The organism is Pseudomonas arabinosi (assembly GCF_047758675.1).
Lineage (GTDB): Bacteria > Pseudomonadota > Gammaproteobacteria > Pseudomonadales > Pseudomonadaceae > Aquipseudomonas > Aquipseudomonas arabinosi.
Genome location: NZ_CP180480.1, coordinates 5,340,032 through 5,455,374 on the forward strand (window position 1 = coordinate 5,340,032; position 115,343 = coordinate 5,455,374).

At 59.0% G+C, this 115,343-nt stretch carries 96 protein-coding genes, 2 tRNA genes, 3 rRNA genes and 1 pseudogene (2 of these 102 running past the window's edge); 61 read left to right on the top strand and 41 right to left on the bottom strand.

Features of this window, described 5'->3' with window-relative positions:
* Positions 1-823 carry the 5' portion of an MFS transporter gene (locus ACMXYJ_RS24815; protein ID WP_415757320.1) on the bottom strand. The gene continues 479 nt to the left of window position 1, outside the view, so the window shows 823 of its 1,302 coding nt (coding positions 1-823); its start codon is at positions 821-823; its stop codon lies beyond the left edge, outside the window.
* A gap of 157 nt (positions 824-980) precedes the next feature.
* On the opposite strand from ACMXYJ_RS24815, the gene ACMXYJ_RS24820 reads away from it, so the two are divergent.
* A complete protein-coding gene (locus ACMXYJ_RS24820) occupies positions 981-1,940 on the top strand; it encodes a LysR family transcriptional regulator (RefSeq protein ID WP_095131011.1) in 960 nt (319 codons plus the stop codon).
* A 12-nt stretch (positions 1,941-1,952) separates the two neighbouring features.
* Here ACMXYJ_RS24820 and mrdA read toward each other — a convergent pair whose 3' ends face one another.
* A complete protein-coding gene (gene mrdA / locus ACMXYJ_RS24825; protein ID WP_415757321.1) occupies positions 1,953-3,845 on the bottom strand; it encodes a penicillin-binding protein 2 in 1,893 nt (630 codons plus the stop codon).
* 274 nt (positions 3,846-4,119) lie between these two features.
* Here mrdA and ACMXYJ_RS24830 point away from each other — a divergent pair, with 274 nt between their 5' ends.
* Complete coding sequence (locus ACMXYJ_RS24830) at positions 4,120-5,043, top strand: TIGR03571 family LLM class oxidoreductase (protein ID WP_415757322.1); 924 nt, start codon at positions 4,120-4,122, stop codon at positions 5,041-5,043.
* Positions 5,044-5,158: 115 nt separating this feature from the next.
* Here ACMXYJ_RS24830 and rrf read toward each other — a convergent pair.
* The 5 genes from rrf to ACMXYJ_RS24855 all read right to left on the bottom strand — a co-directional run bounded on the left by rrf (position 5,159) and on the right by ACMXYJ_RS24855 (position 10,370).
* Positions 5,159-5,274 (bottom strand): 5S ribosomal RNA (gene rrf / locus ACMXYJ_RS24835).
* A gap of 152 nt (positions 5,275-5,426) precedes the next feature.
* Positions 5,427-8,318: ribosomal RNA gene (locus ACMXYJ_RS24840) — 23S ribosomal RNA — on the bottom strand.
* Between the two features lie 250 nt (positions 8,319-8,568).
* A tRNA-Ala gene (locus ACMXYJ_RS24845) sits at positions 8,569-8,644 on the bottom strand.
* Between the two features lie 27 nt (positions 8,645-8,671).
* Positions 8,672-8,748, bottom strand: a tRNA-Ile gene (locus ACMXYJ_RS24850).
* 83 nt (positions 8,749-8,831) lie between these two features.
* Positions 8,832-10,370: ribosomal RNA gene (locus ACMXYJ_RS24855) — 16S ribosomal RNA — on the bottom strand.
* The 16S, 23S and 5S rRNA genes sit together here with 2 tRNA genes alongside, the layout of an rRNA operon.
* A gap of 603 nt (positions 10,371-10,973) precedes the next feature.
* On the opposite strand from ACMXYJ_RS24855, the gene rhtA reads away from it, so the two are divergent.
* A complete protein-coding gene (gene rhtA, locus ACMXYJ_RS24860) occupies positions 10,974-11,861 on the top strand; it encodes a threonine/homoserine exporter RhtA (RefSeq protein ID WP_415760802.1) in 888 nt (295 codons plus the stop codon).
* A gap of 168 nt (positions 11,862-12,029) precedes the next feature.
* The gene (locus tag ACMXYJ_RS24865; RefSeq protein WP_415757323.1) at positions 12,030-12,311 is read left to right on the top strand and encodes a hypothetical protein; all 282 of its coding nucleotides are present in this window, start codon (positions 12,030-12,032) and stop codon (positions 12,309-12,311) included.
* Between the two features lie 15 nt (positions 12,312-12,326).
* On the opposite strand, the gene ACMXYJ_RS24870 is transcribed toward ACMXYJ_RS24865, so the two are convergent.
* The gene (locus ACMXYJ_RS24870) at positions 12,327-12,887 is read right to left on the bottom strand and encodes a TetR/AcrR family transcriptional regulator (RefSeq protein WP_415757324.1); all 561 of its coding nucleotides are present in this window, start codon (positions 12,885-12,887) and stop codon (positions 12,327-12,329) included.
* Between the two features lie 92 nt (positions 12,888-12,979).
* On the opposite strand from ACMXYJ_RS24870, the gene ACMXYJ_RS24875 reads away from it, so the two are divergent.
* Together ACMXYJ_RS24875 and ACMXYJ_RS24880 are read left to right on the top strand one after the other, a co-directional pair.
* On the top strand, positions 12,980-13,708 hold the full coding sequence (locus tag ACMXYJ_RS24875) for an SDR family oxidoreductase (protein WP_415757325.1): 729 nt from the start codon (positions 12,980-12,982) through the stop codon (positions 13,706-13,708).
* A gap of 34 nt (positions 13,709-13,742) precedes the next feature.
* Positions 13,743-14,333 carry a 2-hydroxychromene-2-carboxylate isomerase gene (locus tag ACMXYJ_RS24880; protein ID WP_415757326.1) on the top strand — a complete coding sequence of 197 codons (591 nt, stop codon included), beginning with the start codon at positions 13,743-13,745 and terminating at the stop codon, positions 14,331-14,333.
* Here the strand turns inward: ACMXYJ_RS24880 and ACMXYJ_RS24885 are convergent.
* Complete coding sequence (locus ACMXYJ_RS24885; RefSeq protein ID WP_415757327.1) at positions 14,330-15,328, bottom strand: zinc-dependent alcohol dehydrogenase family protein; 999 nt, start codon at positions 15,326-15,328, stop codon at positions 14,330-14,332. The genes ACMXYJ_RS24880 and ACMXYJ_RS24885 overlap by 4 nt on opposite strands.
* Positions 15,329-15,432: 104 nt before the next feature.
* Between ACMXYJ_RS24885 and ACMXYJ_RS24890 the strand changes: the two genes are divergently transcribed.
* Positions 15,433-16,353: a LysR family transcriptional regulator gene (locus tag ACMXYJ_RS24890; RefSeq protein WP_415757328.1), complete on the top strand. Its 921-nt coding sequence runs from the start codon at positions 15,433-15,435 to the stop codon at positions 16,351-16,353.
* Here ACMXYJ_RS24890 and ACMXYJ_RS24895 read toward each other — a convergent pair.
* From ACMXYJ_RS24895 to ACMXYJ_RS24910, 4 genes are all read right to left on the bottom strand, one after another.
* Positions 16,346-18,154, bottom strand: coding sequence for an aminopeptidase P family protein (locus ACMXYJ_RS24895; RefSeq protein ID WP_415757329.1), 1,809 nt, complete (start codon positions 18,152-18,154; stop codon positions 16,346-16,348). The two genes, ACMXYJ_RS24890 and ACMXYJ_RS24895, sit on opposite strands and share 8 nt — an antisense overlap.
* A gap of 65 nt (positions 18,155-18,219) precedes the next feature.
* A complete protein-coding gene (locus tag ACMXYJ_RS24900) occupies positions 18,220-19,377 on the bottom strand; it encodes a cysteine desulfurase family protein (protein ID WP_415757330.1) in 1,158 nt (385 codons plus the stop codon).
* A 203-nt stretch (positions 19,378-19,580) separates the two neighbouring features.
* The gene (locus ACMXYJ_RS24905; protein WP_046054456.1) at positions 19,581-20,195 is read right to left on the bottom strand and encodes a LysE family translocator; all 615 of its coding nucleotides are present in this window, start codon (positions 20,193-20,195) and stop codon (positions 19,581-19,583) included.
* A gap of 101 nt (positions 20,196-20,296) precedes the next feature.
* Entirely contained in the window at positions 20,297-20,566 is a 270-nt protein-coding gene (locus tag ACMXYJ_RS24910; protein WP_401354760.1) for a hypothetical protein, read from the bottom strand.
* 402 nt (positions 20,567-20,968) lie between these two features.
* Between ACMXYJ_RS24910 and msuE the strand changes: the two genes are divergently transcribed.
* The 4 genes from msuE (at position 20,969) to ACMXYJ_RS24930 (ending at position 25,138) form a co-directional block, all read left to right on the top strand.
* Positions 20,969-21,532 (top strand): FMN reductase, encoded by a 564-nt coding sequence (msuE, locus tag ACMXYJ_RS24915; RefSeq protein ID WP_415757331.1) that lies wholly within the window; start codon positions 20,969-20,971, stop codon positions 21,530-21,532.
* Between the two features lie 10 nt (positions 21,533-21,542).
* Positions 21,543-22,688 carry an FMNH2-dependent alkanesulfonate monooxygenase gene (ssuD, locus tag ACMXYJ_RS24920; RefSeq protein ID WP_415757332.1) on the top strand — a complete coding sequence of 382 codons (1,146 nt, stop codon included), beginning with the start codon at positions 21,543-21,545 and terminating at the stop codon, positions 22,686-22,688.
* A 135-nt stretch (positions 22,689-22,823) separates the two neighbouring features.
* A complete protein-coding gene (locus tag ACMXYJ_RS24925) occupies positions 22,824-24,011 on the top strand; it encodes an acyl-CoA dehydrogenase family protein (RefSeq protein ID WP_415757333.1) in 1,188 nt (395 codons plus the stop codon).
* Positions 24,012-24,034: 23 nt separating this feature from the next.
* The gene (locus tag ACMXYJ_RS24930; protein WP_415757334.1) at positions 24,035-25,138 is read left to right on the top strand and encodes a sigma-54 interaction domain-containing protein; all 1,104 of its coding nucleotides are present in this window, start codon (positions 24,035-24,037) and stop codon (positions 25,136-25,138) included.
* Here the strand turns inward: ACMXYJ_RS24930 and ACMXYJ_RS24935 are convergent.
* Positions 25,135-25,500, bottom strand: coding sequence for an antibiotic biosynthesis monooxygenase (locus ACMXYJ_RS24935; RefSeq protein ID WP_415757335.1), 366 nt, complete (start codon positions 25,498-25,500; stop codon positions 25,135-25,137). The genes ACMXYJ_RS24930 and ACMXYJ_RS24935 overlap by 4 nt on opposite strands.
* Before the next feature lie 95 nt (positions 25,501-25,595).
* Between ACMXYJ_RS24935 and soxR the strand changes: the two genes are divergently transcribed.
* From soxR to ACMXYJ_RS24985, 10 genes are all read left to right on the top strand, one after another.
* Entirely contained in the window at positions 25,596-26,042 is a 447-nt protein-coding gene (gene soxR / locus ACMXYJ_RS24940) for a redox-sensitive transcriptional activator SoxR (protein ID WP_415757336.1), read from the top strand.
* A 175-nt stretch (positions 26,043-26,217) separates the two neighbouring features.
* Positions 26,218-26,676: a VOC family protein gene (locus ACMXYJ_RS24945; RefSeq protein WP_415757337.1), complete on the top strand. Its 459-nt coding sequence runs from the start codon at positions 26,218-26,220 to the stop codon at positions 26,674-26,676.
* Between the two features lie 398 nt (positions 26,677-27,074).
* Entirely contained in the window at positions 27,075-28,274 is a 1,200-nt protein-coding gene (locus ACMXYJ_RS24950) for a PepSY-associated TM helix domain-containing protein (RefSeq protein WP_415757338.1), read from the top strand.
* The gene (locus ACMXYJ_RS24955) at positions 28,271-28,813 is read left to right on the top strand and encodes a thiamine pyrophosphate-binding protein (protein ID WP_415757339.1); all 543 of its coding nucleotides are present in this window, start codon (positions 28,271-28,273) and stop codon (positions 28,811-28,813) included. The genes ACMXYJ_RS24950 and ACMXYJ_RS24955 overlap by 4 nt, the downstream gene beginning before the upstream one ends.
* Positions 28,810-29,139, top strand: a complete 330-nt coding sequence (locus ACMXYJ_RS24960; RefSeq protein WP_415757340.1) for a hypothetical protein — start codon at positions 28,810-28,812, stop codon at positions 29,137-29,139. The genes ACMXYJ_RS24955 and ACMXYJ_RS24960 overlap by 4 nt, the downstream gene beginning before the upstream one ends.
* A complete protein-coding gene (locus tag ACMXYJ_RS24965) occupies positions 29,136-29,708 on the top strand; it encodes a DUF6162 family protein (RefSeq protein WP_415757341.1) in 573 nt (190 codons plus the stop codon). The genes ACMXYJ_RS24960 and ACMXYJ_RS24965 overlap by 4 nt, the downstream gene beginning before the upstream one ends.
* A gap of 35 nt (positions 29,709-29,743) precedes the next feature.
* A complete protein-coding gene (locus ACMXYJ_RS24970) occupies positions 29,744-30,670 on the top strand; it encodes a metal ABC transporter substrate-binding protein (RefSeq protein WP_415757342.1) in 927 nt (308 codons plus the stop codon).
* A complete protein-coding gene (locus ACMXYJ_RS24975; protein WP_415757343.1) occupies positions 30,667-31,530 on the top strand; it encodes a metal ABC transporter ATP-binding protein in 864 nt (287 codons plus the stop codon). The genes ACMXYJ_RS24970 and ACMXYJ_RS24975 overlap by 4 nt, the downstream gene beginning before the upstream one ends.
* Positions 31,530-32,429, top strand: coding sequence for a metal ABC transporter permease (locus ACMXYJ_RS24980; RefSeq protein WP_415757344.1), 900 nt, complete (start codon positions 31,530-31,532; stop codon positions 32,427-32,429). Before ACMXYJ_RS24975 ends, ACMXYJ_RS24980 begins: the two co-directional genes overlap by 1 nt.
* Entirely contained in the window at positions 32,430-33,332 is a 903-nt protein-coding gene (locus tag ACMXYJ_RS24985; RefSeq protein WP_415757345.1) for a metal ABC transporter substrate-binding protein, read from the top strand.
* A 187-nt stretch (positions 33,333-33,519) separates the two neighbouring features.
* Here the strand turns inward: ACMXYJ_RS24985 and ACMXYJ_RS24990 are convergent, their stop codons facing one another.
* The 5 genes from ACMXYJ_RS24990 to ACMXYJ_RS25010 all read right to left on the bottom strand — a co-directional run bounded on the left by ACMXYJ_RS24990 (position 33,520) and on the right by ACMXYJ_RS25010 (position 38,077).
* Positions 33,520-33,747 carry an MbtH family protein gene (locus tag ACMXYJ_RS24990; protein ID WP_415757346.1) on the bottom strand — a complete coding sequence of 76 codons (228 nt, stop codon included), beginning with the start codon at positions 33,745-33,747 and terminating at the stop codon, positions 33,520-33,522.
* Positions 33,748-33,828: 81 nt separating this feature from the next.
* The gene (locus tag ACMXYJ_RS24995) at positions 33,829-35,241 is read right to left on the bottom strand and encodes an aspartate aminotransferase family protein (protein WP_415757347.1); all 1,413 of its coding nucleotides are present in this window, start codon (positions 35,239-35,241) and stop codon (positions 33,829-33,831) included.
* Positions 35,242-35,318: 77 nt separating this feature from the next.
* A complete protein-coding gene (locus tag ACMXYJ_RS25000; protein ID WP_415757348.1) occupies positions 35,319-35,804 on the bottom strand; it encodes a GNAT family N-acetyltransferase in 486 nt (161 codons plus the stop codon).
* Between the two features lie 267 nt (positions 35,805-36,071).
* Positions 36,072-37,397 (bottom strand): ATP-binding protein, encoded by a 1,326-nt coding sequence (locus tag ACMXYJ_RS25005; RefSeq protein ID WP_415757349.1) that lies wholly within the window; start codon positions 37,395-37,397, stop codon positions 36,072-36,074.
* Positions 37,394-38,077 carry a response regulator gene (locus tag ACMXYJ_RS25010; protein WP_415757350.1) on the bottom strand — a complete coding sequence of 228 codons (684 nt, stop codon included), beginning with the start codon at positions 38,075-38,077 and terminating at the stop codon, positions 37,394-37,396. The genes ACMXYJ_RS25005 and ACMXYJ_RS25010 overlap by 4 nt, the downstream gene beginning before the upstream one ends.
* A 153-nt stretch (positions 38,078-38,230) precedes the next feature.
* Here ACMXYJ_RS25010 and dsbD point away from each other — a divergent pair, with 153 nt between their 5' ends.
* Genes dsbD through dsbG form a run of 3 tightly spaced genes read left to right on the top strand, consistent with a single transcriptional unit; the run spans position 38,231 to position 41,579 of the window.
* On the top strand, positions 38,231-39,967 hold the full coding sequence (gene dsbD / locus ACMXYJ_RS25015; protein WP_415757351.1) for a protein-disulfide reductase DsbD: 1,737 nt from the start codon (positions 38,231-38,233) through the stop codon (positions 39,965-39,967).
* Positions 39,967-40,833 (top strand): prolipoprotein diacylglyceryl transferase family protein, encoded by an 867-nt coding sequence (locus ACMXYJ_RS25020; protein WP_415757352.1) that lies wholly within the window; start codon positions 39,967-39,969, stop codon positions 40,831-40,833. Before dsbD ends, ACMXYJ_RS25020 begins: the two co-directional genes overlap by 1 nt.
* Entirely contained in the window at positions 40,809-41,579 is a 771-nt protein-coding gene (dsbG, locus tag ACMXYJ_RS25025) for a thiol:disulfide interchange protein DsbG (RefSeq protein WP_415757353.1), read from the top strand. The genes ACMXYJ_RS25020 and dsbG overlap by 25 nt, the downstream gene beginning before the upstream one ends.
* Before the next feature lie 108 nt (positions 41,580-41,687).
* Here dsbG and ACMXYJ_RS25030 read toward each other — a convergent pair whose 3' ends face one another.
* Positions 41,688-42,500, bottom strand: a complete 813-nt coding sequence (locus tag ACMXYJ_RS25030; RefSeq protein ID WP_415757354.1) for an alpha/beta fold hydrolase — start codon at positions 42,498-42,500, stop codon at positions 41,688-41,690.
* Between the two features lie 183 nt (positions 42,501-42,683).
* A complete protein-coding gene (locus tag ACMXYJ_RS25035) occupies positions 42,684-55,667 on the bottom strand; it encodes a non-ribosomal peptide synthetase (RefSeq protein ID WP_415757355.1) in 12,984 nt (4,327 codons plus the stop codon).
* Between the two features lie 373 nt (positions 55,668-56,040).
* Between ACMXYJ_RS25035 and ACMXYJ_RS25040 the strand changes: the two genes are divergently transcribed.
* Positions 56,041-56,589 (top strand): RNA polymerase factor sigma-70, encoded by a 549-nt coding sequence (locus ACMXYJ_RS25040; RefSeq protein WP_008145913.1) that lies wholly within the window; start codon positions 56,041-56,043, stop codon positions 56,587-56,589.
* Positions 56,590-56,723: 134 nt separating this feature from the next.
* On the opposite strand, the gene ACMXYJ_RS25045 is transcribed toward ACMXYJ_RS25040, so the two are convergent.
* From ACMXYJ_RS25045 to ACMXYJ_RS25055, 3 genes are all read right to left on the bottom strand, one after another.
* A complete protein-coding gene (locus tag ACMXYJ_RS25045) occupies positions 56,724-57,737 on the bottom strand; it encodes a GNAT family N-acetyltransferase (RefSeq protein WP_415757356.1) in 1,014 nt (337 codons plus the stop codon).
* Positions 57,738-57,837: 100 nt separating this feature from the next.
* Entirely contained in the window at positions 57,838-58,644 is an 807-nt protein-coding gene (locus ACMXYJ_RS25050; RefSeq protein ID WP_415757357.1) for a substrate-binding periplasmic protein, read from the bottom strand.
* Between the two features lie 94 nt (positions 58,645-58,738).
* Positions 58,739-59,365, bottom strand: a complete 627-nt coding sequence (locus tag ACMXYJ_RS25055; protein ID WP_415757358.1) for a TetR/AcrR family transcriptional regulator — start codon at positions 59,363-59,365, stop codon at positions 58,739-58,741.
* 178 nt (positions 59,366-59,543) lie between these two features.
* Between ACMXYJ_RS25055 and ACMXYJ_RS25060 the strand changes: the two genes are divergently transcribed.
* From ACMXYJ_RS25060 to ACMXYJ_RS25095, 8 genes are all read left to right on the top strand, one after another.
* On the top strand, positions 59,544-61,346 hold the full coding sequence (locus ACMXYJ_RS25060) for an acyclic terpene utilization AtuA family protein (protein ID WP_415757359.1): 1,803 nt from the start codon (positions 59,544-59,546) through the stop codon (positions 61,344-61,346).
* 12 nt (positions 61,347-61,358) lie between these two features.
* Positions 61,359-62,228 (top strand): SDR family oxidoreductase, encoded by an 870-nt coding sequence (locus tag ACMXYJ_RS25065; RefSeq protein WP_415757360.1) that lies wholly within the window; start codon positions 61,359-61,361, stop codon positions 62,226-62,228.
* 3 nt (positions 62,229-62,231) lie between these two features.
* Positions 62,232-63,848: a geranyl-CoA carboxylase subunit beta gene (atuC, locus tag ACMXYJ_RS25070; protein WP_415757361.1), complete on the top strand. Its 1,617-nt coding sequence runs from the start codon at positions 62,232-62,234 to the stop codon at positions 63,846-63,848.
* 23 nt (positions 63,849-63,871) lie between these two features.
* Positions 63,872-65,029: a citronellyl-CoA dehydrogenase gene (gene atuD, locus ACMXYJ_RS25075; RefSeq protein WP_415757362.1), complete on the top strand. Its 1,158-nt coding sequence runs from the start codon at positions 63,872-63,874 to the stop codon at positions 65,027-65,029.
* Positions 65,026-65,823, top strand: coding sequence for an enoyl-CoA hydratase/isomerase family protein (locus tag ACMXYJ_RS25080; RefSeq protein ID WP_415757363.1), 798 nt, complete (start codon positions 65,026-65,028; stop codon positions 65,821-65,823). Before atuD ends, ACMXYJ_RS25080 begins: the two co-directional genes overlap by 4 nt.
* Before the next feature lie 123 nt (positions 65,824-65,946).
* A complete protein-coding gene (locus ACMXYJ_RS25085; protein WP_415757364.1) occupies positions 65,947-67,908 on the top strand; it encodes an acetyl/propionyl/methylcrotonyl-CoA carboxylase subunit alpha in 1,962 nt (653 codons plus the stop codon).
* A gap of 71 nt (positions 67,909-67,979) precedes the next feature.
* The gene (locus ACMXYJ_RS25090) at positions 67,980-68,522 is read left to right on the top strand and encodes an exonuclease domain-containing protein (RefSeq protein ID WP_415757365.1); all 543 of its coding nucleotides are present in this window, start codon (positions 67,980-67,982) and stop codon (positions 68,520-68,522) included.
* Positions 68,523-68,591: 69 nt separating this feature from the next.
* Positions 68,592-68,876 carry a pyrimidine/purine nucleoside phosphorylase gene (locus ACMXYJ_RS25095; RefSeq protein ID WP_046049191.1) on the top strand — a complete coding sequence of 95 codons (285 nt, stop codon included), beginning with the start codon at positions 68,592-68,594 and terminating at the stop codon, positions 68,874-68,876.
* A 70-nt stretch (positions 68,877-68,946) separates the two neighbouring features.
* Here ACMXYJ_RS25095 and ACMXYJ_RS25100 read toward each other — a convergent pair whose 3' ends face one another.
* Both ACMXYJ_RS25100 and ACMXYJ_RS25105 read right to left on the bottom strand, forming a co-directional pair.
* A complete protein-coding gene (locus tag ACMXYJ_RS25100; RefSeq protein WP_415757366.1) occupies positions 68,947-69,753 on the bottom strand; it encodes an MOSC domain-containing protein in 807 nt (268 codons plus the stop codon).
* A gap of 91 nt (positions 69,754-69,844) precedes the next feature.
* Positions 69,845-70,780 carry a chemotaxis protein CheV gene (locus ACMXYJ_RS25105; RefSeq protein WP_415757367.1) on the bottom strand — a complete coding sequence of 312 codons (936 nt, stop codon included), beginning with the start codon at positions 70,778-70,780 and terminating at the stop codon, positions 69,845-69,847.
* Between the two features lie 462 nt (positions 70,781-71,242).
* Here ACMXYJ_RS25105 and ACMXYJ_RS25110 point away from each other — a divergent pair, with 462 nt between their 5' ends.
* The 3 genes from ACMXYJ_RS25110 to ACMXYJ_RS25120 all read left to right on the top strand — a co-directional run bounded on the left by ACMXYJ_RS25110 (position 71,243) and on the right by ACMXYJ_RS25120 (position 73,605).
* On the top strand, positions 71,243-71,713 hold the full coding sequence (locus ACMXYJ_RS25110) for a hypothetical protein (protein ID WP_415757368.1): 471 nt from the start codon (positions 71,243-71,245) through the stop codon (positions 71,711-71,713).
* 342 nt (positions 71,714-72,055) lie between these two features.
* The gene (locus ACMXYJ_RS25115; RefSeq protein ID WP_415760803.1) at positions 72,056-72,949 is read left to right on the top strand and encodes a sensor histidine kinase; all 894 of its coding nucleotides are present in this window, start codon (positions 72,056-72,058) and stop codon (positions 72,947-72,949) included.
* Entirely contained in the window at positions 72,946-73,605 is a 660-nt protein-coding gene (locus ACMXYJ_RS25120) for a response regulator (protein WP_033059158.1), read from the top strand. Before ACMXYJ_RS25115 ends, ACMXYJ_RS25120 begins: the two co-directional genes overlap by 4 nt.
* Here ACMXYJ_RS25120 and yegS read toward each other — a convergent pair.
* Positions 73,589-74,506, bottom strand: a complete 918-nt coding sequence (yegS, locus tag ACMXYJ_RS25125) for a lipid kinase YegS (protein ID WP_415757369.1) — start codon at positions 74,504-74,506, stop codon at positions 73,589-73,591. The two genes, ACMXYJ_RS25120 and yegS, sit on opposite strands and share 17 nt — an antisense overlap.
* A 229-nt stretch (positions 74,507-74,735) precedes the next feature.
* Here yegS and ACMXYJ_RS25130 point away from each other — a divergent pair, with 229 nt between their 5' ends.
* A complete protein-coding gene (locus ACMXYJ_RS25130) occupies positions 74,736-75,044 on the top strand; it encodes a hypothetical protein (protein WP_415757370.1) in 309 nt (102 codons plus the stop codon).
* 66 nt (positions 75,045-75,110) lie between these two features.
* Here the strand turns inward: ACMXYJ_RS25130 and ACMXYJ_RS25135 are convergent, their stop codons facing one another.
* Positions 75,111-76,337 carry a molybdopterin molybdotransferase MoeA gene (locus tag ACMXYJ_RS25135; protein ID WP_415757371.1) on the bottom strand — a complete coding sequence of 409 codons (1,227 nt, stop codon included), beginning with the start codon at positions 76,335-76,337 and terminating at the stop codon, positions 75,111-75,113.
* Positions 76,321-76,860 carry a molybdenum cofactor biosynthesis protein B gene (gene moaB, locus ACMXYJ_RS25140; protein WP_415757372.1) on the bottom strand — a complete coding sequence of 180 codons (540 nt, stop codon included), beginning with the start codon at positions 76,858-76,860 and terminating at the stop codon, positions 76,321-76,323. The genes ACMXYJ_RS25135 and moaB overlap by 17 nt, the downstream gene beginning before the upstream one ends.
* 81 nt (positions 76,861-76,941) lie before the next feature.
* Between moaB and mobA the strand changes: the two genes are divergently transcribed.
* Both mobA and ACMXYJ_RS25150 read left to right on the top strand, forming a co-directional pair.
* Positions 76,942-77,544: a molybdenum cofactor guanylyltransferase MobA gene (gene mobA, locus ACMXYJ_RS25145; protein ID WP_415757373.1), complete on the top strand. Its 603-nt coding sequence runs from the start codon at positions 76,942-76,944 to the stop codon at positions 77,542-77,544.
* A gap of 76 nt (positions 77,545-77,620) precedes the next feature.
* Positions 77,621-77,842 (top strand): YgdI/YgdR family lipoprotein, encoded by a 222-nt coding sequence (locus ACMXYJ_RS25150; RefSeq protein ID WP_282380102.1) that lies wholly within the window; start codon positions 77,621-77,623, stop codon positions 77,840-77,842.
* A gap of 88 nt (positions 77,843-77,930) precedes the next feature.
* On the opposite strand, the gene ACMXYJ_RS25155 is transcribed toward ACMXYJ_RS25150, so the two are convergent.
* The 3 genes from ACMXYJ_RS25155 to ACMXYJ_RS25165 all read right to left on the bottom strand — a co-directional run bounded on the left by ACMXYJ_RS25155 (position 77,931) and on the right by ACMXYJ_RS25165 (position 79,614).
* A complete protein-coding gene (locus tag ACMXYJ_RS25155) occupies positions 77,931-78,821 on the bottom strand; it encodes a pseudouridine synthase (protein WP_415757374.1) in 891 nt (296 codons plus the stop codon).
* Between the two features lie 71 nt (positions 78,822-78,892).
* The gene (locus ACMXYJ_RS25160; RefSeq protein ID WP_008145883.1) at positions 78,893-79,210 is read right to left on the bottom strand and encodes a hypothetical protein; all 318 of its coding nucleotides are present in this window, start codon (positions 79,208-79,210) and stop codon (positions 78,893-78,895) included.
* Between the two features lie 167 nt (positions 79,211-79,377).
* Positions 79,378-79,614, bottom strand: a complete 237-nt coding sequence (locus tag ACMXYJ_RS25165; RefSeq protein WP_111452360.1) for a glutaredoxin family protein — start codon at positions 79,612-79,614, stop codon at positions 79,378-79,380.
* Between the two features lie 208 nt (positions 79,615-79,822).
* Here ACMXYJ_RS25165 and ACMXYJ_RS25170 point away from each other — a divergent pair, with 208 nt between their 5' ends.
* Positions 79,823-81,535 (top strand): cation:proton antiporter, encoded by a 1,713-nt coding sequence (locus tag ACMXYJ_RS25170; protein ID WP_415757375.1) that lies wholly within the window; start codon positions 79,823-79,825, stop codon positions 81,533-81,535.
* Here ACMXYJ_RS25170 and ACMXYJ_RS25175 read toward each other — a convergent pair.
* Positions 81,532-82,740: an ammonium transporter gene (locus tag ACMXYJ_RS25175; protein ID WP_415757376.1), complete on the bottom strand. Its 1,209-nt coding sequence runs from the start codon at positions 82,738-82,740 to the stop codon at positions 81,532-81,534. The genes ACMXYJ_RS25170 and ACMXYJ_RS25175 overlap by 4 nt on opposite strands.
* Before the next feature lie 306 nt (positions 82,741-83,046).
* Between ACMXYJ_RS25175 and ACMXYJ_RS25180 the strand changes: the two genes are divergently transcribed.
* From ACMXYJ_RS25180 to ACMXYJ_RS25220, 9 genes and pseudogenes are all read left to right on the top strand, one after another.
* A complete protein-coding gene (locus ACMXYJ_RS25180; protein ID WP_017340000.1) occupies positions 83,047-83,361 on the top strand; it encodes a DUF883 family protein in 315 nt (104 codons plus the stop codon).
* 1 nt (position 83,362) lies between these two features.
* On the top strand, positions 83,363-83,752 hold the full coding sequence (locus ACMXYJ_RS25185) for a phage holin family protein (RefSeq protein ID WP_008145878.1): 390 nt from the start codon (positions 83,363-83,365) through the stop codon (positions 83,750-83,752).
* Positions 83,749-84,090 (top strand): hypothetical protein, encoded by a 342-nt coding sequence (locus tag ACMXYJ_RS25190; RefSeq protein ID WP_415757377.1) that lies wholly within the window; start codon positions 83,749-83,751, stop codon positions 84,088-84,090. Before ACMXYJ_RS25185 ends, ACMXYJ_RS25190 begins: the two co-directional genes overlap by 4 nt.
* Positions 84,091-84,212: 122 nt before the next feature.
* The gene (locus tag ACMXYJ_RS25195; RefSeq protein ID WP_415757378.1) at positions 84,213-85,376 is read left to right on the top strand and encodes an EAL domain-containing protein; all 1,164 of its coding nucleotides are present in this window, start codon (positions 84,213-84,215) and stop codon (positions 85,374-85,376) included.
* Between the two features lie 69 nt (positions 85,377-85,445).
* Positions 85,446-86,774, top strand: a complete 1,329-nt coding sequence (locus ACMXYJ_RS25200; RefSeq protein ID WP_056742437.1) for a deoxyguanosinetriphosphate triphosphohydrolase — start codon at positions 85,446-85,448, stop codon at positions 86,772-86,774.
* A 183-nt stretch (positions 86,775-86,957) separates the two neighbouring features.
* Positions 86,958-87,353 carry a response regulator gene (locus ACMXYJ_RS25205; RefSeq protein WP_415757379.1) on the top strand — a complete coding sequence of 132 codons (396 nt, stop codon included), beginning with the start codon at positions 86,958-86,960 and terminating at the stop codon, positions 87,351-87,353.
* A gap of 252 nt (positions 87,354-87,605) precedes the next feature.
* The gene (locus ACMXYJ_RS25210) at positions 87,606-88,232 is read left to right on the top strand and encodes a response regulator transcription factor (RefSeq protein WP_111452367.1); all 627 of its coding nucleotides are present in this window, start codon (positions 87,606-87,608) and stop codon (positions 88,230-88,232) included.
* Between the two features lie 8 nt (positions 88,233-88,240).
* A pseudogene (locus tag ACMXYJ_RS25215) lies at positions 88,241-91,885 on the top strand (transporter substrate-binding domain-containing protein).
* Positions 91,886-91,934: 49 nt separating this feature from the next.
* Positions 91,935-94,883, top strand: coding sequence for an HD domain-containing phosphohydrolase (locus tag ACMXYJ_RS25220; RefSeq protein WP_415757380.1), 2,949 nt, complete (start codon positions 91,935-91,937; stop codon positions 94,881-94,883).
* Here the strand turns inward: ACMXYJ_RS25220 and ACMXYJ_RS25225 are convergent, their stop codons facing one another.
* Positions 94,884-95,366 (bottom strand): GAF domain-containing protein, encoded by a 483-nt coding sequence (locus ACMXYJ_RS25225; protein ID WP_076028162.1) that lies wholly within the window; start codon positions 95,364-95,366, stop codon positions 94,884-94,886.
* The gene (locus tag ACMXYJ_RS25230; RefSeq protein WP_415757381.1) at positions 95,363-96,253 is read right to left on the bottom strand and encodes an ATP-binding protein; all 891 of its coding nucleotides are present in this window, start codon (positions 96,251-96,253) and stop codon (positions 95,363-95,365) included. The genes ACMXYJ_RS25225 and ACMXYJ_RS25230 overlap by 4 nt, the downstream gene beginning before the upstream one ends.
* Positions 96,254-96,419: 166 nt before the next feature.
* On the opposite strand from ACMXYJ_RS25230, the gene ACMXYJ_RS25235 reads away from it, so the two are divergent.
* Entirely contained in the window at positions 96,420-98,741 is a 2,322-nt protein-coding gene (locus ACMXYJ_RS25235) for a hybrid sensor histidine kinase/response regulator (RefSeq protein ID WP_415757382.1), read from the top strand.
* Here the strand turns inward: ACMXYJ_RS25235 and ACMXYJ_RS25240 are convergent.
* The 3 genes from ACMXYJ_RS25240 to msrB form a co-directional block, all read right to left on the bottom strand.
* A complete protein-coding gene (locus ACMXYJ_RS25240) occupies positions 98,725-99,186 on the bottom strand; it encodes a MarR family winged helix-turn-helix transcriptional regulator (RefSeq protein ID WP_008145868.1) in 462 nt (153 codons plus the stop codon). The genes ACMXYJ_RS25235 and ACMXYJ_RS25240 overlap by 17 nt on opposite strands.
* The gene (locus tag ACMXYJ_RS25245) at positions 99,183-99,668 is read right to left on the bottom strand and encodes a glutathione peroxidase (protein WP_007983498.1); all 486 of its coding nucleotides are present in this window, start codon (positions 99,666-99,668) and stop codon (positions 99,183-99,185) included. The genes ACMXYJ_RS25240 and ACMXYJ_RS25245 overlap by 4 nt, the downstream gene beginning before the upstream one ends.
* A gap of 160 nt (positions 99,669-99,828) precedes the next feature.
* On the bottom strand, positions 99,829-100,224 hold the full coding sequence (gene msrB / locus ACMXYJ_RS25250; protein WP_415757383.1) for a peptide-methionine (R)-S-oxide reductase MsrB: 396 nt from the start codon (positions 100,222-100,224) through the stop codon (positions 99,829-99,831).
* A 226-nt stretch (positions 100,225-100,450) separates the two neighbouring features.
* Here msrB and ACMXYJ_RS25255 point away from each other — a divergent pair, with 226 nt between their 5' ends.
* A complete protein-coding gene (locus ACMXYJ_RS25255; protein WP_415760804.1) occupies positions 100,451-101,662 on the top strand; it encodes a pyridoxal phosphate-dependent aminotransferase in 1,212 nt (403 codons plus the stop codon).
* A 316-nt stretch (positions 101,663-101,978) separates the two neighbouring features.
* Complete coding sequence (htpX, locus tag ACMXYJ_RS25260) at positions 101,979-102,866, top strand: protease HtpX (protein WP_415757384.1); 888 nt, start codon at positions 101,979-101,981, stop codon at positions 102,864-102,866.
* A 126-nt stretch (positions 102,867-102,992) separates the two neighbouring features.
* Here the strand turns inward: htpX and ACMXYJ_RS25265 are convergent, their stop codons facing one another.
* The gene (locus tag ACMXYJ_RS25265; RefSeq protein ID WP_415757385.1) at positions 102,993-103,649 is read right to left on the bottom strand and encodes a thiopurine S-methyltransferase; all 657 of its coding nucleotides are present in this window, start codon (positions 103,647-103,649) and stop codon (positions 102,993-102,995) included.
* A gap of 103 nt (positions 103,650-103,752) precedes the next feature.
* Between ACMXYJ_RS25265 and ACMXYJ_RS25270 the strand changes: the two genes are divergently transcribed.
* Positions 103,753-104,520: a DODA-type extradiol aromatic ring-opening family dioxygenase gene (locus ACMXYJ_RS25270; protein ID WP_415757386.1), complete on the top strand. Its 768-nt coding sequence runs from the start codon at positions 103,753-103,755 to the stop codon at positions 104,518-104,520.
* A 32-nt stretch (positions 104,521-104,552) separates the two neighbouring features.
* Here the strand turns inward: ACMXYJ_RS25270 and ACMXYJ_RS25275 are convergent, their stop codons facing one another.
* Positions 104,553-105,266 (bottom strand): UTRA domain-containing protein, encoded by a 714-nt coding sequence (locus ACMXYJ_RS25275; protein ID WP_415757387.1) that lies wholly within the window; start codon positions 105,264-105,266, stop codon positions 104,553-104,555.
* A gap of 349 nt (positions 105,267-105,615) precedes the next feature.
* Between ACMXYJ_RS25275 and ACMXYJ_RS25280 the strand changes: the two genes are divergently transcribed.
* The 6 genes from ACMXYJ_RS25280 to ACMXYJ_RS25305 all read left to right on the top strand — a co-directional run bounded on the left by ACMXYJ_RS25280 (position 105,616) and on the right by ACMXYJ_RS25305 (position 110,931).
* Positions 105,616-106,683 (top strand): ABC transporter substrate-binding protein, encoded by a 1,068-nt coding sequence (locus ACMXYJ_RS25280; RefSeq protein WP_415757388.1) that lies wholly within the window; start codon positions 105,616-105,618, stop codon positions 106,681-106,683.
* A gap of 138 nt (positions 106,684-106,821) precedes the next feature.
* Positions 106,822-107,628, top strand: coding sequence for an alkaline phosphatase family protein (locus tag ACMXYJ_RS25285; protein WP_415757389.1), 807 nt, complete (start codon positions 106,822-106,824; stop codon positions 107,626-107,628).
* 5 nt (positions 107,629-107,633) lie between these two features.
* Positions 107,634-108,470: an ABC transporter permease gene (locus tag ACMXYJ_RS25290; protein WP_415757390.1), complete on the top strand. Its 837-nt coding sequence runs from the start codon at positions 107,634-107,636 to the stop codon at positions 108,468-108,470.
* Entirely contained in the window at positions 108,457-109,257 is an 801-nt protein-coding gene (locus tag ACMXYJ_RS25295) for an ABC transporter permease (protein ID WP_415757391.1), read from the top strand. Before ACMXYJ_RS25290 ends, ACMXYJ_RS25295 begins: the two co-directional genes overlap by 14 nt.
* Positions 109,254-110,243 carry an ABC transporter ATP-binding protein gene (locus ACMXYJ_RS25300; RefSeq protein ID WP_415757392.1) on the top strand — a complete coding sequence of 330 codons (990 nt, stop codon included), beginning with the start codon at positions 109,254-109,256 and terminating at the stop codon, positions 110,241-110,243. Before ACMXYJ_RS25295 ends, ACMXYJ_RS25300 begins: the two co-directional genes overlap by 4 nt.
* Before the next feature lie 34 nt (positions 110,244-110,277).
* On the top strand, positions 110,278-110,931 hold the full coding sequence (locus ACMXYJ_RS25305; RefSeq protein ID WP_415757393.1) for an HAD family hydrolase: 654 nt from the start codon (positions 110,278-110,280) through the stop codon (positions 110,929-110,931).
* A gap of 109 nt (positions 110,932-111,040) precedes the next feature.
* On the opposite strand, the gene ACMXYJ_RS25310 is transcribed toward ACMXYJ_RS25305, so the two are convergent.
* Positions 111,041-112,003 (bottom strand): zinc-binding dehydrogenase, encoded by a 963-nt coding sequence (locus ACMXYJ_RS25310; protein WP_415757394.1) that lies wholly within the window; start codon positions 112,001-112,003, stop codon positions 111,041-111,043.
* 182 nt (positions 112,004-112,185) lie between these two features.
* Between ACMXYJ_RS25310 and ACMXYJ_RS25315 the strand changes: the two genes are divergently transcribed.
* Both ACMXYJ_RS25315 and ACMXYJ_RS25320 read left to right on the top strand, forming a co-directional pair.
* A complete protein-coding gene (locus ACMXYJ_RS25315) occupies positions 112,186-114,267 on the top strand; it encodes a carboxy terminal-processing peptidase (RefSeq protein WP_415757395.1) in 2,082 nt (693 codons plus the stop codon).
* Positions 114,268-114,429: 162 nt separating this feature from the next.
* Positions 114,430-115,343 carry the 5' portion of a bifunctional diguanylate cyclase/phosphodiesterase gene (locus ACMXYJ_RS25320; protein ID WP_415757396.1) on the top strand. Its footprint extends 877 nt past the window's final position, so only the first 914 of its 1,791 coding nucleotides appear in the window; its start codon is at positions 114,430-114,432; its stop codon lies off the right edge, out of view.

Genomic DNA, 115,343 nt, shown 5'->3' on the forward strand with positions numbered 1-115,343 from the left:
AATCGAGAATCGTCGAGCGCGCGATGCCCTGATACTGGGTGACGTAGGTGATCATGAACGTATTGGTAAAGAAGAACCCGGCCGAACCGATGGTCACGGCGGCGGCAGCAAACAGAATCTGCCGCCAGCAGGTGCGGATCACGTCCTTCACCGGGTACCTGGAAGTCTCATTGTTGTCCCGGGCCTTGGCGAACTCTGGCGACTCGTGAACGCCGGAACGGATCATCAGGCCGACCATCACCAGCACACCGCTGGCGAGAAACGGCAGACGCCAGCCCCAGGCGAGGAAGTCTTCGGGCTCAAGGGATGTCACCAAGCGAAAGGCGATCAAAGCCAGCAGCAAACCGGCTGGGCTGCCGAGTTGGGCGAACGATGCATAGAAAGTCTTGCGCTTGGCCGGGGCGTGTTCGCTGGCCATCAGCACCGCACCGCCCCACTCGCCACCAACTGAAATGCCCTGAATCAACCGCAGCACGATCAGGCCGATCGGCGCCCAGATACCGGCGCTGGCGTAGCTCGGCAACATCCCGATGCCAGCGGTGGCCAGCCCCATCAACGCCATGGTCACCAGCAGCATTTTCTTGCGACCCAGGCGATCACCGAGATGACCGAACACCATGCCGGCCATTGGGCGAGCGATGAAGCCGACGGCGAAACTGCCGAACGCTGCCAGGGTGCTCATCACCGGGTCGTGGCTGGGAAAGAACACTTGCCCGAGCACCAGCGCTGCCGCCGTGGCGTAGATGTAGAAGTCGTAGAACTCGATGGTCGTGCCAATGAAGGCTGCCGCCGCCGCTCGACGCGGTTGAGGGGTAGTGTGCATGCAAGGACCCTGTGTATTTATAGTTTTGGGCAGGTACTGAAGGCTGTTTACGGGTTGCACTCTGTGGCGCTTGTTAGCTTTATCGCTTCCGTGCCAGGATTAGTCAATTTTCAAATTCTTATCTTTACTATTAGCCCTGCTACTACATGGAGTTTTTATGCCCTCCACTTCTAACCCTTGGGTCGGTCGCCGTTTTCTGAATGACCGCCTCGACTGGAACCTGTTACGCACCTATTTGGTGATCGGCCAGGAAGGCAGCATGAGCCGGGCCGCCGCGCGATTGCACATCACGCAATCAGCCGTCAGCCAGGCACTGAAACGGCTGGAGGAACAGTTGGAATGTGTGTTGATTGCCCGTAGCGGGCGGCGGTTTGATCTGACCGAAACCGGGGAGGAAGTCCTGCGCATTGCGGCGGACATTTACGGCGATATTTCACGACTGGGCACGGTGGTAGAAAGTCGTAACGACGACGTGGTCGGCAAGATTCGCATCCTTACCGTCAGCGGCGTGCAAGCACGACATTACGACGAGTTCCTCGCCGATTTCCACGAAACGCATCCGAAAATCGAGTTTGAAGTCGAGGTGATGGGCAGCTCGAACATCATCAGTTCACTGCTGCAAAAGACAGCGACCATTGGCGTCGGCCTGTGCCGTTTACCGCAGCCACGGCTGGAGCAGCGAGTACTGTTTCGTGAGACTTATGCGTACTTTTGTGGGCAGCGTCATCGACTGTTCGGGCAAGAGAATCTGACCTTGGAACAGCTCGCGGCGGAGAACTTTGTCAGCTTCACCAGTGACCAACTCGGGGGCAATCTTTCGCCCCTGACATTGTTTCGCGACCAACAAGGCTTTACCGGCAAGATCGTCGCTTCATCGACGAGTTTCGAAGAGATTTATCGCCTGATCTGTTCAGGGTTCGGTATTGGCTGCCTGCCGACGCACCTGGTACGAAGGGATGTCGAGCAAGGTTTGCTCTGGCGTTTGCCGCCGGAAGATGGGGTGGTGGACTTCGATATCCAGCTGTTGTGGAATCGTGAGCAGAAGATGAGTCAGGCCGAAACCGTGTTCCTCGAAAGCTTCCAGCACATGCTCAGTATTCGTGAGCCTGTGCTGTGAAGCCTTGATCGCTTAGACGTGAGGATCGCCCGGCACTTTGCTCGGTGTAGCGTATTGCGGCTTCAAGTGACCGTCCTGATCGAGTAGCCAGGCGTCCATGATCTGCCGCACCACGGGACCTGCGACGCGACCGCCGGCCTCGCCGTTTTCGATCATCACCGAGATGACAATCTTCGGATGTTCGGCCGGGGCAAAACCGACGAACAAGGCGTTGTCGCGGTTGCGCTCAAGGGTTTTCGCACGGTTGTATCGTTCACCTTGCTTGATCGCCACCACTTGCGCGGTACCACTCTTGCCGGCGATACGGTACTGAGCGCCCTGCGCTGCCGCTCGGGCAATCCCTCGAGCGTCGTGCATCACCATTTGCATGCCATGGTTGACCTGCTCCCAGTCACGCGGGTCTTTCAACAGGATGTTTGGTATTGGATGCTCATCCACTGGCGCAACACCGTCCACGGTCTTGGCCAGGTGCGGCCGGTTCCAGACACCTTTGTTGGCGATCAATGCCGTGGCCTGTGCGAGCTGCAGCGGCGTGACCTGCATGTAGCCCTGGCCGATGCCGAGGATCACGGTCTCACCCGGGAACCATGCCTGACGGCGCGTGGCACGCTTCCAGGCTTGCGATGGCATCAGGCCGGCAGACTCTTCGAACATGTCCAGCGAGACTTTCTCGCCGAGGCCAAACATGGCCATGTAGTCATGCAGTCGGTCGATGCCCAGCTTGTGGGCCAGGTCGTAGAAGTAGGTGTCGTTGGAGCGCATGATCGCCGCGTCCATGTCCACCCAGCCATCGCCGCTGTGGTTCCAGTTGCGGTACTTGTGATCGAAGTCCGGGAGTTGGTAATAACCGGGGTCGAAGACGCGGGTCTGCGGGGTAACGACGCCGGCGTCGAGGCCGGCAATGGCCACTTCCGGCTTGATGGTCGAACCCGGTGCATAGAGGCCGCGCAGTACGCGGTTAAACAGCGGCCGGTCGATGGAATCGTGGAGCGCTGCGTATTCCTTGAAGCTGATACCGGTGACGAACAGGTTTGGGTCGAAACTCGGCTTGCTGACCATCGCGAGTACTTCACCGGTCGACGGATCGAGAGCGACCACCGAACCGCGACGATCGCCCAAGGCTTCCTCGGCGGCTTCCTGAAGCTTGACGTCGAGGCTCAGTACGATGTTTTTGCCCGGGATCGGATCGGTGTGCTTGAGCACTCGCAGGACCCGGCCCTGAGCGTTGGTTTCGACTTCTTCGTAACCCACCTGGCCGTGCAACTGCGACTCGTAGAATTTTTCGATGCCGGTCTTGCCGATGGATTGAGTGCCACGGTATTCCACCGTGTCCAGGGCTTTGGACTCTTTCTCGTTGATGCGGCCAACGTAGCCGATTGAATGCGCAAAGTGCGCACCCATCGGGTAGTGGCGAACGAATTGTGGCTCTACGTCGATCCCTGGCAGACGGAACTCGTTGACCGCCAACACGGCGATTTGTTCTTCGCTGAGCTCGTAGAACAAGGTGACCGGCACGAATGGATGCCGAGCCTGCTTCATTGCCTTGTCGAACAGCGCTCGATCTTCTGTCGGCAAGTGCAGGAGGGTGACGACTTCATCCAGTTCCTCTTTGACATCAGAGGCGCGTTCGCGGGTGATGGTCAGGTTGAAGCTGGGACGGTTGTCCGCCAGAACTACGCCGTTGCGGTCATAGATCAATCCGCGCGTGGGGGTGATCGGCAGGACATGGACGCGGTTGTTTTCTGAGATCGTCGAGTGATAGTCAAATTCGACCACCTGCAGGACATACATGCGCACGACCAGCGCACAGGTAATGGCGACTACGAACAGGGCGCACGCCATCAGTCTTTTATTGACCAGGCGCGTCTCTTTTTCGTGGTCCTTGATCGGTATCGGTTGGGGCATTTCTGCAGCAGCTCTTTGACTGTAAAGGGGGCGCCAATCCGTAGGCTTGAAATCAGTCCATTAAAAAAACGAGCTGCACCATACCAAAAACCGGACGCTCACTTTAGTGCGATTTCCTCTAACGGTTGTCCTTGAAGACTAAAACGACGGTCGGTTTTTTTACGACTCGTGCGTTTTGCTCAAGATTGATATTCCCATTCATGCATTTTTCTTGAAGAAGGGCCTGTAGATACTGGGTGCATGTCATTCCGTTTGGTTTTTTTGGAGTCTTTTCATGCATCCACGATTTCAACGTTTACTGGGCTCCAATGGATTTTCCATTGGGCTTGAACTGCCGCTGGATAATGATTGGTCCAGCGATGGGCAGCGGCTGCGGATTGCCGAAGACCGGCCTTTTGGTGTTCCGGACCTGAAGCAGCACGCCGCTATGGCGCGCCTCGCCGACAAGGCGGGTTTCCGCGCTCTGTGGGTCCGCGATGTGCCGGTTTATGATCCCGATTTTGGTGATGCGGCACAGGTGTTCGAAACCTTTTCCTACCTTGGCTACCTGGCCGGGATCACTGACAACATCATGCTGGGTACAGCGGCGGTTGTATTACCGTTACGTCAACCTTGGTTAACGCTCAAGGCCGCCAACAGTGTTGATGAACTGAGTGATGGACGTCTGCTACTGGGTGTGGCCAGTGGTGACCGACCTATGGAGTATCCGTTGTTTGGTGTGGACTACGATCAGCGGGGAGAGATCTTTCGCGATACGGTTGAGTTGTTGCGCAGCCAAGGTGAAGGACGCTTGCCGGAAGGTGCACGCCTGTTACCGGAGCGAGATCAGCCGGTGCCATTGCTGGTTGCAGGCCTTGGTCAGCAATCTCCAGCGTGGATTGGTCAACACATGGACGGCTGGCTCGCCTACCCCGGCACTCCGGATGAGCATCGGCGCCGAGTGGGACTGTGGCGGGAGGTCGGTGGCGATAAACCCTACATCAGCTTCGTTCACCTGGATCTGGCGGCCAATCCTCATGCGCCGATGCAGCGTGTACGTTTTGGCGGCAGCTGCGGGAGGCTGGCATTGATTGATGAGCTTCAGGCTTTGCGTGAAGCCGGTGTGCAGCATGTTGGCTTGCATCTGCGTCGTAGCGAACGACCGGTTGCCGAGGTTATTGAAGAGATCGCTGAATACGTTCTGTCGAAGTTTCACTAACGATGCTGCTGGAACCAGGGATAGCCGATGGGTTGTCCCTTTTTCGCCACGGCACTTTTCTGCGGGCAAAACAAAACCCCTACCTGCATACGCAGATAGGGGTTTCGGAATTTAATCTTGACGATGACCTACTCTCACATGGGGAAACCCCACACTACCATCGGCGATGCATCGTTTCACTGCTGAGTTCGGGATGGGATCAGGTGGTTCCAATGCTCTATGGTCGTCAAGAAATTCGGTAGCCAGGTCGTTTACCTTTCGGTTCACGCTCCAGCGAATGGGTATGCGATAGTTGGGTGTTTTGTGAGTATCTCGAACTTTCGGTTCGTTTCGTCTTCACACACCGCAATCTGGCCTTTCGACGCAAATTGCTTGGGTGTTATATGGTCAAGCCTCACGGGCAATTAGTATTGGTTAGCTCAACGCCTCACAGCGCTTACACACCCAACCTATCAACGTCGTAGTCTTCGACGGCCCTTCAGGGGACTCAAGGTCCCAGTGAGATCTCATCTTGAGGCTAGTTTCCCGCTTAGATGCTTTCAGCGGTTATCTATTCCGAACATAGCTACCCGGCAATGCCACTGGCGTGACAACCGGAACACCAGAGGTTCGTCCACTCCGGTCCTCTCGTACTAGGAGCAGCCCCTCTCAAATCTCAAACGTCCACGGCAGATAGGGACCGAACTGTCTCACGACGTTCTAAACCCAGCTCGCGTACCACTTTAAATGGCGAACAGCCATACCCTTGGGACCGGCTTCAGCCCCAGGATGTGATGAGCCGACATCGAGGTGCCAAACACCGCCGTCGATATGAACTCTTGGGCGGTATCAGCCTGTTATCCCCGGAGTACCTTTTATCCGTTGAGCGATGGCCCTTCCATACAGAACCACCGGATCACTAAGACCTACTTTCGTACCTGCTCGACGTGTCTGTCTCGCAGTCAAGCGCGCTTTTGCCTTTATACTCTACGACCGATTTCCGACCGGTCTGAGCGCACCTTCGTACTCCTCCGTTACTCTTTAGGAGGAGACCGCCCCAGTCAAACTACCCACCATACACTGTCCTCGATCCGGATAACGGACCTGAGTTAGAACCTCAAAGTTGCCAGGGTGGTATTTCAAGGTTGGCTCCACGCGAACTGGCGTCCACGCTTCAAAGCCTCCCACCTATCCTACACAAGCAAATTCAAAGTCCAGTGCAAAGCTATAGTAAAGGTTCACGGGGTCTTTCCGTCTAGCCGCGGATACACTGCATCTTCACAGCGATTTCAATTTCACTGAGTCTCGGGTGGAGACAGCGCCGCCATCGTTACGCCATTCGTGCAGGTCGGAACTTACCCGACAAGGAATTTCGCTACCTTAGGACCGTTATAGTTACGGCCGCCGTTTACCGGGGCTTCGATCAAGAGCTTCGCGTTAGCTAACCCCATCAATTAACCTTCCGGCACCGGGCAGGCGTCACACCCTATACGTCCACTTTCGTGTTTGCAGAGTGCTGTGTTTTTAATAAACAGTCGCAGCGGCCTGGTATCTTCGACCGGCATGGGCTTACGCAGTAAATGCTTCACCCTCACCGGCGCACCTTCTCCCGAAGTTACGGTGCCATTTTGCCTAGTTCCTTCACCCGAGTTCTCTCAAGCGCCTTGGTATTCTCTACCCAACCACCTGTGTCGGTTTGGGGTACGGTTCCTGGTTACCTGAAGCTTAGAAGCTTTTCTTGGAAGCATGGCATCAACCACTTCGTCACCCAAAGGGTAACTCGTCATCAGCTCTCGGCCTTAGAATCCCGGATTTACCTAAGATTCCAGCCTACCACCTTAAACTTGGACAACCAACGCCAAGCTGGCCTAGCCTTCTCCGTCCCTCCATCGCAATAACCAGAAGTACAGGAATATTAACCTGTTTTCCATCGACTACGCTTTTCAGCCTCGCCTTAGGGACCGACTAACCCTGCGTCGATTAACGTTGCGCAGGAAACCTTGGTCTTTCGGCGTGGGTGTTTTTCACACCCATTGTCGTTACTCATGTCAGCATTCGCACTTCTGATACCTCCAGCAAGCTTCTCAACTCACCTTCACAGGCTTACAGAACGCTCCTCTACCGCATCACCTAAGTGATACCCGTAGCTTCGGTGTATGGTTTGAGCCCCGTTACATCTTCCGCGCAGGCCGACTCGACTAGTGAGCTATTACGCTTTCTTTAAAGGGTGGCTGCTTCTAAGCCAACCTCCTAGCTGTCTAAGCCTTCCCACATCGTTTCCCACTTAACCATAACTTTGGGACCTTAGCTGACGGTCTGGGTTGTTTCCCTTTTCACGACGGACGTTAGCACCCGCCGTGTGTCTCCCATGCTCGGCACTTGTAGGTATTCGGAGTTTGCATCGGTTTGGTAAGTCGGGATGACCCCCTAGCCGAAACAGTGCTCTACCCCCTACAGTGATACATGAGGCGCTACCTAAATAGCTTTCGAGGAGAACCAGCTATCTCCGAGCTTGATTAGCCTTTCACTCCGATCCACAGGTCATCCGCTAACTTTTCAACGGTAGTCGGTTCGGTCCTCCAGTTAGTGTTACCCAACCTTCAACCTGCCCATGGATAGATCGCCCGGTTTCGGGTCTATTCCCAGCGACTAGACGCCCTATTAAGACTCGCTTTCGCTACGCCTCCCCTATTCGGTTAAGCTCGCCACTGAAAATAAGTCGCTGACCCATTATACAAAAGGTACGCAGTCACCCAACAAAGTGGGCTCCCACTGCTTGTACGCATACGGTTTCAGGATCTATTTCACTCCCCTCTCCGGGGTTCTTTTCGCCTTTCCCTCACGGTACTAGTTCACTATCGGTCAGTCAGTAGTATTTAGCCTTGGAGGATGGTCCCCCCATATTCAGACAAAGTTTCTCGTGCTCCGTCCTACTCGATTTCATGACTAAGAGATTTTCGCGTACAGGGCTATCACCCACTATGGCCGCACTTTCCAGAGCGTTCCGCTAATCTCAAAGCCACTTAAGGGCTAGTCCCCGTTCGCTCGCCACTACTAAGGGAATCTCGGTTGATTTCTTTTCCTCAGGGTACTTAGATGTTTCAGTTCCCCTGGTTCGCCTCTTAAGCCTATGTATTCAGCTTAAGATAACCATCTTATGATGGCTGGGTTCCCCCATTCAGACATCTCCGGATCAAAGTCTGTTTGCCGACTCCCCGAAGCTTTTCGCAGGCTACCACGTCTTTCATCGCCTCTGACTGCCAAGGCATCCACCGTATGCGCTTCTTCACTTGACCATATAACCCCAAGCAATCTGGTTATACTGTGAAGACGACATTCGCCGAAAATTCGATAATACTCAATTAAGAGCAACTCACAAATTTTACCTTAGCCTGATCCAACACCAGTGAAAGTGTTGTCCAGTCTATCTTTCTATCACATACCCAAATTTTTAAAGAACGATCTAATCCAAAGACTAGAAATCAACATTCACCATCATCACGATGGAATGCTCATTTCTAAGCTTTCAACAAACAGAAGCAGTAGTGGTGGAGCCAAACGGGATCGAACCGTTGACCTCCTGCGTGCAAGGCAGGCGCTCTCCCAGCTGAGCTATGGCCCCGTATTTCTACAGGTTCCCACACAAAATTGGTGGGTCTGGGCAGATTCGAACTGCCGACCTCACCCTTATCAGGGGTGCGCTCTAACCAACTGAGCTACAGACCCAATTTCGGGCTGCTTCTTTATCGTCTTCTTCAATGAATCAAGCAATTCGTGTGGGAGCTTATGGAGCAGCTGATGTCGTCGATTAAGGAGGTGATCCAGCCGCAGGTTCCCCTACGGCTACCTTGTTACGACTTCACCCCAGTCATGAATCACACCGTGGTAACCGTCCTCCCGAAGGTTAGACTAGCTACTTCTGGTGCAACCCACTCCCATGGTGTGACGGGCGGTGTGTACAAGGCCCGGGAACGTATTCACCGCGACATTCTGATTCGCGATTACTAGCGATTCCGACTTCACGCAGTCGAGTTGCAGACTGCGATCCGGACTACGATCGGTTTTCTGGGATTAGCTCCACCTCGCGGCTTGGCAACCCTCTGTACCGACCATTGTAGCACGTGTGTAGCCCAGGCCGTAAGGGCCATGATGACTTGACGTCATCCCCACCTTCCTCCGGTTTGTCACCGGCAGTCTCCTTAGAGTGCCCACCATCACGTGCTGGTAACTAAGGACAAGGGTTGCGCTCGTTACGGGACTTAACCCAACATCTCACGACACGAGCTGACGACAGCCATGCAGCACCTGTCTCAATGTTCCCGAAGGCACCAATCCATCTCTGGAAAGTTCATTGGATGTCAAGGCCTGGTAAGGTTCTTCGCGTTGCTTCGAATTAAACCACATGCTCCACCGCTTGTGCGGGCCCCCGTCAATTCATTTGAGTTTTAACCTTGCGGCCGTACTCCCCAGGCGGTCAACTTAATGCGTTAGCTGCGCCACTAAGAGCTCAAGGCTCCCAACGGCTAGTTGACATCGTTTACGGCGTGGACTACCAGGGTATCTAATCCTGTTTGCTCCCCACGCTTTCGCACCTCAGTGTCAGTATCAGTCCAGGTGGTCGCCTTCGCCACTGGTGTTCCTTCCTATATCTACGCATTTCACCGCTACACAGGAAATTCCACCACCCTCTACCATACTCTAGCTTGTCAGTTTTGAATGCAGTTCCCAGGTTGAGCCCGGGGATTTCACATCCAACTTAACAAACCACCTACGCGCGCTTTACGCCCAGTAATTCCGATTAACGCTTGCACCCTCTGTATTACCGCGGCTGCTGGCACAGAGTTAGCCGGTGCTTATTCTGTCGGTAACGTCAAGACACCAACGTATTAGGTTAATGCCCTTCCTCCCAACTTAAAGTGCTTTACAATCCGAAGACCTTCTTCACACACGCGGCATGGCTGGATCAGGCTTTCGCCCATTGTCCAATATTCCCCACTGCTGCCTCCCGTAGGAGTCTGGACCGTGTCTCAGTTCCAGTGTGACTGATCATCCTCTCAGACCAGTTACGGATCGTCGCCTTGGTGAGCCATTACCTCACCAACTAGCTAATCCGACCTAGGCTCATCTGATAGCGCAAGGCCCGAAGGTCCCCTGCTTTCTCCCGTAGGACGTATGCGGTATTAGCGTCCGTTTCCGAGCGTTATCCCCCACTACCAGGCAGATTCCTAGGCATTACTCACCCGTCCGCCGCTCGCCACCAGGTACAAGTACCCGTGCTGCCGCTCGACTTGCATGTGTTAGGCCTGCCGCCAGCGTTCAATCTGAGCCATGATCAAACTCTTCAGTTCAAACATCTTTGGGTTTTTAAGAAACCCTAAACTTGGCTCAGCAATCGTTGGTTACATCTTTGATTTCTCGCGGAGTAACTTGTGATGCTGATAATCTTGTTGACTATCAGTCTGACTCCACAAGCACCCACACGAATTGCTTGATTCAGTTGTTAAAGAGCGGTTGGTTAAGATCTTTCGTCTCAACCGAGGCGCGCATTCTACAGCAGCCTCTGTTACTGTCAAGCGGTTATTTTTCGAAGTTTTCAAAGTTTCCTTTGCAACTTCAACCACTTGCGCTTTCGATCTCTCGTTAGCGGGAGGCGAATTCTACAGCGTTACTCGCTGCTGTCAACACCTCTTTCTCAACCCCTTTCGCGCTTCGATGACCTGAAGCAACTCGCTGCCGAAAACTGCGTAACTCATTGTTTACCAAGGAGTTTTCCGTTTCGACTGCGCCGGAAGTGGGGCGAATTATAGACTTCCAGAATCTGCCGTCAACCCTTAATTAAGCCTTTCTATAAGGATGTTCAAAATCGCTGCTTATATATAGACGCGCCCGCCATGAATGCGCAGTATATTGCCCAACAACACTCTCGCTTCCTACTTGGACGATGCCACGCCATGAATGACCAACCTCGCAGCCTTGCCTCGACCCTGTTTTCGGTTGGCCTGCTATTGATAGCCATGGCATCAATCCAGTCAGGCGCTTCCCTTGCTAAAAGCATGTTCCCCATTATTGGTGCGCAAGGGACCACCACCCTGCGGCTGATCTTCGCCAGCGTGATCATGATGGCGATACTGCGCCCCTGGCGAGCGAAGCTCACCGCAAAATCCCTGCGCACTGTCATCGTCTACGGAATGGCGTTGGGCGGCATGAACTTCCTCTTCTATATGTCCTTGCAAACCGTCCCCCTCGGTATCGCGGTTGCGCTGGAATTCACCGGCCCACTGGCGGTAGCCATCTACGCCTCACGTCGCGCGATCGACTTTTTGTGGATCGCCCTGGCAGCCGTCGGCTTGCTGCTGTTAATACCGTTGGGAGCAACGACCGCGGGAATCGATCTGGTAGGCGCCGGTTATGCATTGGGCGCGGGTGTCTGCTGGGCGCTATACATTCTGTTCGGCCAAAAGGCCGGTGCCGACAATGGCGTGCAGACCGCAGCACTGGGAGTGATGATTGCGGCACTTTTTGTAGCCCCTATCGGCATCGTCCATGCTGGCGCCGCGCTGCTCACTCCCTCACTGATCCCCGTGGCCATCGCTGTCGCCATTCTGTCCACCGCCGTGCCTTACACGCTGGAGATGGTCGCCCTCACCCGAATCCCGACCCGGACCTTCGGCACGTTGATGAGTATTGAACCTGCGATCGGCGCCCTGTCAGGCCTGTTGTTTCTCCATGAGTACCTCTCGCTGTCACAATGGATGGCCATCCTGTGCATCATTCTGGCTTCCATAGGCGCGACCTTGACGATGGGGAGTACAGCCAAGCCTGCTGTCGCTGCAGATTGAGACAGGATTTGACGAGGGTCTGGTATTTGCCGCGCAATTAGGCCATGTTTAGACCCGTAACCCAGTGTCAGACATGGATTTTTCAGATAGGGACATCAGAACGCTTCAAGCGAAAGCGAATGCAGCCAGACCCGGGCACAAAGATCCGGGGGCGCTATAAGGACAGTAATGAAACGAATTTTGATACTAATCGCCGTACTCGCGGTTGCGGGCTGCGCGGCGACATCGAAAACCCAGGTAAAACACGGCAAGAGAGGGCTGCATATCAACTGTTCCGGACTCTCGTCATCCTGGGACAAGTGCTACACCAGCGCTGCCAACTCGTGCGCTCCCAAAGGTTACAAGGTCATCGCCAAGTCAGGGGACACGGTGGAAGAACCAGGCGATTATCCGTTCGGCCTCAACCCTGCCGGCTATACCAGCCGCAGCATGATCGTCATCTGCAAATAGATCGTTGCCGTCTTGTCAGGTTCGTAGACCTGCGATCTGACGGCCAATCTCATCGTAACTGGACTTCAGTACCGCGCGCTGGATGTCTGGCGTGGCCAGCATTCGCGCAATGACCAACGCACCGATACATTGCGACAGAATCGCCCAGGCCAGGCTGTCGCTTTCCAGAACCTGCGCCCAACTCTTCTGAAGCCGACAAATCCAGTTTTCCGCCTGCTGGCGAATCATCACGTCTGAACGTGCAATCTCAGCCCCCAATGCCGGCAATGCACAACCGGATTCCGGGTGCTCGACATGAGCCATGCTCAGATAGTGTTTCAGGCAGCGCTGGAGCTTCTCAGGATTCTGGTCCGCCCCTAAACGCTCCAGGCTTTGAGACAGCTCACGCTCGACGATTGAAGCGAACAGCTCATCCTTCGATGAAAAGTGGCTGTAAAACGCCCCGCCACTCAAACCGATCGCCTTCATCAAACCGTCGACACCCACCGTTGAAAAACCGGACTTCTTGGCCGACACCGCACTGCTTTCAAGTAGCTTCTCTTTGGTTTCCAGTTTGTGATTGGCCGAGTAACGCATTGCCTTGCCCTCAGGATTGATCGCCTTGACGCTTACTGAATCGTAGCATAACGTTCGTTTAGTTAACGATCGTTTAGCAAAGAGATCTACCCATGAATAACAAGAAGGTCGTACTGGTTGTAGGTGCCGGGGATGCCACCGGCGGCGCCATTGCAAAACGCTTTGCGCAGGAAGGCTTTGTGGCGTGTGTCACCCGTCGCAGCGCGGACAAACTCCAGCCGTTGGTGGACGCCATCAAGGCAGACGGCGGTGAAGCCCACGGGTTTGCCTGCGATGCGCGCAAGGAAGAGGACGTGATTGCGTTAGTTGAGCAGATCGAAAGCCAGATTGGCCCAATCGAAGCGTTCGTCTTCAACATCGGCGCCAATGTGCCTTGCAGCATTCTTGAAGAAACCGCGCGTAAATATTTCAAGATCTGGGAAATGGCCTGCTTCTCAGGATTTCTCAACGCTCGTGAAGTGGCCAAGCGCATGGCCAAGCGTCAACGCGGGACTATTTTGTTCACCGGCGCTACCGCTGGCCTGCGTGGAGCCTCAGGATTTGCGGCGTTCGCCGGCGCCAAGCACGGGATTCGTGCCTTGGCGCAAAGCATGGCGCGTGAACTGGGGCCGATGAACATTCACGTCGCCCATGTTGTAGTCGACGGTGCCATCGATACCGATTTTATCCGCGAGAGTTTCCCCGAAAAGTACGCGACCAAGGACCAGGACGGCATTCTCAATCCAGAGCACATTGCCGAGAACTATTGGTACCTGCACAGCCAGCCCCGTGACGCATGGACCTTCGAGCTGGACCTGCGCCCCTGGAACGAACGCTGGTAACCCCCCTAAAAATAATAAGCAGAGCACATTGACCATGAGCAAAACCGTGGAGTTCTACTTCGACCTCGGCAGCCCCGCTACCTACCTGGCCTATACCCAACTACCGAAGATCTGCGAGCAGACCGACAGTCAGTTGATCTACATACCCATCTTGCTGGGCGGAGTCTTCAAAGCCACCGGTAACGCCTCCCCCGCGACCATCCCCGCCAAGGGCCGCTACATGTTTCAAGACCTGGACCGCTACGCCAAGCGCTATGGCGTGCCGCTGAAGTTCAATCCCCACTTTCCTATCAACACCCTGATGTTGATGCGCGCTGTTACCGGCATGCAGTTGCGCCATCCCGGACGCTTTCAGGCATTCATCGACTGCCTGTTTCACGCCCTCTGGGTTGAAGGCCGCAGCCTCGATGACCTGGCGACCGTCGCGTCAGTACTGACACAGAACGGTTTCGATCCAAATGAGGTGCTGGCCCTGACCGCCGACGAGGAAGTCAAAGCCACTCTCAAAGACAACACAGAGACAGCGGTGCTACGGGGCGTATTCGGTGCCCCAAGCATGTTTGTCGATAATCAGCTGTTCTTCGGCCAGGATCGCCTGGACTTCGTCCTTGAAGCCCTGAGTTAAATCTCGACGACCAGCCGTCCCTGCGCAGCTCCCGAAACGAGCAGCTCATGGGCGGCCTCGGCCGTTTGCAGGGTGAACTGCCGAGGGTCGAGCAACGGTTTCAACTGACCCGCCTCGATCAACTGCGCCGCCTCCCGAAGTATCTCCCCGTGATGCTCGCGCCCCTTGCCAGTCAGCAACGGCAACAAGGTAAACACTCCGGAATACGTCGCCCCACGAAACGAGAGTGGCGCAAGACTGTGCTGCCCCCATCCAAGACAACTCACGACATGCCCCTCGTAGACCCGGGCAGCCTTGAATGAAGCGTCCAGAGTTTCGCCACCCACCGTGTCGTAGACAATATCGAAACCCTCCCCCGCCGTGTGTTCAGCCACATACTCCTCAACCGAAGATTTACGGTAATCAATAAACGTCGCACCAACCCCTTCAATGATCGCCTGCTTCCCGGCCGACCCGGTGGCAAACACGTCGGCACCGAAAGCCCGGGCAATTTGCACCGCCACATGCCCGACACCGCCCGCACCACCGTGAATCAACACTTTCTGCCCCGCCCGCACCCGCGCACGATCCACCAATCCTTCCCACGCCGTGATCAGTACCAACGGCAATCCTGCCGCCTCGCGCATGCTCAGATTGCCTGGCTTGCGTGCCAGCAGCCGCGCATCGACGGCGGCGTATTCAGCCAGTGAACCCTGCGCACCGCCAATGCCGGTGGCCATCGCATAGACCTCATCACCCGGCAGCCATCCACTGACGCCTTCCCCCAATGCCTCCACTGTTCCCGCAAGATCAATACCCAACACCGCCGGCAGCGGCTGGCGCGCATGAGCAGCCTGACCCGACCGAATCTTTCCATCCAAAGGATTCACCCCACTGGCCTTGATCCTGACCAACACCTGGCCGGTTCCAGGCACGGGCCGTTGAATGGAAGCCAAGCGTAAAGGCCCATTGGCCGAATCAACAATCAGAGCGCGCATTTCAAGTGAGTCAGTCATTTCGCAATTTCCCGTCAGAGGTGGCTGTGGGATAAATCTTCCTCCTGCTCACTCATGCCGATAAGACGCTATATAGCTATAGTGACCATGCCCATTTGGCATCAATGAGAAACCCCGTGGACAAACTCAATGCAATGTCTATCTTCGTTCGCGTTGTCGAACGTGGCAGCTTTTCTGCCGTCGCCCGGGAATTGCAGACCAGCCAGCCGACCATCAGCAAAGTGCTGCGAGCATTGGAAACCGAGCTGGGTGGAAAGTTGATTTCCCGCAGCACCCGACAACTGTCCCTGACCGACGAAGGGCAGCGGTACTACAGCGAATGTCGACAAATTCTGGCGGCCGTAGACGCCGCAGAACACAGTTTTCACTCCGGCCGCGAAGCTGTTGCCGGAAACCTGAAAATAGGATCTTCCGTGAGTTTCGGGCGCTTGCAGATTGCGCCGCGACTGCCGGCATTCCTCAAAAAATATCCCCAGTTGCAAATTGATTTGCAACTGAGCGATCAAAATCAGGACCTGGTCAGTGAAGGACTGGACGTCACGTTCAGGATCGGCGAGTTGAACGACAGCGGATTGATTGCCCGCCACATCGGCACCACCCACCGAGTGACGGTCGCAGCGCCCGACTACCTTGCGCAACACGGCCACCCGCAAACGCCCGAAGAATTACGCGGACACAACTGCCTGCAGTTCAACCTGCTGAACAGTCAGAACCTATGGGTTTATGAGAGAGAGGCCCAACGTCACGAAGTGCGAATCAAGGGCAACGCACAAAGCAACAACTCCGAAGCAATCCGCGAGATGGTACTGGGGGGATTGGGGATTGCGCTGTCGCCGGTTTGGCTGTTCAGCGAGGACTTGAAGGCGGGACGTGTGACCGCGATTCTGCTGGAATACAGCGCGCAGTCGCTGCCGATTCATGCCGTGTCCCCGGCGAATCGTCGCCAATCCGCCAGGGTCAAAGCCTTTGTCGACTACATGAGCCAGGCGCTCGAAGAAGCGCCTGAACTCCAACCGATCAAATAGCCGCAGTGCGGGTGTTCAGCCACTCAAGGGCTGCTCCGTCGAGCAACGGGCTCAAACGCTGGCGCACCTCGGCGTGGTAGGCGTTGAACCAATGCTTTTCGTCGTCGGTCAACAGCGACGGCTCCAGGCAGCGAGTGTCGATCGGGCACAGGGTCAGGGTTTCGAATTTCAGGAACTCGCCGAATTCGCTTTTGCCCGCCTCACGGTTCAACACCAGGTTTTCGATCCGCACACCCCAGCGGCCCGGACGGTAAGTGCCCGGTTCGATGGAAGTGATCATGCCCGGTTGCATCGCGGTTTGCGGTGCCGCGGCGGCCTGATAGGCGATGACCTGCGGGCCTTCGTGCACGTTGAGGAAGTAGCCTACGCCGTGACCGGTGCCGTGGCCGTAATCAACGCTTTCAGCCCAGATCGGCGCGCGGGCAATCGAATCGAGCAACGGCGAGAGAATGCCACGAGGGAATTGCGCACGGGACAACGCAATCACGCCTTTGAGCACCCGCGTGCAATCGCGCTTCTGCTCAGCGGTCGGCGTACCGACCGGTACCATCCGCGTGATGTCAGTGGTGCCGCCCAGGTACTGGCCGCCGGAGTCGATCAACAACAGACCGTCGCCTTCGATCACCGCGTGTTCTTCTTCGGTGGCGTGGTAGTGCGGCATTGCGCCATTGGCGTTGAACGCGGCAATGGTGTTGAAGCTCAGCGATACATATCCCGGACGTCGGGTACGCGCCGCTGTCAGGTGTTCGTCGATGGTCAGTTCGGTGATGCGCTCACGACCCAACGCAGTGTCCAGCCAGGTGAAGAATTCGCACAGCGCCGCGCCGTCCTGCTCCATGGCCTGACGAATGTGCTCGGCATCGGCCAGGCTTTTCTGCGACTTGGCCAACGTCGTCGGGTTCAGGCCTTCGAGCAGCTTCACACCGCTATCCAGGTTATCCAGCAAGCCGGCGGTGACGCGCGCCGGATCAACTTGCAGGCTCGCCCCGCTCGGTACGGCGCGCAAGGCGGCGGCCACTTCGCTGTAATCGCGCAGGGTCACGCCGTCCTGTTCGAGGACTGCGCGCAGTTCGGCATCGACCTTGCTCAGGGCCACGAACAGAGTCGCCTGCTCTTGGCTGATCAACGCGAAAGAAACAAACACCGGGTTAAACGACACGTCGCCGCCACGCAGGTTGAACAGCCAGGCGATGTCATCGAGGGTGGCGATGAAGTGCCAGTCGGCACCGCGATCTTTCAAAACCTCACGCAGCTTGGCCAGTTTCTCGCCGCGGCTGACTGTCGCCTGAGGCGGCAGGTGTTGATAGATCGGCTCATTCGGCAACGTCGGACGGTCGCTCCAGACTTCGCTCAACACATCGATGTCAGTGCGCAGACGTGCGCCGCGCTCTTCAAGCTTGCCACCCAGCGTACGCGCCGATGCCACGGCCATTACCGCGCCATCTACCGCGACGACACCGCCTTCAGGGGTTTGCTCGGCCAGCCAGTCCAGCGGGCCGGGCTGACCCGGTTGCAGCTTGACCAGTTCGATGCCGCTGCCCTTGAGTTCCTTGGTCGCTTGCTCCCAATAACGGCTGTCGGCCCAGACGCCGGCAAAGTCCGGCGTGACGATCAGCGTGCCGACCGAGCCATGAAAGCCCGACAACCATTGCCGCCCTTGCCAGTAACCCGGCAGGTATTCCGAAAGATGCGGATCGGCCGACGGCACCAGCAGAGCATGAATGCCCTCCCGGCTCATCAGTTCGCGGGTTTGCGCCAGGCGTTGAGGCACCGATCCATTGATCGAAGGCTGCGTACTCATCATGTCTCCTGCTAATCACTTCATCATTATTGTTGAGTGCCGATCAATGCCGACACTTTCAGACCTTATTGCCAAAATGCCGGAGCACTGGCGCAGGCCTCTTTAATCAGGTGTACCGCTTGGTCGATGTCCTGCTCGGTGGTGAACCGGCCAAGACTCAAGCGAATGGTGCGACTCGCCGAGCGGGCGTCATGCCCCAGGGCCAGGAGCACATGGGAGGGAGCATTGCTGGCGGAATTGCAGGCCGAGGTCGCGGAAAACGCGATCGTGGTGCTCAACGCCGCGGAATTGAACTCGCCTTCATTGAAGGTCAGGCTCAGGGTATGAGGGATGCGCTGGGTCGGACTGCCATTGAGGCGAACGCCGGGAATACTCAGCAGCTGTTCGAGCAAGCGTTCGCGCAGCCGGACGATCGTGGCTTTCTCTTCGTCGAACGAAGAGGCCGCCAACGCGAACGCCACACCCATGGCAGCGATCTGGTGAGTTGCCAGGGTGCCGGAACGCAAACCGCCCTCGTGACCACCGCCGTGAATCTGCGCCTGCACATGCTGCTGCGCGCGCGGCCCGACGTACAGCGCGCCGATGCCTTTGGGGCCGTAAATCTTGTGGGCGGAAAATGACATCAGATCCACTGGCAACCGGGCCAGGTCGATCACCACTTTGCCTGCACCTTGAGCCGCGTCGACATGGAACAACGCATCGCGTGCACGTACGACTTCGCCGATGGCCGAGATGTCGTTGACCGTGCCCAGCTCGTTGTTGACCAGCATCAGCGACACCAGAAAGGTGTCTTCGCGCATCGCTTCGCTGACCGCTTGCGGGGTAATCAAACCCTCGGCGTCAGGCACCAGATAGGTCACCGCAACACCGGCGTCCTGCAACTGCTTCGCCGTGTCGAGAATCGCTTTGTGTTCGATCTGGCTGGTGATGATGTGGCCGCCAGAAACGCCGCGAGCCTGGGCCACGCCCTTGAGGGCAAGGTTGTTCGATTCGGTGGCGCCGGAGGTCCAGACGATCTGGTCCGCCTGGGCGCCGACCAGTTCGGCGACCTGACGCCGCGCCTGCTCGACCGTTTGCCGGGCCTGTTGGCCGAACGCGTGGGAGCTGGACGCCGGATTGCCGAAGTTGCCGGTAAAACCCAGACACTCGACCATGATCTTGATGACTCGCTCATCCACCGGCGTGGTGGCGGCGTAGTCGAAATACAGAGGACGTTTATTCATAGAAGACTCGCAGAGCATGTTCCGGGATCAGGAGGCTCGTCACTGAAACGCCAAGCGCAGCCTCGTGAGCTGCGCCGATCGTTCAGAGCGTTAGAAATACCTGATCGGAGGCCGTTAAAGAAGAACAACTTCATTTAAAAGTGCGTAGGAACGCTCCTGAAGTCGAGCTTAACAGGCATCGGGCGACCGGTTGAAGCAATGCGTCAGCTAAAGCTTTCGAGCAACAACGGATACAGCGAAGCCACCAGCAACAAGGCCATGCCCCAATTGAACAGCCGCAACCAGCGGCGATCCTTCAGCACGTTGCGCAACAACGTGCCGCAGCCTGCCCAGACACTGACGCTCGGCAGGTTGATCAAGGCGAACACGGCCGCAATCACAATCACGTTGGTGAAGTAACCCTGCATCGGCGTGTAGGTGCTGATGGCACCGATGGCCATGATCCAGGCCTTGGGATTGACCCACTGAAACGCTGCGGCGCCCAAATAGCTGATCGGCTTGCTCTCGCCCTTTTCACTCTCGGAAACCGGTCCCGAACGGGCGATTTTCCACGCCAGGTACAACAAATACGCCGCGCCGACGTAACGCAGCACGCTGTAGAGCAAAGGATAAGTTTGAAACACGGCGCCCAAGCCAAAACCTACCGCCACCACGAGCACGAAGAAGCCACAGGTGATGCCAAGCATATGGGGGATGGTGCGGTTAAAGCCGAAGTTCACACCCGATGCCAGCAACATTGTGTTGTTGGGGCCGGGAGTGATCGAGGTGACAAGCGCAAACAGGGCAAAGCCCAGCAGCAAATCGAGCGAGAGTGTCATGGGTGGCAGTCCATTGGGGTCAGTCAGGTGTTGACCCTATCGCAGGCTTTAAGGGAAACCCATGGACAGTTGCGTGAAACTTCAAGCGGTACAGTTTTCGATCAGCTAGGACGGCCGTGAAGCTGTACAGCACGTTCGGCGTTCATCTCGCCTTGGTTGTCGAAACTGAACGACTTTTGCGGTTGGCCGAGCAATTCGGCTTTTTTCGCGTGGTATTCGTCGAAGGACAGACCGCGACGATTCAACGCCTCAAGTGCCAATTCCTTGGTTTCTTCCGCAGTGTACGGCCGTAATTCCGGGGAAACATGGCTGGCACATCCGGCTAGAACGGAGACCGCGAGCAGCAAGAAAGTAGCGATTAGAGGTTTCATGGTGAGCGTCCTGGTGTATCTGGGTTCGGGCAATGAACACAGGCTACGCCGGGCATCCGATCAGCAGAAATCAACGCTCTCGATAGTGGCTATCGACTTTGCCTAATGCCGCTCAAGTAGACCGCCTTATATCTCCAAACGATCTATAAATATTAATTTAAGGTCTTTTACGGAATAACACCGAGCCTTTATAACCACTGTCATCGCTTCACGCACTGTTGCCCAAGCAACTGTTTGCCGGGCAACAGTCATTCAACAAACAGCTCTGCCATTCGTACAGTGTCTACCGGCCAAAGCGCTGAAAGCCCAGTAAACCGGGGCTCCGAGGGATTGGTACAGCTCTTGCTCTCTGTCAGTGACTACTCACTGCTCCCTGAGCAACTGTTTAAAAAGGAACTGATCATGTCACGTCCATTGAAAGTCGTTGCCCTCTCCGGCGGTACCTGGCGTCCGTCCCGCACGTTGGTGCTGACCCAGACACTGTTGGCGCAACTGGCTGAGCAATTACCGATTGAAAGCAAGCTGATTGAACTGGGTGACATCGCCCGACCATTGGGCGCCGCGCTGTCCCGTCAGGAATTGAGCGCCGAGATCGACGCCGAGCTGCAAGCGATCGAGAACGCTGACCTTCTGATCGTCGCCGCGCCGGTTTATCGCGGTTCCTACCCTGGATTGCTCAAGCATCTGTTCGATTTGATCGACCTCAACGCATTGATCGACACGCCGGTATTGCTGGCCGCCACCGGTGGCAGCGAACGCCATGCGCTGGTGCTGGATCACCAGTTGCGGCCGTTGTTCAGTTTCTTCCAGGCATTGACCTTGCCGATTGGCGTCTACGCCACCGAAGCCGATTTCTCCAATTATCAAATAACCAGTGAGCCCTTGAAGGCCCGCATTCGTCTTGCTGCAGAACGCGCCGCGCCGTTGTTTGGCGTGCACCCCAAAAATCTGCTGAAAATCGCTTAAGGATTTCTTCATGGATGTTTTCTGGTTCCTGCCGACTCACGGCGACGGCCATTACCTGGGCACCACTCAGGGCGCTCGCCCGGTGACACTCAACTACCTGAAACAAGTGGCCCAGGCGGCCGACAGCCTCGGCTACCACGGCGTACTGATTCCCACCGGGCGCTCCTGCGAGGATTCGTGGGTGATTGCTTCGGCGCTGGTGCCGCTGACCGAACGCCTGCGCTATCTGGTGGCGATTCGGCCGGGGATCATCTCGCCGACGGTCTCGGCGCGCATGGCCGCAACACTGGATCGACTGTCCAATGGCCGCTTGCTGATCAACGTGGTCACGGGTGGTGACCCGGATGAAAACCGTGGCGACGGCATCTTCCTCGATCACAGCGAACGCTACGAAGTGACCGACGAATTCCTGAAAATCTGGCGCTGGGTGCTGCAAGGCGAATCGGTGGATTTCGAAGGCAAACACCTGCAAGTGCAGAATGCCAAGGCGCTGTATCCGCCGGTGCAAAAACCTTATCCGCCGCTGTACTTCGGCGGTTCTTCCGAAGCCGCGCATGAATTGGCCGCCGAGCAAGTTGATGTCTACCTGACCTGGGGCGAACCGCCGGCCGCCGTGGCGGAAAAACTGGCCGATGTGCGTGAACGTGCCGCGCGAAACGGTCGCACGGTGAAGTTCGGGATTCGCTTGCACGTGATCGTTCGCGAGACCACCGAAGAGGCCTGGAAAGCCGCGGATAAACTGATCGAGCACATCAGCGACGAAACCATCGCGGCCGCGCAGAAGTCGTTCTCGCGTTTCGATTCCGAAGGTCAGCGGCGCATGGCGGCGTTGCATGACGGGCGTCGTGACAACCTGGAAATATCCCCCAACCTGTGGGCCGGTGTCGGTCTGGTGCGTGGCGGTGCCGGGACGGCGTTGGTGGGCGATCCGCAGCAAGTGGCGGCGCGAATCAAGGAGTACGCGGACCTGGGAATCGAAAGCTTCATCTTCTCCGGCTATCCGCACCTCGAAGAGGCTTATCGTTTTGCCGAACTGGTGTTCCCGCTGTTGCCTGAGCCATACGCCAGCCTGGCCGGGCGTGGGGTTACCAATCTCACCGGGCCGTTTGGCGAAATGATCGCCAATGATGTGCTGCCTACAAAAGCCACGGCCTGACCCAGAAATCCTGTGGGAGCGAGCCTGCTCGCGATGGCGTCCGTCCAATCGACATTTATTTCGACTGTTATGGCGCCATCGCGAGCAGGCTCACTCCCACAGGGGGATTGCGTCGATTTTCATGAGGAACCCCGCGTGACGGCCAAACCACAAAGCGCCCTGATATCCCCCTTGCAGACCGCCCGCCGATTGGCCGCCGAGTTTGCCCTGACCGCTGTCGAGCGCGATGAACGTGGCGGTACGCCCAAAGCCGAACGTGATGCCTTGCGCCAAAGCGGTCTGCTCGCGTTAAGCATTCCCACCCAGTACGGCGGACACGGCGCCAGCTGGAGTGACACCCTGAGCATCGTTCGCGAGTTCGCCAAGGTCGACAGTTCAATTGCCCATGTCTTCGGTTTCCATCACCTGATGCTCGCCACCGTGCGCCTGTTCGCCCGGCCCGAACAGTGGCAGCCATGGTTCGAACAGACCGCGCGCAAAAACTGGTTCTGGGGCAACGCCCTGAACCCGCTGGACACCCGCACCGTGGTGAAAAACCTTGGCGGCTGGCGTGAGTTTTCCGGCAAGAAAAGCTTCTGCTCCGGTGCCAGCGATTCGGAAATGCTGATCGCCTCGGCCGTCGACGAAAGCGCTGGCGGCAAGCTGTTGATCGCCGCGATTCCCAGCGGTCGCAGCGGCATCACCTTGCATAACGACTGGAACAACATGGGCCAGCGCCAGACCGACAGCGGCAGCGCGACGTTCGAACGGGTACGGGTCGAAGAGTCGGAATTGCTGCTCGATCCGGGTCCGTTGAGTACGCCATTCGCCTGCCTGCGGCCGTTGATTGCCCAGCTGACCTTCACCCACATGTTTCTCGGCATCGCCGAAGGTGCCTTCGAGGAGGCGCGGCAATACACCCTCACCGAGACCCGTCCGTGGCACAAATCCAGTGCTCAGGATGTGCGTCAGGATCCTTATGTACTCGGCCACTACGGCGAGTTCTGGGTCGCCCTCGAAAGTGTTCGACTGCTGGTGGAGCGCGCTGCCGGGTTGCTCGACAAGGCCTGGGCCAAAGGCCCGAACCTCAGCGCCGAAGAACGTGGACATCTCGCTAACGCCATCGCCACGGCCAAGGTCGCTGCCACCCGCAACGGTCTGGAACTCTGTAGCCGGTTGTTCGAAGTGACCGGCGCCCGTTCAACTCATGCCTCACTGCGACTGGACCGCCACTGGCGCAACCTGCGCACGCAAACCCTGCACGACCCGGTGGACTACAAACTCCATGAACTCGGTGACTGGGCGCTCAACCAGTCCCTGCCGATTCCGACTTTCTATTCATAGCCTTCTATTCATGGAGCCTGCCCATGCAACTGCTGACCTTGCCGCCCTCGCCCGCTCTGGCCACCTCGATCCGCGCCACGGCGCAGGTGTTCGAAGACCCTAAATCCCAGGCCTTGCTCGCCCACATTCAACAAGTCGCACCGAGTGAAGCCAGCGTGCTGATCATCGGCGAAACCGGCACTGGCAAGGAGCTGGTGGCGCGGCATATCCACAACCTCAGTGCTCGGCGCAACCGGCCATTCGTGGCGGTGAACTGCGGCGCGTTCTCCGAATCTTTGGTGGAAGCCGAGTTGTTCGGCCATGAAAAAGGCGCCTTCACCGGGGCGCTGAGCGCCAAGGCCGGCTGGTTCGAAGAGGCCGACGGCGGCACGTTGTTCCTCGACGAAATCGGCGATTTGCCGATGGCGATTCAGGTCAAGTTATTGCGGGTGTTGCAGGAGCGCGAAGTGGTGCGACTGGGTTCGCGCAAGAGCATTCCGATCAATGTGCGAGTGCTGGCCGCGACCAACGTACAACTGGAGAAAGCCATCAACGCCGGTCATTTCCGCGAGGATTTGTACTACCGCCTCGACGTGGTCAGCCTGGAACTGAGCCCGCTGCGCGACCGCCCCGGCGACATCCTGCCGCTGACCCGACACTTCGTCGAAGCCTACAGCCAGCGCCTCGGCTACGGCGCCATCACCATCAGCAAAGACGCTGAACTGAAACTGCGCAGCTACAGCTGGCCGGGCAACATCCGTGAACTGGAAAACGTCATTCACCACACCCTGCTGATCTGCCGAAACGGCGTGATCGAACGCGACGATTTGCGCCTGTCGAACATGCGCATCGAGCGTCAGGACGATTACCACAGCACCGTCGACGACTCACCAGAAGCCCTGCTCGATCGAGCCTTTCAAAAACTTTTCGAAGAGCAGGCCGGAGCGCTGCACGAGAAAGTCGAAGACGCGTTGCTGCGGGCGGCCTATCGATTCAGCCATTACAACCAGGTGCATACCGCTGCGCTGCTGGGCTTGAGCCGCAACGTAACCCGCACACGACTGATCAAGATTGGCGAACTGGCGGTGAACAAACGCCGGCCCACGGAAAACCTTCAGGGCGAGCGTGTCATGCAGCTGTCGATCTAACTCACCAGATTGCAGTGCAGCGCGTTGTCGTGGCTGCGTTCCAGGCTGTGCAGCACCTGGAACGAGCCGAAGGTCACGGTTTTCGCCTGATGGGCGCGGATCAGTTGCCAGAAATCCTGCTCGCCGCTTTCAAAGCTTTGAAACGCGGCTTCTCCCGCCTCGCGTGTTTGCCATTGCAGGTAGTTGAGCACCCGCCGGCCATCGTCGCTGGCCTGGATGCTGGCACTCAAAAAACCTGTGAAGTCCTGGGCCAGACGTTCGGTCTGCTTCGACAGTGCCGACACCAGTGCGGGCTGTTGATGGGGTTCGATCTCGAATTCGATCAATTGGGTGAAGCTGCGATTTTTCTCTGACGCTTGCATGAAGAGTCCCCACTGACTTGTAAGCCGGATCTTGCGATCTGAAGGCCTGCAGGGTAAAACCTCGAGTTAACTTGAGGTCAAGGGGCATTTTTTAAATGATCACCTCGGAAAATCTGCACAAGGAACTCACCGTCGGCCAAGTGGCTGCGCGCAGCGGCGTCGCGGTCACGGCGCTGCACTTTTACGAAGCCAAGGGTTTGATCAAAAGTAATCGCAACCAGGGCAACCAGCGGCGTTATCCACGGGAAGTGTTGCGGCGGGTGGCGTTGATCAAAGTCGCTCAGCGATTGGGCATTCCGTTGGCGGAGATTGGCGAGGCATTGAAATCGCTGCCGGACAATCGGGCGCCGACGGCGGCGGACTGGAAGGTGTTGTCGGCGCAGTGGAGTCGGGATCTGGATGAGCGGATCAATCAACTGACCTTGCTGCGGGACAAGCTCAATGGCTGCATTGGCTGTGGGTGTCTGTCGATGGAGGCATGCCCGTTGCGCAATTTTGGCGATGTGCTCGGGGAGCGAGGGCCGGGGGCGCAGCTCCTTTAATGATCGTTCCCACGCGTGATGCAGCCGCGGGCGGTGATCTTTTTTTGTGAACTTGGCGAATGCCGAGGATCAAAATCAAGACATCGCCATTTTTGGCAGCACCTACACTTGAGGGTCCTGCTGAAAAGCGGCGAAGTGAAATCTTCCATCTACAAAAAAATCAGGGAGAACCATCATGAGCGTCAAACCTATTCCAGAGGGTTATCACAGCATCACCCCGTATCTGGGCATTCAAAAAGCGGCGGAAGCCATCGAGTTTTACAAGAAAGCCTTTGGCGCCACCGAAGTCATGCGCCTGTCCATGCCCGATGGCGGCATCGGTCACGCCGAACTGCGCATCGGCGATTGCCCGATCATGCTTGGCACGCCGTGCGATCAGGGCCCGCTGAGCAATCCGGACAAGTCGCCGTCCGTGGGGCTGCATCTGTATGTGAACGATGTGGACACGTCTTTTAAACAGGCGATTGCCGCTGGCGGCACGGTGGTGTCCGAGGTCAAGGATCAGTTTTATGGCGACCGCTCGGGGACCTTGAAGGATCCCTACGGGCATCTGTGGTTTCTGGCCACGCGCAAGGAAGATCTGACTCAGGAGCAGATCGAGCAGCGGGCGCAGGAGATGTTCAAGCAGGGTTGAAATCTTCGGTGCCTGATCTGGCCTCATCGTCGGAACGCCGCCCGGAGCAAGCTCGCTCCCACATGGGATCTTCTGCGAACACATTATGTGTGAACACCCAAGATCTCCTGTGGGAGCGAGCCTGCTCGCGATAGCGTTGGGTCAGTCAACATCAATGTTGAATGACAGGAAGCAATCGTCGGAACGCCGCCCGGAGCAAGCTTTGCTCCTACAGAAACCAGCCAAACGATATCGCGAAACATTTTCTTTCATATCCCCCTTCGGGATTTTCGATGCTCATCCGTCTTATTTAGATGCAGTCGGCCCGCGTAGGCAAAAGCCACGGCTCGGCCCTCCATGGACCTCATCGCTGCGAAGCCCGCAGCAGAGGCCCACTCATCGAAACAAGACCTTTAATCATGTCGAAGAAATCCCGTTCAAAACTCTGGTTTCTGGTCCATAGCTGGCTGGCATTGCCGATCTGGTTTTTCGTACTGATCGTCTGCGTGACCGGCACCCTGGCGGTGGTCAGCCAGGAAATCGTCTGGCTGGCCAACCCGCAAATGCGCGCCAGCCAACCCTCGGACGATGCGCCGCTGCTCAGTTATGACCAGATCATCGCCGCCATCAAGAAGGCTGAGCCCAACACCCTGGTTGAGGCCATCAGCCGACCCGATGAATCGCACTTCGCCCTCGATGTGGACGTCAGCTACCCCGACGGTCGCTCGGTGACGGTTTACGTCAATCCCTACAGCGGCGTGATTCAGGGCACGGCCCCACAATTCAATTTCAAGGCGTTTACCCGCGCACTGCATGGCTGGTGGCTGGTGCCCTTCACCAACGGTTACAGCTGGGGCTGGTACCTGGTGTCATTCCTGAGCCTGCCGCTGCTGGCGTCGTTGGTCACCGGGCTGGTGGTCTACAAGCGCTTCTGGAAAGGTTTCTTGCGACCGACGTTGCGCATTCGCCACGGTGCACGGATTTTCTGGGGCGACTTTCACCGCCTCAGCGGCATCTGGTCGATCTGGTTTATCGCGGTGATTTCCATCACCAGCACTTGGTTTCTGATTCAGGCGTTCATGTTCGATAACCAGATTTCGATCAGCACCGCGCCGGTCGCTGCCGTGGTCCCGCGTGAAAGCGTCCCGCTGACTGCCGACGGTTCGCCAGCGCCGATGATCAGTCTGGAGACGGCCATTCGCGAAGCCAAGGAACGTATTCCCGGACTGGACGACAGCTTTGTCAGCCTGCCCGCCAATGCCTATAGCTACCTCTCGGTAGGCGGACGCAGTTGGTATCCGCTGATGTTCCAGACCGCCGATATCAACCCGTATACCGGCGACATCGCCGCCACCCGCCTGTTGTCGGACCGTTCCGGCCTGGAACTGGTGACCGAATCCATGCGTCCTCTGCACACCGGGGATTTCGGCGGCATCTGGATCAAACTGATCTGGTTCTTCTTCGGCCTGATCCTGAGCATGATGGTCCTCAGCGGCCTGTTGATCTGGACCAAGCGCACGGCCCTCGCCACGGCTAATGCCCTCAAACGCAGCAACAAACGCCCGCGCAGTCAGACCGCTCCGGCCGCGAGCCATGAAACCACGGAGGTCAGCCAATGAGTCTGTTCATCGCTGATAAACCGGCATCGAAACTGAGTCGTTTCTGGCACAAATGGCGCTTCCACATCAACGTTCTGCTGTTGCTGGTACCGCTGGGTTTTATGCCCAAGTACTTTGCCGACGCTGCGCTGTTTCGCGGTGACACCGGCCTGGGTGAGCGGGAAATCGGCGAGGTTCAGGTCGGCCCCTGGAGCCTGCGCCTGGCCGAATTGCGCAACGAAGCGCCGACCCTCGATGGTCCGGCCGGTTACATGAAGAACTTCAACGCGGCGCTGTGCGACAGCTGCCGCGATCAGGTCAAGGCGACGTACCTGCGCATTGGCAAACCGCGCAGCCTGCGCGCTGCCGGGGTGATTTTCTTCGGCACGCTGTACCGCATGGGCGCGATGTTGCCGATCCCCGAGAAGACCAAAGCCGACGCCGAGCTGTGGATCACCATGGAAGGCTGGGACGGCGCCATGCATCAGGCCTCCATCCCCCTGAGCCAGGCATCCCCGGCCACCCTCGCCTGGCTGAACCAACAAGGAGGCAAACCATGATCAACGCTCTACGTCCTCTGAGCGCCGTAGTGCTGGTGCTCTGCGCCGGCTTCAGCGCCAGCGCCCTGGCCCACAACCCGATGTGTGAATGCAAAGCCATCGACGCCGAGCAGATCAAATGCACCGGTGGTTTCTCCGACGGCAGCGGCGCGCCAGGGGTGACCCTGGACGTGATCGGCTACGACGAAACCATCCTGGTGCCGGGCAAGCTCGGCGCCGATTCGACCCTGACTTTCAAGAAACCGGGCGCCGAGTTCTACGTGCTGTTCGATGCCGGTCCCGGTCACGTCGTCGAGATTGACCAAGCGGACATCGAAGCCCCATGAGTACGCCGACCACGCAAATCGTCCGCCCGGCCGGTGCCGGCCATGAAACCCTTTACGTGTTGCTGTTGTGCCTGATGATCCTCGCGGTTGCCGGCTCGGTGGTCGCCTGGCGCGGTGAGCCTCAGGAAGTCAGCAGCGTTGGCAGCCATCAACTGGACGCCCGCCGTGACTTGAGTGCGTCCGAGCAAGGCATCTATGCCGACCTGCGGGTGACGCTCGACGAAATTCACCTGCTGCGTCAGGAGCAACAAGCGCTACCCGCCCCCGCAGCCCTCGCCGATGAAGGTTTTGCACCGTTCGCCCAGGACGCCAGTTCCGTCAGCCGTGGCGGTCATGCCTGGCAATTGCTCGACGCCAAGGCTTACTTCGGCCAGAGCCAGACGCCCACCGTGGCGGGTTCGTTTCTGATGCGCTTGACCGCTGACGACGATGCTCCGGACGTCTGGCTCAACCGCGGCAACGCCCTCGCTGCCCCGACCGACCTCACCGACGCCGCGCTGGAAAGCGCCGGCTGGCAGCAGATAGTCGCGCAATTCGATGCCGGCGTGACCCGCCAGCACCGGCACTGAACCCTCGCCTTCACCCGAGAGAAGACCGCTTTCCCATGCCTATTTCATCTCAACGTTCTTTCTTGCGCCTGATGTTGGTCGGTTTACTGGCTTGTCTGCTGGCCCCGCTGGCCAGTGCTGACGAGGCCAAGCGCCTGCGCATCGGCATCACCCTGCACCCTTATTACAGCTACGTGGCGAACATCGTCGGTGACAAGGCCGAGGTGGTGCCGCTGATTCCCGCCGGTTTCAACCCGCATGCCTACGAGCCGCGCGCCGAAGACATCAAGCGCATCAGCGGTCTGGACGTGATCGTGCTCAACGGCGTCGGCCATGACGACTTCGCCGACCGCATGATCGCCGCCAGCGAAACCCCGAACGTCCCGGTGATCGAAGCCAACGAAAACGTGCCGTTGCTGGCCGCCACCGGCGTCGCCGCTCGTGGCGCCGGCAAGGTCGTAAACCCGCATACGTTCCTGTCGATCAGCGCCTCGATTGCCCAGGTCAACAACATCGCCCGGGAACTGGGCAAGCTCGACCCGGCCAACGCCAAGACCTACACCCAAAACGCCCGCGCCTACGGCAAACGCCTGCGGCAGATGCGCGCCGACGCCCTGGCGAAACTGACCCAGGCACCGAACGCCGAACTGCGGGTGGCCACGGTTCACGCGGCATACGACTATTTGCTGCGTGAATTCGGCCTGGAAGTGACGGCCGTCGTCGAACCGGCCCACGGCATCGAACCGAGCCCGAGCCAGCTGAAAAAGACCATCGATCAACTGCGGGAACTGGACGTGAAGGTGATCTTCTCGGAGATGGATTTCCCGTCCACCTACGTCGAGACCATCCAGCGTGAATCCGGGGTGAAGCTGTACCCGCTGTCGCACATTTCCTATGGCGAATACACCGCCGACAAGTATGAAAAGGAAATGACCGGCAACCTCAACACCGTGGTCCGGGCGATTCAGGAGTCGGGTAAATGACGGCGAAAGAAACCATCAGCACACAAAACCCCATCCTGAAGGAATCTGAATCCCCTGTGGGAGCGAGCTTGCTCGCGAAGAGGGAGTGTCAATCGACATCAATATTGACTGACCCACCGCAATCGCGAGCAGGCTCACTCCCACAGGTTTGCGGGCCGACACTGGATTTTGCGGAGGTCAGTTTGACCCTCGGGCGCACAACGATCCTCGACAACGTCACGTTCCAGGTCCAGCCCGGCAGCGTGCATGCGCTGGTCGGCCCCAACGGCGGCGGCAAGAGTTCGCTGATCAAGACCCTGCTCGGGCAGATGCCGCATCAGGGCCGTCTGAGCCTGCAATGGCCCGGCACACCTGGGACCATTGGTTACGTGCCTCAAGCGCTCGAATTCGATCGGGGTTTGCCAATGACCGTCGACGATTTCATGGCCGCGATGTGTCAGCGGCGACCGGCGTTTCTCGGGTTGAGCAAGCACTACGCGGCCGCGATTGGCGAAGCGCTGGAGCGGGTCGACATGCAGGACAAACGCAAGCGGCGCATGGGTGCGTTGTCCGGCGGTGAGCGTCAGCGGGTGTTGCTGGCTCAAGGGTTGATTCCGGCGCCGCAATTGTTGGTGTTGGATGAACCGATGTCGGCTTTGGATGAGGCGGGAATTCAGGTGTTCGAACGGCTGCTCGGCGACTGGCGCCGGAGCGGCATCACCGTGCTGTGGATCGAACATGATCTGGAAGCGGTTGGACGGCTGGCGGATCGGGTCACAGGGCTTAATCGCCGGGTGCTGTTCGATGCCACGCCGAAACAGGCACTGACTCCGGAACGATTGCTGACCCTGTTCTCGACCCATCCACGGAGCGCTGTCTGATGAGTTATGAAGCCTTTCGTTTGATGGTCCAGGGGTGGGCCTCGTCGGGTTACTTGCCCGAGGCGCTGGCCTATGGATTTGTGGTCAACGCATTGATCGCCGGCTTGCTGATCGGCCCGGTGTTGGGCGGTTTGGGGACGTTGGTGGTGGTCAAGCGCTTCGCGTTTTTCTCCGAAGCGGTGGGCCACGCGGCGCTGACCGGCGTGGCCATCGGCATTCTGCTGGGCGAACCGTACACCGGGCCTTATGGCAGCCTGTTCGGCTACTGCTTGTTGTTCGGCATCTTGCTGAACTACCTGCGTAATCGCACGGGTCTGGCGCCGGATACCTTGATCGGCGTGTTTCTGTCGGTGTCGTTGGCGCTGGGTGCCAGTCTGCTGCTGATTCTGGCGGGCAAGATCAACGTGCACATCCTCGAAAACGTGTTGTTCGGTTCGGTGCTGACCGTCAACGGCAATGACCTGCTGGTATTGGCCATCGTCGGTTCGCTGGTCATGGCGCTGGCCTTGCCGCTGTACAACCGCATCATGCTGGCCAGTTTCAATCCGCAACTGGCGGCGGTCCGTGGCGTGGCGGTGAAGACCCTGGATTATCTGTTTGTGATTCTGGTGACCCTGATCACCGTGGCGGCGGTGAAAGTCATCGGCGCGATTCTGGTCGGCGCCCTGTTGGTGATTCCGGCGGCAGCGGCGCGATTGCTGAGTCAGTCGTTGAAGGGCTTCTTCTGGTGTTCAGTGCTGATCGCCACGGTCAGCACGCTGTGCGGGATCCTTGCGCCGATTGTCTTCGACCTGCCTATCCCGTCCGGCGCCGCGATCATTCTGGTGGCCGGTATCGCCTTCGCCCTCGCCGCCATTGCGCGTGGCGTTGTCCCAAGCCTGAAAGGGAATCTCGGATAAATGTCTTTCTCTCTGCGTCAACTGACCCTGGCCGTAGCCCTGTGCGGGCTGGTCAACACAACCTTTGCCGCTGACAGCGCCAAACCGCTGCGCGTGCTGGCGTCCTTGCCGATCACTTATGGTCTGGGCGAAGTCTTGCTCAAAGGCACCGACGTCCACCTTGAACGGGCCGCGCCGGCGAACCTGCCCGGCAGCCGTCAGACCGCGTACTTCACAGGTCGTGGCGCTCCGGCGCTGGCCAAACTGGCGACCGACGCCGATGCAGTGATTGGTCTGCGTTCGCTGTGGGCGGATGATCCGCTGTACCCGATCTCCCGGCGCAGCAACATCCGCATCGTCGAGGTCGACGCCGCCCGCCCGGTGGACGGCGCCCTGCCCGGCATCGCCGTGCAGCCTGGCAACAAGGTTGATGGGTTGAACAGTCAGCCGTGGTTTTCCAGCAACAACATGGGGCGGATGGCGGACGTGATGGCGGCGGACCTGGTGCGCCTGGCGCCCGAGGCCAAGCCGAAGATCGAGGCTAACCTGGCAGCGCTCAAACAGCGCTTGCTCAAGTTCAGCGCCGACAGCGAAGCGCGATTGGCCAGTGCCGACAACCTCAGTGTGATGAGCCTGAGTGATCACTTTGGCTATCTGATTGGCGGTCTAAACCTGGAGCTGATTGGCCTCGATGCGCGGCCGGATGCCGAGTGGACACCTGAAGCGCTCAAGCAATTGGGTGCGACGCTCAAGGACAATGAGGTGGCGGTGGTGTTGCACCACCGGCAACCGTCGGAAGCGGTGAAAGCGGTGATTGCCGAGGCCGGGAGTCGGTTGGTGGTGTTGAGTGTGGATGCGGCGGATCCGGTGGCCGAGCTGGAAGGGAATGTGGATTTGCTGATCAAGGGGTTGAGCGGGGCGTAACGTCAGTTAGTCCGCGTTATCGTTCTTCGCGAGCAAGCCCGCTCCCACATTGGATTTGCGGCGCGACACAGATCCAATGTGGGAGCGGGCTTGCTCGCGAAGGCGGCCTCACAAACAACACAGATTCCAGACATGAAAAAGCCCGCTGACCGTTATCGGTTCAGCGGGCTTCTTTTTGCGCGGTGACTTAATTCGCCACAGCCGCCTGTTCTTCCATCTTCTGCCGCAAGCTCAACGGGCGCATATCCGTCCAGGTTTCTTCGATGTAAGCCAGGCATTCCTTCTTCAAGCCGCTCTTGCCCACGGTGCGCCAGCCTTCAGGCACGGCTTTGTAGTCGGGCCAGATCGAGTATTGCTCTTCGTGGTTGACCACGACCTGAAAGAGGATGTCCTCGCGGTCGAATACTGAAGTCATGGTGTTTCTCCATCGCTGTAGGGTGGGCTGCACTGCGTGCGCAGCCGTTATGTAGAAGGAACGTGTCAGAGGCTGAAAAATTTAGAGGCAGGCAGTGGCAGCGGCCATGGCCCGGCCGAAAATCTCAGCCACCTGATCGATTTCCGCAGCAGTGATCACCAGTGGCGGCAGGAAACGCACCACGCCGCCATGACGCCCGCCCAGCTCAAGGATCAAGCCGCGCTTGAGGCATTCACGCTGCACCAGCGGCGCCAGACGACCGAAGATCGGCGGATGACCCAAGGCATCCGGCGCGCCCGTCGGATCGACCAACTCGATGCCCAGCATCAAGCCGCGACCGCGAATATCACCCAGTTGCGGGAAGTCCCGTTGCAGGATGCGCAGGTGTTCGCTCAAGCGTTCGCCCATGGCGGCGGCGTGTTCGCAGACCTTGTGTTCGGTCAGGTAACGCATCACCGCAGAACCTGCAGCCATGGCCATCTGATTACCGCGGAAGGTCCCGGCATGGGCGCCCGGCAGCCAGGTGTCGAGCCAGTCACGATAGACCACCACGGCCAGCGGCAAACTGCCGCCGATGGCTTTGGACATGACCACCACGTCGGGAATGATCCCGGCGTGTTCGAAGGCGAACATCTTGCCGGTGCGGGCAAATCCGCTCTGGATTTCATCGACGATCAGCGCCACGCCGGCCTTTTCGGTAATCCGTCGCAGGCCGCGCAGCCAGTCGAGATCGGCCGGAATCACCCCGCCCTCGCCCTGCACCACTTCAACGATCACCGCGGCCGGCAATTGCACGCCAGCCTCGGGATCATTGAGCAGGTTTTCCAGGTAGTTGAGGTTGACCTGCACGCCTTGCGCGCCGCCGAGACCGAACGGGCAGCGATAATCATAGGGATACGGCATGAACTGCACGCCGTTGCTGAGCAAGGCGCCCAAGGGTTTTTTCGGCCCCAGACTGCCCATCAGGCTCAGCGCGCCCTGGCTCATGCCGTGATAACCGCCCTGGAACGACAGCACGGTGCTGCGCCCGGTGGCGGTGCGCACCAGTTTCAGCGCGGCTTCCACCGCGTCGGTGCCGGTCGGGCCGCAGAACTGGATTTTGGCTTCAGCGGCCAATGCCTGTGGTAGCAGACCAAACAGGTCCTGAACGAACTGATCCTTGACCGGGGTGGTCAGGTCGAGGGTGTGCAGGGGCAGTTCATCGGTCAGCACTTGCTGGATCGCTTCGATCACCACCGGATGGTTGTGCCCAAGGGCCAACGTCCCTGCGCCAGCCAGGCAGTCGATGAAACGGCGGCCTTCGACGTCTTCGACATAAATGCCCTTGGCACGCTTGAGGGCCAGGGGAATGCGTCGCGGATAGCTGCGGGCATTCGATTCCTGCTGGTTCTGACGGGCCAGCAGCGGCGATTCGTTGAACTGATAAAGCGTCTCGGTCGGCGCCGGAGTGATCCGGGCCGACTGATCTTCCATAAGGCTGGTAGCGACTGACATCTCTCGACCCCTCAATAAGGTTTTCCTGTTCTGGAAACGCATCAGGGCGCCGAGGATTTAGACCCTCGATCAGCTTTCTATGAAGGGGGTGTCAGCGCTTTGTGCATGGGAATCGCGTGGAGCCCGGCCACGGCGAAGGTTTCAGCACAAGGCTGGTAACCCAGATGACGGTAAAACGCTTCGCTGGTGCGGGTGCTGTTGAGTCGTGCCTGGCGCAAACCCTGATCGGTCAGCCAGTCTTCGAGGTCGCGCACCAGCGCTTGCCCGGCCCCGCGACGAAACCATTCCGGTTGCACATAACAGAACGCGACCTTGCCGCTGATCGCAGCCATCGCGACGCCGACCGGTTTGTCCTGCAACAGGGCGATGTTCAGGTACAACCGCTCGTCGGTCAGCCAGGGCTGCACGTGTTCGATGGTTTTGTTGTGGGTCCAGGTGGCGACGGTGAGCGGATCGTTGCGATGGTCGAGCGCGCAACCCACGCGAATGGAGCGCTCGACGATCCGGCTGATGATGCCGGCGTCGGCAGGGGTTGCCTTGCAGATTTGTAAGGGGGAATCCATGGCGCTGTTACCTCAATCCATTGAGAAAAAGCTGCCGGGGACGATAGCGCTGTGGCGAGTGGGTGGCTAATGGAGAGACGTTACATTTGGTGTGCCTGCAGAATCCCCCCCTCACCCTAACCCTCTCCCCAGGGGGCGAGGGGACTGACCGAGGTGGTCTTAGAGCTACATCGACCTGAAAATCCGAGTCGAACTCAGTTTTTGAAAAGCATGAAAATCGGCTCCCTTTCCCCCTCTCCCCATGGGGAGAGGGGTGGCTCTCAAGATTCACACCGATTGCAACGGCATGGTCAACTCAACCCGCAACCCATCCGGCCGACTGTCGAAATGCAACGTACAACCGCAGCGCTGGACAATCGCCTGAACAATCGCCAGACCCAGGCCGCAGCCAGTGCTCTGGCCGTTGCGCCAGAAGCGTTGGGTCAGGTGTTGCAGATCGTCTTCGGCAATCCCCGGGCCGTGGTCGCGGACCAAAAACTGCACGCGGTTGCCGGTGGTTTCCAGGCTCAGCTCCACCGCGCCGTCGCCCGGGGTATGGCGCAGCGCGTTGTCCAGCAGATTGCGCAGCGCGGCAATCGACAGCACCGCGGGCATTTGCACCGGGGCGTGGGAGATTTTCGACGGCATTTGAAATTTGATCCGCTGACGATCACCGCTGGCAGCATCTTGAATCGCCAGTTTCGCCACCTGCTCGGCGCTGCATTGCACGCCGTCATCGAACGACAGACTGCCCTCGACCCGCGCCAACAACAGCAACTGTTCAAGGGTCCGGTGCAGGCGATCGGCCCCCTCTTCGGCCCGGGCCAGGGATTGATCCCGGGCCGCGCCGTCGGTCATGCGCGCCACTTGCAAGTGGGTCTTGATCGCCGTCAGCGGGCTGCGCAATTCGTGGGCGGCGTCACCGGTCAGACGGCGTTCCCGTTCGATGGTCTTGCCGATGCGCTGGAACAGCTGATTCTGGGTGTCCAGCAACGGTTGCAGCTCGCTGGGCAGCGGCTGGATCTGCAGCGGTTCCAGGGAGTCGGCGCTGCGGCGCATCAAGGCATCGCGCATGCGGTTGAGTGGCGCCAGCCCTTGGCCGATCCCCAGCCAGAGCAGGCACAGGCAACCAAGCAAGGCCACGCCCACCGGCACCGAAGCCGCCAGCAGGATCGACATATTCAGCGCCTCACGTTCGATCTGCCGGTCGGCAGTGGTGATGCGCACGTCGCCGCGGGCCAGGGTGAAACTGCGCCACGGTGCTCCATCGATCATCTGGTCGTGAAAGCCCATTTTCTCGGCTTCCAGGGTTTGTTGCGGATCGGTGTGGCTGCGGGCGAGGATTTCGCCGCGCAATGAACTGACCTGGCAGGCCATGCCGCCGGGGAGGTTTAGTTGTTCAGCGCTGAAATGGGTGCCTTCGCCCTTGCTCGGCAATGGCGGCAATTGCTCCATCAGGCCGGCGACCATGCGTGCCGAGGCCACGAGCCGCTGGTCGAGGGAAAACATCATCTGATTGCGCAAATCGCTGAGCATCCAGGCCGCAGCCAAGGCCCAGATCAGGGCAAAAGCGGCGCCGAGTGTCAGGCTCAGGCGCAAACGCAGGCTCATCACTTTTTCAGTTCCTCTCCACCATCGGCCGGCCCCAGGCGATAGCCCAGGCCGCGCACCGTCTCGACAATGCCATTGCCGAGTTTGCGCCGCAGGTGATGGATATGCACGTTGAGGGCGTTGCTTTCCAGCTCATCGTTAAAACCGTAGACGCTGTCTTTCAGTTGCTCGGTGGACAGCACCCGTCCCCGATTATGCAGCAAGGCCTGCAACAGCGACTGCTCACGACGGGAAAGGTCCACCGACTGGCCGCCGAGCATGGTTTCACGGCTGCTTGGGTCGTAGGTCAGGCGACCGTGTTCGATCAGGTTGACGCTGCGTCCGGCCACTCGTCGTAGCAACGTGTGCAGGCGCGCGGCAAGTTCGCGCAGATCAAAAGGCTTGAGCAAGTAATCGTCAGCGCCGGCCTGCAAGCCATCGACGCGGTCGGTGACTGAATCCCGGGCGGTGAGGATCAACACCGGGATTTCCAGGCCGTTGTGTCTTAACTGCTGCAGCAGCTTCAAACCGTCTTCATCGGGCAGACCGAGGTCGAGCACCATCACATCGAACTCGGCGACCTTGAGCATCGCCCGGGCAGACGATGCCGTGGCGACATGTTCTACCGTCAGGCCCTGAGCGGTGAGGCCGGCGACAATGCCGCTGGCGATCAACTCGTCGTCTTCGCAAACCAGTACGTGCATGGTGAGACCTGTTGAAAAAAGGTGATTAGGCCGGTGGCCGATTAAGCGGACATTATGCCGCAAGCACCATTGCCACAAGACCACTGTGGTTAATCATCGGTTAATCGCCGCCTCCCATTCTGCACCTCACTTGCACAGGGATAAGGCTTACCCATGCGTCGACTGTTTTTATTTTTTGTTCTCTTGATCTCGGGTCTGGCCCAGGCAGGGACTGATCCGTTCGCGACCAAACCCGATTTTCTTCCCGTCGGCAAGGCGTTCATCTTCACCTCCGAACGCCTTGATTCCGGTGAAACCCAGCTCTATTGGCAGATCGCCGGCGGTTATTACCTTTACCAGCAACGCCTGAAATTCGATGGCTTGCCCGCGGAACACAAGCCTGTATTGCCTGACGGCGAAGCGCATAGCGACGAGTTTTTTGGCGAACAGCAGGTCTATCGTCAGGGCCTGGAACTGAAGATTCCGGCAGGTGCGACCGGTCAGATAAAGGTCGGATTCCAGGGCTGTGCCGACGCCGGTTTGTGTTATCCGCCGCAAACGCAGGTCGTGGATCTGGGCGGCAAATCCGCTTTCGCTGCGACAGACGAAGCGCCGGATCAAGCCCTGGCCAGCGGCCTGCAACAGCGGGCGTTGGGCTGGAGTTTGCTGGTGTTCTTCGGTCTGGGGCTGTTGCTGGCCTTCACCCCTTGCTCGCTGCCGATGCTGCCGATTCTGGCCGGTTTGATCGTCGGCAGTGGCGCCACGCCCAAGCGCGGTTTCGCCTTGGCCACCAGCTACGTCGTGAGCATGGCGCTGGTGTATGCGGCGATGGGCGTGCTGGCCGCGCTGCTCGGGGCGAATCTGCAGGCGTTGTTGCAGAACCCTTGGTTGCTGGGCAGTTTCGCGGCGGTGTTTGTGTTGCTGGCGTTGCCGATGTTCGGCTTCTTCGAGTTGCAACTGCCGGTGGCCGTGCGTGATCGATTGGAAAACGTCTCGCGCAATCAGCGCGGCGGCAGCCAGTTCGGCGCCGGTCTGTTGGGCGCCTTGTCCGGTTTGCTGGTGGGTCCGTGCATGACCGCCCCGCTGGCGGGCGCCTTGCTCTACATCGCTCAAAGCGGCAATGCTCTGCATGGCGGGCTGATTCTGTTCGCCATGGGCATCGGCATCGGTGTGCCGCTGTTGTTGTTGGTCACCGTCGGCAATCGATTCCTGCCTAAACCCGGCGCGTGGATGAACCTGCTTAAGGGCATATTCGGCTTCCTGTTCCTCGCCACCGCGTTGCTGATGCTGCGTCCGGTGCTGGATGAATCACTGTGGATTGGTTTGTGCGGTGCGTTGCTGCTGATTGCCGCGTACAGCGCCTGGAAGCAGTCGGAAGGTTTCAGTCGCGTCGCCCATGTGTTCGGCGCCAGCTCACTCTTGCTGGGTGTGTGGGGCAGCCTGCTGCTGATCGGTGCTGCCGGTGGCAGTGATGACTTGGTGAAGCCATTGCAGGTCTATAGCGCTGCAAACTCGAGCAGCGCCGTAAACCCGGTCGGGCACGACGCATTCACCACCATCAAGGACCCGGCAGCTCTGCAACGGGAGCTCGACGCGGCACAGGCTCAAGGCCAATGGGTGCTACTGGATTACTACGCCGACTGGTGCGTGTCGTGCAAGGTCATGGAAAAACAGGTGTTCGGCAAAGCTCGCGTCCTGGAAGCCTTGAGCGATGTGCGCTTGCTACGGCTGGACGTCACCGCTGACAATGCCGCCAGCCGCGAACTGCTCGGCCGTTATAAAGTGCCGGGGCCACCGAGCCTGCTGTGGATCGGCGCCGATGGCATCGAGCGTCGCAGCCAGCGCATCACCGGTGAAGTCGATGCCGACACTTTCCTGCAACGCTGGACCACCACCCGAGACGCCCGCTAATGCTGACCTTTACCCTCGGCACTTTTGCCATCGCGCTTAATCACCTGCTGCTGATCAGCGCCCTGGCGCTGGCGACTTTCATCGGCTGGCGGGTGGCCAAGCGCGGCGGCGAGAATCCGGAGTCGGTGCTGTTCAGCCTGTTCCTGCTGGGCATGCTGGCCGCCCGGGTCAGTTTTGTAGCCGTTTACTGGGCCCATTATCGCGATGACCCCTGGCAGATCATCGACCTGCGCGACGGCGGTTTCCTCGCCTGGCCGGGCGTAATCGCACTGCTGCTTGCCGCGTTGTATCGAGGCTGGCGTCGCCCGGGCTTGCGCCGCCCGTTGGGCTTTGGCGTGGCCAGCGGCCTGGCGTTCTGGCTGCTGGCGACCTTCTCCCTGACCATTTACGAACAAGGCACACGCCTGCCGGAAATCACCCTGCGCAATGCCGCCGGTGAAACCGTGCAACTGGCCGATTACAAGGGCGGCCCGTTGGTGATCAATCTCTGGGCCACCTGGTGTCCGCCGTGCCGTCGGGAAATGCCGGTGCTGGAAAACGCCCAGCAACACCGCCCGGACCTGACGTTCCTGTTCGTCAATCAGGCTGAAAGCATGCAAAGCGTCAGTACTTTTCTGGAAACCCAGGGCCTGAGCCTGTCCAACGTGCTGTTCGACGGCAGTGGCCGATTGGGCCAGGCCGTCGGCTCCATGGCATTGCCGACTACGCTGTTCTATAGCCCCGACGGTCGCCTGCTGGGCAGCCATCTGGGTGAGCTGTCAGAAGCCAGCCTGGCCCGCGCCCTGGAAAACTTCGACACCCCGAATCCTGCCGTACCGGCCACCTCTTCAAGGAAATTGCCATGCCCCGCCTCCGCCACCTGCTGACGTTGACCCTGGGCGCCGCCCTGCTGCATCTACCGTCAGTGCAGGCCGCCGAAGAATTGCCCGAAGCGATCAAGAAAATCGAAGCCAAGGGCGCAAAAATCGTCGGCCAATTCGACGCTCCCGACGGCTTGCGCGGTTATGCGGCGCAGTACCAGAACCGTGGCATAGCGTTGTACCTGACCCCGGATGGCAAGCACGTGCTGCTCGGCAATCTGTACGACGCCGACGGCAATGACCTGACCAGCGCGCCGTTGCAGAAGCTGGTTTACGCACCGATGGCCAAGGAAGTCTGGGGCAAGATGGAAGCCAGCAACTGGATCGCCGACGGGAAGAAGGATGCACCGCGGATCGTTTACCTGTTCAGCGATCCGAACTGCCCTTATTGCAACGTGTTCTGGGAACAGGCGCGGCCATGGGTCAAGGCTGGCAAGGTGCAGTTGCGGCACATCATGGTCGGCATCATCCGCGAAGACAGTCCGGGGAAATCGGCTGCACTGCTGGCCGCCAAGGATCCGCAGAAAGCGCTGGAAGACCATGAGAAGTCAGGCAAGAACAGCTCGCTGAAAGCCCTCAAAAACGTGCCACCGGCGATTGAGGCGAAACTGGCGGCGAACATGCAGTTGATGGAAGACCTGGAGCTGCAGGCCACCCCGGCGATTTTCTACATGGACAACAAGGGCGAGCTGCAACAACAGCAAGGCGCGCCGTCGCCGGACAAGTTGGCGCAAATTCTCGGGCCTAAGTGAATTTAATGGCCCCATCGTCGGAACGCCGCCCGGAGCAAGCTCGCTCCCACATTGGAATGCATTCCCCTGTGGGAGCGAGCCTGATCGCGATGGCGTCGGTACGATCGACTAATTTCTCTGGGATAGAAATTTCAGCAACGCTTCTGTAACGAACTCGGGGTTTTCCAGATTGGAGATATGCCCCGCCTCCGGCACCAGCAGATAAGGGCAACCGATCAACTCGGCCATCTCCCTCGTCTCCGACGGCGGCCGCGGCTTGTCCTGGTCACCGCACATCAGCAGCGTGGTGTCAGGATTCAACTCGCCCAGTCGCGGCAACAGATCATCACGCCCAAACGTAATCCGCCCCATCGGCACGATGCTCTCGCGCAGACGCTCCGGCGGCAGTGCGGCCAGTTTGGCGCGGAAGTCCTGATACAACGCCGACTGCGGATCGATGCCTGGACGGAAGAAGATCGGCACAACGATATCGAGCAGCTGCGGCGCAATCACGCCGGTGTCTTCGATCTGTTTGAACAACGAGAAATAGTATTGGCGAGTCGGTTCCGGCTCGACGCCGACGTAGGTGTCCATCAGCACCAGACCATTGATCCGCTGCGGTGCCGACAGCGCCAGACGCACGCCCCACATGCCGCCGACCGAGAGACCGACCAGCGTGACACGGTCGATGTCCAGATGATCAAGCAACGCCAGTGCCTGGCGCGCAATGTCATCCAGCGACTGTGTGCACTCGGGCATCCGCCCGGATTCACCGTGGCCCCAGAGGTCCAGGGCGATCACCCGGTATTGCTGCGACAGGGCGGCAATCTGCGGCGTCCACATGGCCTGATCCCACAGATAACTGCCGGCCAGCAGTACCGCAGGGCCGGTGCCTTGATCAATGTAGTGAAGGGGTTGTCCGTCAACCGTAACGAAGGGCATTGACTGTCTCCTCTCGCAAAAAATGGAGCAGGCAGACTGTGCCGGAGTCGTTCCACAGTCAACCTTGTAGTTGTCTGCACTGGCCCCATCGCGAGCAGGCTCGCTCCCACATTAGTCCCGCGTACACAGGTTCATTGTGGGAGCGAGCCTGCTCGCGATGAGGCCCTTACAGACGCTAAAGAACTACAACCCCTCCAACTCCGCCATCAGATCATTCAACCGATCCACCTTCTCCTCGGTGATATCACTCACCGCCAATCCATCAATGTACTCAGCCAACTCCGCCACCGTGCTGCATTCGAACATCGCCCGCAGCGGCACATCACGTTGCAGGGCTTTCTGCACCCGCGAAGCGATCTGCGTCGCCAGCAGCGAATGCCCGCCCAGCTCGAAGAAGTTGTCGCGAGTCCCCACCTTCTCGACCTTCAGCACCTCGGCCCAGATATCCGCCAGCGTCTGCTCCAGTTCATTGCGCGGCGCCTGATAGTCCTGACTCTGCAACTGGCCGATCTCCAGCGCCGGCAAAGCCTTGCGATCCAATTTGCCGTTGGCATTCAGCGGCATCCGATCGAGCCACAACCAGTGCAGCGGCACCATGTATTCCGGCAGTTCAGCGCGCAGGCGTTGCTTGATGCGTTCCAGTCGCTCGGTTGGATTGATCAAAGAATCAGCCGCTACCAAATAGCCGACCAGGTGCTTGCCGTTGACGCCTTCCTGTACACCGACCGCCGCTTCACGCACTTCCGGTTGCTCATGCAGACGCGCCTCGATTTCACCCAGTTCGATGCGGTAACCGCGAATCTTCACTTGATGGTCGATCCGCCCGACGTATTCCAGCACGCCGTCACTGCGACGACGGGCCAGGTCGCCGGTGCGATACAGACGATCACCCGGTTCACCAAACGGATTCGGCACAAACACCTGCGCGGTGCGCAACGGATCACTTACGTAGCCACGGCCGACACCGGTACCCGCGACGCACAACTCACCCACCGCACCCAGCGGCACCAGCTCCAACGCACCATCAAGCAAGTACAAACGGTTGTTGTCGGTCGGCGTACCAATCGGCAGGTAGCTGCCGCGCGTCGACGCCATGTCGACGCGGAAGAACGCCACGTCATCCGAGCATTCCGCCGGACCGTAAGCATTCACCAACCCGATCTCCGGGTAGCGCAGCAGCCACTGGTGCGCCAGCTCCGGCGGCATTGCTTCACCGGTCGGCAGCATCCAGCGCAAGCCGTCGAGGCTCATGCGTTCCTGAGTGAGCATGCCCTGAATCAGCGACGGCACGCTTTCCAGCACGGTGATGCCCTGGGCCACCACATGCGCCAACAATCCTTGCGGATCATGGGCGATGGTGTTCGACACGATGTCCACCCGAGCGCCGAACAACGGTGCGGCGAGGAACTGCCAGACCGAAATGTCGAAACTTTGCGAAGCGGTCTGGGCGATCACATCAGCCTCGCTCAAGTTCAGGTAAGGCACCTTGCTCAATTGGTTATTGAGCATGCCGCGCTGTTCGACCATCACGCCTTTCGGCAGGCCGGTCGAGCCTGAGGTGTAGATCACGTAGGCGAGGTTGTCCGGGCCGCTGTAGATGCCCGGGTTGGCAACCGAAACATCGCTGGCCTGCACCTCTTCCCAGACCAACAACTTCGGCCGGTTGGCGCAACCGAACTCATCCAGCAGCGCCAGCGCTTGCTCGCGACAGGCCTGAGAACACACCAGCAACGGCGTGCGGCTCAGGTCGATGATCCGGCTCAGACGCTGACTCGGCAGGCCCGGATCCAGCGGCAAATAACCCGCGCCGGCCTTGAAGCTGCCGATGATCATGCCCAACAGATCGAGGTTACGTTCAGCCAGCAACGCCACCGGTTGATCCAGCCTCACGCCAGCGGCAATCAACGCGTGACCGAGACGGTTACTGCGTTCATTCAGCTCAAGGTAACTGTGCTGCTGATCCAGGCAACTGGCGGCAATGCGCTGTGGATGCTCGGCAACCTGCGCTTCAAACAATGAGACATAACTCTGCTCCAGCGGGTAATCGTGTTCGTTCTGGTTGCAGCCGTGGATCAGGAAGTCCTGCTCCTCGGCACCCAGCAACGGCAGATCGGCCATGTCGCCGTGGAAGCCTTCGACCAGCGCCAGCAGCAACCGTTTGAACTCGCCGAGCATGCGCTCAACGGTCGACTCATCGAAAAAACGCTGGTCGTAAGACAGGTGCAAACCCAGGTCATCGCCCGGATAGCAGACCGCCGTCAACGGGAAGTTGGTGTGGGTGCGGCCCGAATCCGAGGTCGCGTTGAGGCTTTGCGCACGGTCCAGCACCGAGACTTCCACCGGGGCGTTTTCGAACACAAACAGGCTGTCGAACAACGGCTGGCCCTTGGGCAGCTCGCTGTTTTCCTGAATGCTCACCAGCGGCAGGTATTCGTACTCGCGCAGTTGCATGTTGCTGTCGAGCAAACCGCTGAGCCATTGACGAACGCTGCAACGCTGGTCGTCTTCCGGCATTTTCACCCGCAGCGCGATGCTGTTGATGAACAGCCCGACGGTGCGTTGCATCTGCGGCATGTCCACCGGACGCCCGGCCACCGTGACACCAAACAGCACGTCGCGATCACCGCTCAAACGGCGCAGCACCAGCGCCCACGCCGCTTGGGCAAAGGTGTTGATGGTCAGCTGATGGGCCTGAGCCAGTTCGCGCAGTTGCGCACCGTCACGGGCATCGAGCCGTGTGTAGCGGTCGCCGACGATCATGCCGCCGCTTTCGCCGGCATGTTCGCGCAGGAACGGCCGGTCGCTCGGAATCGGCGTGGTCCGCTCGAAGCCTTGCAGGTTGGCTTTCCACCACTGCCGCGCCTCGGCCAGGCTCTGGCGTTGCAGCCAGCCAATGTAGTCGCGATAACGCGGCGGCACGGCCAGCTGCGCTTCCCGACCTTCGCCGAGGGCGGTGTAGATCTCGAAGAAATCGTTCATCAGCAGCGAACGGCACCAGGCATCGATGAGGATGTGGTGGTTGCTCATCATGAACCAGTAGCGCGCTGCACCGACCTTGATCAGGCGCAGGTGGAACGGTGCCTGATTGAGCAGATCGAACCCGGCCTCGCGCTCGCTTTTAAGCAGCGCCTGCAACTTCGGCTCTTGCTCGGTTTCGGCGATTGCCGTCCAGTCCAGGTACTCGATCGGCGTGCTGCCCGGCTTGTGGATAACTTGCAGCATGTCTTCGCCGACGTTCCAGCAGAACGACGCGCGCAGGGCTTCGTGACGGGCGATCACCGCTTGCCAGGCCTGGGCGAAACGTTGCGGGTCGAGCTCGCTGTTGATGCGGTAGCGATCCTGCATGTAGTAGAGGCCGGTGCCCGGTTCCAGCAAGGTGTGCAGCAGCATGCCTTCCTGCATCGGCGTCAGCGGGTAGACGTCTTCGATGACGGCGGCCGGGATGGGCAACGCGTCGAGTTGTGGCTGGGTCAATTTCGCCAACGGGAAGTCCGACGGCGTCAGGCCGCCCGCATCGTCGCGCAGGCAATGCTCGATCAGGCTCTGCAATTCGCCGAGGTAAGCATCTGCCAGCTCAGTGATGGTCTGCGGGTCGTGGCGTTCGGCGCTGAAGGTCCAACGCAGCACCAGCTCACCGCCATAGACCTGACTGTCGACGCTCAGCTCATTGGGCAGCGGCGCGCGAGGATCATGGGCCGCACCGACCGCTTCATCGAGAGGACGGAACAAAGCGTCCGCGCCGAAGCTCTGGTCGAACTGACCGAGGTAGTTGAAGGTGATCGGCGCCACCGGCAAGGCCGCCATGGCCTGCCGGCTCGAGTCATCGGCGAGATAACGCAGCACGCCATAACCCAGACCTTTGTGAGGCACCGCGCGCAGTTGCTCCTTGATCGCCTTGATCGAAGCGCCCTGCCCGTCCGCTGGCATCAGCCGCAGCGGATACGCACTGGTGAACCAGCCCACGGTGCGGGTCAGGTCGATCTCGTCGAACAGCGTTTCACGGCCGTGGCCTTCGAGTTGAATCAGCGCCGAATCGTGACCACTCCAACGGCACAGCACGCGGGCCAAAGCGGTCAGCAGCAAGTCGTTGACCTGAGTGCGATAGACACTCGGTGCCTGTTGCAGCAGTTGGCGAGTACGCTCGACATCGAGGCGCACGCTGACAGTTTGCGCATGACGATTATGGCGGCCACCCTCGGGGCGATCACACGGTAATTCAGCGCTTTCACCGACCAGTTGCGACTGCCACCAACTCAACTCCTCACGCAAGGATTCGCTGCCGGCATACGCCTGCAAGCGTGCGGCCCAGTCCTTGAAGGCGCTGGTTTTCACCGGCAGTTTTGCCGACTGCCCCGCGTCCAGTTGGCGATACACCGTTTGCAAATCGTCCAGCAACACCCGCCACGAAACCCCATCCACGACCAAGTGGTGAATGGCGACGAACAGCCGCTGTTGCCCCTCGGGACCATCGACCAGCAGCGCGCGCATCAGCGGCCCTTCCTCAAGGTCGAGGCTACGCTGGGCATCGGCGAACAGTGCCGCGCATTTGTCCATGGACGTAACGCGCACTTGCCACAACATCGGCGTGTCGGAAACCGCCTGGTGCTCGGCCTGCCATTGACCTGCGACTTCGGTAAAGCGCAAACGCAAGGCGTCGTGCTGTTCGATCACTGCCAGCAGCGCCTGCTCCAGACGATGGGGCTCCAGCGCGACGGTCGGTTCCAGCAGCAACGCCTGGTTCCAGTGTTGGCGCTGGGGGATGTCGGTGTCGAAGAACCAGTGCTGGATCGGCGTCAGACGCGATTCGCCGATCAGCAAACCTTGTTCGGCGCTGACCTGCTCGGTACGAGTCGCCACCGCTGCCAGGGTCTGCACGGTCTGGTGCTGGAACAGGTCGCGCGGGCTGAAGTGAATGCCCTGCTGCCGCGCACGGCTGACCACCTGGATCGACAGAATCGAATCGCCGCCCAGTTCGAAGAAGTTGTCGTTGAGGCCGACCTGTAGAACGTTCAGCACTTCGCACCAGATAGCGGCCAGCGTCAGTTCAAGCTCGTTACTCGGTGCCACGTACTGCTGACGGTTCAACTCCGGATCCGGCGCCGGCAATGCGCGGCGGTCGAGTTTGCCGTTGGCGGTCAGCGGCATGCTGGCGAGCAGGATCAGGTGTGTCGGCACCATGTAATCCGGCAGCTGGGATTTGAGGTGCGCCTTCAACGCCTCACGCAGTGAGTGTTGTTGCGCTTCGTCCTGCTCTGCGACTTCAGTCACCAGATAGCCGACCAGCTGTTTCCCGCTCGGGGCATCGAGGGCGAGCACCACGGCTTCACGGATCGATTCATGTTCCAGCAGACGGGTTTCGATTTCGCCCAGTTCAATGCGGAAACCACGAATCTTCACTTGATGGTCGATACGTCCGAGGTATTCCACCAGACCATCGGCGCGTTGGCGCACCAGATCGCCAGTGCGGTACAGACGCCCACCGTTGGCCGCAAAAGGATCAGCCACAAAACGCTCGGCCGTCATACCCGGACGCTGGTGATAACCCTGCGCCAGACCGGCACCGCCGACGTACAACTCACCGGTCGCGCCTTGCGGCACCAGCGCCAGATCAGCGTCGAGGATGTACGCCACGCGCGCGCCGATCACACTGCCGATCGGCACGCTGCCAAGGCCTTCTTCCAATTGCTCGGGCGCCAGACTGGCCAGCGGCATGACCACGGTTTCGGTCGGGCCGTAGGCGTTGAAAAACAGGCTCGGCTTGAACGCCGCACGAATCCGCGTCAGGTGCTCGCCAGTCAGTGCTTCACCGCCGGTGATGCACATGCGCACCGGCAGGATTTCGCCCTGAGTCGCCAGCCACTGCGCCAATTGACTGCCATAGCTCGGGGTGAAGCCGAGAATGTTGATGTTGTGACGGCGAATCAGACCGCAGATTTCTTCCGCGTCCCACTGGCCTTGAGCGCGCAGAACGACCTGAGCACCACTTAACAGCGGCACCAGCAAACGTTCGGTCGCGGCATCGAAGTTGATGGAATAGAAGTGCAGCTCGCAGTCGTCCGAACGCATGCCGAAACGCTCGATCACCGCACAGCAGTGCATGGCGATTTCGCCGTGGGACACCACCACACCTTTCGGTTTACCGGTAGAGCCCGAGGTGTAAATCAGGTACGCCTGATGCTGCGGCAAGCTGATAAATGGCAGCTCGGTGGCCGGGTAATTGGCCAGTTCTGCTGCGTCCTCCTCCAGGCACCAACGAGCGACAGTTGCCGGCAGTTCGCCGAGCGCGTCGAACATCGCCGCATCGCTGAGCAGCAAACCGATGCCGCTGTCTTCGATCATGTAGTGCAAACGATCCAGCGGATATTCCGGGTCCAGCGGCACGTAGGCGCCGCCGGCCTTGAGGATCGCCAACAAGCCGATAACCATTTCCAGCGAACGCTCAAGCGCCAGACCCACCCGAACCTGCGGCCCCACGCCACGCTCGCGGAGCATCCAGGCCAGGCGATTGGCACGACTGTCGAGCTCGGCGTAGCTCAGGGTTTGCCCGTCGAAGGTCAGTGCCGGTGCGTCTTTACGGGCCAGCGCCTGTTCGCTGAACAGGTGATGAATGCACTGGTCGAGTCGGTGTTCGCCCGGCTCGACGCCGAGGCTGTCGAGCAGGTTTTGCTGTTCAGTGGCTTCCAGCAGCGGCAGCTCACTGAGGCGCTGTTGCGGATCGGCCAGCAGCGCTTCCAGCAGGTTGCGCCAATGTCCGGCCATGCGCGCAATGCGCGGTTCATCGAACAGATCGGTGCTGTAGGTCAGGCAGCAGCCCAGGCGATGGTCGAGGTCGGTGACTTCCAGGTTGAGGTCGAACTTGGTTGCGCGGGCATCGTTGGCCAGGTACTCGACGGTCATGCCAGCGAGTGTGCGGCTCTGTTGGAATTCCCAGCGTTGCACGTTGCACATCACCTGGAACAACGGGTTGTAAGCCGCGCTGCGCGGTGGCTGCAACGCCTCCACCAGATGATCGAACGGCAGGTCCTGATGGGACTGGCCTTCGATCACGGTATGGCGAACCTGCTCGAACAATTCGCCGACGGACATCTGCCCGTCGAGCTGGCAACGCAGCACCTGGGTGTTGAGGAACGCACCGATCAGCCCTTCGCTTTCCGGACGAATCCGGTTGGCTACCGGCGCGCCGATACGCAGGTCGGTCTGGCCGCTGTAGCGGTAAAGCAGCACCGCCAGCGCAGCGGTCATGGTCATGAACAGGGTCAGGCCGTTTTGTGCATTGAAGGCCCGAACGCGCGCGGCAAGATCATCGCTCAGGTCGAAACGGAACAATTCGCCCTGATGGCTTTGCACGGGAGGACGCGGACGGTCGCTCGGCAATTCCAGCAATGGATGTTCGCGACCCAGTTGCGCGGTCCAGTAGTCGAGTTGGCGCTGACGTTCGCCGGACTCCAGCCACTGGCGCTGCCAGACGCTGTAATCCAGGTATTGCACCGGCAGCGGTTCCAGCGGCGATTCGCGGTCATCGACGAAGGCCTCGTAGAGCGCACTCAGTTCCCGGGCGAAGATGTCCATCGCCCAGCCTTCGGTGACGATGTGGTGCAGGGTCAGCACCAGATAATGTTCGTGCTCGGCGGTCTTGACCATGCAGGCGCGCAGCAGGGGTCCGGTTTCCAGATCGAAGGGTTTATGTGCCTCGTCGTCGGCCAGTTGCTGGACGCGTTGTTCGCGGTGATCAACGTCGAGCGCGGAGAAGTCCTTCCAGTCCATGCGCATCCCGGTTTGCGGGTGAACCTGTTGCCGGGCCACGCCATCGATGCTCGGGAACGTGGTGCGCAGGGTTTCATGACGCATGATCAGGGCTTGCAGCGCGGCTTCGAAACGCCCGACATCGAGCACCCCACGCAGTCGCGCCATACCGCCGACGTTGTAGGCAGGGCTGTCCGGCTCCATCTGCCAGAGAAACCACATGCGCTGTTGGGAATAGGACAGCGGCACCGGTTGGCTGCGGTCGACTTTCTCGATCGGCGGCTGCTGGTTGGTTTTACCGCTGGCCTGGATCAGTTGAACCTGTTCGGCAAACGCGCCCAGTTCACTGTTTTCGAACAGCGCGCGCAGCGGCAACTCGACGTCGCAGGCCTGACGGGTGCGGGAAATGATTTGCGTGGCCAGCAAGGAATGGCCGCCGAGTGCGAAGAAATCGTCACGCAGGCCGATCTGTGTTTGGCCCAGCACTTCGCGCCAGATGCCGGCGATTTGTTGCTCGAGGGCAGTGTCCGGTTCGACGTGCTCGCGCACTTGCCATTGCGGCTCCGGCAAGGCGCGACGGTCGAGTTTGCCGCTGGGGCTCAGGGGCATTTCGTCCAGGCGCATGAGTTGCGCTGGAACCATGTATTCCGGCAACTCGGCGGCCAGCGCAGCTTTCAGGCGTGCGGTTTGAGCATCAACATCTTCTGTGGAATCGGTTGCGGTGTAGTAACCGATCAACTGCCCACCGGCCGCCGTTTCGCGCACCAGCACCACGGCTTGAGCGACGCCGTCCTGAGCCAGCAGACGCGCTTCGATTTCTTCCGGTTCAACGCGGAAGCCACGCAGTTTGACCTGCTGATCGAGACGGCCGAGGTATTCGATCACACCGTCGGCGGTCCAGCGCGCGCGGTCACCAGTGCGGTACAAACGCGCGCCCTTTTCTCCCAGCGGATCGACGACGAAGCGTTCAGCGGTCAGACCCGGACGGCCCAAATAGCCACGGGCCAGGCCGATACCGCTGATGCACAGTTCGCCCGGCACACCGGCCGGAACGGGATTGAGTGCCTCATCGAGCACGCGGCACAGCACATTGCCCAGCGGACGACCAATTGGCGAGCGTTCGCCATCGGCGGTTGTGCAGTGCCAATGAGTGACGTTGATCGCGGTTTCGGTAGGACCGTAGCGGTTGTGCAATTGCACGGCGGGCAGTTGTTCCAGCACGCGGTTGCGCAGTTCGGCAGGCAAAGCTTCGCCGCCGGAGAAAACGCGGCGCAGGCTAGTGCACTCGGCGGTCAGCGGTTCGTCGATGAACAACGAAAGCAGCGGCGGTACGAAGTGCAGCGTGGTCACACCGAATTGCTGAACCAGTTGCGCGATGCGGTGCGGATCGCGGTGTTCGCCGGGGCCGGCAATCAGCAAACGTGCACCGGTGATCAGCGGCCAGAAGCATTCCCACACCGACACGTCAAAACTGATTGGCGCCTTTTGCATCAGCACGTCGGTGTCGTTCAAACGATAGGTGCTCTGCATCCATTGCAGGCGTTCGGCGAGGGCTGCGTGGGTGTTGCCGACGCCCTTCGGCTGGCCGGTGGAACCGGAGGTGTAAATCACGTACGCCAGGTTGTCGCCGTGCAAGTGCAGACCCGGTGCGTGGCTCGGCCAGCTCTCCAGATGCAAGGCGTCCATGGCGATCACGCTGACGCCATTGGTGGCCGGCAAGCGCTCGAGTAATTGGGTCTGGGTCAGCAGCAATTCGACGCCGCTGTCGCTGAGCATGTAGGCCAGGCGCTCGGCCGGGTAATCCGGGTCCAGCGGCACGTAGGCGCCACCGGCCTTGATGATCGCCAGCAGGCCGATCAGCACCTGCGGCGAACGCTCGGCGGCAATGGCCACGCAGACGTCCGGGCCGACGCCTTTGTCGCGCAGGTAATGGGCCAGGCGGTTTGATTGGGTGTGCAGTTCGGCGAAGTCCATGGCGCCGCCATCCCACATCAGCGCGGTGCGCTCAGGGGTCAGGCGAGCCTGCTCGTTGAGCAGTTCCGGCAGCCAAACGCTGGCCGGCGTACACGGTGCAGCGCTCCACAATGCTTGCTGATCGAGCTCGGACGAGGTCAGCAATTGCAGATCGCCGATGGTGGTTTTCGGTTGTTCGCAAACGGCTCGCAGCAGGTTGCTGATATGCTCGGCCAGGCGCTCGATAGTCGCGGCGTCGAACAGTTCGCTGGCGTAGTCGAAGGAGAGGCTCAGGCGACCATTACGGTCTTCCTCGCTGTGCAGTTGCAGGTCGAACTTGGCTTCGCGGCTATGCCAAGGCAGCTCTTCGGCCAGCAGCCCAGGCAAGCGACGCAGTGCGCTCAAATCCCGTTGCTGGTGGTTGAACATGACCTGGAACAAACCTTGTTCGCGGGCTTGCGGGAAGGCTTCGAGCAATTGTTCGAACGGCAGATCCTGATGAGCTTGCGCACCCAATGCGGCCCGACGGGTTTGCGCCAGCAGCTCAACGAATGGCAGTTGCGAATCCAGTTCGGCGCGCAGCACCTGGGTGTTGATGAAGAAGCCGATCAGCCCTTGGGTTTCCAGGCGCGGACGGTTGGCGTTGGGCACGCCGATGCGAATGTCGCGTTGTCCGCTGTAGCGGTGCAGCAGGCTCTGGAACGCGGCGAGCAACAGCATGAAGGAGGTGGATTCATGGGCCTGGGCGGTCTGGCGAATGGCATCGCTCAGGGTCGCGCCCAACCGTACGGTGTGGCGCGCGGCGCGGTGAAGGTGTTGCGCCGAGCGTGGATGATCGGTGGCCAGGCTAAGGGTTGGATGATCATCGCCCAATTGCGTTTTCCAGTACGCCAGCTGACGCTCGCCCTCCCCTTGCGCCAGCCATTGGCGCTGCCAGCTGCCGTAATCGGCGTACTGGGTCGGCAATGCCGGAAGCGTTGCCTTTTGTCCTTGGGACGCTGCGGCATACAGACGCGAGAACTCGTCGATCAGCACGTTCAGCGACCAACCGTCGGCGATGATGTGATGCAGCGTCACCAACAGTTGATGGTCCTCTTCATCGAGTCGCACCAGGGTCACCCACAGCAGCGGGCCTTTCTCCAGATCGAATTGAGTGCGGGCTTCGTCCTCACGGATTTGCTGCGCACGGGCTTCACGCTCAGCCACCGGCAGGTCGCTGATATCGATCAGTTGCAGGTTGAATTCGCTCGCTGCATCGACCTGTTGCAGCGCCACACCATCACGTTCGAAGAACCGCGTACGCAGGGATTCGTGACGCTCGATCAGCTGTTGGAAACTGCCGCGCAAGGCGTCTTCATCCAGCTCGCCGCGCAGGCGCAAGGCACCGGGAATGTTGTAGGTGCTGCTCTGTGGGTCGAGTTGCCAGGTGATCCACAGGCGGTTTTGCGCAAGCGATTGCGGCATGGCTTCGGTGCGCGACAACGAAGTGATCGCGCCTTGGGCGAGTCCACCGTCCTGTTGTTGCTGAGCGACTGCGGCGGCAAACGTGCCGAGGGTCGGCGCTTCGAACAACAGGCGCAGGTTCAGCTCCAGACCGAGTGTTTCTCGCAGACGTGCGACCACCTGAGTGGCGGCAATGGAGTTGCCACCGAGCAGGAAGAAGTGATCGTCGGCGCTGATCTGTTTGACGCTCAGATGCTCGCACCAGATCTGGCCGATCAGGGTTTGCAGTTCGGAACCTGATTCAGTCGCGGATTTGCTTTCGAGGTCTGCCGACGGGAACAGCGCATAGCTGTCGAGGCTGCCGTCCACCAGACGATTGCGGCAAGCCGAGCGTTGCAGTTTGCCGCTGGAGGTCTTGGGCAACGCACCCGGATTGAGCAGCACCACCACGCTTGGCGCTTCCTGATACGCCTCGGCCACGGCTTGGCGGATGGCTTTGATCAGGGCGTCGGGCGGGAGGATCTTTTGCACGCTGCGGCTGATTTCCGCCGCAATGCCGATGCCTTCCTGACCCTCGATGTTCACGGCGAACGCGGCGACACGACCTTTGCGCACCACCTCCACTTCGCGTTCGATGGTTTGCTCGATGTCCTGCGGATAAAGGTTGTGACCGCGAACGATCAACATGTCTTTCAGGCGCCCGGTGATGAACAGTTCACCGCCGCGCATAAAACCCAGGTCGCCGGTGCGCAGCCAGGTACGGCCGGCGTGCTGAACGAAGGTTTTGGCGCTGGCCTCCGGGTTGCACCAGTAGCCGTGGGCGATGCTTGGCCCGGCGGCCCAGACTTCGCCGACCGCATTGTCAGCCAACGCGTTGAGCGCAATCGGATCGACAATCAGCACCGCGTGATCCGGCTGACTGATGCCGCAACTCATGATCGCGCCGCCCTCGCCTGGCTCCGCACGGTTTTCTGCCAGGGCCTGATCGTCCACGCGCAGGTTGCCAATGCCCTGACCGCGAGGGCTTCCGGCCACGAACAGCGTCGCTTCGGCCAGCCCGTAGGACGCCATGAAACTGTCTTGGGTGAAACCGCAGGACGCGAACTTCTCGGCGAAGCGTTCCAGCGTGTCGAGGCGAATCGGTTCGGAACCAGAATACGCCACGCGCCAGCCACTCAGGTCGAGGCGTTCCAGGGCCGATTCACTGACCCGCTCACTGCACAATCGATAGGCAAAGTCCGGCCCGCCGCTGATGGTGCCGCCGTACTCGCTGATCGCTTCCAGCCAGCGCAACGGCCGGCCAAGGAAATACGCCGGCGACATCAACACGCACGGCACGCCGCTGAAAATCGGCTGCAACAGACCGCCAATCAGGCCCATGTCGTGGTACAGCGGCAGCCAGCTGACGATCACGTCGTCAGGATTCAGATCGATGCCGAAGCCGCGGCGAATCAGCAGTTCGTTGGCCACCAGGTTGCCGTGGCTGACTTGCACTCCTTTAGGCAATGCGGTGGAGCCGGAGGTGTATTGCAGGAACGCGATGTGGTCGTCTGCAAGTTCGGGCGCCACCCAATGTTCGGCCGATGCACTGTCGAGCGTATCGACACACAGCAACGGCGGCGCGCCCTCTATTTGCTGCAACGCCTCGCGCAGACCGGCGCTGGTCAGCAGCAGACGCGGTTCGGCATCGCTAATGATCGACAGCAAACGCTCCTGATGATGACGACGCGCCGACTCCGGCGGATAAGCCGGCACCGCAATCACACCGGCGTACAGGCAGCCGAAGAACGCCGCGACGTAATCCGGGCCGCTGGGAAACAGCAGCACCGCGCGATCGCCAAACGCCGCCTCGGCCTGCAACGCGCCAGCAATGGTCCGTGCCCGCTGATCCAGCTCGCGATAACTGAGCACCACAGCCTGATCCTGGGTTTCGGCGAGAAAACGCAAGGCCACCCGGTCCGGCGTCAGGGCCGCTCGGCGCTGAAGGGCTTGGACCAGTGTGCTGGGGAGTTCGAACGCGTCGGTCATGAGGTTTCCTGCCTGAATTCGGCTTGCAAAGTGAAATCGGTTTTCTGACGTCACGCCCCTTCGAGGGCGTGCAGGGCGCGGTCTTCGCCGACCGCGCAAGGCTTGGGAATGCTGTTTTGGCCGCAGCGGCTACCCGGAACCATTCACCAATGAGAACGGTTGACGTCTTTAAATAATTAGTCGGAAGGCCTGATCGCCAATGGGACTGCGGTGCGGCAGCGTGTCGCAGTTCTCACTCTGCACCTTTGCGGAGCATTAGTTCTCTTTCTCATTTGACAATCATTATCATTAAGAATAATTTGTCGCTCGATGTGTTGGACGGCTCAGCCCTCGCGAGCCGTCCCACTAACCTATTGGCAGCAAGGTGATTTCCATGACGGAACAAGTGTCCACAAGCAGGTGCGATTCACCGCTACTTCAGGCATTCGTCGACAATCGACTGATTCTGGTCAAGATTGCAGCCCGCATTACCGGCTGCCGGTCGCGGGCTGAAGACGTGGTGCAGGATGCGTTCTTCCGGCTGCAATCCGCGCCGCAAATCACGTCCTCGTTCAAGGCTCAGCTCAGCTACCTGTTCCAGATCGTGCGCAACCTGGCGATCGATCATTACCGCAAACAGGCGCTGGAGCAGAAGTATTCGGGCCCTGAAGAGGAGGGTCTGAACGTGGTGATTCAAGGCGCTTCGCCGGAAACCTCGCACATCAACTTCTCGACGCTGGAACACATCGCCGACGCGCTGACCGAGCTGCCCAGCCGCACCCGCTACGCCTTCGAGATGTATCGCCTGCACGGCGTGCCGCAAAAGGACATCGCCAAGGAGTTAGGCGTCTCGCCGACCCTGGTGAACTTCATGATTCGCGATGCGCTGGTGCACTGCCGCAAGGTGTCGGGCAGTCGTGTGGATACCTTTGCCCGTCGCTAAGATCTGAGATTTGCGTCGCCCCCTTCGCGAGCAAGCCCGCTCCCACATTGGTTCTGCGAACACAGGTCAAATGTGGGAGCGAGCTTGCTCGTGATGGCGGACTCAATACCGCAACGGATCTTGAGCCTTAGGCATCAAGCCAACGCACACCGATCAAAAAACCGCTCACGCCCCAACACCATCAACGCCGCGCGCTTGTGCGGGAAGTCGAACGCTTTCTCGCAGTAGAAACCCTGGTTCTGCATATGCCCGATCATCTTCGCGTTGTCGGCGCGAGGCTCGGCAACCACTCGCTGAGTACGTGGATCGTCGAGAAACAGGTAATGCGTCAACGCCGATAACCAGCTCGCCACCTTGTGCGGGCCACGGTGATTTTCCTCACCCACCAACATGTGAATACCGCGGTCGTAATCGCCGGCGTCATAGAACGGCGCGATGCGATCTTCCTTGGCCCAATACGCTTCAAAGTAGGCGAACGGCTGATCATCGAAACAACCGATCAGCGTCAGGGTATGGGGATCGGCTTCAAGTTTGCTCAGGTACTCGTGATGCTGCTCGAGGCTGCCCTCCTCCTGCCAGAAACTCGCCACGCGCGGGTTGTTCTGCCAACGATTGAAACGCGCCAGGTCCAGGTCGATGTCCACCGTGCGCAGGGAAATCCAGGCACCGAGGCGCGCATCAAAACGCCGATAGACTTCACCGCGCGGCTTCATCGGGCGCAGCGGATGACGCTTGCCGTCACTGATGACCATTTGCTGCGGATAACCCGATGTCCGTGACGCGCCCAGCCAAGGCTGAGGCAACTGCCAGAACAGCGTTCGCTCGCAACCATACTGGCCGACGATTTCGGTAGGGATCAGCAATCCGCTGAGCAATGCTTCGGTGGGGGCTTCATCGAGTTGCCAGGTCAGGCGCTGGCAGGCCGGGTCACGGGCAAACAGCCAATAACAGGTCGCCCAGACGGCACGATTGTCGGCGTGGTCGAAGCGCTCTTCTACTTGCACTTGCAGCGCAGGCTCGCGAGTCAGGCGCAACTGAATCAGCGGCTGCCCTTCAAGGCTGAGACACAGCCGGCTTTCGGTTTCATCAGCTACAAGACGGCTTCCTGTCGGCAAGGCCAGGGCAGTCAGGTCATTCAGAGTAGACATGGGTCGGGCTCACGTTAATCGTCGACAGTTCAACGAGGTGACGTGAGCCAGTGCGGGAAATTTAAGAGAAGTCGGTAAATACGCGACCTGTGGCGCGATCTCAGGTACCCGGGACCGGCACCACAGCGATCTTGTAGGGATCGAAAATCTTCAGCATCTGGCCATTGTTCCGCAACCCTTGCAGCAACTTGCCGAAAGCCTCGCCAGTGATCGGTGCGGCCGGCCGGAGGATGGCGTAGTGGTGATAGACCTGATCGATACGCTGGGACACCAGCAACTGATCGGCGACTTTCTCGTTGCGCAGCAGGTAATCGCTCAGGTAAGAGCGCGTCACCAGGGCAACGTCGGCACGCCCGCGCAGCACCATCAGCAGGTTACTGTCATGGGAATACGTCAGCGTGGCGTCGTAGTTTTGCGCGAGGAATTTTGGATCGGCATTGAAGTTGGCGAACTCGTAGTGATAGCCACTGAACAGCGCCAGACGCTTGCCGGTGAGGTCGGCAAAATAATTCTGCTGACGAACCGGTTGGCCATCAGGCTGGCGTTGTGCGACAAAAATCTCGGCGTCTTCCAGCCCCATGTCGACTGTGGTGTGCGGGATGTCCTTCCAGCCCCAGTCCGGGTTCTCGAAAATCGCCATGTCCACCCGGCCTTGCTTGAAGTCACCGAAACGCCGGGGAATGGAAGTGGGCACCAATACAAACTGATAGTCGCTCTGCAAGGCATTGAGCGCCTCGACCAGCTGCGGCAGCAAACCGGTGTCGGCACCGGATTCCGGGCGCACGGTATAGGGAGGAAAATGTGCGGCACCGACCCGCACCAGCTGTGCGGCCTGGGATGGAACCATGCATAACACCGCAAGCGTCGCCAGCAAAAGCCGCGAAGCCATCCGAATTGGCGAAGACATCAAAACAACCCACTCCCCAAAAAAATACGCTTCAATGCATTCAAGCTAGGCGGTTTCGGCCACTTAGCCAGTTTCCTGCTGATTCAAAACCAAACTACTGCTTTTCTTCCAGCACGAGAATCAATGCCTCATCGGCCAATTGATCGAGGCTCATGCTACCGCCTGCACGAAACCAGGTGGTGGTCCAGGACAACGCCCCGGTCAGGAAACGACGTGTAATGAACACATCGCCGCGAATAAAACCGGCGTCCTTGGCTTCACCCAACACTTGCAGCCAGAGTTCTTCATAAATGTCTCGCAGCGCCAGCACCTGCGCCTGCCCGTCTTCGGACAGCGAGCGCCATTCATACACCAACACCGCCATGGCCTCGCCGCTGCCGCCCATGATCGACTGCAATTCACAACGAATCAGCGCCAGTACCCGCTCGCGCACACTGCCGGCTTCTGCCAGGGCTGCACGCATCAACGCAGTGTTGTAGCGAATGGTTTCTTCCATCACCGCCCGCAGGATCTCGTCCTTGCTTTTGAAGTGATGAAAAATGCTGCCCGACTGAATCCCCACGGCGCCGGCCAGATCGCGCACGGTAGTGCGTTCGTAACCTTTGTTGCGGAACAGGTGAGCCGCCACTTGCAGCAGTTTGCCGCGGGCGCTGTCCGGGTCGGTCAATTGGCCGCTGTCGACCAATTCGCGCATCACCCTCAGGGCTTTTTGCTCGTCCACCCGTTCTCTCCTACAGTCGATCAATCAAATACGCCGCTCGCCGCTAAAACTGCGGGGTTGCGCGGGCAATTTAAGCTGGCCGGAGCGACCAAGCAAGCGCTCGGGCAGAAGATATTTCAGCCGTTTACAAACCAAGCGCTTGCTTGGTAGTCTCGATGCACTTCTATCGGAGGTAGCTATGCAGTTGACTGCGCCAAAAACAATCCGCATCGGTTGCGCCAGCGCCTTCTGGGGCGACACCTCGACCGCCGCCGCGCAGCTGGTAGAAGGTGGGCGTCTGGATTATCTGGTCTTCGATTATCTGGCCGAAATCACGATGTCGATCATGGCCGGCGCGCGGATGAAAGATCCCCAGGCCGGTTACGCCAGCGACTTCATCGAAGTCCTCAGCCCGCTGCTCGGTCAACTCGCCGAACAGAAAATCCGCGTCATCAGCAACGCCGGCGGAGTCAACCCGCAAGCTTGCGCCGCAACCCTGCAAGCGGCCTGCGACAAGATCGGGGTAACGCTGAAAATCGCCGTGCTGCTGGGCGATGACCTGCAGCCGCAGCTCAAACAGTTGGGCAGCATCGGTATCCATGAAATGTTCAGCGGCGCGCCCTTGCCGCCGATGTGCGTCTCGACCAACGCCTACCTCGGCGCACCGGGCATCGTCGAAGCCCTGCGTCTGGGCGCCGACATCGTCATCACCGGACGCGTGGTCGACAGCGCCGTGGTCAGCGCCGCGCTGGTGCATGAGTTCGGCTGGTCGTGGCACGACTACGACAAACTCGCCCAGGCCGCATTGGCCGGGCACATCATCGAATGCGGTGCCCAGTGCACCGGCGGCAACTTCACCGATTGGCGCGAGGTGCCCGACTACGAACACATCGGTTTCCCCATCGTCGAAGTCAGCGCCGACAGCCAGTTCATCGTCAGCAAACCCGAAGGCTCCGGCGGGTTGGTCACTCCGCTGACGGTCGGCGAGCAGATGCTGTATGAAATCGGCAACCCGCAGGCGTATCTGCTACCGGACGTGGTCTGCGATTTCACTGAAGTCAAACTCGTGCAACAAGGCAAAAACGCGGTTCGGGTGCACGGCGCAAAAGGCTTGCCGCCGACCGATCAGTACAAGGTCAGCGCGACGTACCCGGACGGTTTCCGCTGCACCGCCAGTTGCCTGATCGCCGGGATCGATGCGGTCGACAAGGCGCGTCGAGTCAGCGAAGCGATCATCAACAAGACGTCGGAAATTTTCAGCCAGCGCGGTTGGCCCCCCTACAGCGAAGTAAATATCGAATTGCTCGGCAGCGAGGCCACTTACGGCCCCCACGGTCAGCGTCACGACAGCCGCGAAGTGGTGATCAAACTCGCGGTGCGCCATCCGGGTAAACAGGCGTTGATTGTGTTCTCCCGGGAAATCGCCCAGGCCGCCACCGGCATGGCGCCGGGACTGACCGGGATTGTCGGTGGACGGCCGACGGTGTATCCGCTGATCCGGCTGTTCTCGTTCCTTATCGACAAAACCGCTTGCACGCTGGACATTGATCTCAAGGGCCAGCGCCACCCCTGCGCCCTGCCCGCGGTTGATGTGCTCGACACCGCCGACCTGCCCGTGGCGTGCGTCCCACCGAAACCCTCTGACCGGGCCGATGCCAGCGTGGCCCTGGTCAAACTCGCGGTGGCGCGCTCCGGTGACAAGGGCAACCACAGCAACATCGGCGTCATGGCCCGCAAGCCGGAGTACCTGCCGTGGATTGCCGAAGCCTTGACGCCGGAAGTGATCGTCGACTGGATGAGTCACGTCCTCGACCCGATCCACGGACGTGTCGAACGCTGGTACCTGCCGGGCACCCACAGCCTTAATTTTCTGCTGGAAAACGCCCTGGGAGGCGGTGGCGTGGCCAGCCTGCGGATCGATCCGCAAGGCAAAGCCTTCGCCCAGCAACTGCTGGAAATCCAGATACCGGTGCCTCAGCGCATCGCCGACCAGGTCAACTAGAGGACTGTCGCCATGGCTTACGATTCGATTTTCAAAGCCGATTTGTTTGCAGGCCAAAACATCATCGTCACCGGTGGCGGCAGTGGCATCGGCCGTTGCACCGCTCACGAACTGGCGGCCCTCGGCGCCCATGTGCTGCTGCTCGGGCGCAAGGCCGACAAGCTGAAGAACGTCGCGGCCGAGATTACCGAAGATGGCGGCAAGGCTGACTGGATGGTCTGCGATATTCGTGAGGAAGAAGCGGTCAAGCATGTGGTCAGCGAGTTGATCCGCAAACACGGACCGATTCACGGTCTGGTCAACAATGCCGGCGGGCAGTACCCGTCGCCGCTGGCGTCGATCAATCAAAAAGGCTTCGACACGGTGTTGCGCACCAACCTGATGGGCGGCTTCCTGATGGCCCGGGAAGTGTTCAACCAGTCCATGAGCACGCACGGCGGCGCCATCGTCAATATGCTCGCCGACATGTGGGGCGGCATGCCCGGCATGGGCCACTCGGGCGCGGCGCGTTCGGGCATGGACAACCTCACCAAGACCGCCGCGTTCGAATGGGGTTATGCCGGGGTGCGGGTCAATGCCGTGGCGCCGGGCTGGATCGCGTCCAGTGGCATGGACACCTACGAAGGCGCGTTCAAAGCGGTGATCCCGACGTTGCGTGAGCACGTCCCACTGAAACGCATCGGCACCGAATCGGAAGTCAGCGCGGCGATCGTTTTCCTGCTCAGCCCGGCTGCGGCGTTTGTCAGTGGCAGCACCTTGCGCATCGACGGCGCCGCCAGCCTCGGCGGGCGCGCCTGGCCGATACACAAGGCGCAGATCAGCGAGTCGTATAACGGCTTCCATCGCGCCTACTTGCCGGACGTCCTCAAGGATAAGGAATAAGCCATGCCGGTGATTCAGTCGCAAGTGGACCCGTTCTGCGAACAGTTCGCGCGCAATCGCGCGGCGATGCTGGTCGGCATCGAGCACGTTCGCCAGCTCGAACAGAACCTGTTGAACAAGGCGGCCGAAGCCAAGCCCAGGTTCGACAAGCGCGGCCAATTGTTGCCCCGCGAACGCCTCAATCTGCTGCTGGACCCCGGCGCCCCGTTCCTCGAACTGGCGAGCCTGGCCGGCTACAAACTGCATGACGACAAGGACGGCAGCTCCGCAGGCGGCGGCTTGATCGCCGGGATCGGCTACGTGTCCGGCGTGCGCGTGCTGGTGGTGGCGAACAACAGTGCGATCAAGGGCGGGACCATTTCCCCCAGCGGTTTGAAAAAATCCCTGCGCCTGCAACAGATCGCCATGGAGAACAAACTGCCGGTCATTACGCTGGCTGAAAGCGGTGGCGCCAACCTCAATTACGCGGCGGAGATTTTCGTCGAAGGCGCCCGCAGCTTTGCCAATCAGGCGCGGATGTCAGCCATGGGCCTGCCGCAAATCACCGTGGTCCATGGCTCGGCCACGGCGGGCGGCGCCTATCAGCCAGGGTTGTCGGATTACGTGGTGGTGGTGCGTGGCAAGGCCAAACTGTTTCTGGCCGGCCCGCCGCTGCTCAAGGCTGCCACCGGAGAAGTCGCCACCGATGAAGCACTGGGCGGCGCCGAGATGCATGCGCAAATCGCCGGCACGGCGGAATACCTGGCCGAGAATGACGCCGATGGCGTGCGCCAGGTGCGCGAGATTGTCAGCCTGTTGCCGTGGAATGATCAGCTGCCCTGGTTACCCGAACGTCGCGGGGAAGAGCCGCTCTACCCCATCGACGAGTTGCTCGGGCTGATTCCTGATGACCCCAAAAAGCCCTATGACGTACGCGAAATCATCGCGCGGATTGCCGACGGCTCGAACTTTCTCGAATTCAAGGGCGAGTTCGATCAGCAAACCGTCTGCGGCCATTTGCAGATTCAAGGCCGCGCCTGCGGGTTCATTGGCAACAATGGGCCGATCACGCCCAAGGGTGCGAGCAAGGCGGCGCAGTTCATTCAGCTCTGCGACCAAAGCCAGACGCCGCTGCTGTTTTTTCACAACACCACCGGGTTCATGGTTGGCACCGAGTCGGAGCAGCAAGGTGTGATCAAACACGGCGCGAAAATGATTCAAGCGGTGGCCAATGCCCGCGTGCCTAAACTGACCATCGTCGTCGGTGGCTCCTACGGCGCCGGCAACTACGCGATGTGCGGCCGCGGCCTCGACCCGCGCTTCATTTTTGCCTGGCCCAACAGCCGCACGGCGGTGATGGGCGGCGCCCAGGCCGGCAAAGTGCTGCGGATCGTCACCGAGGCCAAGCAGGCCAAGGACGGCTTGGTGCCCGACCCGAAAATGCTCGACATGCTGGAACAGGTCACCGCGCAGAAACTCGACAGCCAGTCCACCGCACTCTATGGCAGCGCCAGTTTGTGGGACGACGGGTTGATTGATCCTCGCGACACCCGGACCTTGCTCGGGTACTTGCTGGATATCTGTCATGAGGCTGAAGTGCGGCCGCTGCAATCCAACAGTTTTGGTGTAGCCCGTTTCTAAGGGCGCTCAGGAGAACAATAAGAATGATCTTCACCCAGGAACACGAAGCACTGCGCCGCACTGTCCGCCAATTCGTCGATCACGAGATCAATCCTCACGTCGAGGAATGGGAAAAGGCCGGACGCTTTCCGATCCACGAAATCTTCCGCAAGGCCGGCGACCTCGGCTTGCTGGGGATTTCCAAACCGGAAAAGTTTGGCGGCATGGGGCTCGATTACAGCTATTCGATCGTCGCGGCTGAAGAGTTCGGCACCATCCACTGCGGCGGCATTCCGATGTCCATTGGCGTGCAGACTGACATGTGCACCCCGGCGCTGGCGCGTTTCGGCTCCGATGAATTGCGCGAAGAATTCCTGCGGCCGGCGATCACTGGCGAGCAGGTCGGCTGCATCGGTGTTTCCGAAGTCGGCGCCGGTTCCGACGTGGCCGGTTTGAAAACCACCGCCCGCAAGGACGGCGACGACTACGTGATCAACGGCAGCAAGATGTGGATCACCAACTCGCCGAGCGCGGATTTCATCTGCCTGCTGGCCAATACCTCGGACGACAAACCGCACATCAACAAGTCGCTGATCATGGTGCCGATGAACACGCCGGGCATCAGCCTCAGCTCGCACCTGGACAAGCTCGGCATGCGCAGTTCGGAAACCGCCCAGGTATTTTTCGACAACGTGCGCGTGCCGCAACGCAACCGCATCGGCCATGAAGGCGCGGGGTTCATGATGCAGATGCTGCAGTTCCAGGAGGAACGGCTGTTCGGCGCGGCGAACATGATCAAGGGCCTGGAGTACTGCATCGACAGCACCATCGAGTACTGCAAGGAGCGCAAAACCTTCGGCAATGCGCTGATCGACAATCAGGTCATCCACTTCCGACTGGCCGAACTGCAAACCGAAATCGAATGCCTGCGGGCGTTGGTCTATCAGGCCACCGAGCAATACATCAAAGGCCAGGACGTCACGCGTCTGGCGTCGATGGCCAAACTCAAGGCCGGGCGTCTGGGCCGGGAAGTCAGCGACAGCTGCCTGCAATATTGGGGCGGCATGGGTTTCATGTGGGACAACCCGGTGGCCCGCGCTTACCGTGACGTGCGGCTGGTGTCGATCGGCGGCGGTGCCGACGAAATCATGCTGGGGATCATCTGCAAACTCATGGGCATCCTGCCGGGGAAAAAGAAATGAGCGCCCTGCCGGTTTGCCAGACCTTGTTGCTGGAATCGCACAACGGCGTTCTGCACATCACCCTCAATCGCCCCGAAAGCCGCAATGCCATGAGCCTGTTGATGGTCGCGGAACTGCGTGCCGTGCTGTTGGCCGTGCGCGATGACCGTGAGATTCGTGCCTTGGTGATCGGTGGTGCCGGCGGGCATTTTTGCGCCGGTGGCGACATCAAGGACATGGCCAACGCACGCGCTCAAGGCCCGAGCGCCTATCGCGACTTGAATCGTGCGTTTGGGGCGCTGCTGCAAGAGGTGCAACACGCACCGCAAGTGGTGATCACGGTGCTGCAAGGCGCGGTGCTCGGCGGTGGTTTTGGTCTGGCCTGCGTCAGCGACGTCGCCTTGGCCGATCACCAGGCGCAATTTGGTCTGCCGGAAACCAGCCTCGGTCTGCTTCCAGCGCAGATCGCGCCGTTCGTGGTGCAGCGCATCGGCCTGACTCAGACTCGCCGACTGGCGCTGACCGCGGCACGTTTCGATGGCACACACGCACGGCGTATGGGGTTGGTGCATTTTGTCGAGCATGACGCGCAAGCGCTGGCCGAGCGCCTCGATGAAATTCTGGCCCATGTGTTGTGCTGCGCGCCGGAGGCGAATGCGATGACCAAAAAGCTGTTGCTGGCGAGCGCCGGCCAGCCATCGAATGCGTTGCTGGATGAAGCGGCCGACTGGTTCAGCGAGGCGGTGACCGGGGCTGAAGGTATTGAGGGGACCATGGCCTTCGTGCAAAAGCGTAAACCGGGCTGGGCGCCTTAACAGCATCGTCGGAACGCCGCCCGGAGCGGGCTCGCTCCCACATTTGAAATGCATTCCCCTGTGGGAGCGAGCCTGCTCGCGATGAGGCCATCACTTTCACCGCACAACTTCAGAGAAGACCCCATGCCCGGACTCAGAAAAATCCTGATCGCCAACCGCGGTGAAATCGCCTGCCGCATCCAGCGCACCGCCCAGGCCCTGGGTTATCGCACAATCGCGGTGTTCAGCGATACCGACGCCGATGCCCTTCATGTGCAGATGGCCGACGAGGCCGTGAACATCGGCCCGGCCCCGGTGCAGCAGTCCTATCTGAATATCCCGGCCATTCTCGACGCCGCCCGGCGCACAGGCGCTGACGCGATCCATCCGGGCTACGGCTTCCTCTCGGAAAATGCCGGCTTCGCCCGCGCCTGCCAGGATGCCGGCATCACCTTCATCGGCCCCAGCCCCGAAGCGATTGCACTGATGGGCAGCAAACGCCTGTCGAAACTTGCCATGCTCGATGCCGGTGTGCCGTGCATCAAGGGTTATCAGGGCAAAGAACAGGACGACGCGACCCTGAGCCGCGAAGCCGCAAGCATCGGCTATCCGTTGATGATCAAGGCCAGTGCCGGTGGTAGCGGGCGTGGCATGCGCCTGGTGCACGAGGCCAGTGATTTGCTGGAGCAACTGCGCACCGCCCGCTCCGAAGCGCTGCACGGGTTTGGCAGCGACGAACTGATTCTCGAGCAAGCGCTGATCGACCCGCGTCACGTCGAAGTTCAACTGTTCGGCGACCAGCACGGCAACCTGATCTACCTTGGCGAGCGCGACTGCTCGATCCAGCGTCGCCATCAAAAAGTCATCGAAGAAGCACCCTGCCCGGTGATGACCGCCGAGTTGCGTCAGGCCATGGGCGAAGCGGCGCTCAAGGCGGGGCGCGCCGTGAATTACGTCGGCGCTGGCACCGTCGAGTTCCTGCTGGATGCGCGCGGGCAGTTTTACTTTCTGGAGATGAACACCCGACTTCAGGTGGAGCACCCGGTGACCGAATTGATCACTGGCCTCGATCTGGTTGCCTGGCAGTTGCACGTCGCCGAAGGACTGCCTCTGCCCTTGCGCCAGGAGCAAGTGTCGCTCAACGGCCATGCCATGGAAGTCCGTTTGTACGCCGAAGATCCGGCACACGGTTTTCTCCCACAAACCGGTCGTATCACCGGCTGGGAGCCTGCGTTGCAGCGCGGCGTACGGATCGATCATGGCTTGATCGAAGGCCAGTCAATCAGCCCGTTTTATGACCCGTTGCTGGGCAAGATCATCGCCCACGGCGCCACCCGCGAAGAAGCCCGGCGCCAGTTGCTGCGGGCGGTGCAGGACAGCGTGCTGCTCGGCGTGCAAAGCAATCAGCGCTTGCTCGCCAGCCTGCTCGAACACCCGCAGTTCATCAGTGGCGAGTTCAGCACCGGGTTCATCCAGACTCACTTCGCCGAGCATCCCTGCCTGTATGCGCATGTGCCGAGCGCCGAAGAACTGGCCATCGCTGCTGCGCTGTTCTATCAAGCCTCGGCGCAGGTTCATCACGCGCCACTGGCCGGTTGGCGCAACAACGCCAGCGTGCCGTTGCACTATCGAATTGGCCTTGAGGATCAGGATTGGTCAGTGGAATTGAACGCTGTGCCGGGTGAACCGTATCGGATTCAAGTGGCCACAACGCCGTTTGAATTGAAGGTCATCCAGTGCGACGGACGCTGGGCCAGCCTGGAAATCAACGGTATCCGGCGACGTCATGCTTACCGTCTTGAGGCCGGGCAACTCTGGCTGTTCACCCGTCCCGGCAGTGTGCGGCTGATGGACCGGACGCAGGCCTTGGTCAGCAGCCAGGCCAGCGTCAGCACCGGCACCCTCAAGGCGCCGATGGACGGGGCGATCGTCGACGTGCTGGTGACCGAGGGCAGCCCGGTCAGTAAAGGCCAGTTGCTGGTCGTGCTGGAGGCCATGAAAATGGAGCATCCGCTCAAGTCGGGCATCGACGGCGTGCTCAAGCGCTTGCAGGTCAGGGTCGGTGACCAGGTGAAAAATCGTCAGATTTTGTTGGAGGTCGAATAAGCCGCTAGGCGGATCCGCCGGGTTTGGCTACGCTCAAGCCCTATCAGGACGCGGATACCAGGAACCCTGCGATGCCTCACTGGCTGGTCATTGATCTCGAAGCCACCACCGATGAGGGTGGTTGGCCAGTAACGGAAATGGAAATCATCGAAATCGGCGCCACCCTGGTGGACCGAAAAGGTCGGGAACTGGATAGCTTTCAGCGCTTCGTACGCCCGACGCGTCGGCCCTTGTTGACGCCGTTTTGTCGGCAACTGACACACATCACTCAGGCCAACATCGATGACGCCGAGTCGCTGAGCGAGGTCTGGGCGTCGTTCGAGCACTGGCTCGGCCAACATCACTCGGGCCTCGAAGGTTGGGCCAGTTGGGGCGATTACGATCGCAAACAGTTGGTTCAGGAGTGGGAGCGCCTGCAACTCGACAGCGCGCTGAGTCGGGTGCCGCACATGAACCTCAAGCAGCGCTTTGCCAAGGCTCGCCGGCTGGAGCGCCCGCTGGGGCTCAACGGCGCGCTGCAACTGGCAGGCATGCAGTTCAACGGCCAACAGCATCGGGCGCTGGAAGATGCGCGCAATACCGCACGATTATTGCCACTGGTTCTTCCGTCTTAGAGAGGTGACGCCGGCATGGGCCTTGTGCATACTGGCCAGCCCTTTTTAGCCCTTTTCGAGGAATCGCCCATGTTTAAAGTCAACGAGTACTTCGACGGCACCGTCAAGTCGATCGCCTTTGGCACCGCTGAAGGTCCTGCGACCCTCGGCGTCATGGCACCGGGCGAATACGAATTCGGCACCAGCCAGCGTGAAATCATGCACGTGGTATCCGGCGCCCTGACCGTCAAACTGCCGGACAGCAGCGACTGGGAAACCTTCGCCGCCGGCAGTCAGTTCAACGTGCCCGCCAACAGCAAGTTCCAGCTGAAAGTGGCCGTCGACACCGCTTACCTGTGCGAATACCGCGGCTAAACCCCTGGGTTTCACAGCGACAAAAAAATGCCCGTGTCCTTGGACACGGGCATTTTTTATTCTGATTGTCTTATTCCAGGACCGTCACCGGCATGCCGACTTCAAGTTGACCATTGCTGTCATTGACCAGGTTCTGTCCGAACATCGCTCCGTCGGCCTCGGCACGGTATTTTTGCAACGTGGCCAATGGTTCGCGATCATCGCTGCGCTCGCCGGTTTGCGGGTCGATGGTGGTCAAAATGCAGCGTGAACACGACTTGACCACGCGGAACTCGACATCGCCGATGCGGATGCGCTTCCAGCCATCTTCGGCATACGCCTCGCTGCCCTCGATCACCAGATTCGGCCGAAAGCGCAGCATTTCCAGCGGGCGGCCGACTTTTTGCGACAAGTCCTCCAGGGAGGCCTGCCCGATCAGCAACAGCGGAAAACCATCGGCGAAGGCCACCTGATCATCGTCCTTGCCGTAGCCGGCCTGGGTGGTCCGTGCGCGATCAAGAGGGACTTGTACCAGGCGAGTCGGTTTACCAATGAATTCACTGACCCAGGCACCCGCCTCGTCACCGGCATCCGGCACGCGCAACGTATCACGCCAGATGGTCACGCCACGCAGTTCCGAGTCGCTGGCGGGCAAGGCGATATCGATCGGTGAGCGGCCCGGCGCACTGAGGGTCAAGCCCCCGTCGGCATTCCACAACGCCGACAGCTGACTCATCTGCGCCACCGCACGCTGGGTCAGAAAGCGCCCGCTGGCTTCGTCCACCAACATCCAGCGTCGATCACCGTCCAGGCCCAGCTTGTCGAGGCTGACCTGCTGCAGGATCTCGCCCTTGCCGGATTTCAACGGATAACGATACAGCGCGCTCAGACGCAACATGGCCAGCTCCCTGGTGGGCAAAAAAAACCACCCTATACGAGCTTGATCGCCGAATCAAAGGCTGACTTCAGGCCAGCCTCTTGCACCGTTATCAGGCAGGCACTTCATCGAGCATCAAGCGCTCGCGCACCACGTCGATGAGTTTGTCCGGCTGGAATTTGGAGAGGAAGTTGTCGCAGCCGACCTTCTTCACCATCGAGTCGTTGAAGCTGCCGGACAACGAGGTATGCAGAACCACGTAGAGGCCTCGCAGACGTGGGTCGTTGCGGATTTCCGTGGTCAGGCGATAGCCGTCCATTTCCGGCATTTCCGCGTCGGTGAAGACCATCAGTAGTTTGTCGGTCATGTTCACACCGGTATCGGCCCAGGCCTTGAGCATGTTCAGTGCCTTCAAGCCATCGCTGGCGATGTGCATCTTCACGCCCAACTGACCCAGGGTGTCACGCAATTGCGACAGGGCCACGTTCGAGTCGTCCACCAAAAGCACTTCACGGCCACGGGCACGTTCCAGAACCGGATCGTCGAGTTTGTCGCGCGAGACCTTGGCGTTGTACGGGACGATTTCCGCCAGGACTTTTTCGACGTCGATGATTTCCACCAACTGGTCGTCGACCTTGCTGATGGCCGTCAGGTAATGCTGACGACCGGCGCTGGCCGGCGGCGGCAGAATGGCTTCCCAGTTCATGTTGACGATTCGGTCCACACCACCGACCAGGAACGCCTGCACCGAACGGTTGTACTCGGTAACGATGATCGTACTGGTCGGGCTTGGCACCAGCGGACGCATGCCGATGGCCTGGGACAAGTCGATCACCGGCAGGGTCTGGCCACGCAGATTAACCACACCGCAGACAAACGGATGACGCTGGGGCATCAGGGTCAGCTTCGGCAGTTGCAGCACTTCCTGTACTTTGAAGACGTTGATCGCGAACAATTGACGTCCGGCCAGCCGGAACATGAGAATTTCCAGGCGATTCTCACCCACCAGTTGCGTGCGTTGGTCTACCGTGTCGAGAATGCCGGCCATCAATGACTCCTGGGCTTGTTCTGATGAATTCACTAAAGGGGGTTATCGGCTGTTTTCGCCGGACCTTGACCCCCGTGTAAAATGCCACGACCAAACATTGATGTCACACTGACATCATGCTTTACTGGCCAGGCGATTTCATCTGCCCCATTGCCTGCCGCGAGACCTCGTTTCGTTCGGTTGGTTCCCCCGTGTAAGGGATTCCCCTAGTAGCAATCAGGCCCAACCTGATATTCGCAATATCCAATAGCCATTAATGTGACGCCATTCTCATTGCATGAACGGAGTCAGGCTTTTGTGTGCGATCGCAGGTAAGTGGCCATCCACCCTATCGAGTTCCCCAGCCTGCAGCCAGACAGGCCGGCGCGCGATCTCACGACGGCATGGCAATGCGGGGACTCTGATCGTCCCCGTCGACACACACGACATTCCCGCATTTGACATGACGTTGTGGAGATAAACATGCCGAACGATCGTAAAGAATGGGCTCACCGGCTCCCTGAGTTTCTCGTCGAAGCTGAGACTCTCCTGGTTAAAACCGAGGAATGCCTGAGTCATTTGCAACTGATCAGCAATGACAAGGATGCCATCGACTGCATGCTGAGCACCCTGCTCAAACTGGCCAACAAGGCTGATGCCCTCGCTCTGGCAGCCGTTTCGGAGTTTTCGTTGCACATTCATGGTTTGCTGAGCCATGCCCAGAATCACATGGATTTACACGACCAGGCCCTGAGTGCGCTGAAAAACTGCCTGACGTTGATCGCCTGGCAACTCGAACTCATCGATCAGAAGACCGGCCAACTCAGCCTGGATGACAGCGAACAGACATCCCTGATCGAAGCCTTCGCCTTTCAGGTCGGACACAGTCAGTTTCAGCCCCCCGCTAATTCCAAACCGCTCACACTCGTTTCCTTTGCAGGTCGGCAAGCCTGAATTGTCGGCCCCCTATGCCATGCTGCGAATTTTTATTGCCACGATGGCCTCTCTAACTTGAGCGGGCTCATGTCGCAATTGAATATTCCATACCTGCTTACGACAACTCGAAACAAATAAACCATTCTTGCCACCCAACTTTTTCCAATATGGAATTGCTGTCCATAAATGCTTATTTCCTGACTCGGCAGACCTATATACCAAACGCGACCAACGGTATCTTAAGTGGTAGTATGCCGCCCATTAGTTGACGTCAATTAATGGCAGAGTGACTCCAGACAGAGACCCGTCATCCACGATGCCCGGTCTTCCCGCAGCGAACATCCATTGGCTCCATCCGCTATGTACGCCAGCCTCAAGTCAATCACCCTAAAGCCACCCTCCCGAAAAAACGCGCGTCTGGTCACGCTTGGGTTGTGTACCTGCTCGGCACTTGGCTACCTGCTGATTTATAACCTGTCCGCTCCCCTGCCGCTGAGTCTGCTGGTACTCAATATCGCGGCATTGACCTGCGTCTGGGTGCAGTATTGTCTTTCGCGCAAGTCGATAAAGTTTCAACCCCAGGAGTTGGCTGACCGGCTGTTGGAGGTTCAGGAAAACGAACGTCGCCGGCTCAGTCGGGAACTGCATGACGACATCGGCCAATTGCTGACCGCGGCAAAACTGCAAAGCGACTGGCTCAAACGCCGAATGCCCGAAGAGCTTCAGGGCCAGTGTTCGGTGCTCTGCGACACGCTGGAAGAAACCCTGGCCAAAGTGCGAGACGTATCGGCCATTCTCAATCCGAGGCAGCTGACCAGTCTCGGGCTGGAAGCCAGTCTGCGGGCGCATTTACTCAAGACGCTGGCCAACACGCCGGTGCACTGGAGCCTGGAATGCCATCAGCGTTTGGCCGGTATACCGGAGGAAATGACGCTGGCCGCCTTTCGAATCACCCAGGAAGCGGTGACCAATATATTGCGCCATGCCGAAGCGAAGAATCTGTTGGTCCGCCTGCAACGCCTGCCTCAGGGCCTGTCCCTGTTGATCAGCGACGATGGCCTGGGTTTCGCACCAGCGACGGACCCTGGTCGTGAAGGGCAACGCGGAATGGCGGGGATGTCGGAACGGATCAATCAGTTGGGCGGCACACTGAGCGTGACCAGCGAGCCGGGCAAAGGCACTCAAATCGAAGCACTCTTCCCGTGGGCCCCTCGTGCGCTCGAACGGGCCAGTACGAATAAGGTTATGCATTGACTTGTAACTTACTTCTGGTGGATGACCACTCGCTTATCAGGGCAGGCGTGCGCGCTCTGGTACTGGATATTCCCGGCTACGCGGTAATCGGTGAGGCCAATGACGGCTCGCAGTTGCTCGAGATGGTCGAACAGTTGTCCCCGGACATCGTCCTGCTGGATATTTCCATGAAGGAAACCAGTGGCCTTGACGCATTGCAGCGACTCAAGCGAGTACGCCCGCAGAGCAAGGTGCTGATCCTGTCGATGCACACAGATCCAGCACTCATCATGCAGGCACTGGAATCCGGTGCACATGGCTACCTGCTCAAGGACACCACGGCCACCGAGCTCGAACATGCCCTGGATGCCTTGCGTAACAACGAACGCTACCTGAGCCCGGCCATCGCCCACACCGTCATCAACCAGGCGCTGACCCGAACTCAGAAAAACCAACCGGAACCCGCCGACTCGCACAACCTGACAGCGCGTCAGCTGGAAATCCTTCGGCTGATCGTTCGCGGAAAATCCACCCGCGAAATTGCCAATGGCCTAGGCCTCAGCATCAAGACCGTTGAAACCCACCGCTCGCAGATCATGAAGCGCTTGCAGATCTACGATGTGGCGGGCCTGGTACTGTTCGCCGTGCGCGAGCAGATCATCAGCCTGGATGATTGATCAATTGCGATGACCCCAGCAGCGGCGAGTTTTCAGGTAAATGCACGCGCAGTGCCGCTGGACGTGTCGAGAAACGCAGGTTGTCACCTTCCAGAGGTTCGCCATCGAGGTTGATGTAGAGGCCTTCCGAGACCTTGATTTCGACCCATGGCAACCGGACTCGCACAAACATGTTGTCGATGCCGAAGCCATCCGCCAGCAGGGTTTTCAAGGTGCCGACGACTTCCTGCGGCGCAGGCAGAATACTGATGTCCAGCAGACCGTCGTCAGCCAGCGCTTCTGGACACAACACATGGCCACCGCCTGCCTGCCGGCCATTGCCGATGCCCAATGCCAACAGCTCGCCACTCCACTGGAAATCAGGCCCCTGCAACTCGCCATAGGCTGCGTGCAATTCACTGAAGCGTGATAAACCGGTGAACAGGTAAGCCGCGCCCCCGAGGACTTTCTTCAAGTCCTCCGAGGTGTTTGCCGTGACCTGGCTGCCAAAACCGCCCGTGGCCATATTCAGGAACACTTGCCCGCCGACCTCACCCAGATCAATGGCACTCGGCGCAACGTCGAGAAGTTGCAGCGCCTGCGCGGGCTCCAGAGGCACGCCGGCGGCTCGCGCAAAATCATTGGCGGTCCCCAAGGGCATCAGTACCAGACTGGCCTGCGTCGAATGCGCCGCCATGGCTTCGGCAATATCGCGCAAGGTACCGTCACCGCCACCGGCGATGATCTGCATGTAGCCTGCCGCCAGTGCTTCATCTACCAGACGCTGTGCGTCGCCCGCTTCCCAGGTCACTCGAACGGCCAGCTCCCAGCCTTGTTGGCGCTTGTCCGCAACGGCCGAACGAACCGCCTCGTTGAGCGCTTGCTTGCCATGCAGAATCAACAGCGCCTTGCGTTCGCTCATTAGTTGTCACTCCCATGATTGAGTTCCGTATGGGAGATGTTGACCTCATCTCGCCACATAAAAGTCGCAAGAATTTGAATTATTTGAAGTCGAGCCGTATGGCGTCCTACAAGGCGGGACTTTTTCTTACAAGATGTGAGGAATCGGCTCAATTGACCGCCCCATGCGATTGGTACACCTTGGCGCCTGCAGTTATCAAACATCAGCAGGAACTACACAGGGACGTGCCATGCAAAGCCAAGAGATCAGGTCACCGGTCATTCCGGCTGCACCGCTCGCAGAAAAACGCGCCAATCATCAAGCTGAACTCAAAAACAGTGCAAAGCCCATTGGAGAAGCTGCTATGGAATCTCGCGTCGTTGAATTGGAGACACACCTCAAATACATCCGACGAGACATGGATGAAGTCCGTAGTGACGTCAAATCCATAAAACACAGGCTTGCCTATTCGGCTATCGGAACAGCCGTGGTCATCGGGGTTCTGGCCTGGATTGCCAACAGCCGTTTCGACCAGCTCGTGACACTCCTGGCTCGTTAAGGGTTAGCCATGAACGCAAAACCCGGTTCGATCAACCGGGTTTGCGCGGCAAGCCTGCGGCAGGAATCAGCTCAGGACTTCGCTCAGCGGGATGAAGCTCACGCAATCACCTTCAACCAGCGTGCGATCCTCCAACACCTCGACCAGACCATCAGCCCAGGCAGCGCTACGCAGTACACCCGAACTCTGATTCCTGTAGATAATTGCCCGGCCATTCTCCAGACGTCCGCGCAAGTACTCGCGTCGATTGCCTGCTTTTGGCCATGCAAACCCTGCCGGCACCTGAAACTTCAGGGGCTCAACCTCTTTTACACCCTGTCGGCGCAAGAGATAGGGCCTTGCCAACAAAGCAAAAGTCACCAGTGTTGAAGCTGGATTACCAGGCAAACCAATCACAGGTACGCCGCGAAAATGCCCGAATGTCAGCGGTTTGCCGGGTTTGATGGCGAGTTTCCACAACGTCAACTCGCCCTCTTCACGCAAGGCAATGCCCAGAAAGTCAGCCTCTCCCACCGAGACGCCACCGGTGGAAAGGATCAGATCGACATCCTTCAACTCACCCAGTTGAGTGCGGGTGGTCGCTAAATCATCCGGAAGAATTCCGGCATCGATCACCTCACAGCCCAGGCGCTGCAACCAACTGCACAGCAACACTCGATTACTGTTGTAGATCTGTCCCGGCCCCAGAGCCTGACCCGGCTCAATCAGTTCATCCCCGGTAGACAGAACAGCAACGCGAACCTTGCGAATCACGTCCAGCTCTGCGCATCCCAGCGATGCAGCCAACCCCTGTTCGATCGGCCCGAGGCGCGTGCCGGCGGGTAGAATCAACTCACCGACAGTGGCTTCCTGGCCTTGAGGACGAATGTTTTGTCCCAGGGTCATGGTTTCGGTGAAACGTACTCGCTCATCCGCCTGAACCTCGGTGTTTTCCTGCATCTCGACGCAATCTGCACCGGCGGGCACTGGCGCACCGGTGAAGATTCGTGCACAGGTGCCAGGCTTCAGTGGCTCCGGAGCCTGACCGGCAAAAATCTTCTGGCTGACAACCAGTGGCTCTGCAGTCCAGTCGGACACGCGCAAGGCATAACCGTCCATGGCACTGTTGGGCCACGGTGGCAGATCAAGCGTCGAGACCAAGTCATCGGCCAGCACCCGGCCCTGAACTTGCGCCAATGGCAAGCGTTCACGCTCACGAATCGGTGAGGCTTCGGCCATTGCCAGCAAGCGTGCCAGTGCCACCTCGACAGCCATCAGACTGCCAGTCTTGCCTGGCTTACCCGCGGGATTCACAGGGTGCCGCCTGTTTGAGATGGGCCACGAAATTGCACGGGCGGTGCCGTGAATCCAGTTGCTCGGCAAGAATGCCATCCCAACCGGTGCGCACGGCATTGGTCGAACCTGGCAAGCAGCAGACCAGCGTGCCATTAGCCAGGCCGGCCAGGGCACGGGACTGAATAGTAGAGGTGCCAATATCCGCCACCGATATCTGCCTGAACAGCTCACCAAAACCGTCGACTTGTTTGTCCAGCAGGCAACTCACCGCTTCCGGAGTGCTGTCGCGTCCCGTGAAACCGGTGCCGCCAGTGATCAGCACCACTTGCACGACATCGTCGGCAATCCAGTTGGCGACTTGCGCGCGAATTTTGTAGAGATCATCTTTGAGCAGAACCCGGGCCGCCAGGTTATGGCCGGCAGCGCTCAAACCGTCGACGAAGACCTGGCCTGAGGTATCGGTTTCCAGGGTACGGGTATCGCTGACCGTCAGCACCGCGATGTTAAGCGGTGCGAAAGGTACATCAGCCTTGGCTTTCATAGGCTCATCCAGTTGTAGGAGAAACAGCCCGGTGTTATATCACAGCGCCTCATTTTTTCGCCGCCCCCATGGAGACCTGCCATGACCTCGAATACACATTTGCCAACCTGTTCCATTCTGCTCCTGGCAGGTGGTCGTGGCCAACGCATGGGCGGTCAGGACAAAGGGCTGCTGCAATGGCACGGCGAGCCTTTGATTGCCCACTTGCACCGCAAGACACGTTCACTGAGCGATGACCTGATCATCTCCTGCAATAGAAATCTGGAAAAGTACGCGCCCTACGCCGACCAACTGGTTCATGACGATGAAGTCGACTTTCCTGGCCCCCTGGCCGGTATTCGCGCAGGCCTGAAGGCCGCCCGCCATACACATCTGCTGGTACTGCCGTGTGACGTACCGCGCATCGACGCCGCGCTGCTCAATAGCATGCGCGACTCCGCCAGCCGCCACCCGGACCAACCGCTGATGCTGCGCCATGGCGAACACTGGGAACCTCTGCTGTGCATTATCCCCGTGGCACTCTCGGCCGATTTCGACAGTGCTTGGAACGACGGCGAACGCAGCCCGGGTCGCCTCATGCGCAAACTGGGCGCTACCGCCCTGCAATGCCCCGACAATGATCCACGCCTGGCCAACCTCAACACACCAGAACTGTTAAGTGCCCCCAACACTGTGTCAGACTGACAGGAGAAGGAACTTGCGCGCGCTGTACACGTCTCAAGCTCAGTAACCAAAAGAATTCATATTCGGAGACACACTCATGACTCAACGGACCCTCGCCACTTTCATGCTCGCACTGGGCCTCGCTACCCTCGCCGGTTGCGCATCGCCTACAGTGATTACCTTGAATGACGGTCGAGAAATCCAGGCTGTCGACGCGCCACAGTTCGATAAGGATTCGGGTTTCTACGAATTCGAACAACTGGATGGCAAGCAGACCCGCATCAACAAGGATCAGGTTCGTACCGTCAAAGAGCTGTAATTTTTGCGGTGACAACTGGATATGAAAAAGCCCGCTTTATGCGGGCTTTTTCGTGGCTGAAGATCAGCAGATTCGCTGAACCTCGTGATCACCACTGCAGGGTGATGGTGCTTTCGAATGCTCTTTCCTGGCCGGTGACCGGGTCCACAAACCGTAGCCCCTGAGCGAGCAGTTTCAAAGGATTGGCATAGTCATCCTCAACATCCTTGAGTACGTGCGGATAAAACGGGTCGTTGCAGATGCTGGCGCCCAAGGCTGTCATGTGCACCCGTAACTGATGCTTCTTGCCCGTTACCGGGTAAAGCGCATAACGCCAGAGGTCACCGTTCTTCTCCCTGACGTCGACAGCCGTTTCGGTATTGCTGACACCCGGACCTTCCTGCATGCGGAAGAAAGGCTCGCCATCGATGAGTCGGCTCTTATGGACCAATGGAAAAGAGAGTTCAGGCAACGCTCGGGCAATTGCCTCGTAGCGCTTTTCGATCTGCCGTGTAGGAAACAACGACTGATAGGCAGAACGGCTCTGAGGGTTGGCGGAAAACAGCACCAGCCCCGCTGTGTGTCGGTCAATGCGATGCAAAGGCACCAGATGCGGGTTGTCGAGTCGACGGATCAGCCGTCGCAACAGGGTCTGCTCCACGTATTCACCCGCGGGAGTCACTGGCAGAAAATGCGGCTTGTCCGCCACGACCAGATGCTCATCCGCGTACAGAATAGACTCAACCACCGGGATCGGCTTTTCGTCCGGCACCTCACGGAAATAATGAATCCGCAGGCCTTCCTTGTAAGGCAAGTCCAGGGCGATCGGCATGCCATGCCCATCAAGCACACGACCGCGGGCGATTCTGTCCAGCCATTGTTCACGACCAATGGCACTGAAGTGTTCGCACAGACAATCGAGTACGGTCTGCCACGGACCAGGCGGCAAGTAGAGCGTGCTGGCCTGGTTGTGTGCAGCAGAAAAAGATGAAGTGGACATACGGAAGTTCTAACCCTCAATACAGGGCGGCATTATCCAACAGCGGCCGGAACGAACCTAGAAGAGAATCCTCAAGCCGGTATCTGCGTACGCGCTGCCGCTTCGGTGAACTCCTTGAGCCAGCGCAGCACATCGACTGCCTCCCAGCGACCAGGGTCATAAAGCGCGTACAACAAGCCCTGATAACCCACGACATCCAGCTGCCGGTGATAACCCGCGCGCTGGAACAAGGCTTCGATTTCGGCGAAACAGGTATTGAAATGCAGTTTATTGAAGGGAGTTTTTCCTTCCGTCACCAGGCCATCCAGACGCAATTCGAGGACAGCCTCGCGCACCACGTCCGCCGACATCCGGTTCACGCTGTTCTTCAATTGTTCGACATTGACCACGATTCACCCCTCTCACGCCCGGACCGCCTGCCCAAACCCGAAAACCAGGGTACAGGGCAGGCATCACGAATAACTGTATGTGCATACAGTATCCGATCAGTGCCGGTAATGCCAAGGGGATCCATCGCAAAGTTCGACAGGCGGAACATCGCCACCGCAACAACCGCTTAACGCAGGAACGCCACTACCTGATCGGCACTGAAAGGCCAACCCAGCTCAGCGCCAGTATCGACCCGTCGTAATACCGGAATACGCAGACTGTAGGCTTCGAACCATGTTTCGTCGTCCGCGATATCCACCAGTTCCACCAGCAGACCGCGCTCGACAAATTCCATCAGCATGGCTTCTGCCACTTCACAGAGATGACATCCAAGGGTGCCGAACAGCTGACATTCAGGAAGCATGAGCGCTCAACCGAAAAAATTAAGTCATCATTCTAGGCCTGCCCCGAAAAGCCGTCGAGCCATTGAATGCTCTACCCTTGGGCCATAACGGCAACGGATCGCGGCAATACGCTGACGCACATCAGTCGTCTTCAATAGCCATTGCGCGATGCTCACGGATTATTTGCCTCTACGCTTGAATTGCCAGCGTCCATCACCGGAGTTTTTTGTGTTCGCTAACCTGTTGATCATCCTCGCCTCCTCTCTGGTGGTGATTGCACTGTTCCAGCGCCTGCGATTACCACCGGTGCTGGGCTACCTGTGCGTGGGGCTGATCGTCGGGCCGACCGCATTCAACTGGGTGAATGAAAGCGAAGAGTTGCCGGACCTTGCCGAGCTGGGCGTGGTGTTTCTGCTGTTCTCCCTTGGTCTGGAGTTTTCCCTGTCGAAAATGCTCGTGTTGCGCCGAGTGGTGTTCGGGCTTGGCAGTCTGCAGGTGCTGTGTTCCGGGATGCTGCTAGGGGGGTTGCTGATGCTGCTCGGCATGCCGATCACGCCTGCGCTGTTACTCGGCGCCGGCCTGTCGCTGTCTTCCACGGCCATTGTCAGTAAAGAGCTGAGCAGTCTCGGCGAGATTTTCAGCAGTCACGGCCAAAATGCCATTGCCGTGTTGCTGTTCCAGGACGTCGTGGCTGTGCTGCTACTGACCCTGGTGCCGGTGTTCGCTGGCAGCAGCGATCAAGCCTGGTATTGGGCGCTGCCACTGACGCTGGGTAAAACCGTGGTGCTGTTCGTCGGCCTGTTGCTGACCAGTCGCTGGTTACTGCCGCGGCTGTTCCATGAAGTGGCGGCTGCCCGTTCCCCGGAACTGTTCGTGCTACTGGCGCTGGTCATTGTTTTGCTGACGGCGTGGCTGACGCACCTGCTCGGTCTCTCCCCTGCCCTGGGTGCGTTTCTCGCCGGAATGCTGCTGGGGGAAAGCCACTACCGGCATCAGATCGAGGCCGACATCCGCCCGTTCCGCGACATCCTGCTCGGGTTGTTCTTCGTCAGTATCGGCATGCTGATCGACTTGCAGCTGTTCGCCAGCCACGGCCTGCTGATTCTCGGCCTGACCCTGGGGTTGTTGCTGCTCAAGGGCAGCGTCGTTGCGCTGCTGGTCAAATGGCGTGGCAGCGATGGTGAAACCGCCTGGCGCAGCGGCCTGGCATTGGCCCAGGGCGGCGAGTTCTGCTTTGCGCTGATGGCACAGATGCAGCTGAACAAACTGATGCCCGCGGATTTTGGCGGCCTGCTGCTGGCGGCGACCTTCTGTTCGATGCTCGTCACGCCGTTGTTGCTGCGTGCCGCACCCCGCATCGCCACACGCCTACATCGCAAACCCAACGAAGAAGCGAAACTTGAAGAAATCAGCGCGCTCAATGCCGGGTTACACAACCATGTCGTTATATGTGGCTACGGTCGTGTAGGTCAGTCTATCGGACGCGCGCTACTCAACGCGCAGCAAACCTACATCGCACTGGATAATGATCCGGTGCGTGTCCACGAAGCCGCCGTGGGTGAAACCTGTGTGCATTATGGCGACTCACGCCGCGGTGAACTGCTGGTCGCGATAGGGCTGGATCGCGCCAGACTGCTGGTGATCGCCGTGGATCAGAGCGACATCGCGTTGCTGATCCTCAAGGAAGCGCGGCGACTCAACGCGACCGTGCCGATTCTGGTGCGCACGCGCGACGACAGCCAGCTGGCCGAGTTGAAGGCAGCCGGCGCCAGCGAAGTCGTGCCCGAACTGCTGGAGTCAAGCCTGATGCTCGCCTCCCATGCGCTGATCATGCTGGGATTACCCGCGTACCAGGTACAAGAGCGGGCCGACCAGATTCGGCACGACCGTTATCGTCTGCTGCACGGTTTCTATCCAGGCGCTGACGACGAAGAGACCTAGTCCTGACTGACCGAGCCGATCTTGTGCACCGACAAGTCCGCGCCGTAATACTCTTCTTCCTGACTCAGGCGCAGACCATGGAACGCCTTGATCGCGCCATACACGGCAAAGCCACCGGCCAGCGCCACGACCACCCCCAGCGTGGTGCCGATCAACTGGCTGATCAGGCTCACGCCGCCCAGCCCACCCAAGGCGCTCTGGCCGAAGATGCCGCAGGCGATCCCGCCCCAGACGCCACACAAACCATGCAACGGCCAAACCCCCAGCACATCGTCGATGCGCCATTTGACTTGAGCTGCGGTGAAGCACCAGACAAACAGTGCGCCAGCAATAACGCCCGTGATCAGCGCGCCCACCGGGTGCATCAGATCGGAACCGGCACAGATCGCCACCAGTCCGGCCAGCGGGCCGTTATGCAAAAAGCCCGGGTCGTTGCGCCCGACGATCAGCGCCGCCACGGTACCGCCAACCATGGCCATCAGCGAGTTCACCGCCACCAGTCCGCTGACACCTTGCAGGGTTTGCGCGCTCATCACGTTGAAACCGAACCAGCCAACGATCAGGATCCACGACCCCAGCGCCAAAAAGGGAATGCTCGAAGGCGCGAACGCCACCAGTCGCCCTTCGCGATAACGACCATTGCGCGGCCCGAGCAACAACACCGCCGCCAGAGCCAGCCAACCACCCATGGCGTGGACCACCACCGAGCCGGCGAAATCATGGAAGCTGGCGCCAAAGCGCTCCAGCAACCAGGCTTGCAGGCCAAAGTTGCCGTTCCAGATCATGCCCTCGAAGAACGGATAGATGAACGCCACGATCAGTGCCGTCGCGCACAACTGCGGGACAAACCGGGCACGCTCGGCGATGCCGCCGGAAATGATCGCGGGTATCGCCGCAGCAAACGTCAGCAGGAAGAAAAACTTCACCAGCCCATAGCCATGATCCGCATTGATCACAGCCGCCGGTTGCATGAAGGTCACCCCATAGGAAATCCAATAGCCTATAAAGAAGTAGGCCAGGGTCGAAATGGCGAAATCGCTGAGGATTTTCGACAAGGCATTGACCTGGTTCTTTTGTCGAACCGTGCCAACTTCAAGAAAGGCGAAGCCGGCGTGCATCGCCAGCACCATGACCGCGCCGATCAGAATGAACAACGTATTGGAGCTATGGACCAGACTGTCCACAGCGCTTTGCAGATTTTCCATGGGGTTGGCAGACCTGAAGGCTAAAAAAGCACCAAAGCAGTTCGCGCAGACAATTCATGCACCAAGTTGCGACTTGCCAGGATCAGCAGATTGATCCCAATGAGCCACTTTGGCGCACAAGGTTGGAACCTTTGCGCGAGTTTTCATTATTTGAGATAAGGTTTTGCTCGAATCCTGCCCAGCAACAGCGCAACAACGCAGGCAGACGCACCACGACGTAGCAAAAGTTGTACCAGTCATTTGTACTGAACCTTCGCGCAAGGCTCATACTCGAACGCTTCAGAAGCCACTTACGGAGATCCACCCATGGCCAGCATCAAGGCAAAGACTGCTCAAGAAATCCTGATGAACGATTTTCAGACTCTGGTCAGCGACACCGAGCGCTTGCTGGAACACACCGCAACGTTGGCCGGCGATCAGGCTGATGAGCTGCGCGAGCAAATCCACGACAGTCTGCTGCGTGCCCGCGAAACCTTGAAATTGACCGAAGACTCCCTGCGCGAACGCAGCAAGGCCGCCGTTACCGCCACCGAAGACTATGTCCAGGCCAACCCATGGCAATCGGTAGGGATCGCGGCCGGCGTGGGTTTCCTGATTGGCTTGCTGGCCACTCGGCGCTGATATGGCGATCGGCGAATCCGGCTCGTCCGCGACGGGCCCAAGCTCCTCACCGCGGCGCCTGGGTGCCGCGTTTCTTGGACTGCTGCACAGCCATGTCGAACTGTTCGGCATCGAATTGCAGGAACAAAAAGCCCGCACGGTAAGCCTGTTGCTGTTCGCAGGCCTGGCGCTGGTTTTTGCCTTGCTGTTGCTGGTGGGGTTGTCGACGCTGGTGTTGATCCTGTTTTGGGACACGTATCGCCTGGCGGCCATCATCGGGCTCTGTGTTTTCTACACACTCGCGGCCATTTTCTGTGCGATGCGCTTGAGAGCGGCGATTTTCGATGAATCCTCGCCCTTCCACGGCACCCTGGAAGAGTTGGCCAACGATCGGGAGCGTCTGCTGCCATGAGCCTGCCTGAACTGCCTCACAACAGCTCGCGCACCGAAATGCGCAAGGCACTTATCCGTCTGCGCATGGAAATGCATCGCCAGGAAATCCGCCACGAATCCGCGCAACTGCTGCAACCCTTGCAGCGCGTGCGTGGGATGACGCAAAACCTGCAGGATGGCTTCGGCATCAAGCACGCTCCACTCTGGGGCGTGGCAGCCGTCACCTTGCTGGGCTTTCTGACGGGTAAGGGCGCCAAGAGCGGTGGCGTCAGCAGCCTCACTCGACTGGTTCGTCTGGGCACCACGCTGGGGCCATTGATCAAGCTAGTCATGCAAGGCTCTTCGCGTCACCCCTAAGGCCGTTATCTGGCTGCATTCTTGCAACACCGGGATTGAACCTCTTTATCGAGGGGTTCAATCCTGCGTGCCTACCCGGTGAACAGGTTTATCCAATAACAAGACCTGACCAAGGAGGCCTCGTGATCGACGGGCAACCGCTCGCCTGCTTTCAACCATTCATCGATACCGCCACCGGCCGTATCGCGGGCGTCGAGGCGCTGGGAAGATTGCGCCAGGCCGACGGTCAACTGGCCTCGGTGGGGCCGCTGTTCGCCGACCCGCGAACGCCCGCCATCGCGCTGCGTCGTCTGGACCGCCAGATCCGCGATAACGCGCTGAGCCGCCTGCATGAAGCGCCCTCGGACTGGTTTCTGAGCCTGAACATATCGCCGCGCTGGATCAACCGCTTGCGGCAGAACCAGGCTCTACCGAGCCTCAAGCAATTGATCAGGCACAACGTCGATCCACAACGGATTGTCTTCGAGATCACCGAACTAGGGGGCGATATTCAGCGCCTGGCCGACGTCGTGACGCGCTACCGACAGGCCGGCGCAAGGATCGCCATCGATGATTTCGGGGCCGGCTACTCTCAGCTTGATCGCGTACTCGCGCTGCAACCGGACATTCTCAAACTCGACATGCGCTTGTTCCAGGCCGCTGCGCTAGGTGGACCGAGCAGCGACGTGGTCAAGGCCCTGGCGCAAATGGCGGAGAAAACCGGTTGCTGGATCATCGCCGAAGGGGTGGAGACCGAAGCTCAACTGAGTTTTGCCCTGGAGTGCGGTTCGCGCTACGTTCAGGGTTTTCTGTTCGCCCGGGCACAAGCCGGTTTCTTTGCCTCGGACGCCGTTGTCGAGCGCTTCGCGCAACTGCGTCAGCGCTATGTTCAGCAGAAGCTGGCGGAGCGCGGTCGCCTGATGATCATGCGCCAGCAACTCAGCGAGCTGATGACCATCCTGCAAGCATGGGCTCAGGCCCGCGCGCCGCTCAGCGCCTTGCCACAACTGGATGCATTTCCCTGGCTGCTGCGCTTCTACCAATGCGACCGCCACGGCACGCAGCTGACGCCCAACCTTGAATGGCGCAACAACGGCTGGGAGGCCGACAATCGCTACCTGGGCCACAACTGGTCATGGCGCCCCTACTTCTATCATCTGCTTGCCGAAGGCTGGGATGAACGAAGACTGACGCTCTCCAATACTTACCGCGATGCCACCAGCAATCAGTATTGCCTCACCGCCGGGCAATTTTTCGACCACGGCGAGCGACTGCTGCTCATCGATATCGACGCCGCCGGGCTGTAGTTCCGCTTGCAGGTCCAGACGCGAACCCGGAAGCTTAAGCAATCAAACACCTGACGGAGAGAACCCGCCTTGGATTGGCAAACCCTGCTTACCCGCGAACGCCTCGGAAAGCCTCTGCACAGCCCGGAAGAACTCGGCCGCAGTCCTTTCCACAAAGACCACGACCGGATCATTTTCTCGGGCGCGTTCCGCCGCCTCGGGCGTAAGACCCAAGTCCATCCGGTCACCAGCAACGATCATATCCACACGCGCCTGACCCACTCGCTGGAAGTCAGCTGCGTCGGCCGTTCGCTGGGCATGCGCGTCGGCGAAACCATCCGCAGCGCCCTGCCTGACTGGTGCGAGCCCAGCGACCTGGGCATGGTGGTGCAATCGGCTTGCCTGGCCCATGACATCGGCAATCCGCCCTTCGGCCATTCCGGCGAAGACGCGATTCGCCACTGGTTTCAGCAAGCCGCCGGCCGTGGCTGGCTGGATGCAATGAGCGAAGTCGAACGCAATGACTTCCTCAATTTCGAAGGCAATGCCCAAGGCTTCCGGGTGCTCACCCAGCTGGAGTATCACCAGTTCGACGGCGGCACCCGGCTGACCTACGCCACGCTGGGTACTTATCTGAAGTATCCATGGACGGCAAAACACGCAGATTCACTGGGCTACAAGAAACACAAGTTCGGCTGCTATCAGAGCGAATTACCGCTTCTGGAACAAATCGCCCATAAACTCGGCCTGCCGCAACTCGAGGAACAGCGATGGGCGCGCCATCCGCTGGTGTATCTGATGGAAGCTGCCGATGACATCTGTTACGCGCTGATCGATCTGGAAGACGGTCTGGAAATGGAGTTGCTGGAGTACGCCGAAGTCGAGTCCCTGTTGCTGGACCTTGTGGGTGACGATCTGCCGGAAACCTATCGACAGCTCGGTCCACTGGATTCGCGCCGGCGCAAACTGGCGATCCTGCGAGGCAAAGCCATTGAACACCTGACCAACGCCGCAGCACGTGCCTTTGTCGAGCAGCAGGACGCGTTGCTGGCCGGCACGCTGCCCGGTGATCTGGTGGAGCACATGCACGGCCCTGCCAAGCGTTGCGTCCTGAATGCGAAGGACATGGCGCGGAAAAAAATCTTTCAGGACAAGCGCAAGACCCTGCATGAAATCGGCGCTTACACCACGCTGGAAATCCTGCTCAACGCCTTTTGCGGCGCAGCACTGGAACAACATAACGGTCGAACACCGTCCTTCAAGAGTCGCCGGGTCCTCGACCTGTTGGGTAACAATGCGCCCGATCCTCACGGCCCATTGCACGCCTCGTTTCTACGGATGATTGATTTCATCGCCGGCATGACCGACAGCTATGCAAGCGAAATGGCGCTGGAAATGACCGGTCGTTCGAGCCACTGATGAAACCTGGGTGATCAGCCATTACGCCGCCCGCAATGGTTGATTTGCCTTTCAAAACCCAAGTGCACTCAACGTTCGCCGAATCCCCCTACAACATGTGCTGAGCTAACTGATCGATTATTCGGTAACCTCGCGAAATAATCTCGCTTCCTTCAGCTCGACAGAAGAAGCGTGAATACTCCTATGTTCAAAGACGATCTGCGCATCTTGCTGGTGGAAGATCACCCCTTCCAACTCCGGGCGACTCAATACCTGCTTGAGAGTTACGGTTTCACCCAACTGACCGCCACTGACAGTGCCAATGGCGCCTTGCAACAAATGCTCAAGGCTGTGCAACCATTTGATATTCTTTTGTGCGATCAATGTCTGCCCGACCTCTCCGGGCTTGATCTCGTCGAATTCGCCAGCCATCGGGGGATGATTAAACAGGCCATACTGTTAAGTAGTCTGACATCCGCTGAACTGGACGAACTTGAAAAAAGGGCCAACGAACACGGACTTCCATTATTAGGCTACTTGATCAAACCGCTGAAACAATCCGAATTTAGAAACTTGTTGACCTTGGCCTCATTGAAATAATACGCATAACAAACGCACTAAAAATTCAGCCAACACACAATTCGCAACTTACAAATAAATACTTCCAATGTCTCGACAACCCATCAACAACCCTTACCCTTCTTCATAAAAAACCTAGTTGATACGTAGTCCTATTCTTTTTCAGTTGTAGGACTATTCCTATATTGCCGCTACAGGTCCGTCAGTTCATGCGTCGCCTCAATTATCTGAGCTAAGGTGCGCGCTTTATTTGAGCTCGTATGGGATCTGATTATGAACTCCGTTTTTATTGTCGACGATCACCCGGTCATCCGCCTTGCCGTCAGAATGTTACTTGAACATGAAGGTTACAAAGTCGTCGGCGAAACTGATAATGGGGTCGACGCCATGCAGATGGTTCGCGAATGCATGCCTGACCTGGTCATTCTCGACATCAGCATTCCCAAACTGGATGGGTTGGAAGTTCTCGCCCGTTTCAACGCAATGAGTACCCGCCTTAAAACATTGGTGCTAACAGCACAATGCCCGACACTTTTCGGTATTCGCTGCATGCAATCCGGCGCATCAGGATATGTGTGCAAACAGGAAGACCTGAGTGAACTGGTCAGCGCTATAAAAGCCGTATTGTCAGGTTACAACTATTTCCCAAGTCAGGCCTTGAATCCTGTTCGCAGTGATGACGCGCGTTTCGCCGACCTGGAACTGTTCAAATCAGTCAATGACCGGGAATTGATGGTATTGCAACTCTTTGCCCAAGGCCGCACCAACAAGGAAATTGCCAAAGGTATGTTTCTGAGCAACAAGACTGTCAGCACTTATAAAAAACGCCTCATGCAAAAACTCAAAGCCAAATCCCTGGTTGAACTCATCGATATGGCAAAACGTAACGCGTTAGTGTGAGAGACAGGATGCCCAGTCGTATAAAGGATTATCTGACACTCATGGCCGCAGGTTTATGCCTGAACACCTCAGTGGCCGCTGCGCAGACCGTCAGCGAGAACTACACCCTGATGAGTCGCTCGATGGCCGGACACCAGGAAGTCCAACTGGATAAATCACAACGACGATGGATTGAGCATAAACAGGAACTGATCCTTGGCACGTCAGCACCGGACTACCCCCCTTTCGACCTGACCATCAGTGGCCACGACTACGAAGGTTTTACCGCCGATTACGCAGGTATCCTTGGCAAAACCACCGGTTTGCCAATCAAGGTTGTGCGCTTTTCATCCCGGGAGGACGCTATCGAGGCACTCGAAAACGGCGAGATCGATTTGCTGGGTACCGCCAATGGATTCGAAGCTCACAACACTGACATCGTACTTTCCATCCCCTACGCCGTGGACCAGCCGGTTCTGGTGACACGCGAAGGTGAAACCCGATCCTTGACCGATGGCATGGCCGGTCTACGGCTGAGCATGGTGTATCACTATTTGCCGCTGGAAGAGGTCAAGGCAATGTATCCGAGGGCAATCATCACGTCCTTTCCGTCCTACCAGAATGCGATCAATGCAGTTGCCTTCGACCAGGCTGACGTCTTTCTGGGAGACACCATTTCCACCCATTACATGATCAACAAGGGGTATCTGAACAACATCCGCATGGCCAACTTCGGTAAACACGAAGCACACGGTTTCAGCTTTGCCGTGCACAAGGACAACCCGCAACTGCTCGGGATCATCAACGCAATGCTCATGGCCATTCCCACCAGCGAACGAGATAACATCGCCAAACGCTGGAGTGCCGGCAGTGACATGCTGCTCACCGATCAAAAACTGCAACTCACCGACAACGAAGAACGCTGGCTGGCACAACATCCGGTAGTGCGTGTGGTGGTCAATGAGGCTTTTGCGCCGCTGACGTTTTTCGACACTGATGGTAACTTTCGAGGGGTTAGCGCGGACTTGCTCGAGCTGATCAGCTTGCGCACCGGTTTGCGCTTCGACGTCCACCGCAGCCGCAGCGATGACGAGATGATCGAGCAGATCAGGGACAACAAGGCCGACTTGATCGCCGCCCTGCTCCCCAGCGCCCAACGTGAAACGACGCTGAACTTCACCCGCCCCTATCTGCAAAACTCCTTTGTCCTGCTGACTCGCAAAACCGCGGACAGCCCGACAAGCCTTACGCAGTTGCAGGACAAACGCCTGGCCATTGCCCAAGGCAATCCCCTGGTGGATTACCTGCGCAACGAGTTCCCGCGGATCAAGCTGATTGAAACCCCGGATACGTTCAGCGCCGTGGAGTTGCTGGCCGAGGGCAAGGCAGAAGGTGCGGTGAATTCACTGGTGATTGCCAACTACTTCATCTCATCACGGCTCTTCGAGCAATCACTCCAAATCAGTACCACCATCGGCACCCGGCAGGCCGCGTTCTCCCTGGCCACAGGCCGAGAGGCCAAAGAACTGAACGCCATCCTCAACAAGGCACTGCTGAGTATTGCGCCGGAAGAACTGGGCATCATCAACAGCCGCTGGCGCGGCTATTCGTCGTCCTCGCAAAGTACCTAGCGCAACTATCACCGACTGTTCTACCAAATCGTTATCGGTGCCGGAGTGCTGCTGCTGATTTCCGTTGCCTGGAACGCTTACATGCGTCGCCAGATAAAGCAGCGTCAGGCAGCCGAGCGTGCATTGAACGATCAACTCGAATTCATGCGCTCACTGGTCAACGGGACGCCTCATCCCATCTACGTGCGCGATCGTCAGGGACTGCTGCAAAGCTGCAACGACAGTTACCTGGAAGCCTTCTGTGCGAAACGTGAAGACGTCATCGGCAAAGGCGTCGTGGAAGCCAACATGAGCAATGCGTTCGAAGCCCGGGAATATCAGGCCGATTACCAGCGCGTCGTGGCCGAGGGCAAACCGCTGATTCTCGATCGCGCGCTGCACATCGGCGACCGCAGACTGACGATTTACCACTGGATTCTTCCCTACCGTGATTCGAGCGGTGAAGTACAAGGCATCATTGGCGGCTGGATCGACATCAGCGAACGGCGGCAACTGTTCGATGATCTGCGCTATGCCAAAGAGCGCGCCGATGAAGCCAACCGTGCCAAAACCACATTTCTGGCGACCATGAGCCATGAGATCCGCACCCCGATGAATGCGGTCATCGGCATGCTCGAGTTGACGCTGAAGCGCATCGATCATGAGCACCCGGATCGCCCGGCCATCGATGTGGCGTACAACTCGGCGAAGGACCTGCTGGAGCTGATCGGGGACATTCTCGACATTGCACGGATTGAATCCGGACGGCTGAGCCTGAGTCCTGAACGGGTCAATCCAAGTGAAATCGTGGCCTCGGAGGTGCGGGTCTTCGATGGACTGGCGCGCCAGAAAAATCTCCGGCTGCTGCTGGAATTCCGGCCTGCCAATCCGGGGTTTGATGTCCTGTTGGACCCGATGCGCTTCAAGCAGGTGCTGTCCAACCTGGTGAGCAACGCCATCAAGTTTACGGAGCACGGCCAAATCAGGATCATTGTCGACCTGCAGCCGGCCGCCGAGCCTGAGCGGGTCCGGATGCTGTTGCAGGTTCACGACAGCGGCATAGGGATCAGTGAACAGGATCAGCGGCGGTTGTTCGAACCTTTTGCTCAGGCCGATCACTCCGGGCAGTCAGCCAGAGGCGGTGCGGGGCTTGGACTGGTGATCAGCCGCAGCCTGTGCGAAATGATGGGCGGCAGCCTGCAATTGAGCAGCCAGCCGGGTGTCGGCACTCAAGTCGAGGTGTCGTTGCACCTGACAACGCTGCCACTCGAACAGATGCCAGAGACTGCTGAAGCGCAAATCCACACCCCGACGACCTCCTTGAATATGCTGGTGGTCGACGATCACCCCGCCAATCGCTTGCTCATGTGCCAGCAACTGGAGTTTCTGGGCCACCGATTCAGCGTCGCGCCGGATGGCCAGGCGGGATTTCAGGCATGGGAAGCCGAGCCGTTCGATCTAGTGATTGTCGATTGCAACATGCCGATCATGAACGGATACGAACTGGCCCGCGCCATTCGCCAACATGAACGACAAACGCACCGCCCGCCCTGCACCGTGCTGGGTTTTACCGCCAACGCACAACCGGAAGAAATACAACGCTGCAAACAAGCCGGGATGGACGACTGCCTGTTCAAGCCGCTTACCCTGACAGCCTTGAGTCAGTGGTTTGAAGGCATCAGGCCAATCGTCCGCGATCCCGCGTTCAGCCTGCAAGGACTGCGTCTGTTGACCGGCGGGGATCCGGTCCTGGACCAGCGACTGTTGACCGAACTGTTGAACAGCAACCGTCTGGATCGAAAGGAACTGCTGGCGCTGTCCCCCTCCAAAGAGCCTCAGCCATTTCTCGACGTCGCCCACAAAATCAAGGGCGCCGCCCGAATCGTCCAGGCTTCCCGGGTGATCGACAGCTGCGAGGCCCTGGAAAAGGCCTGCCATGAAGTGTTTCATCACGACGACGTGGCCGATTGCAGCAAGGCTATAGAGCGCGCCATGCTCGAATTGGAGCAAGCATTGCAGCAACAGATCGGCCAAAACGACAAAAGCAGAATGACAGAGCCTTAACTATGCTTGGACGCTGAGCAGTGTGTTAACCATCATGGAGAGACCTGCAATGCCCAGCCCACTGCGCCCGGATCAACGGCGGTTTCCCCTGCACGTCCATATCAGCGTGATGTTCACTTTCCTGCTGTTGCTGACGGGCGTGGTGCTGGGCCTATTCAACTACCAGCAAACCACGCAGATCATTCTTTCCAGCAGTGAAAAGCTCTTCAACCGCATCGAGCAGGACGTCCGTCTCGACCTGCACGCCACTTATGAACCGATTCGCCATCTGCTGACCCTGCTGGCGGAATACCCGGCGACCCTGGCACCTGACCTGGAGCAACGCCTGGCGCTACTCAAACCCTTCAGCCAGTCGCTCAAGGACAACCCCGACCTGGCCTCGTTGTATCTGGGCTATGACAACGGTGATTTCTTCATGGTTCGGCCCTTGCGAACCCCCGACCTGAAAACGCTCCTCAAGGCACCGGATACGGCGGCTTATCAGGTGTGGAGCATTGAGCGAACAGGTAACAGCGGTCAGGTCCGCTCCCAATCATTGTTTTTCGATCAGGATCTGGCCCTCATCAGCCGCCAGGACAACCCCGACGAAACCTATGATCCGCGAACCCGCGCCTGGTATGCCAACGCCCGCAGCGACAACGAACAGATCACTACCGAACCCTACGTCTTTTTCTCCACCCACAACGTCGGCACCACCCTGGCCCGGCGCAGTGGCGAACAGGCCGTCATGGGCGCCGACCTGACCCTGGCGGAACTCTCCGCGACCCTGGCCAAACATGTCGTGACGCCCAGTACCGAAATCGTGCTGTTCGATGCTGAAGGGAATGCCATCGCGTATCCCGACAGCAGCAAACTGATCATCGACGATCAGACCGCCCGCCTGATCAAAGCCGCCGACCTGAGCCCCAACCTTGGCGCGTTGCTCAACAATCCCCCCGCAGGTAATCGCCTGAATGTCGCCGGTCGTCAATGGATCGTTGCCCGCAGCAGCATGCAGGAAGGCGGCCCCCAGAGACTGCAACTGGCGCTGCTGGTGCCGGAAGATGAGTTACTCGTCGATGCCTACCGCATGCGCTGGCAAGGCGCGCTGATTACCCTGGCCACGCTGTTGCTGTGCCTGCCGCTGGGCTGGCTGACCTCGCGGATTCTGGTTAAACCCCTACGCGCGCTGGTGCGGGAGGCCGATGCGGTTCGCAGTTTTGACTTCAACTTTCCAGCCTCACGTCGCTCTCCCGTGCTCGAAGTCGACCAACTGAGCGTGTCGATGACGCGCATGAAAGACACCCTGGCAAGTTTTTTCCAGATCACCGACAGCCTGAGCGCCGAGACCCGCTTCGCCCCTTTACTCGAACGGGTGTTGTTTGAAACCGTGAAAATCGGCCAGGCCCAGGCCGGTCTGATCTACCTGCGCGAAAGTGATGGCGATCGCATGGAGCCCCATGGCCTGGTCGTCAACGGCACCTCACGGGCATTGCCGTCATTTGATCTTCGAGGACACGAACTCCAGGCGCCGCAAAGCCCTGCATGGCTACAACAGCTGTCGCATGCCGACAACGTCGTCACCACCCTTGGTTTCGAACAGGCCGGGGATTTGCAGAAAGTGTTGCATGCGCTGGAGTGTCCCCGCGTCCATCTGATCGGCATTCGGCTGCACAATCGTCATAACGAAACCGTGGGCCTGCTGGTCCTGCTGTTGGCTGATACCGGCAACCAGAGTGATCTGGAAAAACTCCGCCCGGACCGCATCGCATTCCTCCAGGCCGTGTCCGGCGCGGCCGCCGTGAGTATTGAAAGTCAGCGTCTGCAAGCCAAACAGAAACAACTGCTGGATTCCTTCATTCAACTGCTGGCGGGTGCGATTGACGCCAAAAGCCCCTACACCGGCGGTCACTGCCAGCGAGTGCCGGCGCTGACCCTGATGCTCGCCCAAGCTGCCGCCGCCAGCCAGGACCCAGCCTTCAGTGGCTATCAACCCACCGAAGATGAATGGGAAGCGCTGCACATCGCCGCCTGGTTGCACGACTGCGGCAAGGTCACCACTCCGGAATATGTTGTCGATAAAGCCACGAAGCTGGAAACCCTTAACGACCGTATTCATGAAATCCGCACCCGCTTCGAAGTGCTCAAGCGCGATGCCTGGATCCGCTATTGGCAAGCCATGGCCCTGGGTGGTGACGAGCAGCACCTGGCCGAACTGCGCAACGCCACGCTAGCAGGGCTGGACGATGATTTCGCGTTTATTGCCCGATGCAACCTGGGTGGCGAAGCGATGGCCGAGTCCGACCTGCAACGCCTGCGCAGCATCGCCCAACGCACCTGGACCCGAACCCTGGATGACCGACTGGGTGTTTCCTGGGAAGAGAACCGACGTCAGGCGCGAACCCCGGCTCCGACGCTGCCGGTCAGCGAGCCATTGCTGGCGGACAAACCCGAGCACCTGTTCGAACGACCCGAAGCCGAACTGATTCCGGAGGACAATCCCTGGGGGTTCAAGCTCGATGTACCGCCCTACAAGTACAACCGGGGCGAGCTCTACAACCTGAGCGTTGCCCGAGGCACCCTGACCCGCGAGGAGCGTTACATCATCAATCACCACATGGTGCAGACGATTCTGATGCTCAGCCACCTGCCCTTCCCCGGCCACCTCACCAACGTCGCGGAGATCGCCGGCGGCCACCACGAGAAAATGGACGGCACCGGATATCCCAAACAGTTGAAGCGCGAAGAAATGAGCCTGCCGGCGCGGATGATGGCGATTGCCGATATTTTCGAAGCGCTGACCGCCGCCGATCGCCCCTACAAGAAAGCCAAGTCGTTGAGCGAAGCGCTGGGCATCATGGCCACCATGTGCCGGGATGCCCACATCGATCCTGAGTTGTTCGGGCTGTTCATCAACGCGCAAATCTACATGCAGTACGCCGATCGATTCCTCGATCCCCAACAGATCGATGCGGTTGATCCGGCAAACCTGCTGGTCAAGGCAGGCTTGAGGGCATGATCAGCAGTCGGTCAGGCGCAGGAAAATCGCCGCCAACTGCTCGATACCGGCCTGATCTTCAGCGGTAAAACGCGCCAGTTTCGGGCTATCGAGGTCCAGTACGCCGATCAAGCGACCGTCCTTGACCAGTGGCACGACCAACTCGCTGTTCGACGCGCTGTCACAAGCAATGTGTCCGGGGAACGCGTGCACGTCCTCGACCAACTGGGTCTGCAAGGTGGCCGCCGCCGCTCCGCACACGCCCCGACCGAACGGAATTCGTACGCAAGCGATCTGCCCTTGAAACGGGCCAAGCACCAGTTCTTCATTGCGATTGAGGTAGAACCCGGCCCAGTTCAGGTCATCGAGCTGGTTGAACAGGAACGCAGAAAACTGCGCGGCGTTGGCAATGAAATCCCGCTCGTCGGCCAGCAGTGACTCCAATTGCGCCCATAGCATGCCGTAGCCTTCGAGGCCCTGGCCGCTCTTCTGTAAATCAATCATGCCTTGTGCTCCAACAACTTCAGCCCGACCCAATAGCGAGCAAATTGATACGCGCAACGTCCGTTGCGATTGCCCCGGCCCGTGGCCCAGCGCACCGCGAGGATGTCCAGTTCTTCATCTCGCTGCCACTTGAGGCCCGCCTTGTCGGCCAGTTGACCGATCCAGTGTTCGACGACGTTGAGGAAGTGTTCCTGGGTAAACGGATAGAACGACAGCCACAATCCGAAACGGTCCGACAGTGCAATCTTGTCTTCCACCGCCTCGCTGGGATGGAGTTCACCGTCAACGCGTTTCCAGTTTTCGTTATCGCTTTCCTTTTCCGGCACCAGGTGGCGACGGTTGGACGTGGCGTACAGCAAAACGTTATCCGGCGCCTGTTCGAGAGAGCCGTCGAGCACGCTCTTGAGCACCCGATAATCGCCTTCGCCCGACTCGAACGACAGGTCGTCGCAGAACAGCACGAAACGCTGAGGCAGCTTGGCAATCTGCTCGACCACGCGCGGCAAATCCGCCAGGTGATCGCGTTCGATCTCGATCAGCCGCAATCCGGCCTTGGCGTGTTCGGCCAGCAAGGCACGAATCAGCGACGATTTACCGGTGCCGCGCGAGCCCCAGAGCAACGCGTGGTTGGCCGGCATACCATCGAGGAACTGTTGGGTATTTCGCCCCAGTTGCTCCAGTTGCCGATCGACACCGATCAGGTCGGACAGACGCATGTCGAGGCTGACTTCCAGTGGCAACAGAAATCCGCTACGACCCTCGCGCTGCCAGCGCGCGGCAAGGCAATGATTCCAGTCGATCGCTTGCCGAGGGGTGGGCAGCAACGGTTCGATACGGGCCAAAACGGCATCGGCGCGTTCAAGAAAAGCATTTAATCGGGAATCCACGTCTTCTCCTCGGGCACGTTCACAGTAATGATGGCGTTACAGCGACGAAACACAGCGTTCGGTGTCCGGTTCATCGCTTTGCACAAGGGCTCGCGAGAAAATCGGTATCCATTCATGATCGACTATGCTTGAGCAGCGAAGGGAAACGGAAGTGGTTCAACACCCCATGGATATCAAGTTCACCAACCGGCTGTCCTACAAGCAAGCCAGGCTTACTGTGCTGGTCGGTTTCATTCTGGGCACGCTGCTCAGTCTGCTGCAAATAGGCATCGATTATGCCAGTGAAGACGCCTCCATCAACCGCGAAATCCTGTCTTTGCTGGAAATCAGCCACAACCCCGCGTCCCGTATCGCCTATAACATCGACGCCGAGCTCGCTCAGGAACTGACCCTGGGCCTGTTGCGCTCGCCGGCGATCATCGGTGCGCAATTGACCGACAACAACAATACTGTGCTGGCCAACGTCAAACGCCCGGGCGTGCAAAGCAGTTATCGATTGATCAGCGACTTCCTGTTCGGCGCCAACCGGCAGTTCGAAGACCGTCTCTACCTGGATCACTTGCCGACCGAATCCCTCGGCACCCTGCGCCTGGACGTCGACACTTATTCATTCGGCAACCGGTTCCTGCGCCGGGCCGAGGTGACCCTGCTCAATGGCTTCGCCCGCAGCCTGCTGCTGACCGGCATCCTGCTGGCGCTGTTCTATGTGATGCTGACCAAGCCGTTGGTGCGGGTCATCCGTGAACTCAGCAGTCGCGACCCACGCAGCACGGAGTCGACATCGCTGGAGTGTCCGACAGACCATGAAAACGATGAAATCGGTGTACTAGTCAAGGTTGCCAATCAACAGTTCGAAAACATCGCCACCGAAATCCAGCAGCGACGCAACGCCGAAAACCGCCTGACCGACTACCTCGGGCAACTGGAAAACATCGTCTCGGCCCGCACCGCGGAACTCAAGGCGATCAACTCGCGGCTCAGCCAATCCAATCAGGAACTGGAAGTCGCCCGCAGCACCGCCCTGGACATGGCCGAAGCACGCTCGGTGTTCCTGGCCAACATGAGCCACGAGATCCGCACGCCGCTCAACGGCCTGCTGGGGATGATCGCGCTGTCCCTGGACGGCCCGCTCAATGCCGAGCAACAGCAACAGCTGTCCATCGCCCATGACTCGGGCAAAGTACTGGTGGAACTGCTCAACGATATTCTCGATTTGTCGAAGTTCGATGCCGGCCAACTGGAGCTCGAACATATTCCGTTCGACCTCGGTTCGCTGATCGAAGACACCGCGAACCTGCTATCGCAAAACGCCGCGCCGAGTGTCGAGCTGAGCTGCCAGATCGACCCGCACTTTCCGGCCCTGGTGCTCGGGGATCCGACCCGGGTCCGACAGATCGTCAGCAACCTCTTGTCCAACGCCCTCAAGTTCACCCGTTTCGGTCGCGTCGATGTGCGCCTGTCGACGTTCGGGGACGGCGTCAGAATCGAAGTCTGCGACACCGGCATCGGTATCGCCCAGGACGCCCAGGTCAAGATCTTCCAGCCCTTCACGCAGGCGGGTGCCGGCATTACCCGGCAATTCGGCGGGACCGGATTGGGCCTGGCACTGACCTACAACCTCTGCGAAGCCATGCAAGGGCGCCTCACCATCAGCTCGGAAGCAGGCTTTGGCAGCCAGTTCTGTGCGGATCTGCCGCTGCCCAGCCACACCCGCGCCCTTCCCCCGGCCTCTTTACAGGGCAAGGTCATCGCAATCACCGCCGCCAGCAGTGGTCTGGCAGAACTGTTGAACAGTGTGTTGCCCGGCTGGGGGCTCGACTATGAGCAGCGTTCCATCGATGACTCGTTGCTGGGCCTGAACCCGGATGTACTGATTACCGATTGCCCCGAATGCCTGTTTGGCCTGCGTCCTTCGTGTACAGCGCCCATTCTGCTCGTCACCGCTTATGGCAGTTTCATGCCCAGCGAAGAAGCCCTCGCCCTCGCGCCGTTACAGCAACAGGCGCGGCCTCTGGCGCGCAACGCGCTGTACCAGACGCTGCGGCGAACCCTGCAGCCGGAACTCAACACGATCAACGGTGCCCGACTCGACAGCCTCTCCCCACAACGACGCGGACGCGTGCTGCTGGTGGAGGACAATCCGGTCAACCAATTGGTGGCCAAGGGGATGCTCGGAAAACTCGGTTGCGAGGTCATTGTCGCCGGTCACGGTGTCGAGGCGCTGGATCAGCTGGAGCAAAGCGAATTCGATCTGGTGCTGATGGACTGCAACATGCCGGTGATGGACGGCTACGAGGCCAGTCGGCAAATCCGTCGCAGCGGACGCTGGCCACAGCTGCCCATCGTCGCCCTGACCGCCAACGCCATGTCCGAAGAGCGCGAACGCTGTCGTGCGGCAGGCATGAGCGATTACCTGGCAAAACCCTTCCGCCGGGAAGAATTGGCTGCCCTGCTGGATTTGTGGGTCCCTACTACGACAGTGCTTTGATTTGCCCCAAAAGGTGATCAAGGCCATCGCGCAGATCGTTCAGGCGATCCAGATCCACACCGCTGTCGCATAACAGACGGGCCTTGAGCGGCCCGACCTGATCGCGCAAGGCCTTGCCGGTTGGCGACAGGCTCAAGTGCACTTCACGCTCGTCCCGCGCCGAGCGCTGACGCTGAACCAGTTGCAGTTGCTCGAGACGCTTGAGCAACGGCGTCAGCGTGCCGGAATCCAGCGCCAGGCGTTCGCCCAGTGCCTTGACCGTCGGCTGCTCCGGGGCTGCCTCCTGCCATTCCCACAACACCAGCATCGCCAGGTATTGCGGGTAGGTCAGGCCGAGCTGATCGAGCATCGGCTTGTAAGCGCGGATCACCGCCCGGGAAGCGGCGTACAGCTTGAAGCACAGTTGACTGTCAAGCTTCAGGGAATCGACTGACAAGGTGTTCATTTGAGCAGGGCTTCGATCTCGCGGGTCAGGTCCTGCGGCTTGGTCGCGGGGGCGAAGCGCTTGACCAGCTGGCCATCCTTGCCGATCAGAAACTTGGTGAAGTTCCACTTGATGCCCTGGGAACCCAGCACACCCGGCGCGCGCTTTTTCAGTTGAACGAACAGCGGATGGGCGTCGGCGCCATTGACTTCAATCTTTTTGAACAGCGGAAAACTGACGCCGAAGTTCAACTCGCAGAACTCGGAAATCGCCCCTTCGTTGCCTGGCTCTTGCTTGCCGAACTGATTGCACGGAAAGCCCAGCACCACCAGACCTTGATCCTTGTAGGTCTGCCACAACTCTTCAAGGCCTTTGTACTGCGGGGTGAAGCCGCATTTGCTCGCGGTGTTGACCACCAACACGGCCTTGCCGGCGAAATCCGCCAGGGTCTTTTGCTCACCCTTGATGGTGGTGCAAGGGATGCTCAGCAGGTTGTCGCTCATGGTTCTGACTCTGAATGAGGGAAGACGAGACAAACATAGCGAGCAATTGAATTGTGTGCAATTTAATAAATCGATTGCTGATTTGTAGGGGCACGGCTTGCCTGCGATGGCGTTCTTGAGATTGCCATCGCGAGCAAGCTCGGCCCCCACAGGGCTCGCATTACTCGCGGGGTACCAGGTCCAGGCACACCGAGTTGATGCAATAACGCAGGCCGGTCGGCGGCGGGCCGTCCGGGAACACGTGGCCCAGGTGCGCATCGCATTTGGCGCAGACCACTTCGGTGCGGATCATGCCGTGGCTGACGTCACGGATCTCGACCATGGCGCTGTCACCGATCGGTGCATAGAAGCTCGGCCAGCCGCAGCCGGAGTCGAATTTGGTTTGGGAATCGAACAGCGGCTCGCTGCAGCAGATGCAGTGGTAAACACCATCGGTCTTGGTGCCGTTGTATTTGCCGGAGAACGGTCGCTCGGTGCCCTTGAGGCGGCAAACGTTGTACTGCTCCGGGTCGAGCATTGCTTTCCATTCTTCCAGGGTTTTTTCCAACTTTTCCATCATCACACCTCAGCAGCTGAAAAAGCCCGATCTGTACCTTTTCCACGGATCGGGCGGCACGTATGATTGCGCCTCGTCAAACGCCAGTCTGGCAGCCAGACCACGCGCATTCAAACGGATTTATGGGTGCTGCCTCTCAAGGCGCCAGGCCTGTGTGAATACGCAGGATTCCCAGTACGGTCGTTCATACGCCGCCTGGATCGTTCATTTTCGGGAACACATCGCCATGCAGGTCAGCAAATCGAACAAGCTCGCCAACGTCTGCTACGACATTCGCGGCCCAGTGCTCAAGCACGCCAAACGCCTGGAAGAGGAAGGCCATCGCATCCTCAAGCTGAACATCGGCAACCCGGCGCCTTTTGGTTTCGAAGCGCCGGATGAAATCCTTCAGGACGTCATCCGCAACCTGCCAACCGCTCAGGGCTACAGCGATTCCAAAGGCCTGTTCAGCGCCCGCAAGGCCGTGATGCAGTACTACCAGCAGAAGCAGGTAGAAGGCGTCGGCATTGAAGACATCTATTTGGGCAACGGCGTTTCCGAGCTGATCGTGATGTCGATGCAGGCCCTGCTCAACAACGGCGACGAAGTGCTGGTGCCGGCCCCGGACTACCCGCTGTGGACCGCCGCAGTGAGCCTGTCGGGCGGCAACCCGGTGCATTACCTGTGCGACGAGCAGGCCAACTGGTGGCCGGATCTGGCCGACATCAAGGCCAAGATCACTCCGAATACCAAAGCACTGGTGATCATCAACCCGAACAACCCGACCGGCGCGGTGTATTCGAAAGAAGTCCTGCTGGGCATGCTGGAACTGGCTCGCCAGCATAACCTGGTGGTTTTTTCCGACGAGATCTACGACAAGATTCTGTACGACGATGCCGTGCACATCTGCACGGCTTCCCTGGCACCAGACCTGCTGTGCCTGACGTTCAACGGTCTGTCCAAGTCTTATCGCGTAGCGGGTTTCCGCTCCGGCTGGATCGCCATTTCAGGCCCGAAACACCACGCCCAGAGCTACATCGAAGGCATCGACATGCTGGCCAACATGCGCCTGTGTGCCAACGTGCCGAGCCAGCATGCGATCCAGACCGCCCTCGGCGGCTACCAGAGCATCAATGATCTGATATTGCCCAACGGACGACTGCTGGAACAGCGCAATCGCACCTGGGAATTGCTCAACGACATTCCCGGCGTGAGCTGCGTCAAGCCAATGGGCGCGCTGTATGCGTTCCCACGGATCGACCCGAAAGTCTGCCCGATCCATAACGACGAGAAATTCGTGCTCGACCTGCTGCTGTCGGAGAAGCTGCTGGTGGTTCAAGGCACCGCCTTCAACTGGCCATGGCCGGACCACTTCCGAGTGGTGACCCTGCCGCGCGTGGACGAGCTGGACATGGCCATCGGACGTATCGGCAATTTCCTCAAGTCCTATCGCCAGTAACCTGTCTGTCACCGTGCGACGCTTGCGCAAGTCGCACGGTGATTGATTCAGCAACATTTCTTTGCGCCCTGCCGAACATCTCTTCTTCAATCGCTGACTGATGACTCGTTGAGAGCTCGCGTCTAACAACGGCGGGGCTTATGACGCTAATTGGCTGACAAACACTTCCCGCATCGACGTCGGAAATGCCCTTCAAACAGCTAGACTGTTGCCGTAGGACACAGTTTGAAATAGTCACCCGGTTGAATAGCCCGGGTCAGCACCTTATATACCCCGCAGTACGCTACATCTTTAGCATGAGGAGATTTCTACAACCATGATGCGCATCCTGCTGTTTTTGGCCACTAACCTGGCGGTCGTGCTGATTGCCAGCATCACCCTGAGCCTTTTCGGCTTCAACGGGTTCATGGCGGCCAACGGGGTTGATCTCAACCTCAATCAGCTGCTGATTTTCTGTGCGGTCTTTGGTTTCGCCGGTTCGCTGTTCTCGCTGTTCATCTCCAAGTGGATGGCGAAGATGAGCACCAGCACCCAAATCATCAGCCAGCCGCGCACACGTCACGAGCAATGGCTGCTGCAAACCGTCGAGCAATTGTCCCGGGAAGCCGGGATCAAGATGCCCGAAGTCGGTATTTTCCCGGCCTATGAGGCGAACGCCTTTGCCACCGGCTGGAACAAGAACGACGCATTGGTCGCGGTCAGCCAAGGGCTGCTCGAGCGTTTCTCGCCAGATGAAGTGAAGGCCGTTCTGGCCCACGAAATCGGCCACGTAGCCAATGGCGACATGGTCACCCTGGCATTGGTCCAGGGCGTGGTGAACACCTTCGTGATGTTCTTCGCACGGATCATCGGCAACTTTGTCGACAAGGTGATCTTCAAGAATGAAGAAGGCCAAGGCATCGCCTACTACGTGGCGACCATCTTCGCCGAACTGGTCCTGGGCATTCTGGCCAGCTCCATCGTCATGTGGTTCTCGCGTAAACGCGAATTCCGTGCAGACGAAGCCGGTGCACGCCTGGCCGGTACCGCCGCAATGATCGGCGCCCTGCAACGCCTGCGTGCGGAACAAGGGTTGCCGGTGCACATGCCGGACACCCTGACGGCTTTCGGCATCAACGGTGGCATCAAACAGGGGTTCGCACGCATGTTCATGAGCCACCCGCCGCTGGAAGAGCGCATCGACGCGTTGCGTCGTCGGGGCTGATAGGTTCCGCACTAAAAGAAAAGGCCCGCAGTGATGCGGGCCTTTTTTTGTCTGCTGATTTTTGTGGTGTTCATTCGGGCCCCATCGCGAGCTTGCTCGCGATGACGCCAGCACAAACAACATCAATTACCGAGTAGAAACCCGATAAATCCGCTCTTCAAGCCGCGTAACACCGCTTTCCAGGAACTTCCAGCTTTCGCCCAGAACGTCCTGGTCTTCCAGAATCTTCAGCTCCCACGAAGCACCGAACAACCGTTGCACTTCGTCATCCAGCACTGCAAAGGGCGGCCCCTCCATTTGTGCCTGGTTGTAATCCAGGGTAATCAGCAGCCCCAGCGAATCCTTCGGCACAATCCGCTTCAGATGCTCGGCGTATTGCTCCCGCATCTTCGGTGGCAAGGCGATCAACGCAGCGCGGTCGTACAGCGCACTGCAATCGGCGACATCGCCGGCCGTCAACGCGAAGAAATCACCACACCAGATCTCGACCGAGCCCGCCCGATAGACCGTGAAGGGGCCTTGATCGCTGACGTCCGGATCAAATTGATGCTCGTGGAAAAAGTCTTCCACCGCTTTTTCCGACAACTCGACGCCCAGCACCTCGTGACCGCATTTCGCCAGCCACAGCAGATCCAGGCTTTTCCCGCATAGCGGCACCAGTACGCGCGCGCCCTCTTCCAGGCCCAGCTGCGGCCAGTACCGTTGCAGATATGGATTCACTTCCGGCAGGTGAAAGCCGATCTGATTCGACGTCCACCGCTTGTGCCAAAACTCCGGCTGCATAATTAATCCCGAAAATTCGATCAAAAGACCCTAAAACTTATATTAGATTTAGATCAATGATCTGACTGAAGATGATGCCATCTTACCCCTCAGGAGCTCATTCATGTTCCCCAGCCTGTACATATCCCATGGCTCGCCCATGTTGGCACTGGAACCGGGCGCCAGCGGGCCCGCCCTCGCTCGTCTGGCTGCAGAATTGCCGAAACCCAACGCCATCGTAATTGTATCTGCGCATTGGGAAAGCAATGAGTTGCTGGTCAGCGGCAATCCCCGGCCTGAAACCTGGCATGACTTCGGCGGCTTTCCGCAGGCGTTATTCGACGTGCAATACCCGGCGCCCGGCAACCCACAATTGGCCGCAGAGGTTGTCGAACTGCTGAAGAGCGATGGCCTGCCCGCACGCATCGACGCCGAACGGCCGTTCGACCATGGTGTCTGGGTGCCCTTGTCATTGATGTATCCACAAGCCGACATTCCCGTGGTGCAAGTTTCGCTGCCCACCCGCGGCGGCCCGGCCCTGCAGACCCGCGTCGGTCATGCCCTGGCCAGTTTGCGCGAACACGGCGTGCTGCTGATCGGTTCCGGAAGCATCACCCACAACCTGCGCGAACTGGACTGGCACGCCGGCCCGGAAAGCGTCGAACCCTGGGCCCAGGCATTTCGTGACTGGATGATCGAAAAACTCGCTGCCAACGACGAAACCGCGTTGCACGACTACCGGCAGCAAGCACCGAATGCCGTGCGCAACCATCCCAGTGATGAACATTTGTTGCCTTTGTATTTTGCCCGCGGTGCCGGAGGACATTTCAGCGTGGCCCACAAGGGATTCACCATGGGGGCCTTGGGCATGGACATTTACCGCTTCGGATAACGTAAAAAACTCACAGCGTGTGGCGGCCAGGCTCAGACCACATCGACCCCGACATGAATCGCATCGTGCCGCCAAAACTCCAGATCACAATCGATCAACCGCTCATGCTGATCGTAATTGACCCGAGCGATGCGCAACCCCGGGCTCCCCACCGACACCCTTAAAGCCGCCGCTGCATCGACCGACAACGCCGTCGGCACAATCTCGAAACGCACCCGCCCATAGTGCAAATCGTAATGCCGCGCATACAGCTCGGTAATCGACTGATTCAAATCGAAATCCAGAATCCCCGGAAAAAACTGCGGATTCAAATAGTGCTCCACATACAACACCAGCCGCTGATCAATCCGCCGCGCCCGGCAAATCTGAATCACGCTCGACAACGCCGGCAACTGCAACCAGGCACAAACCGCCGCCGACGCCGGTTGCAACCGCGCGGAAATCACCTCGGTAGACGGCACTCGCCCCTGTGCACTGACCATCGCGTGAAAGTGACTGCGCTGCATCAGGTTGTAGGCCAGGCGCGGTGGCGACACGAACCAGCCACGGCGCTCCTCCCGATAAATCTGCCCCTGGGCTTCCAGTTGCAACAACGCTTCACGCACGGTGATCCGCGTGGTCCCGAACAACTCACTGAGCTTGCGCTCGGCCGGCAGTTTGCTCCCGGGCGCCAACAGGCCATGGTCGAGCTGTTCCTGCAGAACCTGCCCGATGGCTGTCACCGCTTTGGTTGTCTCGATGCGCATCAACGTTACCTATCTGGACTAGACCAGCACTGTTTCGGGGCGGAACCGCGATTCAAATCGGCTCCCTCAACTCCCGACAAGCCTAGGCACTGCACATGACTGACAGATGACAAAGCCGCCGAACGGTTGATCCAGACGCCTGCAATTTAACGGCCAAGTCCTTTCATATCAGTCTATTAGCCATGGTCTACGCTTACTCCGAAGCCTGAGCATTGCAGCTCAAAAAATATAGGCCGACCGGTCATCGACATCAAAATGTCATCAGAGGCGCCTAAATTGGCTCAGGTATTGCTGACCTAGACCAACACAACCGCAATCGCAGCGTTGAAAACGCCCAAAGGAGCTTCGGATGAAACAGCTTTTCCTGGCCTCACTGTTAGGCTCGACCATTGCCATGTGCACCGCCGCGATGGCGGCTGATACCGATTTGAAAACCCTGGAAGCCGCGGCAAAAGCGGAAGGTGAGGTCAACAGCGTCGGCATGCCCGACAACTGGGCCAACTGGAAAGGCACCTGGGATGACCTGGCCAAGAACTACGGCCTGAAACACATCGATACCGACATGAGCTCGGCCCAGGAAATCGCCAAGTTCAAAGCTGAAAAAGACAACGCCAGCGCCGACATCGGCGACGTCGGTGCAGCCTTTGGCCCGATTGCTATCAAGCAAGAGGTTTCGCAGCCTTACAAGCCAAGCACCTGGGATCAGGTTCCAGACTGGGCCAAAGACAAAGATGGCCATTGGGCTCTGGCCTACACCGGTTCCATTGCGTTCATCATTAACAACAAACTGCTGCACGGTTCTGACGCCCCCAAAAGCTGGGCTGATCTTGCGAAGGGCAAGTACAAGGTCACCATTGGTGACGTGAGCACTTCCGCCCAGGCCATCAACGGCGTGCTGGCAGCGGCACTCTCCAAGGGTGGCGACGAAAAGAACATTGAACCAGGCCTGCTGTTCTTCGCCGAACTCGCCAAACAAAAACGCCTATCGATGACGGACCCAACGATTGCCAGCATGGAAAAGGGTGAAGTCGAAGTCGGCGTGGTCTGGGACTTCAACGGCCTGAGCTACAAGGCCAAAATGGTGAATCCGGATGACTACACTGTCGTGATTCCATCCGATGGCTCGGTGATCTCCGGCTACACCACCATCATCAACAAATACGCCAAACACCCGAACGCCGCCAAACTGGCGCGCGAGTACATCTTCAGCGATGCAGGCCAGATCAACCTGGCGCGCGGCAACGCTCGTCCGATCCGTGCCGAGCACCTGACCCTGCCGGCTGATGTACAGGCCAACCTGTTGCCTAACGAGCAATACAAGCACGTAACGCCGATCAAGGATGCCGACGCCTGGGAGAAGACTTCCAAGTCCGTTCCTCAGAAGTGGCAGGAAGTAGTCATCATCGAGATGCAGTGATACTGCAACTCTTGTAGGAGCAAGGCTTGCCCGCGATGGCTTCACCTCGGTCACCAGACAGACCGGGGTGCCTGCATCGCGAGCAAGCTTTGCTCCTACAGGTGTTTCGAATTTCTGTATTAGCGGAGTTCCAGCCCTATGAAGCACAACGTCATCCTTGTCGTACTCGACGGCCTCAATTACGAGGTCGCCCGTCACGCCATGGGGCACCTGCAGGCTTACGTTGGCGCAGGGCGCGCGGCGCTCTACAAACTGGAGTGCGAACTGCCGGCGCTGTCCCGACCGCTTTACGAGTGCATCCTGACCGGCGTCACGCCGATCGACAGTGGCATCGTCCACAACAACGTCTCGCGCCTGTCCAACCAGCGCAGCATTTATCACTACGCCAGCGATGCAGGCCTCACGACCGCCGCCGCGGCCTATCACTGGGTCAGCGAGCTGTACAACAACTCGCCCTTCGTTGCCGCACGGGATCGTCACACCGACAACCCGGACCTGCCAATCCAGCACGGTCATTTCTACTGGAGCGATCACTACCCGGACTCGCACCTGTTCGCCGACGCCGAAAACCTGCGCCTGCGTCATGCGCCGAACTTTTTACTGGTCCACCCCATGAACATTGACGACGCCGGGCACAAGCACGGCCTCGACACCCCGCAATACCGCAACAGCGCCCGCTCGGTCGACATTATTCTGGCCGATTATCTGCAAACCTGGCTCGACGCCGGGTATCAGGTGCTGGTGACCGCCGACCATGGCATGAACAACGACCGCTCCCACAACGGCCTGTTGCCGGAAGAACGCGAAGTGCCGCTGTTTGTCTTCGGCGATGCCTTCAGCTTCAATGCCAGCGTCGCACCGAAACAGACTGAAATCTGCGGCACCGTCTGCGAACTGCTGGGTGTGCCCCACGACAAACCAGTCTGCCGGGAGCTCCTCAAGTGAATGCCATGACTCGCGGAAAATGGCTGGCGACGCTGTGCTTGTTGCCCTTCGTGCTGTTCTTTATCGTGTTCGAGATCGCCCCATTGAGCTGGGTAATGATCAACAGCCTGCAATCGGAAGAGTTCGGCTGGGGCATCGCCAACTTCACCAAAATCTTCAACTCGAAGTTCTATCTGCAGGCGATCCAGCTCAGTCTCGAGATCAGTTTCTGGTCCAGCGCGTTAGGGATCATCATCGCGGTGCTCGGCGCCTACTCCCTGCGCCGGGTCGACTCGAAACTGCGCAACTTCGTCAACGCCTTCGCCAACATGACCAGCAACTTTTCTGGCGTGCCTTTGGCCTTCGCGTTCATCATTCTGCTGGGCTTCAACGGCAGCTTCACCCTCATGCTCAAGCAGGCCGGGATCATTCAGGATTTCAACCTGTATTCGAAAACCGGGCTGATCATTCTCTATACCTACTTCCAGATTCCGCTGGGCGTATTGCTGCTCTACCCGGCCTTCGACGCCTTGCGTGAAGACTGGCGTGAGTCCGCTGAGTTGCTCGGCGCCAAAGGCTGGCAGTACTGGCGGTACATCGGTTTGCCAGTGCTGACCCCGGCGCTGCTCGGTACGTTTGTGATCCTGCTGGCCAACGCCCTGGGCGCGTACGCCACGGTGTATGCCCTGACCACCGGCAACTTCAACGTGCTGACAATCCGCATTGCGGCGATGGTTTCCGGCGACATTTCCCTGGACCCTAATATGGCCAGCGCCCTGGCCGTGGTGCTGGTGGCGTTGATGACCCTGGTGACCATCGTGCATCAGCTGCTGTTGAAGAGGAGCTACCATGTCTCGCGCTGAACTGGGCCCCGTCGGTGTCTACCACCGGGTCGTGGTCTACCTGCTGTTTGCCATTCTGTTATTACCGCTGATCGGAACACTGATTTACTCGATCTCCAGCAGTTGGTCGGCAACTATTTTGCCCAGCGGCTTCACTATCAAATGGTATGCGCAGCTGTGGAGTGATCCACGATTTCTCCATGCGTTCGGTCAATCGCTTTTGGTCTGCATCGGCGCGCTGATTTTGTCAGTGGTTTTGATTCTGCCGCTGCTGTTTGTGGTGCATTACCACTTCCCGAAACTCGATGCGCTGATGAACATCCTGATCCTGCTGCCCTTCGCGGTGCCGCCGGTGGTGTCGTCGGTGGGTCTGTTGCAGCTTTACGGTTCCGGGCCATTCGCGATGGTCGGGACGCCGTGGATTCTGATCGGTTGCTACTTCACCGTGGCGCTGCCGTTCATGTACCGGGCAATCACCAACAACCTGCAAGCGATCAACCTGCGCGACCTGATGGACGCTGCCCAACTGCTCGGTGCCAGCACCTGGCAAGCGGCATTCCTGGTGGTGCTGCCGAACTTGCGCAAAGGTTTGATGGTGGCGTTGCTGCTGTCGTTCTCGTTCCTGTTCGGTGAGTTCGTATTCGCCAACATCCTCGTCGGGACCCGCTACGAAACCCTGCAGGTCTACCTCAACAACATGCGTAACAGCAGCGGCCACTTCACCAGTGCGGTGGTGATTTCCTACTTCTTCTTTGTGCTGGTTCTGACCTGGGCTGCCAATATCTTGAACAAGGACAAAAGCGAATGAGCTATGTCAGCGTCCAACACCTGCAAAAAAACTATTCAGGCACCCCTGTATTCAGCGACATCAACTGTGAAATCCATAAGGGCGAGTTCGTCACTCTTCTCGGCCCGTCCGGTTGCGGCAAGTCCACCCTGCTACGTTGCATCGCCGGGCTGACCTCGGTGGATGGCGGCCAAATCCTGCTCGATGGCGTCAACCTCGTGCCGTTGAGCCCGCAGAAACGCGGGATCGGCATGGTGTTCCAGAGCTACGCGCTGTTTCCGAACATGACGGTTGAGCAGAACGTCGCCTTTGGTTTGCGCATGCAGAAGGTCAACGCCGACGATAGCCATAAGCGTGTTGCCGAAGTACTGAAACTGGTGGAGCTCAACGACTTCGCCGCGCGTTATCCGCATCAGCTGTCCGGCGGCCAATGCCAGCGAGTCGCCCTCGCCCGCTCCTTGGTGACCCGGCCTCGTCTGTTGTTGCTGGATGAACCGCTGTCGGCCCTGGATGCGCGGATTCGCAAGCACCTGCGCGAACAGATCCGTCAGATCCAGCGCGAACTCGGCTTGACCACGATCTTCGTCACTCACGATCAGGAAGAAGCCCTGACCATGTCCGACCGAATTTTCTTGATGAATCAGGGAAAGATCGTACAAAGCGGCGACGCCCAGACCCTTTACACCGCACCCATCGATTTCTTTGCCGCAGGTTTCATCGGCAACTACAACCTGCTGGACGCCGACAGCGCCACAAAACTGCTGCAGCGACCGATTACCCACCGCATCGCGATTCGCCCGGAAGCCATCGAGCTGAGCCTCAACGGCGCACTCGACGCGCAAATCCGCAGCCACAGCCTGTTGGGCAACGTGATTCGCTACCGGGTCGAAGCCCGGGGCGTGGAATTGGTGGTGGATGTGCTGAACCGCTCGGCGGCCGATCTGCATCCCGATGGTCAGCGTCTGGCGCTTTCCATCGATCCGACGGCCCTGTGTGAGGTAGCCTGATGACTTTGCTGATGTTGAAGAGAGAATCGCACTGATGGCCCTGGCAATTTTTGATTTGGACGAAACCCTGATCCACGGCGACTGCGCCACCCTCTGGAGCGAGCAAATGGGCCGCCTGGGCTGGGTCGATCCCGAGTCGTTCATGCGTCAGAACAACGAACTGATGGACGCCTACAGCCACGGCAAGCTGCGGATGGAGGAGTACATGACCTTCAGCCTGGAGCCGATGATCGGGCGCACACCGGAAGAGGTCGACCATTTGGTAGGGCCTTGGGTGGAAGACTTCATCGAACCGATCATTTTCAGTGACGCCACCAAAGCCATTGCCGCCCATCGCAAGGCTGGCGACCGGGTTTTGGTGATTTCGGCGTCCGGTACGCACCTGGTCAAGCCGATTGCCGATCGCTTGGGCATTGACGAGATTCTTGGCATCGAGCTGGAAGTGGCCCATGGGGTGTATAGCGGCAACACCGTCGGCACGCTGACCTACCGCGAAGGCAAGATCACGCGCTTGCTGGAATGGCTGGATGCGGAAGAGGAAAACCTCGAGGGCGCCAGTTTCTACTCCGACTCACGCAATGATTTGCCGTTGTTGCTGAAGGTGGATTTCCCTCACGTGGTAAACCCGGATCCGGTGCTGCTTGAACACGCAGAAAAAGCCGGCTGGCCGATCCATATCTGGAAGTAATTTGGCCCCTGTGGGAGCGAGCCTGCTCGCGATTCAGGCGACGCGGTTTACCTGCAAGACCGCGTTATCGTTCATCGCGAGCAGGCTCGCTCCCACAGGTTCACTGTCGTCAGATCAGGCTTTCATCGATCACCAACACCAACTTTCCCGACACCTTATTAGTCGCCAACTCCGCAAACGCCGCTTCGGCATCCTTGATCGGGAAGGTCTTGGCCAATTGCGGGCTTAAACGCCCTTCAGCAAACAACGGCCAGACATGTTGGCTGAGATCGCTGAACAGGTCCGCCTTGAACTGCTCGTCGCGACTGCGCAAGGTCGAACCCAGCAGTTGCACGCGCTTGGCGAGCACCTGAGCCAGATCCAGCTGCGCCTCACGACCGCCCATCAGGCCTATCAGCACCCAACGGCCATCGCGCGCCATCAGTTTCAGATTCAGCGCGGCGTAGTTGCCGCCCACCGGGTCGAGAATCACATCGAACGGCCCCAGGTCGCTCAAGCTGTCCAGATCCCCGTTGCGCACGACCCCACCTTGGGCTCCCAGCGCTTCGCAGTAAGCCAAACGCTCAGCGGAACCGACGCTGACCCAGCACGGGTTACCAAACGCCTTGCACAGCTGAATGGCAGCTGAACCGATTCCACTTGCTCCGGCGTGCAGCAGAACTTTCTCACCCGGCTTGAGCGCAGCCAGTTGAAACAAATTCAGCCAAACGGTCGCATACACTTCTGGCAGTGCTGCCGCCTCAGACAGGGACAAACCTTCGGGTACCGGCAACACATGCCGTCCGTCGACAACTACCTCCTCGGCCATCCCGCCCCCGGCCAGCAAGGCGCAAACCCGATCCCCGACTTGCCAGGACGAGCCCGGCCCCACCTCGCTGATGACCCCCGAACACTCAAGACCCAGTACCTGACTGGCTCCCGGCGGTGGCGGATAAAGACCCGCCTTCTGTAACAAATCGGCGCGATTGAGACCCGCAGCCGCCACTCGAATCCGAACTTGTCCTACATCGCATGTAGGACTGGGCTCTTCAAGCCACTCCACTCGACCTTCAACGCCTTGCAATGCTTTCACAGTGCCTCCATAGTGAGTCTGGACTGAGCCCGTAGCTGTAGCGCCGGGCTTTCTTGCATTATGCGACCGGCCCTGGGGCCTATACGAAAGCTAGCAGGCAGTTTTCGTACAGAGCCTAGTGGTACCGGCGACTTCAAAGACGGCCTAATATGCGTGATCAATTGTCCCCGCGTCGAATCAGCATGAAGCATTTTTTCCCCAGCACCGCCCTAGCCCTATTCATTGGTATCGGTCTGTTGCCGATGTCGACCAATTCGTTTGCAGCCAATAGCTGGGACAAGCTTCAGCCTGATCGTGACGAAGTGATCGCCAGCCTGAACGTCGTCGAGTTGCTCAAGCGCCATCACTACAGCAAGCCGCCGCTCGATGACGCGCGCTCCGTGATCATCTATGACAGCTACCTCAAGCTGCTGGACCCGTCGCGCAGCTACTTCATGGCCAGCGACATTGCCGAATTCGACAAGTGGAAAACCCAGTTTGACGACTTCCTCAAAAGCGGCGACCTGAACGCCGGGTTCACCATCTACAAGCGCTACCTGGACCGCGTCAAGGCGCGTCTGGACTTCGCCCTTGCCGAGTTGAACAAAGGCGTCGACAAGATCGACTTCAACGCCAAGGAAACCTTGCTGGTCGATCGCAAGGACGCCCCTTGGCTCAAGTCCACCGCAGACCTCGACGACCTGTGGCGCAAACGCGTCAAGGACGAAGTCTTGCGGCAGAAGATCGCGGGCAAGGACTCCAAGCAGATTCAGGAAACCCTGACCAAGCGGTACAAGAATCAACTGGCGCGTCTGGACCAGACCCGTGCGGAAGACATCTTCCAGGCGTACATCAATACCTTCGCCATGTCCTACGACCCGCACACCAATTATCTGTCGCCGGATAACGCGGAAAACTTCGACATCAACATGAGCCTGTCCCTCGAGGGCATTGGCGCCGTGTTGCAGAGCGACAACGACCAGGTGAAAGTCGTGCGCCTGGTGCCTGCCGGCCCGGCCGACAAGACCAAACAAGTCGCACCGGCCGACAAGATCATTGGCGTTGCCCAGGGCAACAAAGAAATGGTCGACGTGGTCGGCTGGCGCCTGGACGAAGTGGTCAAGCTGATCCGTGGGCCGAAAGGCACCGTGGTGCGCCTGGAAGTGATCCCGGCCAGCAATGCGCCGAACGACCAGACCAGCAAGATCGTCCCGATCACTCGCGAAGCGGTGAAGCTTGAAGACCAGGCGGTGAAAAAGTCGGTCCTCAACCTGAAACAGGACGGCAAGGACTACAAGCTCGGCGTCATCGAGATCCCGGCCTTCTACCTGGACTTCAAGGCTTTCCGTGCCGGCGATCCGGACTACAAGAGCACCACTCGCGACGTCAAGAAACTGCTGACCGAGTTGCAGAAAGACAAGGTCGACGGCGTGGTCATCGATCTGCGCAACAACGGCGGCGGTTCCCTGCAGGAAGCCACCGAGCTGACCAGTCTGTTCATCGACAAAGGTCCGACCGTTCTCGTGCGTAATGCCGATGGCCGGGTCGATGTGCTGGAAGATGAAAACCCGGGCGCCTTCTACAAAGGGCCGATGGCGTTGCTGGTCAACCGCTTGTCTGCCTCGGCTTCGGAGATTTTTGCCGGCGCCATGCAGGACTATCACCGCGCGTTGATCATCGGCGGCCAGACCTTCGGTAAAGGCACCGTGCAGACCATTCAGCCGCTGAACCATGGCGAACTGAAACTGACCCTGGCCAAGTTCTACCGGGTTTCCGGCCAGAGCACCCAGCATCAGGGCGTACTGCCGGACATCGATTACCCGTCGATCATCGACACCAAGGAAATCGGCGAAAGCGCACTGCCTGAAGCCATGCCGTGGGACACCATCCGTGCGGCCATCAAGCCTGCGGTCGACCCGTTCAAGCCGTACATTTCGCAGCTCAAATCCGAGCATGACGTACGCTCGGCCAAAGACGCGGAGTTCGTGTTCATCCGCGACAAACTGGCCTTGGCCCAGAAACTCATGGCGGAAAAAACCGTCAGCCTCAATGAAGCCGATCGTCGTGCCCAACACGCCGATATTGAAGCCAAGCAACTTGTCATGGAAAACATCCGTCGCAAGGCCAAAGGTGAAGAGCCGCTCAAAGAGCTGAAGAAAGAAGACGAAGACGCCATCGCGGCCGAGCCAGACAAGACCAAACCAGAAGACGATGCTTATCTGAGCGAGACCGGGCGGATTCTGTTGGACTACCTGAAACTCAATACCGCGGTAGCCAAGCACTAGGTTGTTACGAGCAAGGTTGTTACAAGCAAGATGATGGCAATTTAATGCTGACGCTCCCCGGAGCGTCATCAAACAGTCATCATTCTGTCGTGAAATAAAGGACTGGGAGCCCTCTTCATCCAAGAGAGTGCTCCCAGTCCTTTTTTATCGCCAGAGAAAGCCATGACCACCACAGAACAGCTGAGTGCCTTGAGTTCCATACTGGCTCAAAGCGGTTTGCACAGCTTGTTCCAGCCGATCATTTCCCTCTCTGAGCGACGTATTGTCGGTTACGAAGCCCTCACCCGCGGCCCCTCCAACAGCCCGCTTCACTCCCCCCTCGCACTGTTCGCCGTGGCCCGTCAGGCCGGCCGCCTGAGCGACCTGGAAATCGCTTGCCGTCAAAGCGCCTGCCGACGTTTCAATGAGCAGCAACTGCCCGGCAAACTGTTCCTCAACGTTTCCCCTGAATCCCTGCTCGAAGCCGCCCACCAACCCGGGCGCACCCTGCAACTGTTGCAGGACTTCGGTATACCACCGAGTCAGGTGGTGATCGAACTGACGGAACAAACCCCGACCGACGATTTCGAGCTGCTGCAAACCGCGCTGCATCACTATCGAGCGATGGGATTTTCCATTGCCCTGGATGATCTGGGCGCAGGCTATTCGAGTTTGCGGCTGTGGTCTGAATTGCGTCCGGACTACGTGAAGATTGATCGACACTTCATCGACGGCATTCATCAGGACGCCCTCAAGCGCGAATTCGTCGGCTCGATTCTGCAAATTGCCAAGGCCTCGCGGGCGCAAGTGATCGCAGAAGGCATCGAGCTGCCGGAAGAACTCTCGGTGTTGACCGAGATGGGCGTGGATCTGGTTCAGGGTTATCTACTCTGCCGCCCCCAGGAACATCCTCCTCGTGATGCCCGAGCCCTGATGCCCAAGCGGGAAAGCACAGCGGTGGCGTTGAATGATGAAGTCAGCGACCTTAGCGCTTTGCTCAACGACCAACCGGCAGTGGGCCGCGATACACCGACCGCCACGGTGCTGGAAGCCTTTCGCCGCCAAGCCAACCTGAACTCCCTGGCGGTACTCGACGA

Coding starts and splice junctions, on each gene's coding strand:
- ACMXYJ_RS25185 (WP_008145878.1), top strand. CDS start 83,363: ATGGCGATCGGCGAATCCGGCTCGTCCGCGACGGGCCCAAGCTCCTCA.
- ACMXYJ_RS25060 (WP_415757359.1), top strand. CDS start 59,544: ATGCAGTTGACTGCGCCAAAAACAATCCGCATCGGTTGCGCCAGCGCC.
- ACMXYJ_RS25150 (WP_282380102.1), top strand. CDS start 77,621: ATGACTCAACGGACCCTCGCCACTTTCATGCTCGCACTGGGCCTCGCT.
- ACMXYJ_RS25300 (WP_415757392.1), top strand. CDS start 109,254: ATGAGCTATGTCAGCGTCCAACACCTGCAAAAAAACTATTCAGGCACC.
- soxR (WP_415757336.1), top strand. CDS start 25,596: ATGATCACCTCGGAAAATCTGCACAAGGAACTCACCGTCGGCCAAGTG.
- ACMXYJ_RS24865 (WP_415757323.1), top strand. CDS start 12,030: ATGAAACGAATTTTGATACTAATCGCCGTACTCGCGGTTGCGGGCTGC.
- ACMXYJ_RS24900 (WP_415757330.1), bottom strand. CDS start 19,377: ATGAATAAACGTCCTCTGTATTTCGACTACGCCGCCACCACGCCGGTG.
- msrB (WP_415757383.1), bottom strand. CDS start 100,224: ATGGAAAAGTTGGAAAAAACCCTGGAAGAATGGAAAGCAATGCTCGAC.
- ACMXYJ_RS24885 (WP_415757327.1), bottom strand. CDS start 15,328: ATGACTGACTCACTTGAAATGCGCGCTCTGATTGTTGATTCGGCCAAT.
- ACMXYJ_RS24960 (WP_415757340.1), top strand. CDS start 28,810: ATGATCAACGCTCTACGTCCTCTGAGCGCCGTAGTGCTGGTGCTCTGC.
- ACMXYJ_RS25085 (WP_415757364.1), top strand. CDS start 65,947: ATGCCCGGACTCAGAAAAATCCTGATCGCCAACCGCGGTGAAATCGCC.
- ACMXYJ_RS25050 (WP_415757357.1), bottom strand. CDS start 58,644: ATGTCTTCGCCAATTCGGATGGCTTCGCGGCTTTTGCTGGCGACGCTT.
- ACMXYJ_RS25290 (WP_415757390.1), top strand. CDS start 107,634: ATGACTCGCGGAAAATGGCTGGCGACGCTGTGCTTGTTGCCCTTCGTG.
- ACMXYJ_RS25190 (WP_415757377.1), top strand. CDS start 83,749: ATGAGCCTGCCTGAACTGCCTCACAACAGCTCGCGCACCGAAATGCGC.
- ACMXYJ_RS25275 (WP_415757387.1), bottom strand. CDS start 105,266: ATGCGCATCGAGACAACCAAAGCGGTGACAGCCATCGGGCAGGTTCTG.
- ACMXYJ_RS25020 (WP_415757352.1), top strand. CDS start 39,967: ATGCTGACCTTTACCCTCGGCACTTTTGCCATCGCGCTTAATCACCTG.
- ACMXYJ_RS24905 (WP_046054456.1), bottom strand. CDS start 20,195: ATGACACTCTCGCTCGATTTGCTGCTGGGCTTTGCCCTGTTTGCGCTT.
- ACMXYJ_RS24970 (WP_415757342.1), top strand. CDS start 29,744: ATGCCTATTTCATCTCAACGTTCTTTCTTGCGCCTGATGTTGGTCGGT.
- htpX (WP_415757384.1), top strand. CDS start 101,979: ATGATGCGCATCCTGCTGTTTTTGGCCACTAACCTGGCGGTCGTGCTG.
- ACMXYJ_RS25315 (WP_415757395.1), top strand. CDS start 112,186: ATGAAGCATTTTTTCCCCAGCACCGCCCTAGCCCTATTCATTGGTATC.
- ACMXYJ_RS25305 (WP_415757393.1), top strand. CDS start 110,278: ATGGCCCTGGCAATTTTTGATTTGGACGAAACCCTGATCCACGGCGAC.
- msuE (WP_415757331.1), top strand. CDS start 20,969: ATGTCACGTCCATTGAAAGTCGTTGCCCTCTCCGGCGGTACCTGGCGT.
- ACMXYJ_RS25155 (WP_415757374.1), bottom strand. CDS start 78,821: ATGTCCACTTCATCTTTTTCTGCTGCACACAACCAGGCCAGCACGCTC.
- ACMXYJ_RS25210 (WP_111452367.1), top strand. CDS start 87,606: ATGAACTCCGTTTTTATTGTCGACGATCACCCGGTCATCCGCCTTGCC.
- rhtA (WP_415760802.1), top strand. CDS start 10,974: ATGAATGACCAACCTCGCAGCCTTGCCTCGACCCTGTTTTCGGTTGGC.
- ACMXYJ_RS25045 (WP_415757356.1), bottom strand. CDS start 57,737: ATGTCTACTCTGAATGACCTGACTGCCCTGGCCTTGCCGACAGGAAGC.
- ACMXYJ_RS25010 (WP_415757350.1), bottom strand. CDS start 38,077: ATGCACGTACTGGTTTGCGAAGACGACGAGTTGATCGCCAGCGGCATT.
- ACMXYJ_RS25235 (WP_415757382.1), top strand. CDS start 96,420: ATGGATATCAAGTTCACCAACCGGCTGTCCTACAAGCAAGCCAGGCTT.
- ACMXYJ_RS25255 (WP_415760804.1), top strand. CDS start 100,451: ATGCAGGTCAGCAAATCGAACAAGCTCGCCAACGTCTGCTACGACATT.
- ACMXYJ_RS25095 (WP_046049191.1), top strand. CDS start 68,592: ATGTTTAAAGTCAACGAGTACTTCGACGGCACCGTCAAGTCGATCGCC.
- ACMXYJ_RS25030 (WP_415757354.1), bottom strand. CDS start 42,500: ATGCCCTTCGTTACGGTTGACGGACAACCCCTTCACTACATTGATCAA.
- ACMXYJ_RS25285 (WP_415757389.1), top strand. CDS start 106,822: ATGAAGCACAACGTCATCCTTGTCGTACTCGACGGCCTCAATTACGAG.
- ACMXYJ_RS24975 (WP_415757343.1), top strand. CDS start 30,667: ATGACGGCGAAAGAAACCATCAGCACACAAAACCCCATCCTGAAGGAA.
- ACMXYJ_RS25295 (WP_415757391.1), top strand. CDS start 108,457: ATGTCTCGCGCTGAACTGGGCCCCGTCGGTGTCTACCACCGGGTCGTG.
- ACMXYJ_RS25115 (WP_415760803.1), top strand. CDS start 72,056: ATGTACGCCAGCCTCAAGTCAATCACCCTAAAGCCACCCTCCCGAAAA.
- ACMXYJ_RS24980 (WP_415757344.1), top strand. CDS start 31,530: ATGAGTTATGAAGCCTTTCGTTTGATGGTCCAGGGGTGGGCCTCGTCG.
- ACMXYJ_RS25265 (WP_415757385.1), bottom strand. CDS start 103,649: ATGCAGCCGGAGTTTTGGCACAAGCGGTGGACGTCGAATCAGATCGGC.
- mobA (WP_415757373.1), top strand. CDS start 76,942: ATGACCTCGAATACACATTTGCCAACCTGTTCCATTCTGCTCCTGGCA.
- ACMXYJ_RS25065 (WP_415757360.1), top strand. CDS start 61,359: ATGGCTTACGATTCGATTTTCAAAGCCGATTTGTTTGCAGGCCAAAAC.
- ACMXYJ_RS24880 (WP_415757326.1), top strand. CDS start 13,743: ATGAGCAAAACCGTGGAGTTCTACTTCGACCTCGGCAGCCCCGCTACC.
- ACMXYJ_RS24895 (WP_415757329.1), bottom strand. CDS start 18,154: ATGAGTACGCAGCCTTCGATCAATGGATCGGTGCCTCAACGCCTGGCG.
- ACMXYJ_RS24990 (WP_415757346.1), bottom strand. CDS start 33,747: ATGACTTCAGTATTCGACCGCGAGGACATCCTCTTTCAGGTCGTGGTC.
- ssuD (WP_415757332.1), top strand. CDS start 21,543: ATGGATGTTTTCTGGTTCCTGCCGACTCACGGCGACGGCCATTACCTG.
- ACMXYJ_RS25080 (WP_415757363.1), top strand. CDS start 65,026: ATGAGCGCCCTGCCGGTTTGCCAGACCTTGTTGCTGGAATCGCACAAC.
- ACMXYJ_RS25245 (WP_007983498.1), bottom strand. CDS start 99,668: ATGAGCGACAACCTGCTGAGCATCCCTTGCACCACCATCAAGGGTGAG.
- ACMXYJ_RS25000 (WP_415757348.1), bottom strand. CDS start 35,804: ATGGATTCCCCCTTACAAATCTGCAAGGCAACCCCTGCCGACGCCGGC.
- ACMXYJ_RS25175 (WP_415757376.1), bottom strand. CDS start 82,740: ATGGAAAATCTGCAAAGCGCTGTGGACAGTCTGGTCCATAGCTCCAAT.
- dsbG (WP_415757353.1), top strand. CDS start 40,809: ATGCCCCGCCTCCGCCACCTGCTGACGTTGACCCTGGGCGCCGCCCTG.
- ACMXYJ_RS24935 (WP_415757335.1), bottom strand. CDS start 25,500: ATGCAAGCGTCAGAGAAAAATCGCAGCTTCACCCAATTGATCGAATTC.
- ACMXYJ_RS25240 (WP_008145868.1), bottom strand. CDS start 99,186: ATGAACACCTTGTCAGTCGATTCCCTGAAGCTTGACAGTCAACTGTGC.
- ACMXYJ_RS25110 (WP_415757368.1), top strand. CDS start 71,243: ATGCCGAACGATCGTAAAGAATGGGCTCACCGGCTCCCTGAGTTTCTC.
- ACMXYJ_RS25165 (WP_111452360.1), bottom strand. CDS start 79,614: ATGCTTCCTGAATGTCAGCTGTTCGGCACCCTTGGATGTCATCTCTGT.
- ACMXYJ_RS24830 (WP_415757322.1), top strand. CDS start 4,120: ATGCATCCACGATTTCAACGTTTACTGGGCTCCAATGGATTTTCCATT.
- ACMXYJ_RS25100 (WP_415757366.1), bottom strand. CDS start 69,753: ATGTTGCGTCTGAGCGCGCTGTATCGTTATCCGTTGAAATCCGGCAAG.
- ACMXYJ_RS25180 (WP_017340000.1), top strand. CDS start 83,047: ATGGCCAGCATCAAGGCAAAGACTGCTCAAGAAATCCTGATGAACGAT.
- ACMXYJ_RS24985 (WP_415757345.1), top strand. CDS start 32,430: ATGTCTTTCTCTCTGCGTCAACTGACCCTGGCCGTAGCCCTGTGCGGG.
- ACMXYJ_RS25090 (WP_415757365.1), top strand. CDS start 67,980: ATGCCTCACTGGCTGGTCATTGATCTCGAAGCCACCACCGATGAGGGT.
- ACMXYJ_RS25220 (WP_415757380.1), top strand. CDS start 91,935: ATGCCCAGCCCACTGCGCCCGGATCAACGGCGGTTTCCCCTGCACGTC.
- mrdA (WP_415757321.1), bottom strand. CDS start 3,845: ATGCCCCAACCGATACCGATCAAGGACCACGAAAAAGAGACGCGCCTG.
- ACMXYJ_RS25130 (WP_415757370.1), top strand. CDS start 74,736: ATGCAAAGCCAAGAGATCAGGTCACCGGTCATTCCGGCTGCACCGCTC.
- ACMXYJ_RS25280 (WP_415757388.1), top strand. CDS start 105,616: ATGAAACAGCTTTTCCTGGCCTCACTGTTAGGCTCGACCATTGCCATG.
- ACMXYJ_RS24930 (WP_415757334.1), top strand. CDS start 24,035: ATGCAACTGCTGACCTTGCCGCCCTCGCCCGCTCTGGCCACCTCGATC.
- ACMXYJ_RS24945 (WP_415757337.1), top strand. CDS start 26,218: ATGAGCGTCAAACCTATTCCAGAGGGTTATCACAGCATCACCCCGTAT.
- ACMXYJ_RS25035 (WP_415757355.1), bottom strand. CDS start 55,667: ATGACCGACGCGTTCGAACTCCCCAGCACACTGGTCCAAGCCCTTCAG.
- atuD (WP_415757362.1), top strand. CDS start 63,872: ATGATCTTCACCCAGGAACACGAAGCACTGCGCCGCACTGTCCGCCAA.
- ACMXYJ_RS24910 (WP_401354760.1), bottom strand. CDS start 20,566: ATGAAACCTCTAATCGCTACTTTCTTGCTGCTCGCGGTCTCCGTTCTA.
- yegS (WP_415757369.1), bottom strand. CDS start 74,506: ATGAGCGAACGCAAGGCGCTGTTGATTCTGCATGGCAAGCAAGCGCTC.
- ACMXYJ_RS25105 (WP_415757367.1), bottom strand. CDS start 70,780: ATGGCCGGCATTCTCGACACGGTAGACCAACGCACGCAACTGGTGGGT.
- atuC (WP_415757361.1), top strand. CDS start 62,232: ATGCCGGTGATTCAGTCGCAAGTGGACCCGTTCTGCGAACAGTTCGCG.
- ACMXYJ_RS25205 (WP_415757379.1), top strand. CDS start 86,958: ATGTTCAAAGACGATCTGCGCATCTTGCTGGTGGAAGATCACCCCTTC.
- ACMXYJ_RS25225 (WP_076028162.1), bottom strand. CDS start 95,366: ATGATTGATTTACAGAAGAGCGGCCAGGGCCTCGAAGGCTACGGCATG.
- ACMXYJ_RS25270 (WP_415757386.1), top strand. CDS start 103,753: ATGTTCCCCAGCCTGTACATATCCCATGGCTCGCCCATGTTGGCACTG.
- ACMXYJ_RS25040 (WP_008145913.1), top strand. CDS start 56,041: ATGACGGAACAAGTGTCCACAAGCAGGTGCGATTCACCGCTACTTCAG.
- moaB (WP_415757372.1), bottom strand. CDS start 76,860: ATGAAAGCCAAGGCTGATGTACCTTTCGCACCGCTTAACATCGCGGTG.
- ACMXYJ_RS24820 (WP_095131011.1), top strand. CDS start 981: ATGCCCTCCACTTCTAACCCTTGGGTCGGTCGCCGTTTTCTGAATGAC.
- ACMXYJ_RS24955 (WP_415757339.1), top strand. CDS start 28,271: ATGAGTCTGTTCATCGCTGATAAACCGGCATCGAAACTGAGTCGTTTC.
- ACMXYJ_RS24950 (WP_415757338.1), top strand. CDS start 27,075: ATGTCGAAGAAATCCCGTTCAAAACTCTGGTTTCTGGTCCATAGCTGG.
- dsbD (WP_415757351.1), top strand. CDS start 38,231: ATGCGTCGACTGTTTTTATTTTTTGTTCTCTTGATCTCGGGTCTGGCC.
- ACMXYJ_RS24965 (WP_415757341.1), top strand. CDS start 29,136: ATGAGTACGCCGACCACGCAAATCGTCCGCCCGGCCGGTGCCGGCCAT.
- ACMXYJ_RS24875 (WP_415757325.1), top strand. CDS start 12,980: ATGAATAACAAGAAGGTCGTACTGGTTGTAGGTGCCGGGGATGCCACC.
- ACMXYJ_RS24890 (WP_415757328.1), top strand. CDS start 15,433: ATGAGAAACCCCGTGGACAAACTCAATGCAATGTCTATCTTCGTTCGC.
- ACMXYJ_RS24870 (WP_415757324.1), bottom strand. CDS start 12,887: ATGCGTTACTCGGCCAATCACAAACTGGAAACCAAAGAGAAGCTACTT.
- ACMXYJ_RS24995 (WP_415757347.1), bottom strand. CDS start 35,241: ATGTCAGTCGCTACCAGCCTTATGGAAGATCAGTCGGCCCGGATCACT.